Annotated in this window: 120 protein-coding genes, 1 other RNA gene, 2 pseudogenes, 1 riboswitch and 1 other annotated feature (1 of these 125 running past the window's edge); of the genes and pseudogenes, 116 read left to right on the top strand and 7 right to left on the bottom strand. The window is 36.9% G+C overall.

The annotated features are described in order from the left end of the window. The 5 genes and pseudogenes from B5P37_RS00615 to radC all read left to right on the top strand — a co-directional run. A protein-coding gene (locus tag B5P37_RS00615; RefSeq protein WP_085236114.1) for a valine--tRNA ligase crosses the window boundary here: on the top strand, nucleotides 1-26 show its 3' end. It extends 2605 nt beyond the left edge of the window; the window shows 26 of its 2631 coding nt (coding positions 2606-2631); its start codon lies off the left edge, out of view; the stop codon is at nucleotides 24-26. Nucleotides 27-37: 11 nt separating this feature from the next. Next, a complete protein-coding gene (locus B5P37_RS00610) occupies nucleotides 38-1306 on the top strand; it encodes a bifunctional folylpolyglutamate synthase/dihydrofolate synthase (protein WP_085236112.1) in 1269 nt (422 codons plus the stop codon). 224 nt (nucleotides 1307-1530) lie between these two features. Continuing rightward, nucleotides 1531-1707: pseudogene (locus B5P37_RS12080) on the top strand (prepilin peptidase); the annotation flags it as partial. A gap of 6 nt (nucleotides 1708-1713) precedes the next feature. Beyond that, on the top strand, nucleotides 1714-2229 hold the full coding sequence (locus B5P37_RS00605; protein ID WP_244898644.1) for a prepilin peptidase: 516 nt from the start codon (nucleotides 1714-1716) through the stop codon (nucleotides 2227-2229). Beyond that, on the top strand, nucleotides 2226-2906 hold the full coding sequence (gene radC / locus B5P37_RS00600) for a RadC family protein (RefSeq protein ID WP_085236110.1): 681 nt from the start codon (nucleotides 2226-2228) through the stop codon (nucleotides 2904-2906). The genes B5P37_RS00605 and radC overlap by 4 nt, the downstream gene beginning before the upstream one ends. A 158-nt stretch (nucleotides 2907-3064) precedes the next feature. Here radC and B5P37_RS11855 read toward each other — a convergent pair whose 3' ends face one another. After that, nucleotides 3065-3226, bottom strand: coding sequence for a hypothetical protein (locus B5P37_RS11855; RefSeq protein WP_169710752.1), 162 nt, complete (start codon nucleotides 3224-3226; stop codon nucleotides 3065-3067). Nucleotides 3227-3395: 169 nt separating this feature from the next. On the opposite strand from B5P37_RS11855, the gene B5P37_RS00595 reads away from it, so the two are divergent. The 24 genes from B5P37_RS00595 to B5P37_RS00475 all read left to right on the top strand — a co-directional run bounded on the left by B5P37_RS00595 (nucleotide 3396) and on the right by B5P37_RS00475 (nucleotide 28274). Beyond that, on the top strand, nucleotides 3396-3854 hold the full coding sequence (locus tag B5P37_RS00595; RefSeq protein WP_085236108.1) for a DUF4930 family protein: 459 nt from the start codon (nucleotides 3396-3398) through the stop codon (nucleotides 3852-3854). Between the two features lie 479 nt (nucleotides 3855-4333). Next, complete coding sequence (gene mreC, locus B5P37_RS00590) at nucleotides 4334-5170, top strand: rod shape-determining protein MreC (protein WP_085236106.1); 837 nt, start codon at nucleotides 4334-4336, stop codon at nucleotides 5168-5170. After that, on the top strand, nucleotides 5170-5685 hold the full coding sequence (gene mreD, locus B5P37_RS00585) for a rod shape-determining protein MreD (RefSeq protein ID WP_085236104.1): 516 nt from the start codon (nucleotides 5170-5172) through the stop codon (nucleotides 5683-5685). Before mreC ends, mreD begins: the two co-directional genes overlap by 1 nt. 35 nt (nucleotides 5686-5720) lie before the next feature. Then, nucleotides 5721-5793: a sequence feature (ribosomal protein L21 leader region), on the top strand. A gap of 12 nt (nucleotides 5794-5805) precedes the next feature. After that, on the top strand, nucleotides 5806-6114 hold the full coding sequence (gene rplU / locus B5P37_RS00580) for a 50S ribosomal protein L21 (protein WP_085236102.1): 309 nt from the start codon (nucleotides 5806-5808) through the stop codon (nucleotides 6112-6114). Between the two features lie 2 nt (nucleotides 6115-6116). Beyond that, on the top strand, nucleotides 6117-6437 hold the full coding sequence (locus B5P37_RS00575; protein ID WP_085236100.1) for a ribosomal-processing cysteine protease Prp: 321 nt from the start codon (nucleotides 6117-6119) through the stop codon (nucleotides 6435-6437). Between the two features lie 10 nt (nucleotides 6438-6447). Beyond that, a complete protein-coding gene (gene rpmA / locus B5P37_RS00570) occupies nucleotides 6448-6732 on the top strand; it encodes a 50S ribosomal protein L27 (protein ID WP_014613716.1) in 285 nt (94 codons plus the stop codon). Nucleotides 6733-6909: 177 nt separating this feature from the next. Beyond that, a complete protein-coding gene (gene obgE, locus B5P37_RS00565) occupies nucleotides 6910-8199 on the top strand; it encodes a GTPase ObgE (protein ID WP_085236098.1) in 1290 nt (429 codons plus the stop codon). A 26-nt stretch (nucleotides 8200-8225) separates the two neighbouring features. Next, complete coding sequence (locus B5P37_RS00560; protein ID WP_085236096.1) at nucleotides 8226-8669, top strand: ACT domain-containing protein; 444 nt, start codon at nucleotides 8226-8228, stop codon at nucleotides 8667-8669. Nucleotides 8670-8682: 13 nt separating this feature from the next. Beyond that, entirely contained in the window at nucleotides 8683-9285 is a 603-nt protein-coding gene (gene ruvA / locus B5P37_RS00555; RefSeq protein ID WP_085236094.1) for a Holliday junction branch migration protein RuvA, read from the top strand. A 14-nt stretch (nucleotides 9286-9299) separates the two neighbouring features. Next, a complete protein-coding gene (ruvB, locus tag B5P37_RS00550) occupies nucleotides 9300-10298 on the top strand; it encodes a Holliday junction branch migration DNA helicase RuvB (RefSeq protein ID WP_085236092.1) in 999 nt (332 codons plus the stop codon). Between the two features lie 17 nt (nucleotides 10299-10315). Next, nucleotides 10316-11341 (top strand): tRNA preQ1(34) S-adenosylmethionine ribosyltransferase-isomerase QueA, encoded by a 1026-nt coding sequence (queA, locus tag B5P37_RS00545; RefSeq protein ID WP_085236090.1) that lies wholly within the window; start codon nucleotides 10316-10318, stop codon nucleotides 11339-11341. 17 nt (nucleotides 11342-11358) lie between these two features. Next, complete coding sequence (gene tgt / locus B5P37_RS00540; protein ID WP_085236088.1) at nucleotides 11359-12498, top strand: tRNA guanosine(34) transglycosylase Tgt; 1140 nt, start codon at nucleotides 11359-11361, stop codon at nucleotides 12496-12498. Nucleotides 12499-12514: 16 nt separating this feature from the next. Then, nucleotides 12515-12778 carry a preprotein translocase subunit YajC gene (yajC, locus tag B5P37_RS00535; protein ID WP_085236086.1) on the top strand — a complete coding sequence of 88 codons (264 nt, stop codon included), beginning with the start codon at nucleotides 12515-12517 and terminating at the stop codon, nucleotides 12776-12778. Between the two features lie 141 nt (nucleotides 12779-12919). Continuing rightward, nucleotides 12920-15199, top strand: coding sequence for a protein translocase subunit SecDF (gene secDF / locus B5P37_RS00530; protein ID WP_085236084.1), 2280 nt, complete (start codon nucleotides 12920-12922; stop codon nucleotides 15197-15199). A 114-nt stretch (nucleotides 15200-15313) separates the two neighbouring features. After that, nucleotides 15314-17599: a single-stranded-DNA-specific exonuclease RecJ gene (gene recJ / locus B5P37_RS00525; protein WP_145951841.1), complete on the top strand. Its 2286-nt coding sequence runs from the start codon at nucleotides 15314-15316 to the stop codon at nucleotides 17597-17599. A gap of 11 nt (nucleotides 17600-17610) precedes the next feature. After that, nucleotides 17611-18129: an adenine phosphoribosyltransferase gene (locus B5P37_RS00520; RefSeq protein ID WP_085236080.1), complete on the top strand. Its 519-nt coding sequence runs from the start codon at nucleotides 17611-17613 to the stop codon at nucleotides 18127-18129. A gap of 249 nt (nucleotides 18130-18378) precedes the next feature. After that, nucleotides 18379-20568 carry a RelA/SpoT family protein gene (locus tag B5P37_RS00515; RefSeq protein WP_085236078.1) on the top strand — a complete coding sequence of 730 codons (2190 nt, stop codon included), beginning with the start codon at nucleotides 18379-18381 and terminating at the stop codon, nucleotides 20566-20568. Nucleotides 20569-20580: 12 nt separating this feature from the next. Continuing rightward, entirely contained in the window at nucleotides 20581-21033 is a 453-nt protein-coding gene (dtd, locus tag B5P37_RS00510; RefSeq protein WP_085236076.1) for a D-aminoacyl-tRNA deacylase, read from the top strand. Further along, on the top strand, nucleotides 21030-21905 hold the full coding sequence (locus B5P37_RS00505) for an N-acetylmuramoyl-L-alanine amidase family protein (protein ID WP_085236074.1): 876 nt from the start codon (nucleotides 21030-21032) through the stop codon (nucleotides 21903-21905). Before dtd ends, B5P37_RS00505 begins: the two co-directional genes overlap by 4 nt. Before the next feature lie 806 nt (nucleotides 21906-22711). Next, nucleotides 22712-23998 carry a group II intron reverse transcriptase/maturase gene (gene ltrA, locus B5P37_RS00495; RefSeq protein ID WP_085236070.1) on the top strand — a complete coding sequence of 429 codons (1287 nt, stop codon included), beginning with the start codon at nucleotides 22712-22714 and terminating at the stop codon, nucleotides 23996-23998. Between the two features lie 129 nt (nucleotides 23999-24127). Then, nucleotides 24128-25399: a histidine--tRNA ligase gene (gene hisS, locus B5P37_RS00490; RefSeq protein WP_085236068.1), complete on the top strand. Its 1272-nt coding sequence runs from the start codon at nucleotides 24128-24130 to the stop codon at nucleotides 25397-25399. Then, nucleotides 25399-27165, top strand: a complete 1767-nt coding sequence (gene aspS / locus B5P37_RS00485; RefSeq protein ID WP_085236066.1) for an aspartate--tRNA ligase — start codon at nucleotides 25399-25401, stop codon at nucleotides 27163-27165. Before hisS ends, aspS begins: the two co-directional genes overlap by 1 nt. 65 nt (nucleotides 27166-27230) lie before the next feature. Next, a non-coding RNA gene (ssrS, locus tag B5P37_RS00480) (6S RNA) lies at nucleotides 27231-27423 on the top strand. 83 nt (nucleotides 27424-27506) lie between these two features. Beyond that, on the top strand, nucleotides 27507-28274 hold the full coding sequence (locus B5P37_RS00475; RefSeq protein WP_085236064.1) for a tRNA threonylcarbamoyladenosine dehydratase: 768 nt from the start codon (nucleotides 27507-27509) through the stop codon (nucleotides 28272-28274). A 77-nt stretch (nucleotides 28275-28351) separates the two neighbouring features. Here the strand turns inward: B5P37_RS00475 and B5P37_RS00470 are convergent, their stop codons facing one another. After that, nucleotides 28352-29620, bottom strand: a complete 1269-nt coding sequence (locus B5P37_RS00470; RefSeq protein WP_085236062.1) for a replication-associated recombination protein A — start codon at nucleotides 29618-29620, stop codon at nucleotides 28352-28354. Between the two features lie 109 nt (nucleotides 29621-29729). Between B5P37_RS00470 and cymR the strand changes: the two genes are divergently transcribed. The 3 genes from cymR to B5P37_RS00455 all read left to right on the top strand — a co-directional run bounded on the left by cymR (nucleotide 29730) and on the right by B5P37_RS00455 (nucleotide 31264). Beyond that, nucleotides 29730-30149, top strand: coding sequence for a cysteine metabolism transcriptional regulator CymR (gene cymR / locus B5P37_RS00465; protein WP_085236060.1), 420 nt, complete (start codon nucleotides 29730-29732; stop codon nucleotides 30147-30149). Nucleotides 30150-30179: 30 nt separating this feature from the next. After that, complete coding sequence (locus B5P37_RS00460) at nucleotides 30180-31010, top strand: aldo/keto reductase (protein ID WP_085236058.1); 831 nt, start codon at nucleotides 30180-30182, stop codon at nucleotides 31008-31010. Between the two features lie 68 nt (nucleotides 31011-31078). Beyond that, entirely contained in the window at nucleotides 31079-31264 is a 186-nt protein-coding gene (locus tag B5P37_RS00455) for a CsbD family protein (protein ID WP_085236056.1), read from the top strand. Between the two features lie 111 nt (nucleotides 31265-31375). On the opposite strand, the gene B5P37_RS00450 is transcribed toward B5P37_RS00455, so the two are convergent. Continuing rightward, on the bottom strand, nucleotides 31376-32380 hold the full coding sequence (locus tag B5P37_RS00450; RefSeq protein ID WP_085236053.1) for an LLM class flavin-dependent oxidoreductase: 1005 nt from the start codon (nucleotides 32378-32380) through the stop codon (nucleotides 31376-31378). 207 nt (nucleotides 32381-32587) lie between these two features. Here B5P37_RS00450 and B5P37_RS00445 point away from each other — a divergent pair, with 207 nt between their 5' ends. The 32 genes from B5P37_RS00445 (at nucleotide 32588) to holA (ending at nucleotide 62697) form a co-directional block, all read left to right on the top strand. Further along, nucleotides 32588-33733 (top strand): cysteine desulfurase family protein, encoded by a 1146-nt coding sequence (locus B5P37_RS00445; RefSeq protein ID WP_085236051.1) that lies wholly within the window; start codon nucleotides 32588-32590, stop codon nucleotides 33731-33733. A gap of 29 nt (nucleotides 33734-33762) precedes the next feature. Further along, nucleotides 33763-34842, top strand: coding sequence for a tRNA 2-thiouridine(34) synthase MnmA (gene mnmA / locus B5P37_RS00440; protein ID WP_425319118.1), 1080 nt, complete (start codon nucleotides 33763-33765; stop codon nucleotides 34840-34842). 15 nt (nucleotides 34843-34857) lie between these two features. Further along, nucleotides 34858-35532 carry a tetratricopeptide repeat protein gene (locus B5P37_RS00435; protein WP_085236047.1) on the top strand — a complete coding sequence of 225 codons (675 nt, stop codon included), beginning with the start codon at nucleotides 34858-34860 and terminating at the stop codon, nucleotides 35530-35532. Between the two features lie 2 nt (nucleotides 35533-35534). Next, complete coding sequence (recD2, locus tag B5P37_RS00430) at nucleotides 35535-37931, top strand: SF1B family DNA helicase RecD2 (protein ID WP_085236045.1); 2397 nt, start codon at nucleotides 35535-35537, stop codon at nucleotides 37929-37931. A 247-nt stretch (nucleotides 37932-38178) separates the two neighbouring features. Further along, nucleotides 38179-40812 carry an alanine--tRNA ligase gene (alaS, locus tag B5P37_RS00425; RefSeq protein ID WP_085236042.1) on the top strand — a complete coding sequence of 878 codons (2634 nt, stop codon included), beginning with the start codon at nucleotides 38179-38181 and terminating at the stop codon, nucleotides 40810-40812. Between the two features lie 59 nt (nucleotides 40813-40871). After that, nucleotides 40872-41144, top strand: a complete 273-nt coding sequence (locus tag B5P37_RS00420; RefSeq protein ID WP_085236039.1) for an IreB family regulatory phosphoprotein — start codon at nucleotides 40872-40874, stop codon at nucleotides 41142-41144. After that, complete coding sequence (gene ruvX, locus B5P37_RS00415) at nucleotides 41137-41565, top strand: Holliday junction resolvase RuvX (RefSeq protein WP_085238386.1); 429 nt, start codon at nucleotides 41137-41139, stop codon at nucleotides 41563-41565. Before B5P37_RS00420 ends, ruvX begins: the two co-directional genes overlap by 8 nt. Nucleotides 41566-41578: 13 nt before the next feature. Further along, nucleotides 41579-41905 (top strand): DUF1292 domain-containing protein, encoded by a 327-nt coding sequence (locus B5P37_RS00410; RefSeq protein ID WP_085236037.1) that lies wholly within the window; start codon nucleotides 41579-41581, stop codon nucleotides 41903-41905. A gap of 419 nt (nucleotides 41906-42324) precedes the next feature. Next, on the top strand, nucleotides 42325-42960 hold the full coding sequence (locus B5P37_RS00405; protein WP_085236035.1) for an O-methyltransferase: 636 nt from the start codon (nucleotides 42325-42327) through the stop codon (nucleotides 42958-42960). A 1-nt stretch (nucleotide 42961) separates the two neighbouring features. Further along, nucleotides 42962-43891: a peptidase U32 family protein gene (locus B5P37_RS00400; RefSeq protein WP_085236033.1), complete on the top strand. Its 930-nt coding sequence runs from the start codon at nucleotides 42962-42964 to the stop codon at nucleotides 43889-43891. A gap of 18 nt (nucleotides 43892-43909) precedes the next feature. After that, nucleotides 43910-45175 carry a peptidase U32 family protein gene (locus B5P37_RS00395; protein WP_085236031.1) on the top strand — a complete coding sequence of 422 codons (1266 nt, stop codon included), beginning with the start codon at nucleotides 43910-43912 and terminating at the stop codon, nucleotides 45173-45175. A gap of 3 nt (nucleotides 45176-45178) precedes the next feature. After that, the gene (udk, locus tag B5P37_RS00390) at nucleotides 45179-45802 is read left to right on the top strand and encodes a uridine kinase (protein WP_085236029.1); all 624 of its coding nucleotides are present in this window, start codon (nucleotides 45179-45181) and stop codon (nucleotides 45800-45802) included. A gap of 28 nt (nucleotides 45803-45830) precedes the next feature. Then, entirely contained in the window at nucleotides 45831-46307 is a 477-nt protein-coding gene (gene greA / locus B5P37_RS00385) for a transcription elongation factor GreA (protein WP_085236027.1), read from the top strand. Nucleotides 46308-46522: 215 nt separating this feature from the next. Continuing rightward, entirely contained in the window at nucleotides 46523-47257 is a 735-nt protein-coding gene (gene pxpB / locus B5P37_RS00380) for a 5-oxoprolinase subunit PxpB (protein WP_085236025.1), read from the top strand. Then, on the top strand, nucleotides 47247-48272 hold the full coding sequence (locus B5P37_RS00375) for a 5-oxoprolinase subunit C family protein (RefSeq protein ID WP_085236023.1): 1026 nt from the start codon (nucleotides 47247-47249) through the stop codon (nucleotides 48270-48272). The genes pxpB and B5P37_RS00375 overlap by 11 nt, the downstream gene beginning before the upstream one ends. Beyond that, entirely contained in the window at nucleotides 48263-48709 is a 447-nt protein-coding gene (locus B5P37_RS00370) for an acetyl-CoA carboxylase biotin carboxyl carrier protein (RefSeq protein ID WP_085236021.1), read from the top strand. Before B5P37_RS00375 ends, B5P37_RS00370 begins: the two co-directional genes overlap by 10 nt. Nucleotides 48710-48725: 16 nt before the next feature. Beyond that, nucleotides 48726-50096 carry an acetyl-CoA carboxylase biotin carboxylase subunit gene (locus B5P37_RS00365; RefSeq protein WP_085236019.1) on the top strand — a complete coding sequence of 457 codons (1371 nt, stop codon included), beginning with the start codon at nucleotides 48726-48728 and terminating at the stop codon, nucleotides 50094-50096. Then, entirely contained in the window at nucleotides 50086-50844 is a 759-nt protein-coding gene (pxpA, locus tag B5P37_RS00360; protein ID WP_085236017.1) for a 5-oxoprolinase subunit PxpA, read from the top strand. The genes B5P37_RS00365 and pxpA overlap by 11 nt, the downstream gene beginning before the upstream one ends. Before the next feature lie 3 nt (nucleotides 50845-50847). Continuing rightward, nucleotides 50848-52086: an NRAMP family divalent metal transporter gene (locus B5P37_RS00355; RefSeq protein ID WP_085236016.1), complete on the top strand. Its 1239-nt coding sequence runs from the start codon at nucleotides 50848-50850 to the stop codon at nucleotides 52084-52086. Between the two features lie 352 nt (nucleotides 52087-52438). Beyond that, nucleotides 52439-53125 (top strand): 5'-methylthioadenosine/adenosylhomocysteine nucleosidase, encoded by a 687-nt coding sequence (locus B5P37_RS00350; protein WP_085236015.1) that lies wholly within the window; start codon nucleotides 52439-52441, stop codon nucleotides 53123-53125. Nucleotides 53126-53197: 72 nt separating this feature from the next. Further along, the gene (locus B5P37_RS00345; protein WP_085236014.1) at nucleotides 53198-53725 is read left to right on the top strand and encodes a YqeG family HAD IIIA-type phosphatase; all 528 of its coding nucleotides are present in this window, start codon (nucleotides 53198-53200) and stop codon (nucleotides 53723-53725) included. Then, nucleotides 53726-54826, top strand: a complete 1101-nt coding sequence (yqeH, locus tag B5P37_RS00340; protein ID WP_085236013.1) for a ribosome biogenesis GTPase YqeH — start codon at nucleotides 53726-53728, stop codon at nucleotides 54824-54826. It abuts the gene before it with no gap. A 12-nt stretch (nucleotides 54827-54838) separates the two neighbouring features. Beyond that, the gene (gene aroE / locus B5P37_RS00335) at nucleotides 54839-55642 is read left to right on the top strand and encodes a shikimate dehydrogenase (protein ID WP_085236012.1); all 804 of its coding nucleotides are present in this window, start codon (nucleotides 54839-54841) and stop codon (nucleotides 55640-55642) included. Nucleotides 55643-55652: 10 nt separating this feature from the next. After that, nucleotides 55653-55946 carry a ribosome assembly RNA-binding protein YhbY gene (gene yhbY / locus B5P37_RS00330; protein WP_085236011.1) on the top strand — a complete coding sequence of 98 codons (294 nt, stop codon included), beginning with the start codon at nucleotides 55653-55655 and terminating at the stop codon, nucleotides 55944-55946. Between the two features lies 1 nt (nucleotide 55947). Continuing rightward, complete coding sequence (gene nadD, locus B5P37_RS00325) at nucleotides 55948-56529, top strand: nicotinate (nicotinamide) nucleotide adenylyltransferase (RefSeq protein WP_085236010.1); 582 nt, start codon at nucleotides 55948-55950, stop codon at nucleotides 56527-56529. Further along, nucleotides 56507-57091, top strand: coding sequence for a bis(5'-nucleosyl)-tetraphosphatase (symmetrical) YqeK (gene yqeK, locus B5P37_RS00320; RefSeq protein ID WP_085236009.1), 585 nt, complete (start codon nucleotides 56507-56509; stop codon nucleotides 57089-57091). Before nadD ends, yqeK begins: the two co-directional genes overlap by 23 nt. Next, entirely contained in the window at nucleotides 57092-57448 is a 357-nt protein-coding gene (rsfS, locus tag B5P37_RS00315) for a ribosome silencing factor (RefSeq protein WP_085236008.1), read from the top strand. It begins immediately after the preceding gene. Next, nucleotides 57445-58170: a class I SAM-dependent DNA methyltransferase gene (locus B5P37_RS00310; protein ID WP_240622362.1), complete on the top strand. Its 726-nt coding sequence runs from the start codon at nucleotides 57445-57447 to the stop codon at nucleotides 58168-58170. Before rsfS ends, B5P37_RS00310 begins: the two co-directional genes overlap by 4 nt. 50 nt (nucleotides 58171-58220) lie before the next feature. Beyond that, on the top strand, nucleotides 58221-58883 hold the full coding sequence (locus tag B5P37_RS00305; protein ID WP_240622361.1) for a helix-hairpin-helix domain-containing protein: 663 nt from the start codon (nucleotides 58221-58223) through the stop codon (nucleotides 58881-58883). 92 nt (nucleotides 58884-58975) lie between these two features. Continuing rightward, nucleotides 58976-59440: a ComE operon protein 2 gene (locus B5P37_RS00300; protein WP_085236006.1), complete on the top strand. Its 465-nt coding sequence runs from the start codon at nucleotides 58976-58978 to the stop codon at nucleotides 59438-59440. Continuing rightward, the gene (locus B5P37_RS00295) at nucleotides 59437-61674 is read left to right on the top strand and encodes a DNA internalization-related competence protein ComEC/Rec2 (RefSeq protein WP_085236004.1); all 2238 of its coding nucleotides are present in this window, start codon (nucleotides 59437-59439) and stop codon (nucleotides 61672-61674) included. The genes B5P37_RS00300 and B5P37_RS00295 overlap by 4 nt, the downstream gene beginning before the upstream one ends. A 48-nt stretch (nucleotides 61675-61722) precedes the next feature. Beyond that, nucleotides 61723-62697 carry a DNA polymerase III subunit delta gene (gene holA / locus B5P37_RS00290; protein WP_085236003.1) on the top strand — a complete coding sequence of 325 codons (975 nt, stop codon included), beginning with the start codon at nucleotides 61723-61725 and terminating at the stop codon, nucleotides 62695-62697. 66 nt (nucleotides 62698-62763) lie between these two features. On the opposite strand, the gene rpsT is transcribed toward holA, so the two are convergent. Next, nucleotides 62764-63012 carry a 30S ribosomal protein S20 gene (rpsT, locus tag B5P37_RS00285; RefSeq protein WP_085236001.1) on the bottom strand — a complete coding sequence of 83 codons (249 nt, stop codon included), beginning with the start codon at nucleotides 63010-63012 and terminating at the stop codon, nucleotides 62764-62766. Between the two features lie 331 nt (nucleotides 63013-63343). Between rpsT and lepA the strand changes: the two genes are divergently transcribed. The 19 genes from lepA (at nucleotide 63344) to recO (ending at nucleotide 81468) form a co-directional block, all read left to right on the top strand. After that, entirely contained in the window at nucleotides 63344-65167 is a 1824-nt protein-coding gene (gene lepA, locus B5P37_RS00280; RefSeq protein ID WP_085235999.1) for a translation elongation factor 4, read from the top strand. Nucleotides 65168-65233: 66 nt separating this feature from the next. Next, complete coding sequence (gene hemW, locus B5P37_RS00275; RefSeq protein ID WP_085235997.1) at nucleotides 65234-66355, top strand: radical SAM family heme chaperone HemW; 1122 nt, start codon at nucleotides 65234-65236, stop codon at nucleotides 66353-66355. Nucleotides 66356-66458: 103 nt separating this feature from the next. Then, nucleotides 66459-67451, top strand: a complete 993-nt coding sequence (gene hrcA, locus B5P37_RS00270) for a heat-inducible transcriptional repressor HrcA (protein WP_085235994.1) — start codon at nucleotides 66459-66461, stop codon at nucleotides 67449-67451. Between the two features lie 42 nt (nucleotides 67452-67493). Continuing rightward, nucleotides 67494-68099, top strand: a complete 606-nt coding sequence (gene grpE / locus B5P37_RS00265) for a nucleotide exchange factor GrpE (RefSeq protein ID WP_085235992.1) — start codon at nucleotides 67494-67496, stop codon at nucleotides 68097-68099. A 63-nt stretch (nucleotides 68100-68162) separates the two neighbouring features. Then, nucleotides 68163-69992 (top strand): molecular chaperone DnaK, encoded by a 1830-nt coding sequence (gene dnaK / locus B5P37_RS00260; protein ID WP_085235990.1) that lies wholly within the window; start codon nucleotides 68163-68165, stop codon nucleotides 69990-69992. 107 nt (nucleotides 69993-70099) lie between these two features. Then, the gene (gene dnaJ / locus B5P37_RS00255; RefSeq protein ID WP_085235987.1) at nucleotides 70100-71233 is read left to right on the top strand and encodes a molecular chaperone DnaJ; all 1134 of its coding nucleotides are present in this window, start codon (nucleotides 70100-70102) and stop codon (nucleotides 71231-71233) included. A 3-nt stretch (nucleotides 71234-71236) separates the two neighbouring features. Then, nucleotides 71237-72169 carry a 50S ribosomal protein L11 methyltransferase gene (gene prmA, locus B5P37_RS00250; RefSeq protein ID WP_085235985.1) on the top strand — a complete coding sequence of 311 codons (933 nt, stop codon included), beginning with the start codon at nucleotides 71237-71239 and terminating at the stop codon, nucleotides 72167-72169. A gap of 1 nt (nucleotide 72170) precedes the next feature. After that, a complete protein-coding gene (locus B5P37_RS00245) occupies nucleotides 72171-72923 on the top strand; it encodes a 16S rRNA (uracil(1498)-N(3))-methyltransferase (protein ID WP_085235982.1) in 753 nt (250 codons plus the stop codon). Between the two features lie 4 nt (nucleotides 72924-72927). Continuing rightward, nucleotides 72928-74280 (top strand): tRNA (N(6)-L-threonylcarbamoyladenosine(37)-C(2))-methylthiotransferase MtaB, encoded by a 1353-nt coding sequence (mtaB, locus tag B5P37_RS00240; RefSeq protein WP_085235980.1) that lies wholly within the window; start codon nucleotides 72928-72930, stop codon nucleotides 74278-74280. 199 nt (nucleotides 74281-74479) lie between these two features. Continuing rightward, on the top strand, nucleotides 74480-74656 hold the full coding sequence (rpsU, locus tag B5P37_RS00235; protein WP_002471046.1) for a 30S ribosomal protein S21: 177 nt from the start codon (nucleotides 74480-74482) through the stop codon (nucleotides 74654-74656). Between the two features lie 275 nt (nucleotides 74657-74931). Further along, entirely contained in the window at nucleotides 74932-75636 is a 705-nt protein-coding gene (locus B5P37_RS00230; RefSeq protein WP_085235978.1) for an NfeD family protein, read from the top strand. A 14-nt stretch (nucleotides 75637-75650) separates the two neighbouring features. Next, entirely contained in the window at nucleotides 75651-76652 is a 1002-nt protein-coding gene (gene floA, locus B5P37_RS00225) for a flotillin-like protein FloA (protein WP_085235975.1), read from the top strand. Nucleotides 76653-76670: 18 nt separating this feature from the next. Beyond that, nucleotides 76671-77264, top strand: a complete 594-nt coding sequence (locus B5P37_RS00220) for a hypothetical protein (RefSeq protein ID WP_085235973.1) — start codon at nucleotides 76671-76673, stop codon at nucleotides 77262-77264. A 338-nt stretch (nucleotides 77265-77602) separates the two neighbouring features. After that, complete coding sequence (locus tag B5P37_RS00215) at nucleotides 77603-78547, top strand: PhoH family protein (protein ID WP_085235971.1); 945 nt, start codon at nucleotides 77603-77605, stop codon at nucleotides 78545-78547. A gap of 3 nt (nucleotides 78548-78550) precedes the next feature. Beyond that, entirely contained in the window at nucleotides 78551-79015 is a 465-nt protein-coding gene (ybeY, locus tag B5P37_RS00210; RefSeq protein WP_085235968.1) for an rRNA maturation RNase YbeY, read from the top strand. Beyond that, nucleotides 79015-79359: a diacylglycerol kinase family protein gene (locus B5P37_RS00205; RefSeq protein WP_085235966.1), complete on the top strand. Its 345-nt coding sequence runs from the start codon at nucleotides 79015-79017 to the stop codon at nucleotides 79357-79359. The genes ybeY and B5P37_RS00205 overlap by 1 nt, the downstream gene beginning before the upstream one ends. 15 nt (nucleotides 79360-79374) lie before the next feature. Next, a complete protein-coding gene (gene cdd, locus B5P37_RS00200) occupies nucleotides 79375-79785 on the top strand; it encodes a cytidine deaminase (RefSeq protein ID WP_085235964.1) in 411 nt (136 codons plus the stop codon). Next, nucleotides 79778-80674, top strand: coding sequence for a GTPase Era (gene era, locus B5P37_RS00195; RefSeq protein ID WP_085235962.1), 897 nt, complete (start codon nucleotides 79778-79780; stop codon nucleotides 80672-80674). The genes cdd and era overlap by 8 nt, the downstream gene beginning before the upstream one ends. 23 nt (nucleotides 80675-80697) lie before the next feature. After that, nucleotides 80698-81468 carry a DNA repair protein RecO gene (recO, locus tag B5P37_RS00190; protein WP_085235960.1) on the top strand — a complete coding sequence of 257 codons (771 nt, stop codon included), beginning with the start codon at nucleotides 80698-80700 and terminating at the stop codon, nucleotides 81466-81468. Between the two features lie 337 nt (nucleotides 81469-81805). On the opposite strand, the gene B5P37_RS00185 is transcribed toward recO, so the two are convergent. After that, nucleotides 81806-83200, bottom strand: a complete 1395-nt coding sequence (locus tag B5P37_RS00185) for a glycine--tRNA ligase (RefSeq protein WP_085235958.1) — start codon at nucleotides 83198-83200, stop codon at nucleotides 81806-81808. Nucleotides 83201-83701: 501 nt separating this feature from the next. Between B5P37_RS00185 and ccpN the strand changes: the two genes are divergently transcribed. The 6 genes from ccpN to B5P37_RS00155 all read left to right on the top strand — a co-directional run bounded on the left by ccpN (nucleotide 83702) and on the right by B5P37_RS00155 (nucleotide 89971). Next, entirely contained in the window at nucleotides 83702-84280 is a 579-nt protein-coding gene (gene ccpN / locus B5P37_RS00180; protein WP_240622372.1) for a transcriptional regulator CcpN, read from the top strand. Nucleotides 84281-84291: 11 nt separating this feature from the next. After that, nucleotides 84292-85110: a pyruvate, water dikinase regulatory protein gene (locus B5P37_RS00175; RefSeq protein WP_085235954.1), complete on the top strand. Its 819-nt coding sequence runs from the start codon at nucleotides 84292-84294 to the stop codon at nucleotides 85108-85110. A gap of 90 nt (nucleotides 85111-85200) precedes the next feature. Beyond that, nucleotides 85201-86991 carry a DNA primase gene (dnaG, locus tag B5P37_RS00170; RefSeq protein ID WP_085235952.1) on the top strand — a complete coding sequence of 597 codons (1791 nt, stop codon included), beginning with the start codon at nucleotides 85201-85203 and terminating at the stop codon, nucleotides 86989-86991. A gap of 17 nt (nucleotides 86992-87008) precedes the next feature. Next, entirely contained in the window at nucleotides 87009-88118 is a 1110-nt protein-coding gene (rpoD, locus tag B5P37_RS00165; protein WP_085235950.1) for an RNA polymerase sigma factor RpoD, read from the top strand. 78 nt (nucleotides 88119-88196) lie between these two features. Then, a complete protein-coding gene (locus B5P37_RS00160) occupies nucleotides 88197-88874 on the top strand; it encodes a tRNA (adenine(22)-N(1))-methyltransferase (RefSeq protein WP_085235948.1) in 678 nt (225 codons plus the stop codon). Further along, nucleotides 88871-89971 carry a Nif3-like dinuclear metal center hexameric protein gene (locus B5P37_RS00155; RefSeq protein ID WP_085235946.1) on the top strand — a complete coding sequence of 367 codons (1101 nt, stop codon included), beginning with the start codon at nucleotides 88871-88873 and terminating at the stop codon, nucleotides 89969-89971. Before B5P37_RS00160 ends, B5P37_RS00155 begins: the two co-directional genes overlap by 4 nt. A gap of 104 nt (nucleotides 89972-90075) precedes the next feature. On the opposite strand, the gene B5P37_RS00150 is transcribed toward B5P37_RS00155, so the two are convergent. Further along, entirely contained in the window at nucleotides 90076-91044 is a 969-nt protein-coding gene (locus B5P37_RS00150) for a 4-hydroxy-3-methylbut-2-enyl diphosphate reductase (RefSeq protein WP_085235944.1), read from the bottom strand. A gap of 183 nt (nucleotides 91045-91227) precedes the next feature. Here B5P37_RS00150 and B5P37_RS00145 point away from each other — a divergent pair, with 183 nt between their 5' ends. The 5 genes from B5P37_RS00145 (at nucleotide 91228) to B5P37_RS00125 (ending at nucleotide 95725) form a co-directional block, all read left to right on the top strand. Then, nucleotides 91228-92562, top strand: coding sequence for a DEAD/DEAH box helicase (locus B5P37_RS00145; RefSeq protein WP_085235942.1), 1335 nt, complete (start codon nucleotides 91228-91230; stop codon nucleotides 92560-92562). Nucleotides 92563-92584: 22 nt separating this feature from the next. After that, nucleotides 92585-93481 (top strand): deoxyribonuclease IV, encoded by an 897-nt coding sequence (locus B5P37_RS00140; RefSeq protein WP_085235940.1) that lies wholly within the window; start codon nucleotides 92585-92587, stop codon nucleotides 93479-93481. 205 nt (nucleotides 93482-93686) lie between these two features. After that, on the top strand, nucleotides 93687-94460 hold the full coding sequence (locus B5P37_RS00135) for a metal ABC transporter ATP-binding protein (RefSeq protein WP_085235938.1): 774 nt from the start codon (nucleotides 93687-93689) through the stop codon (nucleotides 94458-94460). After that, on the top strand, nucleotides 94453-95340 hold the full coding sequence (locus tag B5P37_RS00130) for a metal ABC transporter permease (RefSeq protein ID WP_085235936.1): 888 nt from the start codon (nucleotides 94453-94455) through the stop codon (nucleotides 95338-95340). Before B5P37_RS00135 ends, B5P37_RS00130 begins: the two co-directional genes overlap by 8 nt. Then, complete coding sequence (locus B5P37_RS00125) at nucleotides 95303-95725, top strand: Fur family transcriptional regulator (protein WP_085235934.1); 423 nt, start codon at nucleotides 95303-95305, stop codon at nucleotides 95723-95725. Before B5P37_RS00130 ends, B5P37_RS00125 begins: the two co-directional genes overlap by 38 nt. A 194-nt stretch (nucleotides 95726-95919) precedes the next feature. Here B5P37_RS00125 and ispG read toward each other — a convergent pair whose 3' ends face one another. Beyond that, nucleotides 95920-97032: a flavodoxin-dependent (E)-4-hydroxy-3-methylbut-2-enyl-diphosphate synthase gene (gene ispG, locus B5P37_RS00120; protein WP_085235932.1), complete on the bottom strand. Its 1113-nt coding sequence runs from the start codon at nucleotides 97030-97032 to the stop codon at nucleotides 95920-95922. Nucleotides 97033-97450: 418 nt separating this feature from the next. Here ispG and B5P37_RS00115 point away from each other — a divergent pair, with 418 nt between their 5' ends. The 22 genes and pseudogenes from B5P37_RS00115 to B5P37_RS00005 all read left to right on the top strand — a co-directional run. After that, complete coding sequence (locus tag B5P37_RS00115) at nucleotides 97451-98050, top strand: superoxide dismutase (RefSeq protein ID WP_085235930.1); 600 nt, start codon at nucleotides 97451-97453, stop codon at nucleotides 98048-98050. A gap of 211 nt (nucleotides 98051-98261) precedes the next feature. Beyond that, the gene (locus B5P37_RS00110; protein WP_085235928.1) at nucleotides 98262-100301 is read left to right on the top strand and encodes a peptidoglycan D,D-transpeptidase FtsI family protein; all 2040 of its coding nucleotides are present in this window, start codon (nucleotides 98262-98264) and stop codon (nucleotides 100299-100301) included. A 239-nt stretch (nucleotides 100302-100540) separates the two neighbouring features. Then, nucleotides 100541-101503: a PstS family phosphate ABC transporter substrate-binding protein gene (locus B5P37_RS00105; protein WP_085235926.1), complete on the top strand. Its 963-nt coding sequence runs from the start codon at nucleotides 100541-100543 to the stop codon at nucleotides 101501-101503. A 117-nt stretch (nucleotides 101504-101620) separates the two neighbouring features. Beyond that, on the top strand, nucleotides 101621-102547 hold the full coding sequence (gene pstC / locus B5P37_RS00100) for a phosphate ABC transporter permease subunit PstC (RefSeq protein ID WP_085235924.1): 927 nt from the start codon (nucleotides 101621-101623) through the stop codon (nucleotides 102545-102547). A gap of 3 nt (nucleotides 102548-102550) precedes the next feature. Beyond that, nucleotides 102551-103426: a phosphate ABC transporter permease PstA gene (gene pstA / locus B5P37_RS00095; protein WP_085235922.1), complete on the top strand. Its 876-nt coding sequence runs from the start codon at nucleotides 102551-102553 to the stop codon at nucleotides 103424-103426. A gap of 40 nt (nucleotides 103427-103466) precedes the next feature. After that, on the top strand, nucleotides 103467-104315 hold the full coding sequence (gene pstB, locus B5P37_RS00090; protein WP_085235920.1) for a phosphate ABC transporter ATP-binding protein PstB: 849 nt from the start codon (nucleotides 103467-103469) through the stop codon (nucleotides 104313-104315). A gap of 1 nt (nucleotide 104316) precedes the next feature. Then, nucleotides 104317-104967, top strand: coding sequence for a phosphate signaling complex protein PhoU (gene phoU / locus B5P37_RS00085; protein WP_085235918.1), 651 nt, complete (start codon nucleotides 104317-104319; stop codon nucleotides 104965-104967). A 203-nt stretch (nucleotides 104968-105170) separates the two neighbouring features. Further along, nucleotides 105171-105740, top strand: coding sequence for a 5-formyltetrahydrofolate cyclo-ligase (locus tag B5P37_RS00080; protein WP_085235916.1), 570 nt, complete (start codon nucleotides 105171-105173; stop codon nucleotides 105738-105740). Next, nucleotides 105727-107166, top strand: coding sequence for a rhomboid family protein (locus tag B5P37_RS00075; RefSeq protein WP_085235914.1), 1440 nt, complete (start codon nucleotides 105727-105729; stop codon nucleotides 107164-107166). Before B5P37_RS00080 ends, B5P37_RS00075 begins: the two co-directional genes overlap by 14 nt. 1 nt (nucleotide 107167) lies before the next feature. Further along, the gene (locus tag B5P37_RS00070; protein ID WP_085235912.1) at nucleotides 107168-107371 is read left to right on the top strand and encodes a YqgQ family protein; all 204 of its coding nucleotides are present in this window, start codon (nucleotides 107168-107170) and stop codon (nucleotides 107369-107371) included. After that, nucleotides 107368-108354, top strand: a complete 987-nt coding sequence (locus B5P37_RS00065; protein WP_085235910.1) for an ROK family glucokinase — start codon at nucleotides 107368-107370, stop codon at nucleotides 108352-108354. Before B5P37_RS00070 ends, B5P37_RS00065 begins: the two co-directional genes overlap by 4 nt. After that, nucleotides 108355-108666: an MTH1187 family thiamine-binding protein gene (locus B5P37_RS00060; protein WP_085235908.1), complete on the top strand. Its 312-nt coding sequence runs from the start codon at nucleotides 108355-108357 to the stop codon at nucleotides 108664-108666. Nucleotides 108667-108678: 12 nt separating this feature from the next. Beyond that, a complete protein-coding gene (locus B5P37_RS00055) occupies nucleotides 108679-109308 on the top strand; it encodes an MBL fold metallo-hydrolase (RefSeq protein WP_085235905.1) in 630 nt (209 codons plus the stop codon). A 67-nt stretch (nucleotides 109309-109375) separates the two neighbouring features. Next, complete coding sequence (gene comGA, locus B5P37_RS00050) at nucleotides 109376-110350, top strand: competence type IV pilus ATPase ComGA (protein ID WP_085235903.1); 975 nt, start codon at nucleotides 109376-109378, stop codon at nucleotides 110348-110350. Then, on the top strand, nucleotides 110319-111386 hold the full coding sequence (comGB, locus tag B5P37_RS00045; RefSeq protein WP_085235901.1) for a competence type IV pilus assembly protein ComGB: 1068 nt from the start codon (nucleotides 110319-110321) through the stop codon (nucleotides 111384-111386). The genes comGA and comGB overlap by 32 nt, the downstream gene beginning before the upstream one ends. Nucleotides 111387-111396: 10 nt before the next feature. Continuing rightward, nucleotides 111397-111720, top strand: coding sequence for a competence type IV pilus major pilin ComGC (gene comGC, locus B5P37_RS00040; RefSeq protein ID WP_085235899.1), 324 nt, complete (start codon nucleotides 111397-111399; stop codon nucleotides 111718-111720). Beyond that, the gene (gene comGD / locus B5P37_RS00035) at nucleotides 111698-112141 is read left to right on the top strand and encodes a competence type IV pilus minor pilin ComGD (RefSeq protein WP_085235897.1); all 444 of its coding nucleotides are present in this window, start codon (nucleotides 111698-111700) and stop codon (nucleotides 112139-112141) included. The genes comGC and comGD overlap by 23 nt, the downstream gene beginning before the upstream one ends. A gap of 339 nt (nucleotides 112142-112480) precedes the next feature. Continuing rightward, nucleotides 112481-112834 (top strand): ComGF family competence protein, encoded by a 354-nt coding sequence (locus tag B5P37_RS00025; protein WP_244898617.1) that lies wholly within the window; start codon nucleotides 112481-112483, stop codon nucleotides 112832-112834. After that, nucleotides 112812-113000 carry a hypothetical protein gene (locus B5P37_RS00020; protein ID WP_085235893.1) on the top strand — a complete coding sequence of 63 codons (189 nt, stop codon included), beginning with the start codon at nucleotides 112812-112814 and terminating at the stop codon, nucleotides 112998-113000. Before B5P37_RS00025 ends, B5P37_RS00020 begins: the two co-directional genes overlap by 23 nt. Further along, a complete protein-coding gene (locus B5P37_RS00015; RefSeq protein ID WP_085235891.1) occupies nucleotides 112997-113524 on the top strand; it encodes a shikimate kinase in 528 nt (175 codons plus the stop codon). The genes B5P37_RS00020 and B5P37_RS00015 overlap by 4 nt, the downstream gene beginning before the upstream one ends. Next, a riboswitch (glycine riboswitch) is annotated at nucleotides 113511-113606 on the top strand. Its footprint overlaps the gene before it by 14 nt. Nucleotides 113607-113682: 76 nt before the next feature. Further along, the gene (gene gcvT / locus B5P37_RS00010) at nucleotides 113683-114774 is read left to right on the top strand and encodes a glycine cleavage system aminomethyltransferase GcvT (protein ID WP_085235889.1); all 1092 of its coding nucleotides are present in this window, start codon (nucleotides 113683-113685) and stop codon (nucleotides 114772-114774) included. Nucleotides 114775-114786: 12 nt separating this feature from the next. Beyond that, nucleotides 114787-115341, top strand: a pseudogene (locus B5P37_RS00005) (PLP-dependent aminotransferase family protein); the annotation flags it as partial. Between the last annotated feature and the right edge of the window lie 2 nt (nucleotides 115342-115343).

The following is a 115343-nucleotide window of genomic DNA, read 5'->3' as shown; positions in this document are numbered from 1 at the left end:
CGAGAATTGAACAATTAAAAGCGTAGGAGTCTGAGTTATGAATTATCTGGATAGTTTATATTGGATTCATGAAAGAACAAAATTCGGCATTAAACCTGGCGTGAAACGCATGGAATGGATGTTAGAAAAACTGGGTAATCCTCAGCAGAACATCAATGCCATTCATGTTGGTGGGACAAATGGTAAAGGATCTACAGTTGTATATTTACGTGAAGCTTTATTGAAAAACGATTATGAAGTGGGTACTTTTACGTCTCCGTATATTGAAACTTTTAATGAACGAATTAGTTTGAACGGTTTACCAATTACAAACGATGACATTGTAACTTTAGTGGCGCGAGTAAAACCCATTAGTGAAATGATGGAAGCACAAACTGAATTAGGTGTGGCTACAGAATTTGAAATCATTACGACGATGATGTATTTGTATTTTGGTGAGATACATCCGGTTGATTTTGTCATAGTCGAGGCAGGTTTAGGTGTCAAAAATGATTCTACTAATGTTATCCAACCGCTTATGAGTATTTTGACAAGTATTGGCTTAGACCATACGGATATTCTTGGGCAAACTTATTTGGATATTGCCAAAGACAAGGCGGCGATTATCAAGCCCCATACACCTATTGTTTATGCAATTAAAAATGAAGAGGCACTTAAATATTTCCGAGATACAGCGGAACGCCTTGAATCAAAGGCTTTAGAATTTGATCGCGATATTCTAATTAAATCAGAAGATGACGAATTTACTTATCGATATAAAGATTATGAGTTAGAAAATCTTATATTAAATATGATTGGTGAACATCAAAAAGAAAATGCAGCTTTAGCCATTACAGCCTTAATTGAATTATACGAACAAGGCATCATCCAATTAGACTTTAATAAAATGATTGATGGTATTGAGCAAGCGTATTGGACTGGACGCATTGAGTGCGTTGCGCAAGACCCAATTATTATTATTGATGGTGCGCATAATAAAGAAAGTGTAGATGCACTTGTTGACACCATTGATAGGTATTATGATATTGACACAGTCGATGTGTTGTTTGCTGCAATTGAAGGCAAACCCGTTCATCATATGTTAGAAGCATTTCGAAATATGGCCAATCATATTTATGTTACAGACTTTGACTTTCCAAAAGCACTGCCAAAACACATGTTGTATGACGAAATCGAATTTGAACATAAATCGATGGTCGATGACTATGTGAACTTCATCCATCAATATCAAGGTGAAGCATTGCTTATTACAGGTAGCCTTTATTTTATCAGTGAAGTGAAATCAAAAATCAACTTTAATTCATAAAATTTAACCGCCTCATATGGACTGACGTATATTTCTAGTCCATATGAGGCGGTTTTATCATTTTTTTAAAGCATGATTGGAAATTTTTGTTGTTTCGAAATTTGACCGTATAGGACGAAACTTTTATAATAATCACATTCTCTCAATGCCGAACGATTAAGTATGTGGCTGAAATACAGTGTGTATCATGAGGAGGTGTCGGATTGAGCGTTGTGCTATTGTTTATGTCAGGTAGTAGTTTAGTGCGCTTTTTAATACAATGGGCGTGGCAAAATAGACTAAAAGTCAGTTATTTGTTTGAAAGGTCAAAATGTCAATATTGTCGCAAAAAATTAACTGTCATTGATATGCTTCCTATTGTCAGCTATTGTTTTTTTAAAGGGAGATGTCGTTTTTGTCAACACGCGATGCCATTCACATTATTCGTCAACGAAATAATCGGTGGACTGTTGATTTTATACCCATTTCTTTTTCCTCTCTACATTCCAATAAAGTCCTTTTACTTTATTTCATTCATTTTATTAGCTGTATCAACAGTCGATATTCAACATCAAATGATACAGCATCGTTTTCTCCTATTATTACTTATTTTGATGTTAACACACCATCATACAATTTATTTAGATTTGCCTCATTTCTCGTTATGGATGATTCTATTTATAATCGGATGTATGCCACAACAATGGATTGGCGTTGGAGATATTAAACTCTTCCTCGTTCTTACTTTTTTCTTTCCGTTCCCATTTCTGTTGATTTTTTTTGAGTTATTATTTCCGATAGGCTGTATTGTATTACCGATGTTTTATTGTCTTAAATGGGTGAAAAATCATCGTATTCCTTTAGCACCAGTAATTTTGATAACGTTTCTCTTTATATCATCAACCTATCCCAAAATCATTGTTATTTATGGAGGTGTATTATGACGCGCATACAAGATTTATCAACCGATGAAAAACCAAAAGAGCGACTTGTTCAATTTGGCAGTCAAGCACTTTCAAATACAGAGCTTCTCGCGATAATTATTAATAGTGGAAGTAAAGGGCAATCTAGTATCCAAATTGCATCCCAGATTTTGTCGCATTGTCGTACCTTAACACAACTTCGACATCTTTCTTTAGTAGAGTTAGAGAAATTTGTCGGCATTGGACGAAATAAAGCTATCACCATTTTAGCTGTTTTTGAATTGTCGCGCCGATTAACTGAGGACAAACAACAATTTTTATCTGAACCGATTCATTCACCTGAACAAATTGCAGAACGTTTCTATACACAGTTTAAAGGAACGAATCAAGAGCATTTTATCCTATTAATATTGAATACAAAAAATCAAATTGTTCATGAGGAAACGCTATTTATTGGGACATTAAATAGTGCCATTATTCATCCGAGAGAAATATTTAAAACAGCATTAAAGTGGTCAGCACATGCCATTATTGTTGTTCACAATCATCCTTCTGGTGATTCAACGCCATCTAAAGCAGATATTGAAACAACGCGGCGTTTAATGATGTGCGGTGAGGCGATGGGAATCGAATTGTTAGATCACATTGTTATCGGTGAAGATTCATTTGTTTCGATATTAAGTGAAAATGAGTTGTAGCCGAGAAAAGCGCGGAAAAGGGTTGAATAAGTGTAATCATTGAAAGGCGAGGTTCGTTTTTGTTGGTGGGTTTATTTTAAATGTATTTGGAATGAAGCTAAGTCTTACTAAATTGACAAAACCTAGCTCATTTCTATGATTTGAATGGATTTCATCATTTAAAAATGAAAGTTATCAATGAGCCATAAGAATGATTGATAACAAATATAGATGATAAATAGCATAATGCCAAGTCTAATGATAAAGCGAATGACATGCATACTGATTCTGAATAGTAGTATGATAAGTAGAATCGTTAAAAACACAATCATCAAATTCATTGTCAACACTCCTTTTACCTATATTTTAAAACATTGAAGCGATAAAAACATCATTCTTAAGTCATATTTTCATGCTTGAGATGGATGATTTCATCAATCGATTTAATTATAATATATCATATAATGATAAGTATCAATCATTTGTGGAACGACAATAAGGAGGGCATTCATGCGGATAATAAAAAGTCTCATTAAATTATTAATTATTTTAATTTTACTCATCGCCCTCGTTTTAGCAAGTATAATGTTTGTACCAAATTTAAAAAATCAACCATGGAATCCCGTCAGAGAGGAAACGTACCAAGTGACGGATGATGAGGGATATGTCGTACCACTCAATGGTCGAAATTATATTCAAACCGAAAATGATATTTTTAGAAATATTCCAAAAAGCCAAATGAGAAATGTGTTTACTTGGATTGATAAATACGAATTTATGCAAGTGAATGGATTGACAAGGATGGGGTATGACAACGAATATTTAATTGCAGAACGGGATACACAATTCATTTTATACCGTTTTGGGGATGATACAATGAGAGTCTATACGACTGAGCATGATTTATATGCGGATTTGCATCAACTGGGACATCCTATAGAAATGAGGCCGCTGATTGATTATCAATAGGATACCAAAAATACAAGAATCAAATGGGTCTATATTAAATCAAATTTAATCATCAGTGAGAGGCCTGTTAAACTTCGATGATATTGTTGTTAGTAGAGATGAGAATGTTGTGTTAAAACAGATTTTCATCTCGATTTTATAAGTTCTTTTAATGTCACTGTTGATTGACCGATGTATGAGCCGTTGTCTAAACAGAACATCTATGCGACGCCCTGTATTTATAAAGCAAGTGGATGTATGGTTTGTAATTTTAAGCGAATTGAAGATTGATGATACATAAAGTTTAAAAGCGTTAAATGAATGAAAAATGAGAAAAAAATGATGATAAAACATCTTGATTGATGCAATATATCATATTGATTTTATTCTAAATATGAATAGAATGAGAGATAATGTACAACATGGGACTTTATTTACATTAAAGAGTAATATAAAATAGTAGCAGTACATACAAAGATTGATAATATGAGGTGTTGAGGTTGTCCAATTTTTTTAAAAACAACAAACTCGTTGTGTTGTTTTGCGCACTAATTTTATTTATCGCTTTAATTGGTTTGTCAATTCGTTCGAATTCGCAGTCCGTTCCCGAACAATACGTCAGTGACACCACTTCTTTTGGACAGAGAGTTTTCGCCTATCCTATCCATTTTGTTGCGGGTTCTATCACAGATATTTTTCATAAAAGAGAGACACCGTCGAACAAAGAGAAACAATTAGAAGCGGAAAATGAACGGCTTAAATCAGAAAACAAAAATCTCAAAAAAGAATTAGACATGAGTGATATTTCAGAATATCAAGCTGTCACAGCAGCTGTTATCGCACGACAACCAGATCAATGGTTAAATACAGTCATTATTGATAAAGGAAAGAAATCTGGTATTAAAGAAAACATGGCAGTGATGACTGCGGATGGGTTAGTGGGTCGTGTTGCGAAAGTGAATCAATTTTCATCACAAGTCCATTTAATTTCAACTAAAGGACGGACAAACCGTTTGTCAGTCAATATTCAACATGATGGAGATGATGTGTTTGGGTTAATCGACCATTTTGATGAAGAAACGGACCAATTAATTATTAGTGACATTGACAACAATGGAGATGTTAAAGTAGGGGACAAAGTCGTTACAAGTGGTCTTGGCGATCAATTGCCAAAAGGATTATACATTGGTGAAGTTAAAAAAGTGCAGAAGGATCAATACGGACTTTCGAAACAAGTTGCAATCCAGACCGGTGCAAATCTCAACCATTTTGATCATGTGTATATCGCAAAGCGTGATCCGAAAACAATTGTAAGCGATGAAGGTGACAATTCATAATGAAATCAATATATTACATTTTAGTTGCCATCCTGTTGTTTTATTTAGATACTGTACTCACATTTTTGTCTCCCATCATGATTGGTCCCCAACGCTTAATTTTAGTTCCACATCTTGTGTTTCTATATTTAATGTTGATTGCTGTATATAAAAACACGAGCATTGCTTTAATTTTAGGGATTTTGTTAGGAACAATGCAGGATTTATTTTTCGGACAAATTTATGGCGTGTATTTATTTGGCTACATTGTTTTTGTTCTATTAGCCGATAAATTTTTAAAAGTTTTTTTTCGCGATCACATAATGGTTTATGCAATGCTCATATTAGGTGTTGTGTTACTTGAAATTTTCGTGGTATTGATCTATTTGTTACTTGGACTTATCGATGTGAGCATATTGCATTTCATCATATTTCGTATATTGCCAACCGCAGTTCTCAATGCACTATTACTTGTGTTTTTATATTTTCTGGGGAACAAATTCATAAATCAAACACGTCCTATTGACACGAAGTAAAACGAATGTTATGATTCAATAGTTGAGTAGTTCATAGCTACATACAACCGCTCAAACATAGGTTTTAAGTACAATTGTCACCTATGTATGGCGTGACTTATTAATTAGGAGGTGCGAAGTATGTTTGCTATTATTGAAACAGGTGGAAAACAAATCAAGGTTGAGGAAGGCCAAGAGATTTTCGTTGAGAAATTAAACGTTAACGAAGGTGATACATTCACTTTTGATAAAGTTTTATTTGTTTCTGGAGACAGCGTGAAAGTGGGAGCGCCTACAGTTGAAGGTGCAACTGTAACGGCTACTGTTAACAAACAAGGACGTGGTAAGAAAATCACTGTCTTTACTTATCGTCGTCGTAAAGATTCAAAACGTAAAAAAGGCCACCGTCAACCATACACAAAATTAACAATTGATAAAATTAATGCATAATTATGATTAATGTTAATGTTCAATTAAATGATGACGGTCATATAACAGAGCTCATTATGGAAGGACATGCGGAATTTGGCGAACATGGCCAAGATCTTGTTTGTGCGGGCGCATCAGCGGTGTTGTTCGGTAGTGTCAACGCAATCATTGGTCTGACATCCGAAAGACCTGACATTGATTACTCTGATGATGGAGGCTATTTTCATTTGAGAATTGTTGATACAAAAAATGAACAAGCGCAATTAATACTCCAATCACTACTTATTTCTTTACAAACAATTGAAGAAGAATATAATGAGTACATTAAATTAAATCTGAAGTGAGGTGTAACACATGCTAAAATTAAACTTACAATTTTTCGCATCGAAAAAAGGGGTAAGTTCTACTAAGAACGGTCGTGACTCTGAATCTAAACGTTTAGGTGCTAAGCGTGCGGATGGTCAATTCGTTACTGGTGGTTCAATCTTATTCCGTCAACGTGGAACTAAGATTTACCCAGGTGAAAACGTAGGTCGTGGTGGCGATGATACATTATTCGCTAAAATCGATGGCGTTGTTAAATTCGAACGTAAAGGTCGAGACAAAAAACAAGTTTCTGTCTACGCAGTTGCTGAATAATTTGTCATTCTTTGACACCAGAAGGTAACTTCTGGTGTTTATTTTTTATATTAAAGACATAGAAATAGCATTTCGCGTTGGTAGGGGATATGCGCTGCTTTATATGAAATATCATACCCACCTACGCTATACTAACAGTACAATTAAGCAAAAATTAAAAGTAAAAGAGGTGATAGCATGTTTGTCGATCAAGTAAAAATATCATTAAAGGCCGGAGACGGTGGTAACGGTATTACTGCCTACCGTCGTGAAAAATATGTTCCGTTTGGTGGACCAGCCGGTGGTGATGGAGGGCGTGGTGCTTCAATCGTATTCGAAGTCGATGAAGGGTTACGAACATTAATGGATTTTAGATATCAACGCCATTTTAAAGCGAAAAAAGGTGAAAATGGTCAAAGTAGTAATATGCATGGAAAAAATGCAGAAGACTTAGTGTTAAAAGTACCACCGGGGACGATTATCAAAGATGTTGCATCAGAACAAACATTAGCGGATTTAGTCGAACACGGTCAAAGTGCGATTGTTGCAAAAGGTGGACGAGGTGGACGTGGGAATTCACGATTTGCAACACCAAAAAACCCAGCACCAGACTTTAGTGAAAATGGTGAACCGGGAGAAGAAATTGAAGTAACTTTAGAGTTAAAATTGTTAGCGGATGTCGGTTTAGTGGGTTTTCCAAGTGTCGGGAAATCTACGTTACTTTCCATCGTATCAAAAGCCAAACCTAAAATTGGGGCTTACCACTTCACAACAATTCAACCGAATCTTGGTGTTGTCGTAACGCCTGATCAACGCAGTTTTGTCATGGCAGACTTACCGGGCTTAATAGAAGGTGCATCAGAAGGTGTCGGTTTAGGACATCAATTTTTACGGCATGTGGAACGGACAAAAGTCATTGTGCATGTCATTGATATGAGTGGTATGGAAGGGAGAGATCCATACGAAGATTATCAAATTATAAATCACGAATTAAAAGCATATGCTCAGCGATTGGAAGAGCGCCCTCAAATTATTGTTGCAAATAAAATGGATATGCCAGATGCGGATATGCAATTACAGATGTTTAAAGAACAGTTGGAAGATGATGTTAAAATTATACCTATCTCTTCTTATACTAGAGAAAATATCGATCAGTTGTTATATGAAATTGCCAATACACTCGATTCCGTAAAAGATATTGACTTTTCAGCACAAGAAGAAACAATCGGTGTGAACCGAGTTTTATACAAACATACGCCATCTCAAGATAAGTTCACGATTACGCGCGATGATGACGGTGCTTACGTTGTGAGTGGTAATGCAATTGAACGTATGTTTAAAATGACAGACTTCAACAGCGAGCCAGCAATTCGTCGTTTTGCAAGACAAATGCGTTCGATGGGCATTGATGATGCATTAAGAGAACGTGGTGCAGTAAACGGCGATATTGTACGAATTCTTGGTGGAGAGTTTGAATTTGTCGAATAGTAAAAAAGTGGAGGTCGTGCCTAGTGATGGAGCATCAATTTTATTTAATTCGTGAAGATGTATTACCCTATGTTGTAAAGCGTGTGCTATTAGTGAAGGATGCCTTAAAAGCAGATCAGTCGTTAACCATTCAAGAAGCTGTCGATATGTATGATTGTTCAAGAAGCGCATTTTACAAGTATAGAGATACGATTTTCCCACTTGACGCCATTCAGAGCCACACTGAGATTTTTACTATTATTTTGTTTGTTACGGATAAAGTAGGGATATTAGCACAAATCCTTGAAAAACTATCTGAACTGAATTTATCTGTATTGACGATTCATCAAAGTGTTCCTACAGATCAAAAAGCTTCGATCACGTTATCATTAGATGGCAGTCATGCCAAGTGTGGACCATACGAAATCATCAATATGTTGCGTCAAATGGAAAATGTCTATAATGTAGATATTATTGGAATGAACATGTAAGGAGCGGTTGTCAATGTATGCATATATCACTGGCCAATTAATGGCCTTATACCCAACGCATGTCGTCGTTGAAAATACTTCAGGCGTCGCTTACGAGATTCAAACGCCGAACTCATATCGATTTCAAAAGTATCTAGAACTACCTGTCAAAATCTATACCGCATTAATTGTTCGTGAGGATGCGCAGCTATTGTACGGTTTTATCAATCAGGAAGAAAAAGATATGTTTTTGAGTTTAATTAAAGTAACAGGAATCGGACCTAAATCTGCATTGGCGATTTTAGCTGCGAGTACCCCAAATGAAGTCAAACGTGCAATCGAAAATGAGAATGATGCGTATTTAACACAATTTCCAGGGATAGGTAAAAAAACAGCGCGTCAAATTGTATTAGATTTGAAAGGAAAAGTCATTGTCACTGAAGAAGTGACAGACGGACTATTAGAGGTGACCCAACATGAGACGTCTGACTTTGCTTTAAAAGAAGCGTTACTTGCATTAGAAGCTTTAGGGTATTCAAAACGAGAACTGAATAAAGTTGAAAAAACAATGCAACAACATCATTTTGAAGAAGTTGATGAAGCGGTTAAATTTGCATTGAAACAATTGATTTCATAGAAGGGGAGATTTCAATGGATCAAGATCGAATGATGGATGGACATGAGCAACCTAATGAACACATGTTTGAATTGTCTCTACGCCCTGAGCGGTTGAGACAATATATTGGCCAGTCTACAATTAAATCAAACTTGGAAGTCTTTATACAAGCCGCTAAAATTCGTGAAGAACCTCTTGATCATGTATTACTTTTCGGACCACCAGGATTAGGTAAAACGACCCTTTCCCATATCATTGCAAATGAAATGGAAGTCAATTTACGCACAGTTTCTGGACCTTCTATTGAAAGACCGGGCGATTTAGCAGCAATTTTAACCGGATTACAACCTGGGGATGTCCTTTTCATAGATGAGATTCATCGCTTGAGTAGTGTGGTAGAAGAAGTGCTGTATCCTGCTATGGAAGACTTTTACTTGGATATCATTGTCGGCAAAGGGGAGGAAGCGCGTAGTATTCGCATCGACCTTCCTCCATTTACATTAGTCGGGGCAACAACTCGTGCTGGAAGTTTGACGAGTCCGTTGAGAGATCGGTTTGGCGTCCACTTACGTTTAGAATATTATACCGAACAAGAATTGACACAAATTATTATTCGTACAGCGGAAGTGTTAGGTACAGCGATAGATGCAGAAAGTGCGAACGAGATAGCGAAGCGAAGTCGCGGGACACCAAGAATTGCGAATCGCTTATTAAAGCGAATCCGTGATTTTCAACAAGTCAATCAAGACGATATGATTTATATAGAAACAACGAAACATGCGTTACACTTATTGCAAGTTGACGATGAAGGTTTAGATTACATTGATCATAAAATGATGGCTTGTATTATTGAACAATATCATGGTGGTCCTGTAGGTTTAGATACAATTGCTGTGTCGATCGGTGAGGAACGCGTTACAATTGAAGATGTTTATGAGCCATTCCTCATTCAAAAAGGATTTTTAGAACGTACACCAAGAGGTCGTAAAGCGACACCTTATGCGTATGAACATTTTAAATATGCGAGACCATAAGAGAAGGAGTCTTTGTATTGAATATAGAAGAATTTGATTATGAATTACCAGAATCGCTCATTGCACAAACCCCATTGTTACAACGAGATCAGAGTCGATTACTGTACCTCAATCGAACAACTGGAGAGATGGAAGATTTACGTTTTACAGCGATTTCGCAATTTTTCCAACGCGGCGATACACTGGTATTAAATGATACACGTGTCATGCCTGCGCGATTGTTTGGGATTAAGGAAGAAACGAATGCTAAAGTTGAGATGCTCCTGTTAACGCAAATTGAAGGGGATGATTGGGAAGTCCTTCTAAAGCCCGCAAAACGGATAAAAATTGGGCAATCATTGAGCTTTGGTGATGGTATCATTAAAGCGACATGCATTCAGGAGTTAGATCAAGGGGGACGTGTGATGCGTTTGTCATACGATGGGATTTTACAAGAAAGGCTCGATGAATTAGGTGAAATGCCACTACCTCCGTATATTAAAACACGATTAGATGAAAAAGAACGCTATCAAACGGTCTATGCGAAAGCGTCTGGTTCGGCTGCAGCACCAACGGCAGGGCTACATTTCACAGATGAATTATTGGATGAAATTCGTAACAAAGGTGTTAATATTGCCTTTATTACACTGCATGTCGGCTTAGGAACGTTTAGACCTGTCAGTGTAAATAATATTGATGACCACGAAATGCATAGCGAGTATTATCAAATGACACAAGCGACAGCCGATGTTTTGAATGATACGAAAGCAGCGGGGCATCGCATTATTTCTGTCGGCACGACTTCAACGCGTACACTTGAAACGATTGTCGCTCAACATGGCACATTTATCGAAACAAGCGGTTGGACTGATATTTTTATCTATCCTGGATTCCACTTTAAAGCGATAGACGGGTTAATTACGAACTTTCATTTACCAAAATCAACTTTAGTCATGCTCGTTTCAGCTTTTAGTACACGCCAGTACGTGTTGAATGCATATCGTCATGCGGTTGATGAAAAGTATCGATTTTTTAGTTTTGGCGATGCAATGATGATTATATAGTTTGAGAGGAGAATACGATGCCTGCAGTAACATATGAGCATATTAAAACTTGTAAACAATCGGGGGCGCGATTAGGGATAGTGCATACCCCTCATGGCTCATTCGAAACCCCTATGTTTATGCCTGTCGGTACAAAAGCGACAGTTAAAACGATGAGCCCTGAAGAACTTAAACAAATGCATACGCAAATCCTATTAGGGAATACGTATCATTTATGGCTTCAACCTGGGAATGATATTATTAAACAGGCTGGAGGATTACACAAATTCATGAATTGGGATGGCCCAATTTTAACGGATTCTGGAGGGTTTCAGGTTTTTAGTTTAAGCAACTTGCGTAAAATCACTGAAGAAGGCGTAGAATTTCGCCATCATACGAATGGTTCGAAATTATTTTTATCGCCTGAAGATTCCATTAAAATCCAAAATGATTTAGGTTCGGACATTATTATGGCGTTTGATGAATGTCCACCAATGCCAGCAGAATATGATTACGTCAAGCAATCATTAGAACGCACAACGAGATGGGCTGAGCGTTGTTTGAATGCACATCAACGGCCACATGATCAAGCGCTTTTTGGTATCATCCAAGGTGGAGAATACAAAGACTTACGTCAACAATCTGCAGAAGCGCTTGTGAAATTAGATTTTCCAGGCTATGCAATTGGTGGTTTATCTGTAGGTGAACCTAAACCAGTCATGTATGATATGGTGGAACATACTGTACAGTTCATGCCAGAAAACAAACCGCGTTATTTGATGGGGGTCGGCTCACCAGATGCCTTGATTGAATGTAGCATACGTGGCATGGATATGTTTGACTGTGTTTTACCTACACGGATTGCACGTAACGGAACGTGTATGACATCCACGGGAAGATTAGTAGTAAAAAATGCACAGTATAAAAATGATTTTCGTCCTTTAGATGCAAATTGTGATTGCTATACGTGCCGAAATTATAGTAGAGCTTATTTACGCCATTTAATCAAAGCAGATGAAACGTTCGGAATTCGTCTTACCACTTACCATAATTTGCATTTTCTGTTAAAATTGATGGAGAACATTAGACAAGCTATTCGAGAGGATCGCCTTTTAGATTTTAAAGAGGAATTTTTCGAACAATACGGTCTGAATGTTGATAATCCGAAAAATTTCTAGATAGGAGTTATGTTTTATGTCTACACTTATTAGTTTGTTACCTTTAATAGCGCTTTTCGCTCTCATGTGGTTTTTTATGATTCGCCCTCAACAAAAGCGTGCTAAAGAACATCGTCAAATGGTAGATCAATTACAAGTCGGTCAACGTGTCACTTCTATTGGTGGTATCAAAGGAACAGTACGTGCAGTTGATGAAACAACAGCAGTGGTTACTGTCAATGGAAAAGGAACAGAAATAACTTTTGAAAAACAAGCCATTAAGCAAGTTGATCCTTCATAATTATTGATTGTATTTGTTAATTTGAATACAATAAAAGACATGGCGAAACACCATGTCTTTTTTAATGCAAGTCGAAAATCACTTGCACATGATAGATGGGTTCAAGTATGCTTGTGACATAAGATAAAATGAGGTGTTCATGTGAAAAAAGTAAGTAGATGGATTACCTTTATTGTACTGGTTGTCTTGTTATTTGCGGGTATGGCAACAACGTACAAAAATGTAATCAAAAATGTTAACTTAGGACTTGACCTTCAAGGTGGATTTGAAGTGTTGTACCAAGTTAATCCGTTAGAAAACGGTGATAAGATTGATAATACGGCAGTACAGTCCACTGCAAAGACGTTAGAACGTCGTGTCAACGTTCTCGGTGTATCGGAACCAAAAATTCAAGTAGAAGATCAAAATCGTATTCGTGTGCAACTTGCAGGCGTGACAGATCAAAATCAAGCGCGTAAAATTTTATCATCACAAGCGAATTTAACGATACGTGATGCAGATGATAAAGTTTTATTAACGGGTAAAGATTTAGTTCAAGGTTCTGCAAAACAAGAATTCAAGCAAAATACGAATCAACCCGCAGTCACTTTTAAATTAAAAGATAGCGAAAAGTTTAGAAAGGTGACTGAAGAAATTTCTAAAAAGCAAGAAAATGTTATGGTGGTTTGGTTGGATTTCCAAAAAGGGGACAGTTATGAAAAGGAAAAAACAAAAGAAGATCCTAAATTCATTTCTGCCGCTTCTGTCAATCAACCGATTAACTCTACGAATGTAGAGATTTCTGGTGGATTCCGTGGTGAAAAAGGAATCACAGAGGCAAAACAGATTGCCGACTTATTAAATTCTGGTTCATTACCTGTTAATTTAAAAGAAATTTATTCTACATCAGTCGGTGCACAATTTGGTCAAGATGCATTAGATAAAACAATTAATGCTTCAATCATTGGTGTAGGTATCATTTTCTTATTCATGCTCATGTTTTATCGTTTACCAGGATTTGTAGCAGTCATCACGTTGACGACTTATATTTATTTAACATTGGTCGCATTCAACTTTATTTCAGGCGTTTTGACATTGCCAGGTCTTGCTGCACTCGTGTTAGGGGTAGGGATGGCTGTTGATGCAAATATTATTATGTACGAAAGAATCAAAGATGAGTTACGCATTGGTCGAACTTTAAAGCAAGCATATAAAAAGGCAAATAAAAGCTCATTTATTACAATTTTGGATGCGAACTTAACAACCGTCTTAGCCGCAACTGTGTTGTTCTTCTTCGGTGAAAGTTCTGTTAAAGGTTTTGCAACAATGTTATTGCTGGCTATTTTAATGAGTTTCGTGACGGCTGTCTTTTTAACACGACTTTTATTATCGCTTCTTGTTTATTCAAATTACTTTAAGAAAAAGTTATGGTGGTTTGGTGTTAAGCAAAAAGAAATACATCATATTAATGACGGTCTTGATGTTTCCGACTTAAGTACACCATACGATAAAATTGATTTTATGAAATGGGCAAAACCATTATTTGCGTTCAGTGGTATTGTAATTTTAGCTGGGGTCATTATTTTAGGTCTATTTAAGTTGAATCTTGGAATTGACTTTACATCAGGAACACGGATTGACCTTCAAAGTAACCAACCATTAACGCAAAATCAAGTTGAGAAAACAATGACATCCATTGATTTAAAACCGAATCAGTTGTCCATTGGAGGAAGTAAAAACGAAAATGCTTCAATGCAATTTAAACGGGATTTAAATAAAGATGAAATCGCTAAAGTGTCAGATAAATTAAAACAAGAATATGGGAAAGAACCTTCCGTAAATACCGTATCACCAGTTATCGGTCAAGAATTAGCGAAAAATGCGATGTTGGCAGTTTTAATCGCTTCTATCGGTATGATTATTTATATTTCATTACGTTTTGAGTGGCGTATGGGTATTGCATCCATCGTTTCATTGCTGCATGATGCGTTTATGATTATTGCTGTATTTAGTTTGTTCCGTTTAGAGGTTGATATTACATTTATTGCAGCGGTATTAACTATTATTGGTTATTCCATTAACGATACGATTGTGACATTTGACCGTGTACGTGAGATGTTGACTAAGATCAAAGTGATTACGACGGAGGAACAAATCGACTACATCGTTAATAGCTCAATTCGCCAAACGTTAACGCGTTCGATTAACACTGTTTTAACGGTTGTTATTGTCGTTGTTGCATTGCTTATTCTAGGGGCAACAAGTATTTTCAACTTTTCACTCGCACTCCTCATCGGACTTGTTTCGGGTGTGTATTCTTCAATCATCATTGCCGTACCACTATGGGGCATGTTGAAGAAGCGAGAGTTGCGTAAATCTCCAAATCATAAATTAACTGTTTATAAACGTAAGCGCTCAAATGAAGAGAAAGTGCTCGTATAGTCATATAGGCTAAATGTAGAGGGATAGGACAAAATGATTGTTCTAGTCCCTCACTCTTTTTATTTAGCGCGGATTTCGATATAATATTTTTGGAAGAAAGCGGCGGTGAAAGAGATGATTAAATCTAAATACAAATGGCAAACGATCCAAAACGATTGTAAGATCGAGCAAGAGGTCAGTGACCAATTTAAATTAACACCCATCATGCGAAATATTTTAGAAAGTAAAGGCTACACGACAGCTGAACAGATTGCACAAATTTTAGATTGTACAAAACAATCCGCGCATGAGCCGGGGCGATTAAGCGACATGGAAAAAGTTGTGAATCGTATACATACAGCCATTCAAAAGCAAGAGAAAATTCTTGTATACGGCGATTACGATGCAGACGGTGTGACTTCTACAACGATAATGGTAAAGACGCTACAACAACTCGGTGCAGTTGTCGGGTGGTATATTCCAAATCGTTTTACTGAAGGATACGGGCCCAATGAACTGGCTTTTAAAAATGCTTATGATGAAGGCGTCACACTTATTATCACAGTCGACAACGGCATTCAAGGTCATGCAGAAATTGAAATGATACAACAACGCGGTGTCGATGTGATTGTGACTGACCATCACGAAATGGGTGATACGTTACCTTCTGCTTATGCCATCGTTCACCCTATGCACCCTGATTTTGACTATCCATTCCATAGTTTATGTGGTGCGGGAGTCGCATTAAAATTAGCACAAAGTTTATTAGATGACATTCCGAAATCATTCTGGATTTATGCCATGATTGGGACGATTGCGGATTTAGTATCCTTAACGGATGAAAATCGTTATATCGTTCGTCAAGGCCTTAAAGAAATCAATCTTCAAGCACCTCACGCGATAGCAGCGATTTTGAAACAAGCGCAACACCAGGATGATATTACTGAGGAAACAATTGGTTTTATCATTGGACCGAGATTAAATGCTGTTGGGCGACTTGATGATGCCGCCCTTGCTGCTGAACTATTGATGACAGAGGACAAGGAAGAAGCATTGTTTCTAGCTGAACAGGTAGAACATTTTAATATTGAGCGCAAAGCTATTGTGAAGACGATTGTAGATGAGGCCATGTTGATGGCTGAGGCATTGATTCAAGAGGGGCAGCAATTTCTAGTGTTAGCAAATGAAGATTGGCATGAAGGTGTGCTTGGGATTGTGGCTTCCAGAATTGTGGAGACTTTTCACTTGCCGACGATGGTTTTAAATATCGATCAACATCAACAACATGCCAAAGGTTCTGCTCGAAGTATTTCGCAAGTCTCTATGTTTCAAGCATTATCGGCACAACAACATTTGATAACTAAATTCGGTGGTCATCATATGGCAGCCGGTTTAACACTGCCTATCGATCAAGTAGATGCCTTACGAGCAGCGCTTAATGACTGGATGCACAATCATGTGAAAGGGGATGAATTACAACCCATACAACGGGTTGATGTCGTTTTATCAACCGATGATATTACGGTTGACCAAATTCAATCTATCGAAAGACTGCGCCCCTTTGGTACGGATTTTAATAGACCCGTTTTTCAAGTCAATCAGTTAACGATTCAACAATGTAAAGCTATAGGTCAACAACAAGCACATTTAAAATTGACTTTCAATGAACAGCATTTACAAGCGCTTTTTTGGAATCAAGGGGCATTTTCAAATGAGTTAATGTCAGGACAACATTTGGACGTGACTGGTACATTACAAATAAACGAATGGAATGGTCAACGCACGCCTCAAATGATATTAACAGATATAAAAAGTAATGAGCGACAAATTTTAGATTATCGTAGCAAAAATAAACGTTTACCTTTATTTGATGAAGCGGCACGTGTCTGTTTTCTCATTCATCCTAATCGTGATAAGCAGTCTCCCCATGATTATTATTATGGAGAAGCGATTCCAGAAATGTATGAAAAATGTATCATGCGTGACTTGCCACTCACATTGGAAGATGTTCAATTATCTTGTCGTTATTTAAATACATCCCAAATCTATCTCGTCTTTCAACATCAACGTTCAATTTATTTTGAAGGTCTTCCACAAGACGATGAATTTAAAAAATGTTATAAAGCATTGTATCAAAAAGGGCGGACTGATTTGGAAAAAGAAGGTCTTGCGCTCAGCCAATTTATTCATGTCAAACCGATGATGTTAAAATTTATTTTAAAAGTTTTTCTTGACTTAGGACTCATTTCTCAAAAAAATGGTATAATCGAGATTGTGCATTCGACTGATAAACAACCGATACGTTCGAGTCGTGTTTATCAAGCACGTGTTCAACGTATTGAAGTAGAAAAACAGTTATTGTATGAAGAGTTTGGTGCCATTAAGTCTTGGATAGAAAATGAGTTGGCAAGGAATGAATGAGGAGGATTTTAATGGACTTAAAAAAATATGTGTCGGAAGTAAAAGATTGGCCTAAAGAAGGGGTTAATTTTAAAGACATTACAACGATTATGGATAACGGCGCAGCATATGGGTACGCCACGGATCAAATTGTCCAATTTGCTAAAGAAAGAAAAGTTGATATCGTCGTAGGACCAGAAGCGCGTGGTTTTATCATCGGTTGTCCGGTAGCATATGCTATGGGAATTGGTTTTGCGCCAGTGCGTAAAGAAGGGAAATTACCTCGAGAAGTCATTCGATATGAGTATGAACTTGAATACGGACATAATGTTTTAACGATGCACGCAGATGCCATTCAACCTGGACAACGTGTATTAATTACTGATGATTTGCTTGCAACAGGTGGTACGATTGAAGCGGCCATTCATTTAGTAGAAAAACAAGGCGGGATTGTTGCCGGTATCGCATTTATTATTGAACTAGCCTATTTGAATGGTATTGAAAAGATTAAAGATTATGATGTGATGCGTTTAATTACGTATAATGAATAAGCGCAATTGCTGACACGTGATGGGATGCCCATCAATAAAGATGAATGTAAGTCAAAACAACTTCACCTTAATATTTAAGTGAGGTTGTTTTTTTGGCATCATTTGGTGTTGTCGTGTTGGGTCGAGACTACAAAATATAAAATATGACGTAATCATGTGCAGAGTTGGGGGAATCCATAACGCGACGGTTCAATTATTTGCTGTCATGTAGTATGATAGAATTATTATTTATCACGTGGGGGTGACCTAATGAATAACGAATATCCATATAGTGTTGATGAAGTTTTACATAAAGCCAAAACATATCTAGATGAAGCACAATATGAATATGTGCTCAAAAGCTATCATCTTGCTTATCAAGCACACGAAGGACAATTTCGTAAAAATGGCTTACCATATATCATGCACCCCATTCAAGTCGCAGGTATCCTAACAGAAATGCATCTTGATGGGCCAACAATTGTTGCGGGTTTTTTACATGATGTGATAGAGGATACACCTTACACATTTGATGATGTTGCAGAAATGTTTAACGTAGAAATCGCGACCATTGTAGATGGTGTAACAAAATTAAAAAAGGTGAAATACCGGTCTAAAGAGGAACAACAAGCAGAAAATCATCGGAAATTGTTCGTTGCAATTGCTAAAGATGTACGTGTCATATTAGTGAAACTCGCCGATCGATTACATAATATGCGCACATTACGTGCAATGCCACGTGAGAAGCAAATTCGCATTTCCAAAGAAACGTTGGAAATTTATGCCCCATTAGCGCACCGTTTGGGGATTAATACCATCAAATGGGAGTTAGAAGATATTGCATTAAGATATATCGATAATGTTCAATATTTTAGAATTGTTAATTTGATGAAGAAAAAACGGAGTGAACGGGAAGCCTATATTGAAAATGCGATTGAAAACATTCGTAAAGAAATGGACATCATGAATATTGATGGTGAAATCAATGGACGTCCAAAGCATATATACAGTATCTATCGAAAAATGATGAAGCAAAAGAAACAATTCGATCAGATTTTCGACTTGCTTGCCGTCCGTGTCATCGTCAATTCGATTAAAGATTGTTATGCAGTGCTTGGGTTAGTTCATACACTGTGGAAACCAATGCCGGGTCGTTTTAAAGATTATATTGCGATGCCAAAGCAAAATCTATACCAATCATTACATACGACTGTTGTAGGTCCGAATGGCGATCCGTTAGAAATTCAAATTCGTACATTTGAAATGCACGAAATTGCTGAACATGGGGTGGCAGCGCATTGGGCGTATAAAGAAGGCAAACAAGTCGCAAAAGATGATACGCATTATAGTCAAAAGCTCAACTGGTTAAAAGATATTGCAGAAACAGATCATACATCATCAGATGCCCAAGAATTTATTGAATCTATGAAGTTTGACCTCCAAAGTGATAAAGTCTATGCTTTTACCCCTGCGAGTGATGTGATTGAACTCCCCTATGGTGCGGTACCTATTGATTTCGCATATGCGATTCATAGTGAGGTCGGCAACAAAATGATAGGAGCAAAAGTGAATGGTAAGATTGTACCGATTGACTATGTGCTTCAAACTGGGGACATTGTTGAGATTCGCACGAGCAAACATTCATATGGTCCAAGTCGTGATTGGTTGAAAATTGTCCGATCATCGAGTGCTAAAAGTAAAATAAAAAGCTTTTTCAAAAAGCAAGATCGCTCATCCAATATTGAAAAAGGTAAATTCATGATTGAAGCAGAGTTAAAAGAACAAGGGTATAAACCGGATGATCTTTTAACTGAGCAAAATATGAAAATTGTCAATGATAAGTATAATTTCTCTAACGAAGATGATTTGTATGCCTCAGTCGGCTTTGGAGGGGTGACAGCCTCACAAATTGTTAATAAACTCACTGAGCGTATTCGTATTGAGAATAAACAAAGAGCATTGAATCAAGCGCAACAAGTGACAAAATCGGCACCTATTAAAGATCATATCACTACGGATTCGGGTGTTTATGTCGAAGGATTGGATAATGTCCTAATCAAATTGTCAAAATGTTGTAATCCTATACCAGGGGACAAAATTTTAGGCTATATTACAAAAGGGCATGGGATTAAAGTCCATCGTACAGATTGTCCGAACATCAAAAATGAAAAAGAACGCTTAATTGATGTTGAGTGGGTAAAATCTAAAGATGCTTCACTAAAATATCAAGTCGATTTAGAAGTCACGGCGTACGATCGAAATGGGCTATTAAACGAAGTGTTACAAGCTGTGAATAGTACTTCAAGCCAACTCATCAAAGTAGCTGGGAAATCGGATATCGATAAAAATGCAGTGATTAATTTAAGTATTATGGTGAGAAATGTACATGAAGTTTATAAAGTTGCAGATAAAATCAAACAACTCGGAGATATTTATACTGTCACGCGAGTTTGGAATTAGGAGTGCGTATATATGAAAATCGTCGTACAAAAAGTTCGATCAGCGCGTGTTAAAAACCATCATATCGAACGACACATTGAACGAGGTTTGTGCCTATTAGTCGGTATTGGCGAGGGAGATACAGAAGCAGATGCGCAAGTATTAGCTAAAAAAATTGCGAACTCTCGTATTTTTGAAGATGATAATCAGAAGTTAAATTTGAATATTCAACAAATCAACGGCGAGATTTTATCCATCTCCCAATTTACTTTATATGCGGATGTTAGAAAAGGGAATCGTCCAGGCTTTTCTCGAGCTATGGCACCAGATGAAGCGAATCGCTTATATGGCTATTTTAATGATCAGTTGCGTTCGTTTAATCTTTCGGTTGAGACGGGAGAATTTGGAACGGATATGCTTGTAGACATACAAAATGAAGGGCCCGTTACCATTATATTTGAAAGTGAAGAAGGAAAAATTTTATGAATCAGTTTGAACGATGGCTACAGCAAAAACGTATTCGTCCGCAACGGTTTTATGGTATTTGCCTCACACTCTCTTTAATCGGCATTATTGCGATTTCCTATTTAGTGTTACGCCATAGCGATTCAGATCATATCGTGTTGATTGAAGATGCTGAAATTAGAACGGGACCCAATGCGGCATATCCTGTACTTTATGCTATCCATCAAGGTGATGAATTTGTCCAAATTGGTAAATCTGGAAAGTGGATTCAAGTCCGTTCAACTAATGGCAAGCAAAAGGGATGGATTGCGGGATGGCATACAAATCTTGATATTCCAGCAGATGAAAACCCAAGAGCGAATCCATTGAAAAATAAAACAGTGATCATTGATCCAGGACATGGTGGTGCAGATCAAGGCGCTTCCAGTCAAACGGGTAAGAAAACGTTGGAAAAAGATATCACATTAAAAACGAGCTTGGAATTGAAAGCACGCCTTGAAAAAGAAGGCGCTAAAGTAAAAATGACCCGTACAACTGATACGTACGTTAAATTGAACGATCGTCATTTAAAAGGCGATGTCTTTTTAAGTGTGCATAACGATGCGCTTGAATCTCGTAATGCGAACGGTGCAACGGTGTATTGGTATCATGAACAACAAGAAGGATTGGCGGAAACATTAAACGCGAGCATCCAAAAGAAAGCGATGCTATCCAATCGAGGAGCGAGACAAGAGAATTATCAAGTGCTAAGACAAACTGAGATGCCTGCTGTATTGTTAGAACTTGGTTATATCAGTAACCCAACCGATACCATCATGATGAATGATGAAAACCACCGAAAAATCGTTGAGGAAGCGATTGTGGACGGATTAAAAACATACTTTTTAAGTTAAAGGCTTGAAACGATTTATAAAAACATGTATGATAGAGAGTGAATTTTATATTTATTTACCGTTTGTATTCTTGAAAAACTAGGCGAAAACGCAAAGAGAAGAAGAGAGTTTATCCGTCGGCTGAAAGATAAACCTTTGTGCATAGTGGAACACAAGAAGAGGGACTTTATGAAAATAAAGCGTGTTGCTCGCGATAAGAGTGAAGAGTGAAGAACAAATGGCGTGTTTGTTCTTAATTAGGGTGGCAACACGGCATAAAGTACGTCCCTTGTATGTTGATGAACATACAGGGGGCTTTTTTTAGTACGCCCGGCATGGGTAACAACTTGACGGTGAAAGTCCGTTACAGGCTTGGTAGTAGGAACTGTTAGCGAATGACAAGGGTGTCCATCGTGAGGTGGAATCTAAAGGAAGTCGGACGCAAACACGCGCACCGACGAACAGAAACATCATACTAAGGCTATGTAGAATGGATGAGTCTGCTGAACAAGATGAAGTCCCATACTACCCGAGTTCTATATCGTAAATGATGCGGTGGCATGAGTGGAAAGGGGTTACACCTTACCCGGGGAGGTCTCATCAGCGATAGAAATATCGTAGTAACAACGAATGATGAGAAGTCAGCAGAGGTCATAGTAGGGGAAATGTACCGAAGGACCGAACGATATTCAATACAAAGTAAAGATTGGAGGTTACAGATTTACGACGTACAGAATACGGGAAACCGGCAGCTTATGGAAGGATAAGTAGTGGAACGAAAAAGAATACATAAGTGTGTATAGTAAATCTTAGGTGAAATGAAAGAAATGTATCGTAAGTCTCCATCTTTGATGGAGCTTGTTGTAAGACCACACAACATAGAAAAAGCAATCAAGAAGGTTAAGAAGAATAATGGAGCTCCTGGAATTGACGGCATGAAAGTCAGTGAACTGAATGCTCACTTTGCGCAATACTTTTCACAGATAAAACAAAAACTGCTTGATGGGTCATACAAACCCCAAGCAGTCCGAAAAGTTGAGATTCCCAAACCAAATGGGAAAATGCGTGTGCTTGGTATTCCTGTCGCTAGAGACAGAGTGATACAACAAGCGATTAAACAAGTGATTGAACCTGGCATCGACCGAACATTCTCAAATCATAGCCACGGTTTCAGACCTCATCGTAGCACAGGAACAGCACTTAAGCAATGTGCTGCCTACTATGAAGAAGGTTATAAAATAGCCGTAGATTGTGACTTGAAACAGTGCTTTGACATGTTGAATCATGATAAGCTCATGTATTTGTTCGAACGTCATGTTCAAGATAAGTCAATTTCCACATTTATCCGTAGAAGCTTACAAGTCGGTGCCATTGACCTATCTGGCGAAGTCGCAGAAAGAAAGATAGGTGCACCACAAGGGGGCGTTATCTCTCCCTTACTCTGTAACATCTATCTACATGAACTGGATAAAGAACTCGAAAAGCGTGGACATCGTTTCGTACGATATGCAGATGACTTTGTCATCTTTGTACGTACAAAACGTGCAGGTGAACGCGTAATGTCGAGTGTCACGAAATTCATTGAAAAGCAACTGAAGTTGGTTGTCAATGAAGATAAAAGTAAAGTAGGAGCAGTTTCACGTTTAAAGTTCTTGAGTTGTCTAATCACCAAGGTAAATGGGGTTTGTCGTTTCAGACCGACTACGGAAGCAAAAAGAAATTTAATACGCGCCTTAAGGAAAATAACGAAACGAAATAGACCCGGTACTTTTAAAGAAATTATCGCTGAAATTAACCAAGTGACGAGAGGTTGGATCAATGACTTTGGTAGAGGTTTTATCAGAGGATTTATTGAAACCACGCAATCTTGGCTAAACCGCCGACTTAGACAACTCATTCTTAAACGGTGGAAAAGAGTAAGAACGAAATATAAGATGTTGCGCCAATATGGTCTTGACCATAGAAGTGCAATGAAAATCGCACAGTCTCGCAAGAAATATTGGCGGTTATCAAACACGTACGAGGTTCATCGTGCACTTACAACAAAACAACGCTACAAGTGGGGGTTAATACCATTAACCCAGCTTGCAGAGTTGGCTTACGCAAGATATTGAACCGCCGAGTACGGAACCGTACGCTCGGTGGTGTGAGAGGACGAATGGCCAATTAATGGCTATTCTCCTACTCGATTTCACATTCTCGTTAGGAACGGATAATTAAGATGATGAAAAAGGAGCGATTATATGATACACATTCAACGTGGAACTCAAGATATATTACCAGTAGAAACTGAAAAATGGCGTTACATTGAACAAAAATTACACCGTCTTATGGAAGTTTATAATTATAAAGAAATTCGAACACCTATTTTTGAAAGTACGGATTTATTTGCGCGTGGCGTTGGAGATTCGACGGATGTCGTACAAAAAGAAATGTATACGTTTAAAGATAAAGGCGACCGCAGTATTACATTACGTCCAGAAGGTACAGCAGGCGTCGTTCGTAGTTATATCGAAAATAAAATGCAAGGCTTACCCAATCAACCTGTTAAATTGTATTATAATGGGCCGATGTTCCGTTATGAGCGAAAGCAAAAAGGGCGCTATCGTCAGTTTAATCAATTTGGTGTTGAAGCAATTGGTTCAGAAAATCCAAGTATCGATGCAGAAGTGTTGGCTATGGTTATGCATATTTATCAATCATTTGGTTTGAAAAAGTTAAAACTTGTGATTAATAGTGTGGGTGATATTGAGTCTAGAAAAGCGTATCAAGAAGCATTACGTGAGCATTTTCAGCCGGTCATTCACAATTATTGTCAAGATTGTCAGCAACGGATTAAAACGAACCCAATGCGTATCTTAGATTGTAAAGTGGATCGTCACCAACCTGAAATTCAAACAGCGCCTGCTATTGAAGATTTCTTCAATGAAGCGTCTAAATCGTATTTCGAAGCGGTGAAATCACATTTAGATCGATTAGGCGTACCATACGTAGTGGATCCTAGACTTGTGCGAGGTTTGGATTATTATACGCATACTGCATTTGAATTGATGATGGATAATGAAAATTATGATGGTGCAATTACGACATTATGTGGTGGTGGCCGTTATAACGGGTTATTAGAATTGTTAGATGGGCCTAATGAAACAGGCATTGGATTTGCATTAAGTATTGAAAGATTGATTTTAGCCTTAGAAGAGGAAAATATTGCTTTTCCACAGTCGAATCATATTGATTTATTTGTTGCAACGATGGGAGAGGAAGCAGATCAATTTGCCGTTACACTCCTAAATCGCCTCAGACATCAAAATATATCAGTGGATAAAGATTATTTATCACGAAAATTAAAAGGTCAAATGAAACAAGCTGACCGTCTCAATGCGACATATACCCTTGTTATTGGTGAAGAAGAGCTAAAAACAGGTGAAGTCGCAGTTAAACATATGGCAAGTGGGGAATCAAAAACAATGAAATTTGAAGAAATAGACAGTTATATTCATGGAGGGAAAGCATAATGAACAAGAGAACGACATACTGTGGTTTAGTGACTGAAGCGTATTTAGGAAAAGAAATCATACTTAAAGGATGGGTTCACAATCGACGAGACCTCGGTGGACTTATTTTCGTAGATTTGAGAGATAGAGAAGGTTACGTACAAGTCGTTTTCAATCCTGATTTCTCAAAAGAAGCATTAGAAATCGCCGAACGAATTCGCTCTGAATATGTGGTTGAAATCAAAGGGACTGTTACAAAAAGAGCAGAGGAAACGATTAACCCTAAAATTAAAACGGGTCAAGTCGAAGTGCAAGCCCAATCTATTAAAATTATTAATCAAGCTGAAACACCGCCATTTTCAATCAATGAGGAAAATTTAAATGTCGACGAGAATATTCGCTTGAAATACCGTTATCTTGATTTACGACGTGAGAATTTAGCCCAAACCTTTAAAATGCGTCATCAAATTACACGTTCTATTCGTCAATTTTTAGATAACGAAGGGTTTTATGATGTAGAGACGCCTGTTTTAACAAAATCAACACCTGAAGGCGCACGCGACTATCTTGTCCCTTCTCGTGTCCATGATGGGGAGTTTTATGCATTACCGCAATCACCACAATTATTTAAACAATTATTGATGATTAGTGGTTTTGATAAATATTACCAAATTGTTAAATGTTTCCGTGATGAGGATTTACGTGCTGATCGTCAACCGGAATTTACTCAAATTGACCTTGAAATGAGTTTCGTTGAACAAGAAGATGTGATGCAATTAGGAGAAGCAATGGTTAAGAAAGTCGTTGCTGATGTGAAAGGATTAGAAATGACTGAGGCATTTCCTCGTATGACTTATGCAGAAGCGATGGCACGTTACGGTACAGATAAACCTGATACGCGTTTTGGGATGGAACTCTTGGATGTTTCAGAATTAGGAGAAATAATGGAATTCAAGGTGTTTAAACATGCAGTTGAGAGCGGAGGACAAGTCAAGGCACTTGTAGTTGAAGGCGCTGCAACAGACTATACACGTAAAGATATCGATGCTTTGACGGAATTTGTAAACATTTATGGTGCTAAAGGATTAGCATGGGTTAAAGTTGTAGACGATGGGTTAAATGGTCCAATTGCTCGATTCTTTGAGGATCAACATGTCGTGAAATTACAAGAATTAACGAATGCCAAATCCGGAGACTTAGTTCTTTTTGTTGCGGATTCTAAAGAAATCGTTGCACAAAGCTTAGGTGCTTTACGAAATAAATTAGGTAAGGAACGCGGGTTGATTCAACCGGATCAATATCATTTCTTATGGGTGACAGACTGGCCATTACTCGAATATGATGATGAGTCTAAACGTTACGTTGCGGCACACCATCCATTCACTTCACCTAAAGTGGAAGATATTGAGTTGTTAGAAACGGCTCCTGAAAAAGCACAAGCACAGGCATATGATCTTGTGTTAAACGGATTTGAGCTTGGTGGCGGTTCTATCCGTATTCACGATGGTGAACTTCAAAAGCGGATGTTTCAAGCACTCGGGTTTTCAGAGGAAGCTGCACAAGCGCAATTCGGTTTCTTATTAGACGCATTTAAATATGGTGCACCGCCACACGGGGGTATTGCACTTGGATTAGATCGTTTTGTAATGATTTTAAGTGGTCGTACGAATTTACGAGACACCATTGCCTTTCCTAAAACAGCATCCGCTACAGACTTAATGACTGATGCGCCAAGTGCTGTTTCAGAAAGACAACTTGATGAACTTTCGTTACGCATCAAACTATAGGGATGTGACGTACAAACATTTTTCTTGAATAATCAATAAAGTATGATATGATTAGTTCATAAGATAGTCATCTGTCGTGTTCGTAAGTTTGCTTTATGTATTTTGACCTAACACTCTTTGATCAGGGAGCCTAATGGGTTTTCTTGCAGCGCACACGCCTCTATAGGGGGACGTGCAAAACAAGAAACAGGGCACCCACCTGTATATAGCAGGCCAAAATGATCAAGCACTTTTAAACTACGGCATCACGGATTCTATCGGTACGCAAGACTTCGCGTCTTGCGTATTTTTTATGACATGATTTAAAATAGGCGTATGAATGATGATTAAAGGAGTTTAATATGAAACATCAATTTTCTCGTAATGAACTGGCTATTGGTCGAGACGGACTGGAAAAGTTAAAACAAACAACTGTTGCTGTATTAGGAATAGGGGGCGTTGGGTCTTTTGCTGCAGAAGCATTAGCGCGCACAAATATTGGACATATCATCTTAATCGATAAGGATGATGTTGATATCACTAATGTCAATCGTCAATTGCATGCCTTAACGACAACAATTGGACAAAGTAAAGTGAGTTTAATGGAAGAACGTATCCATTTAATCAATCCTGAGTGTAAGGTTACCCCGTTACATATGTTTTACACAGAGGAGACTTATGAGCAATTATTTGACGAATACAATATCGATTATATTGTAGACGCGAGTGATACGATTATTTATAAAGTCCATCTCATCGAGCAATGTTTGCAACGTGGGATTAAGTTTATTTCGAGTATGGGAGCAGCGAATAAAACAGATCCGACACAATTTGAAATTGCCGATATTTCTAAAACACATACAGACCCAATTGCACGTATCATTAGAAATAAATTAAAACAAAAAGGCATTAAAAAAGGGGTGCCTGTTGTGTTTTCCGGTGAGAGTCCAATCGTTATTCGTGATGATGTTAAAGCTGTTGTAGGGGATGCTCAAGGTAGGAATCGTAAAGCACAAATGCCGCCATCATCAAATGCGTATGTCCCGAGTGTGGTTGGATTGATTTGTGCGAGTTTTGTATGTAATGATATTTTAAAAGACATTGAAGTTCAACGCATTAAAGATAAATAAACGAAAGTCCTCAAAACAGGCATTGACAACACCATTTTGAGGACTTTATCTTTTGAGTCAAATCAGGGAAAGAGGCTTTAGGTATCACTTTGTTGCTTTAAATTGTCATAAATTTGTTTAAAGTGTTGTTCGGTTTTAGACGTTTCTTTAGGTTCATAGTAAGTTTTATTTTTTAATAAATCTGGTAAATATTGTTGTGCAACAAAGCCATTTTTATAATCGTGGGGATAACGATACCCAATGGCTCGTCCTAGATCTTTAGCACCTGAGTAATGGCCATCTTTTAAATGGTCAGGAATTTGACCGACATGGCCGTTTTTAATATCACGTAAAGCGGCGTCAATAGAACGAATTGTGGAGTTGGATTTCGGTGATAGACATAGTTCGATGACTGCTTGGCTTAATGGAATTCGTGCTTCTGGAAAGCCTAGTCTTTCAGCGGCTTCTATGGCTGCAAGTGTACGTTGTCCTGCCCCGGGTGAAGCTAAACCAATATCTTCATAACTGATGACCAGTAATCGCCGTGCAATGGTCGGTAAATCCCCAGCTTGAACTAATCGGCCTAAATAGTGTAAAGCGGCATCCACGTCACTGCCACGAATGGACTTTTGAAATGCGCTCATCACATCATAGTGCATGTCACCGTCTTTATCACTCATTAATGCCCCGCGTTGAAGGCAATCCTCTGCATCTTGAAGTGTAATATGCGGTGGAGTTGTATTGGCGCTGAGTACAGCCAGTTCTAATGCATTTAATGCACTACGAACATCGCCTTGACTTTGAGTCGCAAAATACTCAAACGCTGCGTCGTCAATTTGGGCTTGATAAGATTTTAAACCACGTTCTGCATCGTTTAATGCATTGAATAGCGCAGTTTTAATTTGTGCTGTATCAAGAGGAAAGAGTTCAAAAATCTGTGCGCGTGAGCGAATTGCAGGATTAATCGCATGATAGGGGTTAGAGGTTGTCGCACCAATTAATACAATTTTTCCATTTTCTAAATGAGGTAACAAAAAGTCTTGTTTGGCCTTATCTAAGCGATGAATTTCATCTAATAGTAGGATAACTTGTCCTGACATTTTGGCTTCTTCAACAATCAACTGCATATCTTTTTTCGTATTCGTCACTGCATTTAATTGTCTGAATTTAAATGCGGTACTACCAGCAATGGCTTGGGCAATACTTGTCTTTCCGACGCCTGGAGGACCATAAAATATCATTGAAGATAACCTTTGTGCATTCACCATACGGCGAATGATACCACTCTCCCCAACAAGGTGTGTTTGTCCTATCACTTCATCAATATCACGGGGCCGCATTCTTGATGCTAATGGCTCAGTTAACATCGAAATCCCTCCATTTTTAATTGTTTTGTACTCTCATATACAATGGTATTATAATAATATAAATCATGCTAAAATAAAAATAAATCGGATGATATAAGGTGAGGATAAAATGAAAATTTCCACTAAAGGAAGATACGGATTAACATTGATGATTGCTTTAACAAAACGACAGGGTACAGGTTGTGTCTCTTTAAAAACAATTGCAGAAGAAAATAATTTAAGCGATCTTTATTTAGAGCAACTTGTCGGTCCACTTAGAAATGCAGGTTTAATCAGAAGTGTTCGAGGTGCTAAAGGCGGATATGAATTAAAAATGCCTGCGAGTGAAATAACAGCGGGTGATATTATTCGTCTGCTTGAAGGCCCTTTGACGATTGTGGAACGTATGGAATCTGAGCCTCCAGGTCAACAACAATTATGGCTTCGGATGCGTAATGCTGTGAAAGAAGTATTAGATCAAACGACGCTACAATCATTAGCGGATTATCAAGAAGAAGATACACTAGAAGGCTATATGTTTTACATTTAAAGAACGCCATTTCATCTCAAGGAGGTTGCTATGGAACAATTTACTTTAAGAGACAATCAATTGATTGATCAATTAGGATTCGGAACGTATAAACTCAATGGGTCAAAAGGGGTTCATGCGATCACTGAGGCACTTAATATGGGATATCGCTTGCTTGATACTGCATATAATTATGAAAATGAAGGTGCAGTTGGCAAGGCGATTCAAAATAGCCGTGTAGATCGAAGTGACATTTGGGTGACTTCTAAACTTCCAGGTCGATATCAAAACGATGCCCAAGTTTATGAAACGATTCAAGAATCTTTGTATCGATTACAGTTAGATTATCTCGATTTTTATCTCATTCACTGGCCGAATCCTAAGCAAGGTCAATTTGTTGAAGCTTGGAATGCTATGATTGGCGCACAAAAAGCAGGTTTAGTAAGGCATATCGGTGTTTGTAACTTTTTACCGGAACATCTTGAGCAATTAGAAAGAGAAACGGGGGTATTGCCTATCCTAAATCAAATTGAGTTGCACCCTTATTTCAATCAAAAAGCAATGATAGCATATCATCGTGAGCATGGTATTTTAACGCAAGCATGGAGCCCGCTAGGTAGAGATAACGGTGTCATGAACGAGCCAGTATTGAAACAGCTTTCGTTAAAATATGATAAAACAATCGCGCAAATCATCTTGAAGTGGCATATTCAAAATGATGTCATGCCGATACCAAAAGCCACATCAGCACGTCGCCAACTTGAAAACTTTGATATTTTTAACTTTCATATTACTGATGAGGATCTCCAGGCCATTGATCAGTTAACGCGTGTGGATGGTCGACGCAAAGGTCAAGATCCCGCTGTTTACGAAGAATTTTAAAAAATATGTTTAATCGTGCCCGTCACGTGGAATACTCCTATTAAGACATTCCTAAGGAGGCAATACAAATGACGAACGAAGAAAACAAATTCGAACAACTTAAAGGTAACGTAAAAGAAACGGTAGGTAACGCGACAAACAACGAATCATTAGAAAACGAAGGAAAAAGCGATAAACTGTCAGGTAAAGCAAAAGAAGCAGTTGAAAATGTGAAAGATAAAGCCAACGACATTATCGATAAATTCAAAAAGTAAATTTAAAATCTATGCGTTTATATACGTACAGAACAATAAAAAATAGTTGTAGGAGAGGCCTACAACTATTTTTTATTGTTTCAATTGAAGTGATAGCTTGAAAGGATATGTTTATCGCGCATCCATGATTTCTTTGAAGTATTGGTAAGAACGATGTTGCAACGAGACATCGTAGATATAGCTGACAGCCATGATTTCGTCAATATGCCCATATTGTTCAATAAAGCTGTCGATTTGATTGTTCACTGTCTTTTTGTCCCCGACGAGAGAACGCTTTATACGTTCGTTGGCCCAGGTGATTTCACGTGGAGATAACACTTGATTAAGATTTTCAACAGGGGGTTGCAAATGACGCATTTGCCCATTTAAAATGCTTGCAAATAATTGAGTCTGAGTCGTAGCCAGATATTGTGCGACATCGTTAGAATCTGCCATTACGACATTGAGTGCAACGATGATATATGGCGCCTTTAACGTATCTGAAGGTTCGAATAATGCTCTGTAGATGGACAATGCTTCTTGCATTTGTTGTGGTGCAAAATGCCCTGCAAAAACATAAGGCAAGCCAAGTCGAGCAGCTAAATGGGCTGAATCTGTAGAAGATCCGAGTACATATACTGGGACGTTTTCGTTTATTCCTGGAATCGCTTTGACATGACCTTGTTTCGTATCAGGTCCGAAATATTGTAATAGTTGTTGTACTTCATCTGGAAATTGGTACACACCTTGATGTTGATCACGGCGGAGCGCACTTGCTGTGGCCATGTCTGTTCCAGGTGCACGACCTACACCTAAATCGATGCGGTCTCCATAAATGGTTTTTAATGTGCCAAATTGTTCGGCAACAACGAGCGGTGCGTGATTTGGTAACATGATTCCTCCAGAACCAATTCGCATATTTTTCGTGTGATGTAACGCATGTTGGATAAGTAATACAGTTGCAGAACTTGCAAGGTTTGGCGTATTGTGATGCTCAGCAATCCATAATCTTTCGTAACCGAGTCCCTCTAATGTTTGTGCTAATGTAATCATTTGATTAATGGCACCTTTTGCTTGGTCCCCTTGTCTAATCGGAACAAGATTTAATGCTGAATAATTCATTTTTTTAGTCATCATCTTAATACTCCTTTCTTTGCGTCAGTATATCATGAGTCATCGATTAAACCCGTCAAAAATGCCTCTAACGTTTCATTGAATTATGTAGCATCAACAATTACAATAAAGTAGAAATCCAACAGCCTTGAAGCCAAACAATAGACTAGAATTTTTATAATGCAAGTGCTAAAATAGGAACATTGATTATGAGAAAGGGCGGTCTAAATCATGGGTGTTTATGCAGATTATGCAGCAACGACCCCAGTTAAACCTGAAGTTGCTGATAAAATGATGGCAGTGTATCAAACACATTTCGGTAATCCTTCCTCAATTCACACGCAAGGTCGTGATGCGAGAAGATTGCTAGATGAATCTAGAAGAACTGTCGCTAAATATTTAAATGCACAACCGAATGAAATTATTTTTACAAGTGGGGCGACAGAAGCGAATAATACGGCAATTAAAGGGATTGCATACGCAAATCAAACGAAAGGTAAACACCTTATTACTACGAAAATTGAACACCATTCGGTATTACATGTTTTCGAGCATTTAGAGAAACAAGGTTTTGAAGTTACGTATCTAGATGTCGATGAAATGGGTTTGATAGATCTAGAGCAACTGAAAAAGAGTATGCGAGAAGATACAACGTTAGTTTCAATTATGTTTGTAAACAATGAGGTAGGAACAGTTCAACATATTTATGATATTCAAGACATTTTAGCACATCATCAAGCTTATTTTCACATGGATGCAGTGCAAGCGGTAGGTCATTTACCCATAGATGTGCAGGATTTTTCTGTTGATGCGTTAAGTTTGACTGCGCACAAATTTGGCGGTCCAAAAGGGGTTGGCGTGCTCTTCGTCAGAAATGGGGTTGTGATGTCATTTCCACAATTGGGGGGCGAGCAGGAAATGAAACGTCGTGCTGGTACTGAAAATGTGCCACAAATCGTTGGACTTGCGACGGCATTAAGCTTGGCAGAAGCTTCTCGAGATGACAACAATGTGCATCTTGCACAACTAAAAGAGCAATTGCTTGTCGGTTTACAAGAGCGTGCGATTCCATTTGAATATAATGGCTCCATGACTGAAAGCACCAATCATATTATTAATCTACATTTTCCATTTGTGGATGTAGAAACATTGTTGACATTACTCGATTTAGCTGGCATTTATGTCTCATCTGGATCGGCTTGCACGGCAGGTTCAACAATACCATCACATGTGTTGTTAGCGATGTATGGAGCGCATTCACGAATTCATCATTCAGTTCGAATTAGTTTAAATGAAGCCATGACAATTGATGACATTCAACAAATTGTGATGGAACTTCATAAAATTTATTTACAATTTAAGGAGGAAGAAATGTGACCCATCAAAATACGCGCGTTGTAGTAGGGATGTCTGGTGGCGTTGATAGCTCAGTGACAGCTTATTTACTTAAAGCACAAGGGTACGACGTGATCGGTATATTTATGAAGAACTGGGATGACACAGATGAGAATGGCGTTTGTACCGCAACTGAGGATTATAATGATGTCATTGCTGTATGTAACCAAATTGGAATCCCATATTATGCGGTTAACTTTGAAAAAGAATATTGGGATAAAGTATTCACATATTTTTTAGATGAGTATAAAAAGGGACGAACACCGAACCCTGATGTCATGTGTAATAAAGAAATAAAGTTCAAAGCATTTTTAGAACATGCATTGAAACTTGGTGCGGATTATGTCGCAACAGGTCATTACGCACGCATTCGTCGTCATGATGATGGCACAGTAGAGATGTTACGTGGGGTCGATCATAATAAAGATCAAACCTACTTCTTGAATCAATTGACAGCTAAACAACTGAATAAAGTGATGTTTCCGATTGGGGACATCGATAAACAACAAGTGCGTGAAATTGCATTGGCACAAGATTTAGCCACAGCAAAGAAAAAAGATTCTACTGGAATTTGTTTTATTGGAGAGCGCAACTTTAAAACATTTTTAGCTCAATATTTACCAGCTCAACCGGGAGAGATGCGTACTTTAAACGGTGAACTTAAAGGCCAACATAGCGGGCTTATGTATTATACAATTGGCCAACGGCATGGTTTAGGTATTGGTGGAGACGGCGAGCCATGGTTTGTTGTCGGAAAAAATTTAAAAGACAATGTTTTATATGTAGAACAGGGCTTTCATCACGATGCGTTGTACAGTGATTATTTGATTGCTTCAGATGTTTCTTTTGTCAACCCTATGGATTTATCTACACCTTTAAAATGCACAGCTAAGTTTAGATATCGTCAAAAAGACGTCGGTGTCACAGTGTCAAATTATGGTGATGGTGCCATAAAAGTGACTTTTGATGAACCTGTGCGTGCGATTACACCGGGACAGGCCGTTGTTTTATATCATGATGAGGTTTGTTTAGGTGGCGCAACGATTGATGAAGTATTTAAAAAAGATCGACAATTAAACTATGTGGTATAAGAAAAGGTGGTCCAAATGAAGCTTGAACAAATTCATCAACTCATTCAACAAGGACAATTTGAACGTGCATTGCAAGCATGTTTTGAAAATATTGAAGCACATCCAGAAGAGGTTGAAAACTATATTAATTCAGGTATATTATTAGCTGAAGCCGGTGAAGTTGATAAGGCAGAGCGTTTTTTTCAACGTGCCATCACTTTACAACCAGAAAACGGGATCATTTATTATAATTTAGCGAACGTTTATTTTAATGAAGGACGCTATCAAGAAGCAGTCCGATTGTATCAAAATGCGATTTCGCATCATATCGGACAAAAAGACGTGTATTACATGTTAGGTTTGGCTTTATTACAACTCGATGCCCAAAAGCAAGCCCTTCCATACATGATGCGTGCTGCTGAATTGGATCCGGATTTCGAGGATCTTGAAGTACAATTTCAATTCGCATTGCTGATGTGTGAATTGGAAATGTACGATCAAGCGATACCGATTTTGAACCAAATACTTGAAAAAGATGCACAACATGTAGATGCGCAATACAATTTAACGTTAGCGCTATATATGTGTAATGAAAATATTGATGCTGCGATTCAAGGTTTTGTACGTGCTGTGTCCATCGATTCGCAACATATGCTAAGTCAACATGCGTTGAAAACATTTCGTCACATGAAAAACGAAGAGGAGGTGTAACCATGACAAATCCAACACTGTTTGACCATACTTATATTAAAGGTAACGTAGAAATGATACTCTTTCAAAATAGCGATAATTATTATACAGTGCTCAAAGTTGACGTTGAAGAGACGAACGGTGACTTTGTTGATATGGCGACAGTTGTTGGATTTTTTCCCAATATGGTTGAAGGTGAAACGTACACGTTTAAAGGCCATGTTGTTCAACACGCACGATATGGTCAACAATTAAAAGCAGAGACGTTTCAAAAAGAAATTCCACATACCTCCGACGCTGTGATTGCCTATTTATCGAGTGATTTGTTCAAAGGGATTGGCAAGAAAACGGCAGAATCGATTGTCAATACATTAGGCGAAAATGCCATACATGACATTTTAAAAGATGAAAGCATTATTGGCAAAGTCCCTAAATTATCAAAAGCGAAACAACAGCAAATTGTTGAGCAAATTTATGCGAATCAAGAAAGCGAACAAGTGATGATAAGATTAAACGAGTTAGGCTTTGGTTCTAAGCTTGCTATGGATATTTATAAATTTTATAAAAGTGAAACGCTTACAATGCTGGACCAAAATCCTTATCAACTTGTATATGACATTAAAGGGGTCGGCTTTCAAAAAGCAGATCAACTTGCGCAACAGCTGGGTATTCATCCACAACATCCAGATCGATTTAAAGCAGGATTGCTGTATTTAGTTGAAGAAACTTGCATTAGACAAGGTCATACGTATTTGCCACAAGAAGCGCTGATTAATGAAACGATTCAATTGTTATCGTTACGTAATGACATAGCAATTGAACGTGAGCAAATCATAGCAACATTAGAAAATTTAGTTGAAGAAAAACGACTGATTGAAGTGGACGAACGTATCGCAATACCCAGTTTATATTATTCGGAAATTAAAAGTACTCAAAATTTATACCGCGTGCATGTGCATCGAGATAAATTGACACAATTTGATAATTCGGATATTCAACTCCATATTGGTGAAATCGAAACATTCAATGAAGTCCACTATGCACCATCACAAAAAGATGCATTGGAATGTGCAATGCGTCATAAAGTGATGTTGCTTACGGGCGGACCAGGAACGGGTAAAACAACGGTTATAAAAGGGATTGTACAATTATATTCGGAGATTCATGGCATTTCACTTGATTACAATGATTATGACCAAGATGATTATCCAGTCGTTTTAGCTGCGCCAACAGGTCGTGCCTCAAAACGACTTCATGAAGCAACAGGATTAGAAGCGATGACAATCCATCGCCTCATCGGTTGGAACCAAGAAACAAAACCTGATGATTTGTTAGAAAATGAAATTAATGCAAAATTGATTATTATCGATGAAATGTCAATGGTAGACACTTGGTTGTTTCACCAATTCATGGCTGCAGTCCCTATGGATGCACAAGTGGTATTGGTCGGGGATGAAGATCAATTGCCTTCAGTAGGACCTGGTCAAGTCTTTAAAGATTTAATTGAAGCCAATGTCTTACCACGTGTGAATTTAACCGAAGTTTATCGTCAACAAGAAGGTTCAAGTATTATCGATTTGGCCCATCGAATGAAGTTAGGCGAAACGGTCGATATTACCCAACGATTTCATGATCGTTCATTTATCCCATGTCACACTGAGCAAATTCCACAAGTCGTCGAAAAAGTAGTGAAAAACGCGGTACAAAAAGGTTACACAATGGCAGACATTCAAGTGTTAGCCCCTATGTATCGTGGTAACGCAGGTATCAAAAAGTTAAATCAAATTTTGCAAAATATTTTAAATCCATTGACTGATCGCGATGACCACCGTGAGATGGAATTTGGTGATGTTGTATTTCGCAAAGGAGATAAAGTATTGCAGTTGGTCAATCGACCGAATGATAATATTTTTAATGGGGATATTGGTGTGATAGTCGGTATTTTTTGGGCAAAAGAAAATGTATTAAATAAAGACGTTGTCATTGTTGATTATGATGGGAATGAAATTACATACGCGCGCTCTGATTTAACTGAACTGACGCATGCATATTGTACATCTATTCATAAAGCACAAGGATCTGAATTTCCAATCGTAATTATGCCGATTGTTAAACAATATTTCAGAATGCTTCAAAAACCGATTCTTTATACTGGCTTAACGCGAGCAAAACAATCCCTCGTTTTTCTTGGGGATTCCGAAGCATTCAATATTGGATTAGCGACAGCCGGACAAACAAGATTAACCCAATTACTAGATTTTCTGAAACAATATTTTAAAACTGATGATCCATCGACTGACGTACAAGATGCGTCCTCGACTGTTATTTCATTAACAGAAGAAACATTGTTTAAAATTCATCCGATGATTAATATGGGTGATGTGACACCATATGACTTTATGGAAATTGACAAAGCTTAATACTTTTTTATATAATCAAAATTAAGTTATGTGCATAGCCGAGTAAATGATACATCGCTTCACAGAGACGTACAGCATGCTGAGAGTGTACGAGTGATTTCATTGAACGCTACTATGTATCAGTACGGATATGCTAATGAGTGATGACAATTTGAATTGTCGTAACTAGGGTGGTACCGCGAAACATTCGTCCCTTTGATGAGGCGAATGTTTTTGTTTTTATTGAGAATTAAGGAGAGTTGTAAAGATGAAAAAATTAAAAGCTAGTGATATTCGACAAATGTATATTGATTTTTTTGTAGAGAAAGGGCATATGGTGGAACCTTCAGCACCATTAGTTCCCATTGATGATGATTCTTTATTATGGATCAATTCCGGTGTCGCAACGTTAAAAAAATATTTTGATGGCCGTGAAATCCCTAAAAAACCGCGTATTGTCAATGCTCAAAAATCTATACGAACAAATGATATTGAAAATGTAGGATTTACAGCGCGTCATCATACGTTTTTTGAAATGTTAGGGAACTTTTCAATTGGGGATTATTTTAAAAGAGAGGCGATCGAGTTTGCTTGGGAATTTTTAACAAGTGAGCGATGGATGGCGATGGATCCAGAAAAATTATATGTCACGATTCACCCAGAAGATACAGAGGCTTATGATTTGTGGACAGAAGTCATTGGACTCACTGAAGATCGAATCATTCGAATTGAAGGGAATTTCTGGGATATTGGTGAAGGCCCTTCTGGACCGAATACAGAAATATTTTATGACCGGGGTGAAGCGTATGGCCAAGATGATCCTGCTGAAGAAATGTATCCAGGGGGCGAAAATGAGCGCTACTTAGAAGTTTGGAACCTTGTATTCAGTGAATTTAATCATAATAAAGATCATACGTATACACCATTACCAAGTAAAAACATTGATACGGGCATGGGATTAGAGCGGATGGCATCTATTTCCCAAGATGTACGTACGAACTATGAAACCGATTTATTCATTCCAATTATCGAACAAGTAGAACAGATTTCAGGAAAGAAATACTTAAGCAATGATAACGACGATATCGCGTTTAAAGTGATTGCCGACCATATTCGTACGATTGCATTTGCGATTTCTGATGGCGCCTTGCCTGCAAATGAAGGTAGAGGTTATGTATTGCGTCGCTTATTACGTCGCGCCGTACGCTTTAGTCAAAATTTAAATATCAATGTGCCGTTCATGTATCGACTAGTAGATGTCGTCGCTGACATTATGGAACCGTACTATCCAAATGTAAAAGAAAAAGCTGCTTTTATTGCACGTGTTATTAAATCAGAAGAAGAACGCTTCCATGAAACATTAGAAGAAGGTTTAACAATACTTAATGAGTTGATACAAACAGCCAAATCTACAAACCATTTGATTTCCGGCGAAGATGCATTTAAATTATATGATACGTATGGCTTTCCGATTGAATTGACGGAAGAGATTACGCTAAATGAAGGTTTATCAATCGATATGGATGCCTTTAAAGCGCATATGGAAACACAGCGTGAACGAGCACGTAAAGCAAGACAAAATAGTCAATCGATGCAAGTTCAAAGTGAAGTGTTAAAACAAATTCAAACGAAGAGTCAATTTTTAGGCTATCAGCAATTTGAAGCACACGCGACAATGACGGATATCATTCATGATGGGACACGTGTCTCTAGCGCGGATTCTGGTGAGACCATTCACTTCATTTTAGATCAGACCCCGTTTTATGCTGTAAGCGGTGGTCAGGTAGCGGATAAAGGTGTCGTGCGTAATGATCAATTTGAAATACAAGTTACAGACGTGATTAAAGCGCCTAATGGACAAAATTTACACACAGGTATCATTCAATATGGTGAAGTGCGTGAAGGGGCATCAGTAACTGCAACAATCGATCAAAATGCGAGAACTGCCATTATGAAAAACCATAGTGCCACACATTTATTACATGCGGCTTTAAAGTCTGTCCTTGGTGAGCATGTTAATCAAGCTGGATCACTTGTTGATAGCGAACGGTTAAGATTTGACTTTTCACACATCGCACCGATGACAGCAGAAGAAATCAAACAAGTAGAAGATCGTGTAAATGAACAAATTTGGAACCATTTGTCTGTTGATATAGAAGAGATGAAAATCGATGAAGCAAAAGAAAAAGGAGCTATGGCATTGTTTGGTGAAAAGTATGGAGATATCGTTCGAGTGGTAGACATGTCCCCATTCTCCATTGAACTTTGTGGTGGTACACATGTTCAAAATACTTCTGAAATTGGTTTGTTCAAAATTACTAGCGAATCCGGAACTGGCGCTGGTGTACGCCGAATTGAGGCAGTCACTGGACAAAATGCATTCTTATATCTAGAGCATTACCTCAATGAATTTAATGCAATTAAGTCACGCGTGAAAGCAAAAACGGATGCGCAAGTGATTGAAAAAGTTGAACAACTTCAAGAAAATGAAAAAGCATTAAAACAAACGATTGATGAGAAAAATAGAGCGCTTAATGCGTTGAAGATGGGCAACATCAAAGATCAAGTGGAAACAATTAATGATTTACCTGTGTTGATTACTGAAGTAGAGGTTGATGATGCAAAAGCGATTCGTACGACAATGGATGATTTTAAATCTCAATTACAAGAAACTGTTATTGTTTTAGCAAGCCATGTCGGCGGCAAAGTAACGCTTATTGCGAGTGTACCAAAGCCGCTAACTGATCGAATTAAAGCAGGCGATTTAATTAAAAACATGGCACCAATCGTCGGTGGTAAAGGTGGCGGTCGACCGGATATGGCACAAGGCGGCGGAACAGAACCAGAAAAGATAACAGAAGCATTACAATTTATTAAAAAGTATATTAAATCGTTATCATAGTCAGTGATTTCATGTAAAATAAAGGTGTAATCTCATTATGGTTAAGGAGTGTGAATATAATGGCTAATTTTGACAAAACAATGAAATTCAGCTATGAGGATATGCCAAAAGAGAATGTCGAAACGGTGTTGAATAATGTTTATAAGACCTTAGAAGAACGCGGATATAACGCTGTCAATCAAATCGTGGGTTACTTATTATCAGGAGATCCTGCATATATTCCGCGTCACAATGAAGCACGTAATCAAATCCGACACATCGATCGTGACGATATTATGGAAGAGCTCGTGTCTTACTATTTGCAAAACCATCATAATGACGATCATGCTTAAACATAAAATTTTAGGACTTGATGTCGGAAGTCGAACGGTAGGTATTGCAATTAGCGACATGATGGGTTGGACGGCACAAGGTTTAGATACACTCCGAATCAACGAAGAAGAGAATGCGCTCGGAATTGACACCTTAATTGACATTATAAAAAGAGAAAAAGTAGGCACTGTTGTAATTGGATTGCCTAAAAATATGAATAATTCTATTGGCTTTCGTGGCGAAGCTTCATTAAAATATAAAGATGCCCTTGCTGAACGTATGCCCGATTTAGAAATTGTGATGTGGGATGAACGGCTAAGTACGATGGCGGCCGAACGTTCATTGATAGAGGCTGATGTATCGAGAGCAAAACGAAAAAAAGTCATCGACAAAATGGCTGCAGTGTTTATTTTACAAGGCTATTTGGATGGCCTGAATTAAGGAGAGAGCAATCATGACAAACGAAAACCATAATCAAGAAATTGAAGTGAAAAGTGACGAAACGTTATTAACGTTATATGATGAAGAAGGAAATGAAGTTTTATATCGAAAAATGTTAGAGTTTTACCATCCTGAATTCGACAAAGAATATGTTATTCTTGCTGAAGAAGGTGCACAAGCGGATGACGATGACTTAATCGAATTGATTCCTATGATTAATGAACCTGACGAAACTGGAGAAGGCGGACGCTTTTTGCCTGTTGAAACAGAGGAAGAATGGGATATGATTGAAGAAGTCGTGAATACGAATATGGATGATGACAATCACGAAGATGAGTGAAATATCAGCTAAAGAGGAGGGTACCCAATCGTGTACCCACTCTTTTTTTATTATGATGTTAAATCATATGAACCAATAATACGTCAAACTTTTTAGTCCAATTTTGTACGGTTCATCTAACAATTGACCTCATGTCATGATACTTGATATACAAATGATAAATTTAAAATGTCAGTATGACGTCTTGAAATGAATGAACGTTTTGAACAAGAAATCTTTTCAGTAAAATCACGGTTCATGCTTATCACTCAAGCAATAATGTGATAAAATATAAAGAAGTCATTTTAAGATGCTATTAATCAACGGGTGTTCTCAACGACTCTCCGTGATTCGTATACAGACATCAAAGTTAAATCAGTCTAAAGCGGCTGGTTTATTTTTTGATGATTTTTAGAATAATATAAAGGATGTCTTTAGCTATGAAGGATAAAAATCAAGCCTATCTCTTAAGTCTTCAACATTATGATAAAGCCATTGATCATTTACGCGATGATGCTGAACGCAATCAAGTTCCTATTGTCGATCAATTATCTTTAGATTTAATTCAACAATTGATACGCATTCATCAACCTCGAGAGATTTTAGAGATTGGATGTGCGATTGGTTATAGTGCGATGCAGTTTGCTTCTGTACATAGTGAAATACAAGTGACAACGATTGAACGGAATAACGAAATGATCCAACAAGCGAAAATGAATTTCAGCCAGTATGGTTATGAGAATCAAATCCGTTTAATTGAAGCAGATGCAACAGAAGCATTTGACCGCGTGAATGACCGGATTTATGATATGATTTTTATCGATGCAGCGAAAGCACAATCCCAACGTTTTTTTGAGCTTTATAGTCCGCTCGTCAGAAAAAAAGGCGTGATTATTACGGATAACATTTTGTATCATGGTTTTGTTGCAGATATCGATATCGTACAGAGCCGCAATGTTAAACAAATGGTAAAAAAAGTTCGGAAATACAATGACTGGTTAAGCCAGCAAACGGATTTTACAACAAATTTCATTCATATGGATGATGGATTAGCGATATCAATAAAGGAGCGTTAGTATGACGGAGTTATTAGTGACACCAAAGTCTGTAAGCCACATTGAAACATTAATTGAAAAAGGTGCTGATGCATTTGTCATTGGTGAAGAAAAATTTGGTTTACGTTTGGCTGGTGAATTTAATCGAGAAGCAATGATAAAGGCAGTTGAAGTGATTCATAGAGCAGGAAAAAAAGCTTACGCTGCGGTGAATGGCATATTTCATAATTACCATATTCCAGCGCTTGAGGATTACATTGCTTTTTTACATGAAATTAAAGTAGATCGTATCATATTTGGTGACCCTGCTGTTGTCATGATTGTGAAGCAACAAGAAAATCCAATTCCATTGAATTGGAATGCTGAAACATTAGTGACGAACCATTTTCAATGTAATTACTGGGGAAGACGTGGTGCAAAAAGAGCTGTTCTCGCTCGGGAGTTAAGCCTAGAAGAAATATTGAATATTAAAGCGAATAGTGACGTAGAAATTGAAGTACAAGTTCATGGCATGACGTGCATGTTCCAATCAAAACGGATGCTATTGGGGAATTATTACACATTCCAAGGTCGTCAAATGAAAATTCAACGTGACACCAGTTCGACAACCGAACAATTGTTGCTTTATGATGAAGAACGCGAGAATAAGTACCCTGTTTTTGAAGATTATAATGGGACGCATATTATGTCACCGAATGATATTTGCTTGATTGAAGCGTTAGAACCACTCTTTGAAGCGGGTATTGATAGTTTGAAAATTGATGGGGTATTACAAACTGAAGCTTATATTAATGTGGCAACTGAAGCATACCGCGAAGCCATCGATTTATATGAAGAAGATCCTGAAGCTTATGAAGATGAAAAATTTATGCTCGTAGACCCAATTGAAGCCATACAGCCAGAACACCGTCCATTTGATGAAGGCTTTTATTACAAGCAAACGGTCTACTAAAGATAGGAGAGAGCAAATATGAAGGTACTTGATGCAGTTCAACCCGAATTGAAGCGTAAAATAAAAAAGCCCGAATTGTTAGCGCCCGCAGGTAATCTTGAAAAATTAAAAATTGCAATTCATTACGGTGCGGATGCGGTGTTCATTGGTGGACAAGAGTATGGCTTACGTTCAAATGCTGACAACTTTACCATAGATGAAATTCGTGAAGGCGTCGAATTTGCTAATCAGTATGGTGCGAAAATTTATATTACAACAAATATTATTGCGCATGACGAAAATATGGAAGGTTTAGACACGTATTTAAAACAACTCGAATCTACAGGTGCGACTGGGATTATTGTCGCGGATCCACTGATTATTGAAACGTGTAAGCGTGTTGCGCCAAAACTTGAAATTCACCTTTCAACACAGCAATCATTGAGTAATTATAAAGCTGTTGAATATTGGAAGGAAGAAGGGCTCGATCGTGTTGTGCTGGCACGTGAAACTGGCGCAATGGAAATGAAAGAAATTAAGGATAAAGTGGATATTGAAATTGAAGCCTTTATCCACGGTGCGATGTGCATTGCGTATTCTGGTCGATGTACATTAAGTAATCATATGACCGCTCGGGATTCCAACCGTGGTGGATGTTGTCAAAGTTGTCGCTGGGATTATGATTTGTTGACAGTAGATCAAGATGGCGAACTCGATATCGTTTATGATGATGCACGTGCGGTTCCATTTGCTATGAGTCCGCGTGATTTAAAACTGATTGAATCGATTCCACAGATGATGGATTTAGGTATTGATTCTCTAAAAATTGAGGGTAGAATGAAGTCGATTCACTACATTGCAACAGTCGTTTCTGTTTATCGAAAAGTCATTGACGCATATGCTGAAGACCCTGAAAACTTTAAAATTAAAAGTGAATGGCTTTATGAATTGGATAAATGTGCGAATCGTGATACGGCACCTGCATTTTTTAAAGGAACACCGGGGTATGAAGAACAAATGTTTGGCAATGAGTCGAGTAAAAAGTCACCATTTGATTTTGTAGGTCTTGTATTAGATTATGACGCTGACAAACAAATTGCGACAATTCAACAAAGAAATCATTTCAAACCAGGACAAGAAATCGAATTTTTTGGACCTGAGATCTCAACTTTTACGCAAGTGATAGACAAAATTTATGATGAAGAAGGAAATGAACTTGATGCCGCACGTCATCCACTACAAATCGTGCAAATTAAAGTTGACCAGCCTATTTATCCAAACAACATGATGAGAAAGGAAGTTTAATATATGGCAACAACGATCATTGGTATTGCTGGAGGTTCTGGTTCGGGGAAGACATCTGTCACGAATGAAATTATGAACAATTTAGAAGGTCACAGTGTCGCACTTATCGAACAAGACTACTATTATAAAGATCAGTCTCATTTAACTTTTGAAGAACGTTTAAAAACGAATTACGATCACCCATTTGCTTTTGATAGTGATTTATTAATCCAAAATCTTAAATCTTTGCAATTAGGTGAAAGTGTAGAAGTGCCAACGTATGACTATACACAACATACGAGAAGTGATAAAACGATTGCATTTCAACCTAAAGATGTTATTATCGTAGAGGGTATCTTTGCGCTTGAAAACAAAGAATTGCGTGATATGATGGATGTTAAGATTTTTGTTGATACTGACGCGGATCTAAGAATTTTACGTCGGCTGATCAGAGATACAAAAGAACGTGGGCGTACAATGGAATCTGTCATTGATCAGTATCTCTCTGTTGTGAGACCCATGCACAATCAATTTATAGAACCGACAAAAAAATATGCAGATATTATCATTCCAGAGGGTGGTTCTAATAAAGTTGCGATTGATATCATGACGACAAAAATTCAAGCGCTTGTTCGTAAAAAAGATTAAATTAAAGTGAAAAAGGAAGATGAAAATAATGGAAAACCAAAAACAATATCCAATGACGCAAGAAGGATTTGAAAAGTTAGAAAAAGAATTAGAAGAATTAAAAACAGTAAAACGACCAGAAGTCGTAGAAAAAATAAAAGTTGCGCGTAGTTTTGGCGACTTGTCTGAGAACTCAGAATATGATGCAGCCAAAGATGAGCAAGGGTTTATTGAACAAGATATTCAACGTATTGAAACAATGTTGCGTCATGCACTCATTATTGAAGATACAGGAGATAACCATGTTGTTCAAATCGGTAAAACAGTGACATTTGTTGAACTACCAGGGAATGACGAAGAGTCATACCAAATTGTAGGATCAGCCGAATCTGATGCCTTTAACGGGAAGATTTCGAATGAGTCCCCAATGGCACAAGCGCTGATTGGTAAACAATTAAATGATGAAGTACGTGTCCCTCTACCAAATGGTGGAGAAATCAATGTTAAAATTACAGACATACAATAATATTGCGAAGAAACAGGCCTGAAAGATGATGAAGTCAATTCATTTTCCGGGCCTGTTTTTTCATTTTATAATGTGTATACTGAGATAGATTTTGCAATAAACGAACAAAATGATTAATTAATCATATCATGTTTAAAACAATACTTAATTGTCAAGTATAATTTATAATGTTAAAATTAATTTTTGTAAGGGTTTTCTCAGAAAGGGGGAGGGTTATGAATTTTCGACAAATCAGTGAACAAGCTTTCATGATATACTTCAAGGCAGAAATCAGTGAAGACGTATATAATCAAGTCAATCGTGTTGCTTCATATCTTCGTACACAACAGCACTTACATATTAAAGAAGTCGTTCCCTCATATCGTGCAATTATGGTTTATTTCGACGGCCTACATACAAATTATGAAACTTTAATTCAAGCACTTCAATTGGAGCACTTCGGAAATAAACAAGCACAGTTATATGACAAACAAAGTCGTGTGGTTAACATTCCCGTCATTTACGGGGGGAAGTGGGGGCCTGATATCGACATTGTCGCAGCACACCATGACTTAACGATTGATGAAGTCATTCAATATCATACTGAAACATTTTATCTCATATATATGATTGGCTTTATGCCGGGGTTTCCTTTTTTAGGCGGTTTAAATCCCAAATTACATACACCAAGAAAAGAAGAGCCTAGAATCAAAATAGATGCGGGTTCGGTTGGGATTGCCAACAATCAAACAGGATTGTACCCATCCGATTCACCTGGTGGCTGGCAAATTATTGGACGCACACCCATTGATATTTACAATCCAAGACGTCATCCTAAAATTCTATATCAACCGGGTGATAAAGTTAAGTTTTATTCTATAGATGAAGAAACATTTTTGCATATTCAATCTTATGTGCATAAAAATCAATTAGACTATGATGAGTGGGTGACGGTGACTGATGAGTATTAAAATAATGAAACCGGGTTTGTTCACGACGATTCAAGATTTGGGGCGAATGGGTCGACAATATGAAGGCTATTCTCCTGCAGGTGTAATGGATCGACCAAGTTATGAGATTTTGAATACGTTATTAAACACTGAAGGGCAACCCGCGATAGAATTTACAATGATTGGACCCCAAATCCAGTTTTTACAACAAAATTTGTTTGCTATAACGGGCGCTTGTTTTTCAGCAACGTTAAACGGACAAGACATTCCCCATCAAACTGTCATTCGAGCTGAAAAAAATGACGTTTTAGAAATAGGTCCTGCCCATTGTGGGATGCGCGGCTATTTAGGTTTTGCCGAACCTCTTGATATTCCGCTTTTTGAGGGGAGTTATGCCACTCATACGCGGACAGCTATTGGCGGCTTTAAAGGCCGTGCATTAAAGGCAAATGATATTATCACTACAAGGCCTACGTATATTGACAATCAATTGATAGGTCGCTCTAGCGATTTTTTAAGCTTTACTCCATCTCGAGATTTACCTATTCGTATTATGGATGGACCACAACTTGAATCTTTTTCACGACGCACGATTCATGAAATTGAACAGATGGAATTTATAATTTCTGAAAGTTCGGACAGAATGGGATATCGCTTGAAAGGACCATCGATTCAACCAGCCACTGATGCTGATATTATTTCTGAACCTGTTGCTCTAGGCAGTATACAAGTACCTAAAGATGGGAATCCTATCATTTTGCTGAATGATCGCCAAACGGTTGGCGGTTACACAAAAATCGCGACAGTCATTGCATCTGATATTGTAGAAATCGTTCAAAGACAACCAGGTGAACAGATTAAGTTTGAATGGGTGACTTTTAATGAGGCAAGTGAAATTTTATCACGTAAAAATAGGCAACTTGAAGATGCAAAAGCACAAATCTGTCAGTATCCTCAACGATTACTATCAAATATAAGACCGACACAGCAGAAAATAAAAACAGTATTGAAAGGTGAGCATATACCATGGACTTAAAACAAATCGAGCAAACATTAAATTTATTAAAACAATATGGGGTTAAGCATTTTAAATACAGTGACGAAGAAATAGATTTGGAATTAGATTTAACAACGACACAACAAACTGAAGACATATCGACCCTATCGACTGGAACCCAAAAAGATGAAAATCGTTTAACAGGTGCACACGAGGATCAGTCACAACAAGAAGAAGACGGTATGGCCATACGTTCACAAATGATTGGAACATTTTATTTGCAAGATGAGAAAGAGTTAACAAAGCCGGTTGTCAAGGTGGGCGATAGCGTAAAAAAAGGGGATATCATTGGCTATATTGAAGCAATGAAAGTGATGAATGAGGTCACTTCAGATGAATCAGGTGAAGTTCAAGACATTTTGGTTCAGCACGGGGAAAATATTGAGTATAACCAAGTTATTTTAACACTGAAGTAAAAGGGGAGGTACGATGATGTTTCGTGTATTAGTCGCAAATCGAGGAGAAATTGCTGTGCGCATTATTCGAGCGCTAAGAGAAATGAAGATGGAGTCTGTAGCCATCTATGCAGTTGGTGATGAAAATAGTTTACACGTTAAATTGGCTGACCATGCAGTTTGTATTGGCGAAGCAAACCCGTTAGATAGTTATTTGAATATCCGAAAGATTTTAGCGGCAGCTGAGATGACACATGCAAATGCGATTCATCCAGGTTATGGCTTTTTATCAGAAAGTCCGGTGTTTGCAGAAAAAGTTGAAAATGAAGGCCTCTATTTTATTGGTCCGACAAAAGAGACGATGCAATGCATGGGAGATAAAATTTCTGCAAGACAAACTGTTGATGCGGCAGGCGTTCCTATTATTCCAGGTTCGAAATCTGCAGTAGAAACAGTTGACGATATAAAATCTTTAGCAGACATACTTGGCTATCCTTTAGTAATTAAAGCGGCCAGTGGGGGTGGCGGAAAAGGGATTCGAATTGTAAAAGAAGAATCACAACTCGAACGCGCCTTTAAAGAAGCAAAGCGCGAAGGTAACAAGTACTTTAATGATGATCGTATTTATGTTGAAGCTTTTATCCCAGTTGCAAAACATGTTGAGGTTCAAGTGCTTGGTGATGGACAAGATCGATTTATTCATCTCGGTGAACGAGATTGTTCTGTACAAAGGAAAAACCAAAAATTAATTGAAGAATCTCCATGTAGCGCATTAAGTTCAGACAAGCGAAGAAAAATATGTAATGATGCAGTCAAAGTGGCGAAAGCCGCAAAGTATCGAAGTGCTGGGACGATTGAATTTTTAGTGACAGATGATGCGTACTATTTTATTGAGATGAATACGAGAATCCAAGTGGAACATACTGTAACTGAAATGCGTACAAATATTGATCTCGTCTGTGAACAGTTACGACTTATGCAAAATGGTACGCTGTCACTTACACAAGATGATATTACGTTTGATGGTCACGTGATCGAGGCGAGAATCAATGCGGAGGATCCTCAAAAAAATTTCCGTCCAACGCCGGGGACTGTGAAAGCTTTACATTTACCTCAAGGTTTTAATGTTCGCGTCGATTCTTTGCTGTACAGTGGCTATACTGTTTCCTCTTATTATGACTCACTAGTCGCCAAAGTGATTGTTAAAGGGGCAAATCGTTCGCATGCCATTGACAAACTTAAAGTCACTTTAGACGAGCTGGTCATTGATGGATTTATAACGACTGCAGATTTTCTATATGCTGTACTCTCGTATCCGCCATATTTTGAAGGTGATGCTAAAGACGTTGACATCAAATTTTTGGACCGCCACACAATCATAAAGGAGGAAAACACAAATGCAAATTGATTTGAATTGTGATTTAGGTGAAAGTTTTGGACACTATCAAATGGGTAATGATCGTGAAGTGATCCCATTAATTACTTCTGCAAATATTGCTTGTGGCTTCCACGCAGGTGATGAAAATGTCATGGCAGAGACGATTCGGTTAGCTAAAAAAAGTGGGGTAAGTGTAGGCGCGCATCCTGGATTTCCAGATAAGCAAGGATTTGGACGTCGCCAAATGGATATGTCACTTGAAGAGATTTATAATTTGATGATTTATCAAATCGGTGCGATAAAAACGTTTTGTGACATCAATAAAATTAAACTTAATCATGTCAAACCGCATGGTGCGTTATATCAAATCGCGGTAAGGCAGCGAGAAGTTGCAAATACCATTGCTACGGCTGTATATCATATTGATCCAGAACTCTATTTGGTCGGATTATCCAATTCGGTTTTGATAGAAGCTGGCAAAGCACAAGGACTTAAAGTGGCTTCTGAAGTGTTTGCGGACCGTCGATATGAACGTGACGGACAGCTTGTGAGTCGTAAAAAAGCTGGTGCGAGCATTGAAGATACGGAAGAGGCCATTGAACAAGTGATTCGTATGGTTAAAGATGGAAAGGTTAAAGCGATTACAGGAGAAATAATAGAAATTAAAGCAGATACGATCTGTGTTCATGGGGATGGCGCGCATGCGTTAGAATTTGTTAAAGAAATTCGTTCGCGCTTAGCTGAGGTGAATATCGATATCGTACAATTAGGGGGTTAATTAATGAAAAATGATTTGAATCAAAATGGAAGCCCAGGTGAGTTCGTTTTTACTAAAGCACATCGAAGGTTGTTATTAGGATCGGTATTTTTAATGGCTACATCGGCTATTGGTCCTGCATTTCTTACACAAACAGCGGTTTTTACAGAACAATTTTTAGCAAGTTTTGCATTTGCGATCCTATTATCAATATTGATTGATATTGGTGCACAAATTAACATATGGCGTATTCTCGTCGTCACAGGTTATCGTGGTCAAGAAATTGCGAATGAAGTGATTAAAGGACTCGGCACTTTTATCTCAATATTAATCGGACTTGGGGGCCTTGCATTTAATATTGGAAACATCGCCGGGGCAGGTCTCGGACTCAATGCTATTTTCGGATTGGATATTCGGACAGGCGCTGCAATTACAGCGGTAGTGGCAATTTTGGTTTTTATTTCCAAAAATGGTCGGAAAATGATGGATATTATTACGATGATTTTAGGGGTCTTGATGATTTTGATTGTTGGATATGTGATGATTCAATCCCATCCGCCATATTTAGATGCAGCAAAACATACGATTTTACCCGAAAATCCAGCAGTACTTGTACTTCCAATTATTACACTTGTAGGGGGGACAGTTGGAGGATATATCACTTTTGCAGGCGCACACCGTATTTTGGATGCAGATATTAAAGGTAAAAATTATTTGCCGTTTGTCAATCGTTCTGCAATTACTGCAATTTTAACGACTGGTGTGATGAGAACGCTGCTCTTTTTAGCAGTCTTGGGTGTTGTTGTAACGGGAGTAACCTTAAATCCTGAAAATCCACCGGCTTCTGTTTTCGAACATGCGATTGGACCAATCGGTAAAAATATTTTCGGAATTGTACTTTTTGCTGCAGCGATGTCATCTGTCATTGGGTCAGCTTATACAAGTACAACATTCATCAAAACGTTGCATAATAAAATAAAAACCTATGATAATTATGTTGTCGTTGCATTTATTGTTGTTTCAACGCTTATTTTTCTTTTCATAGGGCGACCAGTTAAATTATTAATCATTGCAGGTGCGCTCAATGGATTAATACTCCCTATTATTTTGGGAACGGTTTTGATTGCTTCGAAAAACAAGCGAATCGTTGGTGACTATCAACACCCGACATGGATGTTATTGTTTGGCATTGTGGCAGTTGTGGTGACGATGTTCACTGGATTCTTTTCTCTACAAGGGCTTGCTGATTTGTGGAGTCATTAATCACGATGTTCATCTATAGAATGTCAATTTGATTCGCGCTTCACGATGAAGAACTGAATGAATGCGATGTACCGTAAAAGTTGGATACCACAATCCTAACTTTTACGGTGCATTTTATATAGGTATGAAATACTAAAGTAGAAATGTGGTTTAAACATCATTGAGTTTGAAGAGCGGTAATGCGCGTGAGAAAATTATGAACAGTGATAAAATCTGGTTAACTCGAAATCAATATCGTATTTTTCGCGCTGCCTAGATTCTAATAAAAATGCTATCTTATTGTTAAATATGATAAAATAACAACGATAAATTGATATGTAAAATAGATTTGAAATTTGAAGGAGGCAATTCAATGATTGGAATCATCGGTGCGATGGAGGAAGAAATTGAAATTTTAAAATCTCAAATGACAGCGTTAGAAGAAATTAAAGTGGCGCATGTCATTTTTTATAAAGGGTATTTGAATGACAAGGAAATCGTTTTAACACAAAGCGGTATCGGGAAAGTGAATGCGGCAATTTCAACGAGTTTACTCATCGATCGTTTTGAACCGGATTGTATTATTAATACAGGTTCAGCGGGAGGATTACAGCCAGAATTAGAGTTAGGCGATGTTGTTGTTAGTCGTCATGTGGCCTATCATGACGTAGATGCCTGCGCATTTGGTTATGCACAAGGACAAATTCCAGGAATGCCTGCGCAATTTGAAGCTGATACGGTCTTGTTTGAAAAAGTCATGCATTTATTAGAACAACTCGATCAAACGGGCAAGAGCGGGCTCATTGTTTCTGGGGACAGTTTCATAGGAACGAATGAACAACGTGAAGCGATTTTAGCCCATTTTCCTGATGCATTAGCGACCGAAATGGAAGCGACTGCTATTGCACAGACATGTTATCAATACCGTGTGCCGTTTATCATTACACGAGCCATATCCGATCTGGCAAACAAGGAAGCCGGTATGACGTTTGAAGCCTTTTTAAAAATTGCTGCAAAGTCATCAAGTGAAATGGTCAACGAACTGGTCAAAGTGCTTTAAAGAAATACACGCCCAACGGTTAGCTTTATGATATAATATGACGAATGAAGTCTTTTAAAGTGGAGGAAAATGATGGGGATCATCAAGCGATTATTTTTACCAAATCAATATGTGAACTCAATTTATGAAATTGATTTAGATAAACTTAAAGCATTAAATATTACCGGTATTATAACCGATCTAGATAATACGTTAGTCGGGTGGGATGAGGCAGAACCGACCCCTAAAGTGAAAACATGGTTTGAGCAATTAGACGAGAAAGGGTTTAAAGTTACGATTGTCTCAAATAATAACGCGCAACGCGTGCAATCTTTCTGTCGGGATTTAAAAGTGGATTATATTTTTAAAGCTCAAAAACCAAGAGGAAAATCATTGCGCCGTGCAATGCAACAAATGGCGTTACAACAACATGAGACCGTGGTGATTGGTGATCAAATGATGACCGATGTATTTGGAGGGAATCGCAATGGTCTGTATACGATTATGGTTGTTCCGGTCAAAAACTCTGACGGTTTAATCACTCAATTTAACCGTTTAGTTGAGCGGCGATTGCTTAAACATTTTAAAAGAAAAGGTTATATTAAATGGGAGGAATCATAATTGAATGAATCATTGAAATGCATAGGCTGTGGTGCCACACTTCAATCAGATGATCCACAAAAGCCGGGCTACGTTCCACAAGCGAGCTTGCACAAAGAGGACGTCATTTGTCGTCGTTGCTTTAGGCTGAAAAATTACAATGAAGTCCAGGATGTCGGTATGGAAAGTGAAGACTTTCTAAAATTGTTGAATGGTTTAGCTGATAAAGCAGGGATTGTCGTAAATCTAGTGGATGTCTTTGATTTTGAAGGGTCTTTTATTCATGCAATCAAACGAATTGTAGGAAATAAGAAGATTATTTTAGTTGGAAATAAAATCGATTTATTACCTAAACAGATTAATCAACGACGTGTGACAGAATGGTTGAGAAGATTAGCAAAATCTTATGGTTTGTATCCTGAAGATGTATGTTTGATTTCTGCACATAAAGGTATTGGAATAGAACGATTAATTGAAACAATAGAAAAATATCGTGAAAATCAAGACGTGTACATTGTAGGTACAACGAATGTTGGGAAATCAACATTGATTAATAAGTTGATTGAACAAACAGTTGGTGAAAAAAATGTGGTTACGACATCACGTATTCCGGGCACTACGTTAGATATGATTGATATTCCGATTGACGATACGCACTATATGTTTGATACGCCTGGGATTATTCAAGCACATCAAATGACTCATTATGTGTCCACAAAAGCATTAACGACCATTATGCCTAAAAAAGAAATTAAGCAACGGGTTTATCAATTGAATGAAGCACAATCATTGTTTATTGGTGGGCTCGCCCGTGTTGATTACTTAAAAGGCGGAAAACGTCCGCTTGTTTGTTACTTTTCAAATGAATTAAATATTCATCGAACAAAATTGGAAAAAGCTGATGATTTATGGAAAAAACAAATCGGTGTCCTGTTAACACCTCCATCTCCAGATGACCCATTCGATTTTGAGCAATTAAAAACCGTACATTTGTCTACAGGAAATGAGAAAAAGGACATCATGATTTCAGGCCTTGGTTTCGTTACGGTTGAAGCAGGTGCTGAATTAAATATAATCGTCCCACAAAAAGTGGATGTCACGCTTAGACCATCGATCATGTAAGGAGAGATGATTGTGAAATTTGCTGTAATTGGACACCCCATTGAACATTCGCTATCGCCGTTAATGCATCATGCGAATTTTAAAAGTTTAAATTTGAACTATGAATATGAAGCACTCAATATCCCGCCTGCACATTTCCATCATATTAGAGATATTATTAGTGAAAAGCATTTGGATGGATTTAATGTTACTTTGCCACATAAAGCCCGTATTATGGACTATCTTGATGACATCTCGGATGAAGCTCGCGCAATCGGTGCAGTGAATACAGTTAAAATCGATCATGGGAAGTGGATTGGATATAATACGGATGGATTAGGGTTTGTTAAAGGGCTAAAAACCCGATATAGTGATTTATGGAATGCTCGTATCTTAATACTTGGTGCAGGAGGGGCGAGCAAAGGCATTTCATATGCATTAGACAAAGTCACACAACACCCGATCTCAGTAGCCAATCGTACACGAGCGCGTTTTGATGACTGGCAACTCCCCGTTCGACAATATGAGCTAGCAGATGTGCCAAGGATTGCACAACAGTTTGATATTATTGTCAACACGACACCCGTAGGCATGGATCAATCGACAGAAAGTGTGATTACGTTTGATATGTTAAAAACGGATGTACTTGTATGTGATATCGTATATGTGCCATTAGAGACAACGTTTTTAAAAGAAGCCGCCAAAAAACAATGCGCCATATATAATGGTTTAGATATGTTTATTTATCAAGGGGCTGAAAGTTTTAGAATATGGACGGGTTTAGAGAGCGATATTTCGGAAATGAGAAACACAGTACTGAATAAACTTACAAAATAAGGAGGCCGTTATGGCATTAACAGGTAAACAAAAAAGGTTTTTAAGAAGTAAGGCACATCACATCGATCCAATATTTCAAATTGGTAAGGCCGGTATTAACGATAATATGGTGGAACAAATAAAGGATACTTTAGAAAATCGAGAATTGATTAAGATTCATATATTACAAAATAATATGGATGACAAAAAGGATTTAGCATTATCGATTAGTCGTGCCACTGACAGTGAATTAGTTCAATTGATTGGATCAATGATAGTATTATACAAAACATCGCAAGAAAATAAACAAATCGAGTTGCCGTAAAATGGAAAATATTGTTGTTTACGGTGGACAATTCAATCCAATTCACAGTGGACATGAGATGGTGGCCAGTGAAGTTAATGCAAAAATACAACCGGATCATTTTTATTTTATGCCGAGTTATATGTCTCCGTTAAAGAAACATGATCAATGGATTGATGTCGCACATCGGATTCACATGGTCAAACTGGTGATACAAAATTTAGGATTTGGCACGTTACGATTAGATGAAATTGAGCGAAAAGGGAATAGTTACACTTATGAGACGATGTTGAACATTCAACGTGAATCACCTGACGCAAAGCTGTATTTTGTTATTGGTACAGATCAGTATGAACAATTAGATCGTTGGTATCAAATCGATCGTTTAAAACAGTTTGTTACATTTATTGTTGTGAACCGCGGTTATGAAATACAAGCGAATGACACTGCAATCATCACCATTCACATACCTGAAATGGCAATCAGTTCGACAGAAATTCGCCATAGAAGGACAAATGATCAAACCATTCATATGTGGGTCCCTTTAAACGTCGAGCAATATATACTGAAGGAGAGATTATATGGAGCGAACATTTGCGATTGAATTGGTTGAACAAAAATTACCTAAAAAAAGATTTGAACATTCGATGCGTGTTGCTGAAACGGCGGTAAAACTTGCACAATTATATGAAGGGGATGAAGAAAAAGCCGAACTTGCCGGTATATTACATGATTTTTGTAAATACGATGATTTGAGTTTTTTATATCAGCAAGTAACAAAGTATGACCTCAATCATGATTTGTTAAGTTACGGTTCAGAAATACTTCACGGCCCTGTTTGTGCTGCACTAATGAAGCACCAGTATAATATTACGGATGAAGAAGTTTTGTTAGCCATTTATAACCATACAACTGGACGTAAACAAATGACTAAAACGGAAAAATTAGTTTTCATTGCAGATTATATTGAACCCGGTAGAAATACGCCTAAAGTGGATGAAATTAGAAATATGGTATACAATGGCGGTGGGTTGGACCGTACCATTTATGAAATTTCAAAACGTACTGTATTGTATCTCGTTCAAAAGGATATCAGTGTGTATCAGTCAACAATTGATTGTCTGAATTACTATAATTTAAATGATTCTACAATAAAGGATGGTTAAATGAATACGAAAGAATTATTAATGTTAACAGTTAAAACAGCCGATGCCAAAAAAGCAGAAGATATCATTTCATTAAATATGCAAGAGATATCTGATTTAACAGACTTTTTCGTTGTCTGCCATGGTAACAATGAAAGACAAGTTCAAGCTATTGCTAGAGCGATAAAGGAAGCGGCTGAAGCGCAACAAGTTGAAGTGAAACGTATGGAAGGTTTTAATGAAGCGCGATGGATTTTGATTGATTTGGTAGATGTGGTCGTTCATGTTTTCCATAAAGATGAACGCAGTTACTACAATCTCGAAAAACTTTATCAAGATGTTGAAATGTTAGGGTATAAAGAGGGGATTCATTCATAATGCAGTATGAAAATCTGAGTGCGTTTTATGATCGTTTAACTGACGATCAACCTTATGCACAATGGCTTTCGATGATTCAGAACACCATTCCTCATCCTTCGTTACAACGTGTGCTTGATATCGGTTGTGGAACGGGGACGCTCACACAACATTTTACCGATTTTTCAAATGAAGTAGTCGGAATGGACTTGAGTGTGGAGATGTTATCGCTTGCGAAAGAAAAGACGAGTGAAGTGATATGGATCGAAGCAGATATGGCAGACTTTCAACTGGACACACAATATGACTTGATTACAATATTATGTGATAGTTTGAATTATTTAGCCGATGAGACAGCGGTATTGGCTACATTTAATAATGTTTACCATCATTTGGCAGCAGAAGGCCACTTTATATTTGATGTCCATACAGCGCATAAAATGACCCAACTTTTTAATGGTCAAGTTTATCTAGATGACCGAGAGGATTTGACACTGGTGTGGCAAACTGAACCAGGTGACGCGCCATTAAGTGTATGGCATGATTTAACATTCTTTATATTAGATGATCAACAAAAGTATATTAGACGAGATGAATCTCAATATCAGAGGACTTTTGAAAAACAGCATTATATAAAATTGCTTCGTGAAACGGGTTTTACACGGATTAAAACTTTTTATGATTTTGATGAAGTGAACCAAAACCCTGAAAGTGATCGTCTCTTTTTTATCGTTCAAAAATAACAAGTAAAAAACCTCCGTCAAACGTGTAAGCTTTTGATCGGAGGTTTTTTATGATGTATTCCATTGAACAAATATATGTTTTTATTAAACGATATAAGATTCAACTATCCCTGATTTTGATTGTGATGTTTGCGCTAGGAATTTGGCTCGGCTTACGATTTTTTCAGCAAGAACAGGAAAAACCATTAAATCTCGTTCAAGCTGCCCCCGCTATCGATTCACCCCCTCATAAAGTCAAAACAAATCAAAATAATAAAACAACCGCTCAGAAAATAATTGTGGATATAAAAGGTGCTGTTAAACATCCCAATACATATGAAATGAAGTCTGATGATCGTATTAAACAGTTGCTTGATAAGGCTGAACCATTAAGCACCGCAGATTTGAGTCGCGTGAATTTAGCCGAAAAATTAGTCGACCAAAAATTAGTATATATACCGAGTCAATCTGAAACGCAAACGACACAACCCAACGTGTCACAGGCTAGCACAATGAATAGTCATGTTTCACAGTCGCAAAGTCAAACTATTAATTTGAATACAGCGGATGAAAAAACGTTAACACAAATTCCTGGGATTGGTCCTGCTAAAGCACAAACGATCATTCAATTTAGAGATGAACATGGACCATTTTCTACTGTCGACGATTTAAAAAAGGTAAAAGGAATTGGTCAAAAAACTTTTGAGAAACTAAAACCTTATTTTACAGTATAGTAAGGAAGAAATATTGACTTGACAATATAAGCAAGCTTGTTCTAGATTATGATAAAACACGTTAAATGAATACAACGTATGGAGTGAAAGATATGGAACGAATTCAATGGCACGATTACTTTATGGCTCAAGCCCATTTATTAGCACTAAGATCAACTTGTACACGCCTGTCAGTCGGTGCAACGATAACAAAAGACAACCATATTATTGCTGGAGGCTATAACGGCTCGGTTTCCGGGGAATTACATTGTATTGACGATGGATGTTTAATGGAGGATGGGCATTGCATTCGAACAATACATGCTGAGATGAATGCATTGTTACAATGTGCGAAACAAGGTGTTTCAACTGAAAATGCGACAATATATGTTACACATTTCCCATGTCTTAATTGTACGAAATCCATCATCCAAGCAGGGATTCAAACAGTATATTATGCAGAAGACTACCATAATCACAAATATGCGCTTCAATTACTTCGACAATCAGGCGTTCATTTTGAGAAAATTGATTTTAATCCTCAAAATATAGCGGACAGTTTATTGAATTTAAGATGACATACGCTTTGATTGCCTATGTCATCGGTCACATGGCTTATCATCACTTTACAGCTGCATGTTTTCTTTATGCGGTACTCGCGTGCAGTCTATATTTTAAAAGGAGGCACAGCTTATATATCGTTTTGACCTTGAGTATGACTTTGCTCGGCTATGGAATAGACATGTCGTTACATCGTTCGGCCTCAGTGCCGAAAATTCACACTGGCAATCAACAGTTGCTTGTTCGCTATACCGCTTTACCTACATTTCAAGATGATATGTTAACGATTCAAGCACAGACTGAATCAGGTTTATTATTAGTCAAAAGTAAAGTATCTTCTCAAATTGAACATCCCTCCGCTAACTTCATATTGAATCATCAGTGCCTTATCACGGGATCTTTTTTACCGATGCGTTCTGCCCAACAAACACCACTATTTATAGCAAATCACTTAGATTTTCAACAATGTCAACGGGCACGGCCAACTTTTAAAGCGCGACTACAATATGTTAAAAATAAAGTCATCGAACATATATTGGACAGTCGTTTGAGTGGGAAAGGCGAAATCATTGCAATTGCAACAGGGAACACCAATTATTTAGATTACGAAACCAAACTAAAGGCACAAAAGTTAGGGATTTCTCATCTGTTCGCGATAAGTGGGACACATATTACAGTTTTGATGATGCTGTTTTATAGTTTAGGAAAAAGGCTCCCGTTGCCAATGTTCATTGTAAAGTTTTTATTGATGCTTTTTCTACCTTGCTTTTTAATGTTTGTGGGTGCAAGTCCAAGTGCACAACGCGCTGTTGCGATGACATTGTTAATGATGATGGCGTCATCTTTCTATCGGCTTAACGCTTTGCAAGCATTGCTCATCGTTTATACGACGATGAGTCTGTTCAATAGCACTTATCATTACCATTTAGGATTTATTTATTCTTTTTTAATAGCAGCAGCGTTAATTGTAATGAAAGATGTTCTTCAGCAAACGCCTCTAGTTAAATCGCTTTTATTAGGCTCCTATATCTCTGTGTTAGTGGCCATCCCCATCAATTATGTACTTACAAACGAAATTCAATGGCAAGGATTGATTTCAAATCTCTTCTTTATTCCATTTTATAGTTATATCGTTATCCCACTTGCATTTCTCATTTCTTTTTTAGCGATGTTATTTCCTTTTATGTTGAATTTTTTTGTTTTGCTTACACATTTTATATTTAGTTTTCAAAATACATTGTTGAACAGCTTATCAAAGTTAAATCACTTTCCGTTAATCATTCCAGATTTTGGTGAATGGGCATTTTTCTGTTGTGTCGTTATCGTTTTTTTATTACTTTACCTGCTAACGCAAAAAAGATATGTATTGTCTATGATTATCATTTTGAGTTCATGTGTCTTTTTATGGCTTGTGCATCCACACTATCAAAACCAGATGATTTTAATTGATGTCGGACAAGGTGACGCGATTCTATTTCTTAGTGAAACTGGAGAAACGTTACTCATCGATACTGGCGGCGTCTATGCACAACATCCACGTGTGCATGCCAAAAAAAATCTAACGCAAGCCACAATTTACCCGCTTTTCAAAAAGTTGGGCATACGACACATCGACTATTTAGTGATTACACATGCGCATCAGGACCATATGGGGGAGTTAACGCACTTGGCAGAACATCTCCATATAAAGAACATTATTATCAACCCTTCACATTTTGATTCACAGAAATTCAAAATGGTAAAAGATGTGACATTGTCAGAGAAAGCAGAACTTTATTCTTATGAAACCATTTCAAATATCGCTTTAGGTGAATTTGAATTTAAATTTTATAATACAGATATGACGAACAGTGCAGACCCTAATGAACATTCTATTATCACACTGGCTCGTTTCCATCAAACACATATTTTATTAATGGGGGACGCAAGTGCTCATAATGAATCATTGTTATTAAATCGTTATCAATTACCGCCGATTCAAATTTTAAAAGTTGGGCATCACGGGAGTCAGACGAGCTCGGATGAGCAATTTATCACGAAAATCCATCCTAAAATTGCACTCATTTCAGCCGGTAAGCACAATATTTACCATTTACCACACCCAAAAACATTGGAAAAATTAGCTCGAGTCAATACTAAAGTATATAATACTGCCGATAACCATCACATTCATATTCTGTTTACGTCAAATTCAGCACACCCCTATGATGTCACAAATGAGCGATCAGACGGTGATGAACATGATAAATAATTCATGCTATAATAGCAACAAAGCAATGAGATAGAGAGGAAGTACAACATGTCAAATATTCATGTGATTCACGGTGATGTTTCTGAATTAATCGATCGTGAAACGGAGAAGCTTGCAAAAAAATATTTAGGTGATGAGGCAAGAGACGATTTCAACTATGTAAAATATAATTTATATGAAACAAATTTGAATACGATTCTTGAAGAGGCAATGACACTTCCATTCTTTTCTGACAAAAAAATAGTGGTCGTTCAAAATAGTTATGTCTTTACTGGAGAGAAAGCACCTAAAGATGCGATCATTAATTTAGACATGTTATTAGATTTTATAGAAAAATATGACGGTACATCGTTGATTATTTTTCAAGTCAACGCATTGAAATTGGATGAACGTAAAAAGGTCGTCAAAGCATTAAAAAAAGTTGGGCATATTAAAAAGATAGAACAAATGACTGAGCAAGAAATTAAAGATTGGGTTAATCAATACTTAAATGCATCATTTAAGCAAATAAAGCAAGATGCATTAGACTTGCTTATTCATTTAACAGGGATTCATTATCGTGTGATAAAGCAAGAACTCGATAAATTATTGTTATTTATAGGGGAGAAACCCATCATCAACAAAGATGATGTAGGCATGATTGTCAATAGAAGTTTGGAACAAAATGTTTTCTTGTTGACTGAATATATCCAAAAAGGACAGAAAAATAATGCTTTAGCTTTAGTCAAAGATTTGATTCAACTTAAAGAAGAACCTATAAAATTATTAGCGCTCATTACAAGTAATTATCGTTTATATTATCAGAGTAAGATTTTAAACCAAAAAGGCTACTCTGGGCAACAAATTGCTAAAACAGTGGGGGTTCATCCCTATAGAGTGAAATTAGCATTAAATCATGCGCGTCAGTATCAATTAGAAACTTTGCTAACGATTATGGATGCATGCGCGGAAACGGATTATCAACTAAAATCGTCATATATGGACAAGGTGTTGATTTTGGAACTGTTTATTATGCGATTATAAGTCATTACGTTTTTGAGCTGTCATTCCGAAAAAAAGAGCTATACCTCAACGGCACAGCTCTTTTTATTATTTTGCTGACATTAATTTTGATTTTAATCTATCAGCTTTGTTAGAATGAATTAAATTCTTTTGAGCAGCTTTATCAATACGTTTTACTGCTTGGCTTACTAATTCTTGTTTATTTTCAGCATTAGTTTCAATCGCTTTTTTAGCACTTTTCACTGCAGAACGCATATCATTCTTTTGTGAAATGTTTTTGCTTTCAGCTGTATGAGTCGTTCTCACACGTTTAATTGCAGATTTGATATTTGGCATGAAAGACACCTCCTATAATCGTCTTCGTATCAAAATAATTTGATTACAACAAGATTCATTCTATCAAAACTCTATACATTGTGCAATGATTAATTGACCCTTGAAAATATTTTATTCAAAAACGTGCCCATTTATGTCTGATGAAGCGGACTAGCGAATAAAATTCGAGGGGATTTAGAGCGATATATGAAGGTAATAAGATGTTTTTTTATCATGTATTGATCTGTTGCATTTCTTGTTTGTACAGTTGCATTTATACTTTAAAAACGTTATTATAGCAAAGATGTAATCGTTAATTTACGGGTAAACTTATGAAAGTGAGTATGATGATATGGATAATCAAAAACGTTTAAATAGACGTAAAAATATCAGGAATTTTTCGATCATTGCGCACATTGACCATGGAAAATCTACATTAGCCGATCGAATTTTAGAAAATACAAAGTCAGTCGAATCTCGTGAAATGCAAGCACAATTGCTAGATTCAATGGATTTAGAACGTGAACGTGGCATTACAATCAAATTGAATGCGGTTCGATTAAAATATGAAGCAAAAGATGGAGAAACCTATATCTTCCATTTAATCGATACACCGGGACATGTCGATTTCACATATGAGGTGTCTCGTTCTCTTGCAGCGTGTGAGGGGGCCATTTTAGTTGTCGATGCTGCCCAAGGCATAGAAGCACAAACTTTAGCAAACGTATATTTAGCGTTAGACAATAACCTAGAATTAATCCCAGTAATTAATAAAATTGATTTGCCAGCTGCTGAGCCGGAGCGGGTTAAACAAGAAGTTGAAGATGTCATCGGTCTAGATCAAGATGATGCAGTACTCGCAAGTGCTAAAGCTAACATTGGTATCGAAGAAATTTTAGAAAAAGTTGTTGAAATCATACCTCCTCCTGAAGGTGATCCGAGTGCGCCGTTAAAAGCACTGATTTTTGACTCAGAATATGATCCATATCGTGGTGTTATCTCATCTATTCGTGTTGTTGACGGTGTTGTTAAGGCTGGTGACCGGATACAAATGATGGCAACAGGGAAAGTTTTTGAAGTGACAGAAGTAGGAATAAATACGCCTAAAGAACTTCCTGTTGAAGAATTAACAGTAGGGGATGTTGGCTATATCATTGCAAGTATTAAAAATGTCGATGATTCACGTGTTGGGGACACGATTACTCATGCAAATCGCCCTGCCGAACAACCTTTAAAAGGCTATAAAAAAATGAATCCCATGGTATACTGTGGCCTATTCCCGATTGATAATAAAGACTACAACGATTTAAGAGAAGCTTTAGAGAAATTACAATTAAATGACGCTTCGTTGGAATTCGAACCTGAATCTTCTAAAGCACTCGGATTTGGTTACCGTACTGGTTTCTTAGGAATGTTGCATATGGAAATTATTCAAGAGCGCATTGAGCGTGAATTTGGTATCGAACTCATTGCTACTGCACCTTCTGTAATTTATAGTGTTGTTTTAAGAAATGGTGACAAAATTCAAGTGGATAATCCAGCGCAAATGCCAGACCGTGATCAAATTGATAAAATATATGAACCTTATGTACGTGCTACGATGATGGTTCCAAATGACTATGTGGGTGCGGTCATGGAACTTTGTCAACGTAAGCGTGGGCAATTTGTCAATATGGATTATCTAGATGATATTCGTGTGAGCATCGTCTATGAACTACCATTATCTGAAGTCGTATTTGATTTCTTTGATCAACTGAAATCAAATACAAAAGGATATGCATCATTTGATTACGAATTCATTGAAAACAAAGAAAGTCAGCTCGTTAAAATGGACATTCTATTAAATGGTGATAAGGTAGATGCATTAAGTTTTATTGTTCACCGTGATTTTGCTTATGAGCGTGGAAAAGTATTGGTTGAGAAATTAAAAAAATTAATTCCTCGTCAACAATTTGAAGTACCTGTCCAAGCAGCGATCAGCCATAAAATTATTGCAAGAACTAATATTAAATCTATGGGTAAAAATGTCCTTTCAAAATGTTACGGTGGCGATATTAGTCGTAAACGTAAACTTTTAGAAAAACAAAAAGCAGGTAAAGCAAAAATGAAAGCAGTGGGTAGTGTAGAAATCCCTCAAGATGCTTTCTTAGCTGTTTTGAAAATGGATGAAGAATAAAGACAAACGAAAAGCTCCCGTGCATCTTGAGGTGTTGAGGGAGCTTCTTTTATGAGGTGATTCATGATGGAAGCGAAAAGTGCATATATTCATATTCCTTTTTGTGTCAAAATATGTACGTATTGCGATTTTAATAAATATTTTATACAGCACCAACCTGTTGACGAATATTTAGCGTGTCTTGTAGAAGAAATGAAACAAGCAAAAGTAACAACACTGGATACTTTGTTTGTCGGTGGCGGGACACCTACAGCTTTATCAGAGGCACAATTAGAGTATCTTCTTAAAGCCATACATCGTCATTTTATAATAAAAGGAGAATTTACATTCGAAGCGAATCCAGATGAGCTTACTTCCGAAAAAGTGGCATTATTGAAAGCATATGGTGTGAATCGTTTATCTATTGGGGTTCAAACGTTTGATGATACATTACTTAAAACTTTGGGGAGAAGTCATACCAACTCGGATATTTATCAAGCAATACGGCACGCACGCCATCACCAAATTCCTTCTATTAGCTTAGATTTAATGTATCACCTACCAGGTCAAAGTATGAAACAATTCCAAGATAGTTTGGATCAGGCGTTACAACTCGATATCGATCACTTATCTAGTTATGGCTTGATTTTGGAGCCGCAAACGCAATTTTATAATCAGTATCGCAAAGGGAAATTAACAATGCCTGACGAAGATATTGGCGCAGAAATGTATCAATATTTAATGTCTCGAATGAAAAAAAGCGATTTGAATCAGTATGAAATATCAAATTTTGCTAAAAAGGGACACGAATCGGTCCATAATCAAGTTTACTGGAAAAATGAAGGGTATTACGGTTTTGGTGCAGGTGCAAGTGGATATGTCGATGGTATGCGATATACCAATGTTAATCCAGTCAATCACTATATAAAAAAGGTTCAACAACATGAATTGCCACGATTAAGTGAAAATTACCCAACAGTTAAAGAACAAATGGAAGAAGAAATGTTTCTCGGGTTGAGAATGAATCAAGGGGTCAGTCGTTCGCGATTTAAAGAGAAGTTTGATGTTTCAATTGAATCGATATACGAAAATGAAATCCAAGAACTTCAACGTCAACATTTAATTCAACTTACCGATACGCACATCTCCCTCACTGATCGAGGAAGAATGGTTGGAAATAGCGTCTTTGAAGCGTTTATTAAAGTTTAAAAAAACTTATCAATAACGAAGTCTTTAACATTGACTTACTTTGACCAATTTGATAAATTATAATTAGCACTTGGACAGAAAGAGTGCTAATGAGGTGAAAAACATGATTACACCAAGACAATTGAAGATATTAAATGCAATTGTTGAAGATTATGTTGACTTAGGACAACCTATTGGCTCTAACACATTGATTCAAAGGCACAATGTGGATGTCAGTCCTGCTACGATTAGAAATGATATGAAGACGCTTGAAGAGAAATCACTTATTGCAAAAACGCATTTTTCTTCTGGCAGAATCCCATCGGAAGCAGGGTTTAGACTTTATGCTAACCGTTTGTTAGAGCAGTCATTTGATTTTGAAGGGCAAAGTCATCTCGATATTCATCAAATGTTGGTGAACCATCATTATGATTTGGCATCAACTTTGGATAACTTTGCAGAAGTTTTTTCAAATCAAACACGTTATACAACACTTGTCATAGGACCTGATTATTCAAAGGCCTCTATATTGGATGTCCATTTGATGAAATTAAATTCACATCATTTCATTGTTGTGGTGGTGTACGAGACTGGGCACGTGAAACATACGCATGTCACAAGTCAGGAACCTATTAATGCACAATCTATTATTAAGGTTTCAAACTATTTATCACAACACGCTTCAACATTGTTTGAGGATCCTATTCATCAATCTGAAAAGACGTATGAACTGTTAGGTTTTAACGATCAAGAAATTTATCTTATCACATCTATTGTACAACGCATCACCGAACAGTATCATAGCCATCCATCTTCTCGTGTATATTTTGGAGGTAAAGATCAATTGATCGAGGGATTAAATGAATCAACTGTTGCATCCATACAACCGATATTGAAATATATTGAATCTAATCGCATTACAGATTTTATTCATGAAATGACCCATCAACTGATCAATGTTCGTATCGGCTCTGAAATTGAAGAAAATCTTCAAGGTATTGCAATTTTAAGTCGATCCTATCATATTGATTCTGATTTAAAAGGGTATATTGCCGTTATCGGTCCTACTGCGATGCATTATCAAAATGTGATACAATTGTTGAGTCGTATTTCATAAACATTATCGGTATGAAATGTTAAATGTAATGGAGGTTTGAAAATGTCAGACGAAAAAGATATTCGTAAAGACGAAGAAGTAACAGAAAATGAGTCGACAGAAATAACAGATGCTTCAGAAGTTAAGCAAGACACTGAAGATGTTATGAACGAAGAGGACTCAAAAGAAAATGGAGAAAATGAAATAAGCGATCCTAAAGAAATAGAAATTGCATCATTAAAATCAGAAATCGAAGCAAAAGAAGAGCAATATCTACGCTTATATGCAGAATTTGAAAATTATAAAAGACGTATACAAAATGAAGTACAAACACAAAAGAAATATCAAGCTCAAAAAGTGTTAACAGATGTTTTACCGGCCTTAGATAATTTTGAGCGTGCATTAAAAATTGAAGGCGATACAGAAGCATTTACTGCATTAAAAAAAGGTGTCGAAATGGTTTATGATAGTCTTCTCAAAGCGCTACAAGACAATGGATTAGAAAAAATCCAATCCGAGGGTGAGCAATTTGATCCAAATTTCCACCAAGCGGTGATGCAAGATGCGCATCCTGATTTTGAATCAGGACAAATCACTGAAGAATTACAAGCGGGTTATCGATTAAACGATAGAGTGCTTCGTGCTTCGATGGTTAAAGTAAATCAATAATTTTGACGAAAAAAACCATTTATGTAAAAATAATTATGTTTGAAAATTAGGAGGAATTTGACTATGAGTAAAGTAATTGGAATTGATTTAGGTACAACAAACTCTTGTGTATCAGTATTAGAAGGTGACGAACCAAAAGTAATCCAAAACCCAGAAGGCGCTAGAACAACACCATCAGTTGTTGCATTTAAAAATGGTGAAACACAAGTGGGTGAAGTAGCAAAACGTCAAGCGATTACAAACCCTAATACAATTCAATCGATCAAACGTTATATGGGTACAGACCATAAGGAAGAAATCGATGGAAAATCATATACACCTCAAGAAATTTCAGCGATGATTTTACAAAACTTAAAAAGCACTGCTGAAAGTTACTTAGGTGAAAAAGTAGAAAAAGCTGTTATTACTGTTCCAGCATATTTCAATGATGCTGAACGTCAAGCAACTAAAGATGCAGGTAAAATTGCTGGTCTTGAAGTTGAACGTATTATCAATGAACCGACTGCTGCTGCGTTAGCTTATGGTTTAGATAAAACGGATAAAGATGAGAAAGTACTTGTGTTCGACCTTGGTGGTGGTACATTTGACGTTTCAATTCTTGAATTAGGTGATGGTGTATTCGAAGTATTAGCAACAGCAGGGGACAATAAACTTGGTGGTGATGACTTCGACCAAGTGATTATTGATTATCTTGTACAACAATTTAAATCTGAAAACGGTGTAGACTTATCAAAAGACAAAATGGCATTGCAACGTTTGAAAGATGCTGCTGAAAAAGCGAAAAAAGATTTATCAGGTGTATCTTCAACACAAATTTCATTACCTTTCATCTCAGCAGGTGAAGCTGGACCATTACATCTTGAAACAACATTAAGTCGTGCGAAATTTGAAGAATTAGCGTATGATCTTGTGCAAAAAACGATGGGACCTACGCGTCAAGCTATGAAAGATGCTGGACTTTCAAATTCTGATATTGATGAAGTGATTTTAGTTGGGGGTTCAACACGTATTCCTGCTGTCCAAGAAGCGATTAAAAAAGAAATTGGTAAAGAGCCAAATAAAGGCGTAAACCCGGATGAAGTTGTAGCGATGGGTGCTGCAATTCAAGGTGGTGTCATTACTGGTGAAGTAAAAGATGTTGTATTATTAGATGTAACGCCTCTTTCACTCGGTATTGAAATCATGGGTGGTCGTATGAATACTTTAATTGAAAGAAATACAACAATCCCAACATCAAAATCTCAAGTTTATTCAACAGCTGCTGATAACCAACCTGCCGTTGATATTCACGTATTACAAGGTGAGCGTCCAATGGCTTCAGACAACAAAACATTGGGCCGTTTCCAATTAACAGATATTCCACCTGCACCACGTGGTGTGCCTCAAATCGAAGTGACATTTGATATTGATAAAAACGGTATCGTAAATGTAACAGCAAAAGATCTTGGTACAAATAAAGCGCAAAATATCACAATCGAATCATCTTCTGCATTATCAGATGAAGAAATCGATCGTATGGTGAAAGATGCTGAGCAAAATGCTGAAGCAGATAAAAAACGCCGTGAAGAAGTTGATTTAAGAAATGACGCAGATCAATTAGTATTCCAAGTTGATAAAACACTAAAAGATTTAGCCGATAACGTTAGTGAAGAAGATAAAAAAGATGCTGAAGAGAAAAAAGAAGCACTTAAAACAGCTTTAGAAGGTAACGATATTGAAGACATCAAAACGAAAAAAGAAGCATTAGAGCAAGTCGTTCAACAGTTATCTATGAAAGTTTATGAACAAGCTGCACAACAAGCACAAGCAAGTAATAATACTTCTCAAAACGATGACAATGTGGAAGAAGCTGAATTTAAAGAAGTCAAAGATGATGACAACGAAAAAAAGTAAGTCATTAAACACGATATATTGACTGTAAAAAGTCGCAACAGGGGCTAGGACATTCAATCGTCCCAGCCTCTTTTTATTCAAAAATGAATTCAAAAGGAGAGAGGACATTGGCAAAACGAGATTATTACGAAGTCCTTGGTGTGTCAAAAGGTGCGAGTAAAGATGAAATAAAAAAAGCCTATCGAAAACTGTCGAAAAAGTATCATCCCGATATCAATAAAGAAGAAGGGTCAGACGAGAAATTTAAAGAAATCAGTGAAGCTTATGAAGTGTTAAGTGATGACAATAAGCGTGCTCAATATGATCAATTTGGCCATAGCGGACCACAAGGTGGTTTTGGTCAAGGATTCGGTGGACAAGACTTTTCTGGTTTCGGTGGTGCAGGTTTTGAAGATATCTTTAGTTCATTTTTTGGCGGCGCTCAACGTCAGCGCGATCCCAATGCGCCACGCAGAGGTGACGATCTTCAATATACAATGACTGTCACTTTTGAAGAAGCCGTTTTCGGTACGAAGAAAGAAATTTCAATTCGAAAAGAAGTGACATGTCATACATGTGATGGCGAAGGTGCAAAACCAGGGACAAAGAAAAAAACATGTTCGTATTGTAATGGGGCAGGTCATGTATCAGTTGAACAAAATACGATTTTAGGGCGCGTTAGAACTGAACAAGTTTGTCCAGAATGTAATGGCAGTGGGGAAACGTTTGATGAGCCATGCCCAACTTGTCATGGTAAAGGAACAGAGATGAAAAACGTTAAGCTTGAAGTGACTGTACCTGAAGGTGTCGACAATGATCAACAAATTCGTCTTTCAGGACAAGGGGGCCCGGGTGAAAACGGTGGCCCCGCTGGTGACTTGTTTGTCGTATTCCGCGTCAAACCTTCTGATAAATTTAAGAGAGATGGCGATGACATCATTTATCATCACGATATAGGATTTGCACAAGCTGCTTTAGGCGATGAAGTGAAAATCCCAACGTTGAATGGTCATGTCATGCTCACTATTCCTGAAGGGACACAAACAGGTAAACAATTTAGACTTAAAGGTAAAGGTATTAAAAATGTACACGGATACGGTTATGGGGATTTATTCGTTAATATCCGAGTCCAAACACCAACACGTCTCAATGACCGCCAACGTGAAATTTTAAAAGAATTTGCTGAAGCATCTGGCGAAACGATTCAAGAACAACCTTCAAATTTTAAAGATAAAGCGCGTCGCTTTTTTAAAGGAGAGTAGCGGATGGATTGGATTGAACTCTCTGTAACCGTGAATCACGAAGCCGAATTGTTTGTCACTGAGGTTTTACAAGAAGTAGGTTCTAACGGCGTTGCGATAGAAGATTCTAGTGAATTGGCTAAAGAACGTGAAGATCGATTTGGTGAGATTTTTGCACTTAACCCTAATGATTACCCTGCACAGCATATGGTGATAAAAGGCTATTTTAATGCATTGCAATATAATGAGGCGTTGAAACAAAAAATTATAACGCAACTCCGGTCCACTTCACTCGTCGACGAGTCTGTATTACAAGTCACTGATACATTAATACAAGAATCGGATTGGGAAAATGAATGGAAAAATTACTTTCATCCATTTCAAGCATCAGAGCGTTTTTACATCGTTCCAAGTTGGGAAGATGTTGAACGAGACAAAACACACTTATATATTGAGTTAGACCCGGGTATGGCATTTGGAACTGGGGATCATCCGACGACAAGCATGTGCCTTAAAGCACTCGAGGAAACCATTCAACCGCATCATCAAGTGATTGATGTCGGAACGGGTTCAGGTATATTAAGTATTGCTGCATATTTATTAGGCGCACAGTCTATTAAAGCGATTGATCTGGATGAAATGGCAATCAAGGTTGCACAAGAAAACTTTGAAAAAAATAATTGTTTACATGTGATTGACACTGCAACAGGGAACCTTTTAATCGGAGAGACAAAGCACTATGATGTTGTTATCGCAAATATACTCGCGCATATTATTGAGAAAATGGTCAAAGATGCATACAATTGTCTAAATCCCGATGGTTATTTTATTGCATCAGGTATCATTGAAGAAAAACGCGAAACGATACAATCATTAATGGAAGAAACAGGATTTGTCATCAAAGAAGTGAAGCATGATCAAAATTGGATTTGTATCATTGGTCAGAAGGTGAAATAGGATGCAAAGGTACTTTTTAAATCAAAACGCTGAACCCAATCAGCGTTTTTTTATCACTGATAAGAATGATATCCATCATATTAAAAGTGTGATGCGACAAACGATAGGTGATGAGATCATTGTTAATTTTTTAGATCAACAAACTTATCGATGTAAAATAGTAAATATCACAGCTGAACAAGTGATTGTTGAAGCAGAAGCGCACTTACTTATACAGTCAGAATTGCCGGTCGAAATCACAATATGCAGTGGACTCATAAAAGGCGACAAATATGAGTGGCTTTTACAGAAAGCTACAGAACTCGGAGCGACATCATTTATTACAACGCAAATGGATCGTTCTGTCGTCAAACTCAATGCGCAAAAAGCAACAAAAAAATTAGAACGATGGCAAAAAATTGTAAAAGAAGCAGCTGAACAAAGCTATCGTCAATGCATTCCTCAAGTGCAATTTGTCTCGAATTTAACTGAAATTTATGATATGATTAGGCAATATGATCATGTACTTATGGCATATGAAACATCAGCTAAAGAAAATGAGCGTACTTTATTTAAAGATCAGTTGCGTCAGTTAAAGGCAGGCGCTAAAGTGTTGCTTTTATTTGGTCCTGAAGGTGGCTTCTCAGAGGAAGAAATTGCATTGTTCAAAGATGTAGCCATGAATGTTGGTTTAGGCCCACGTATTTTAAGAGCTGAAACAGCACCGCTTTATGCATTAAGTGCGATAAGTTATGAAATAGAATTAATGGGGTGAATCTATGTCTACAGTTGCCTTTCATACACTAGGCTGTAAAGTGAATCATTATGAAACCGAGGCTATTTGGCAATTATTTAAAGATGCAGAATACGACCGAGTAGATTTTGAACAAAATGCGGATGTGTTCGTTATTAATACATGTACAGTCACGAATACAGGTGACAAAAAAAGTCGACAAATCATTCGACGTGCAATTCGTCAAAATCCGGATGCCGTTATTTGTGTGACAGGATGTTATGCACAAACGTCTCCAGCAGAAATCATGGAAATACCGGGTGTAGATATCGTTGTTGGAACACAAGACCGTCACAAGTTGCTCGACTATATCAATGCTTATCAAGTCGAACGTCAACCTATCAATGGTGTGAGTAATATTATGAAAAATCGTACGTATGAAGAATTGGATGTTCCATATTTTACAGATCGTACGCGTGCATCTCTCAAAATACAAGAAGGCTGTAACAACTTCTGTACATTTTGTATTATTCCATGGGCGCGAGGGTTGATGCGTTCAAGAGATCCACAAAAAGTCATTGAACAAGCGACACAATTAGTTCGCTCTGGATATAAAGAAATCGTACTAACAGGTATTCACACCGGAGGATACGGTCAAGATTTAAAAGATTATAATTTAGCACAATTACTTCGAGACCTGGAGACTGTAGAAGGCCTCGAACGCATTCGTATTTCTTCGATTGAAGCGAGTCAATTAACGGATGAAGTCATCGAAGTGTTACAGCATTCTCAAAAAGTTGTACGCCATCTGCACATTCCACTGCAGTCAGGATCGGACAGTGTATTAAAACGTATGCGCCGTAAATATTCGATGGCTCATTTTTCTGAGCGCATCCAAAAATTACATGCGGCTTTACCTGGATTAGCAGTAACAAGTGATGTCATTGTGGGTTTCCCTGGAGAAACTGAAGCTGAATTTCAAGAAACTTATGATTTTATCGTCAACCATCATTTTTCCGAATTGCATGTCTTTCCATACTCGCCAAGGATTGGAACACCGGCAGCACGAATGGATGATCAAATAGATGAAGAAATCAAAAATGAACGGGTCCATCGATTAATCGAGTTAAGTCATCAGCTCGCTAAGTCATATGCCTCTCGTTTTGAAAATGATGTATTAGAAGTAATACCTGAGGAGCATAGTTCAAATGATGGGAAACTTGTTGGATATGCTGACAACTATATGAAAGTAGAATTTAGCGGTGATGATTCTTTAATTGGACAAATTTGTAAAGTTAAAATTACACAGCCAGGTTATCCAATCAATCAAGGTCAACTGTTGCGTATCGTTGAACATGCAAGCAATAGCTCAGAAATCGATGCAGCATTAATTTCTTGACATATGAATCCACATGTTGATATGTTAACAATACATTAATATTTTAACGTTTACATCGGAAAAGATTCATATTAACTAAAAAATGTAAATTTGAAGATTGACCGAGAAAAAGATTTATTTTATACTATACAATACATGGTATCTTACTGTGTAATGATGAATAAAAGTTTTTTTGATATTTGGAGGGAGGGAAATACAGATGTCTAAAACAGTAGTCCGCAAAAACGAATCATTAGAAGATGCTTTACGTCGTTTTAAACGCTCAGTGTCAAAAAGCGGTACAATTCAAGAAGTTCGCAAACGCGAATTTTATGAAAAACCAAGCGTAAAACGTAAAAAGAAATCTGAAGCTGCGCGTAAACGTAAATTCAGATAATGATTGATTGTGTTGAACTCCCTCAACATTCAAATACTGATATATGAAACATGGGAAGATGAGATCAAATGAATTTCATCTTCCCATGTTCTTTTTAGTTACATTTATCATTCTCTATTTACTCACTGAATGAAGAGAAGCGATAAAAGGTTTAATTTGGAGATGAATGGATTGATATCATATTCATCTTATTTTATTAATATTGGCAAACTTTTTGGCAAACACTATAAGAATTTTATATTTTCATGTATACTACAAGGAAGGGAGTGAGGCCCATGCATATTAGATATTTTCTACATACTACCACTCTAATAGGCAAAATTTCTGACGCGAGTATTTTTCACCAGTTAGGTGAAGTATTAACTTCTCAAGTGGTGACGCTTATTTTGACGTGTGCAGTCTTTTTAGGTTTTATTTACCAACTTTATTCTCGAAAATTTAATTTTAGTGGGATTATCGCACTATTTGCATTATTGCTTATCTTTTTAGGCTTTATTATTCAAGGTAGTTTATCAACGATTACTATTTTATTGTTTGTGATTGGTGCTATTTTGATTGTAATTGAGTTGTTTGTGTTCGGCGCAGTTTTAGGCATTATTGGAATGGTTTTCATTGTATGGAGCTTTATTACAATGGGGAATCATTTGCCAACCATGCTTTTTAATGTCATCTGTGCGTTGATTTTGACACTAATTGAATGGGTGATTTTAGTGAAGTTTTTTAAAAAAGGTATTGCGTTATTTGATAAAGTTGTACTTCGAGATTCAACCAATAAAGAATCTGGGTATACGTCACATAATGATCAATCGCATCTCGTTGGTGAAACAGCTGAAACATTTACTGACTTACGACCTTCTGGCATTATTATTTTTAATAATAAGCGAATTGATGCCGTCTCAGAAGGTTCATATATTAGTAAAGGGATGAAAGTGACCATTATTGAAGTTGAAGGTACACGTGTCGTCGTAAGAGAACAATAATGATTAAGGAGTGAATGAATTTGATACTAAGTGGATTGGTTACATTTTTAATTATTGCTGTATTAGTGATTGTTGCTTTACTTATCCTTTTTTCCTTCGTACCTGTAGGACTTTGGATTTCAGCGTTAGCTGCAGGTGTTAAAGTTGGAATCGGAACATTAATTGGAATGCGTTTACGTCGTGTATCACCACGAAAAGTTATTGGTCCATTAATTAAAGCACACAAAGCAGGTTTACATTTGACAACAAATCAACTTGAATCTCACTATTTAGCAGGTGGGAATGTTGACCGTGTGGTTGATGCAAATATCGCTGCACAACGCGCTGATATCAATTTACCATTTGAACGTGGGGCAGCGATTGATTTAGCTGGACGCGATGTACTAGAAGCCGTTCAAATGTCAGTAAATCCTAAAGTCATTGAGACACCTTTTATCGCAGGTGTTGCAATGAACGGAATTGAAGTTAAAGCTAAAGCACGTATCACTGTTCGTGCAAACATTTCACGCTTAGTCGGTGGTGCCGGAGAAGACACGATTATCGCCCGTGTAGGTGAAGGGATTGTCTCTACCATTGGTTCAAGTGAGCATCACACACAAGTCTTAGAAAATCCAGATAATATCTCAAAAACTGTATTAAGTAAAGGATTGGATTCTGGAACTGCATTTGAAATTTTATCTATTGATATCGCTGATGTTGATATTAGTAAAAATATAGGTGCAGACTTACAAACAGAACAAGCCATTGCAGACAAAAACATTGCTCAGGCAAAAGCAGAAGAACGACGTGCTATGGCAGTTGCACAAGAACAAGAAATGAAAGCCCGTGTTCAAGAAATGCATGCCAAAGTGGTGGAAGCTGAAGCACAAGTGCCACTTGCATTAGCGGAAGCATTACGCTCTGGAAATATGAGTGTTAAAGACTACTACAATCTTAAAAATATTGAAGCTGATACAGGAATGAGAGAAGCCATCAATAAGAGTACTCAAAATAACAACTCAACGCCAGAACAATAATTGAATTGAGGTGATTGTATGAGTATCGGAGCGATCATATTTATCATTACCATTGTCATTTCAATTATACAAGCTGTTTTTGATAAAAGTCATAAAGATCGGCCACAACCGAAGCAACCACAAAAAGAATTACCGAAATCTGAAACTTTCATGGAAAAAGTTCAGAAAAAACTTGAAACGTTTGAACTTGAGTTTCCTGAAAATGAACAAAAAGAACAGCCGACACAACAAACAAAACAAAGGACACCTAAAAAGGTAATGCCTACTCAAACTCAGACTCATCCTATGCGTTCTGAATCAATGCCGTCGGGTTCAAAAGCAAAGCAACAATCTCATGCTGATTTGCAACAAATGCTAGATTATGAAATGCAAGAAATTGATAAATTGCTCGACAAAGAACGACAAAAACGGATGACGCATATACAACGTCGTGCAAATGATATCCTTCAAGATCGTTACTTATCAAAACGAACAAAAGAAATCAAACTCAAACAGTTACTAGCAAACAATAGCAACACCGTAGTACAACAAAGTGATTTAACATTTTCGGAAAATGAAGTTGTGAATGGTGTCATTTGGTCAGAAATTTTACAGCGTCCTAATAGGTGGTAGTTCACTCTCAACAAAACAAGCGTTTATCTTTAAATTGACATTTTGGATAAATGCTTGTTTTTATGTTTGAATGTCATATATAGCATCGGCATGTCGCCATAACATAGGTTGATTTCTATGCCTTTTTTGTGAACAAGAGGCTGTGACTCCATATGAATATTCGAAGTTCTTATAAACCCAAAAATCATTTTAATATTCTATCAATCCAGCACTTTATGATACATCTAATACGCTTCAAACATGATATAATAGATGTGCAAGAAACATAAACGATGAATTGTATGTATAAATGTATTTTGATACATTGATATTAATAAAATGAGTAAAGGAGTTACTTTATGCCTGAATTGATTCAGATTGATGACATCAACCAAGCGCAAGCTTTATTGGGGAATAATGATGAACACATTCACCTCATTGAAGATGCGTTCGATGTTGTGATACATGCTCGAGGACAAGAAGTGGCAGTGAAAGGGGAGACAGTCACTGCAGTAACAGAGGCTGAATCTGTACTTATTAACTTATTAAAAGTCATTGAACAAGGTGTATCAATCACTGTAAAAGATGTACAAGCCGCTATCAAAATGGCTAAAAATGGCCAAATTGATCACTTGATTGATTTATTTGAGGAAGAAATAACGAAAGATGCTGGAGGCAAAACGATTCGTGCAAAAACGATGGGTCAACGGATGTACGTTCACGCTATGAAAAATAACGACCTTGTTTTTGGTATTGGACCAGCGGGAACGGGAAAAACATTTTTAGCAGTGGTCTATGCAGCCAAAGCATTGCGTAGTGGGCAAGTAAAGCGACTTGTACTCACAAGGCCCGCTGTTGAAGCTGGAGAATCGCTTGGATTTCTTCCTGGTGATTTAAAGGAAAAAGTCGACCCTTACTTACGTCCGTTATATGATGGACTTCATACAGTATTAGGCGCTGAACATACAGCGCGTTTAATTGAACGAGGAATCATTGAAATTGCGCCTTTAGCTTATATGCGAGGGAGAACTTTAGATGATGCGTTTGTGATATTAGATGAAGCTCAAAATACAACACATGCGCAAATGAAAATGTTTCTTACGCGCCTCGGCTTTGGTTCAAAGATGGTGGTCACAGGTGATAAAACGCAAATTGACCTACCACGAGGCGTGAAAAGTGGTTTGATTGAGGCTGAACAGCGTCTTAAAAACATTAAAGGGTTAGCGATACAGCAATTAGATCAAGCAGATGTTGTACGCCATCCATTAGTAGGTCTTATCATTAGTAGATATGAGGAGGACTAATTTATGTTTACAATTGATTTTAGTGATCATACAGGACAAGTCAAAGATGAATGGTATACACAAATCGAACAATTATTAACATTTTCCAAAACGGCAGAAGGCATTGAAGAGGAAGCTGAAGTTTCAGTGACTTTTGTTGACAAGGCTGAAATTCAAGCGATTAATCGTGAATACCGTAATAAAGATAAAGTCACGGATGTCATTTCATTCGCTTTTGAAGAACAGGAAGATATTTTTGAAGGTATCGAAATGCCCCGAGTATTGGGAGATATTATTATTTGTACAGATGTCGCTCAAGAACAAGCTGAGCAATACCAACATTCTCTTGAACGTGAATTAGGATTTTTAGCGCTTCACGGATTTTTGCATTTATTAGGTTATGACCATATGACAGAAGCGGATGAAAAAGTCATGTTTCAACGTCAAAAAGCAATATTAAATGAATTCGGATTAACGAGGGAGACGTAATGCGTCGTTTTAAATATGCGATTGAAGGCTGTTACACAATTTTAAGAAAAGATCGTCATTTTTTATACCATATCGTTGTCACTTGTTTTGTTATCATTTTAGGATGGTGGCTTTCACTGAGCATGACGGAATGGTTATTCATTGTTTTATCAATATTTTTAGTCTTGATCAGTGAGGCGTTGAATACCGCGATTGAGTATGTCGTCGATATGACAACAGAAGAGTTTCATCTCTATGCGAAATATGCTAAAGACATTGCCGCATTCAGTGTATTACTTGCTGCACTATTTGCCCTGATAACAGGGAGTACGATTTTAATACCTAAGTTGATTTCAATGTTATAAGAGGAGAAGATAAAGATGAGCTATACAGAAAAACACTACACAGAAGTTAGAAAAGCACAACAAAAGGCCTATGCACCATACAGTCAATTTAAAGTAGGCGCATATTTAATTACTAAAGACGGCCAAACATTTCACGGGACAAATGTCGAAAATGCGGCCTATCCTTCTTCTATTTGTGCCGAACGTTCGGCACTTGTTGCTGCAATATCACAAGGCTATCGTCCTGGTGATTTTGAGTCGATCACCATCACTGTCGACAGTCCAGAACTTGCATCACCTTGTGGTCCGTGCCGTCAAGTGATGAAAGAACTTTGCGACGGAGATATGCCAGTTTACATGACGAATCAAACTGGAGAGATGCGTGAATCTACAGTTGATGAATTATTACCATACGGCTTTTCAGGAAAGGATTTAAACAATGGATAAACACAAATCAGGCTTTGTGACGATTATCGGTCGTCCGAATGTAGGAAAATCCACATTCGTCAATCGTGTCATCGGACATAAAATTGCAATTATGTCTGACAAAGCTCAAACGACACGTAACAAAATACAAGGCGTAATGACCCAACAAGGTGCACAAATCGTATTTTTAGATACACCGGGCATTCATAAACCGAAACATAAGCTCGGACAATATATGATGAAGGTGGCTAAAAACACACTTTCTGAAATCGATGCAGTCATGTTTATGGTTAATGTCAATGAACCCATTGGTCGCGGTGATGAATACATTATGGACATGCTTAAAACGATTCAAACACCCGTCTTTTTAGTCTTAAACAAAATTGATCTCGTACATCCAGATCAATTGATGCCTAGAATTGAACAATATCAAAAATACATGGATTTTGCAGAAATTGTCCCGATTTCTGCCCTTGAAGGCCATAATGTCGATCATTTTATTAATGTTTTAAAATCGTATTTACCAGAAGGGCCTCAATATTATCCAGATGGACAAATTTCAGACCATCCAGAACAATTCGTAGTGAGTGAATTAATCCGTGAAAAGATTTTACAAACCACGAGTGAAGAAATCCCACATGCCATTGGGGTTCATGTTGAGCAGATGATTCAGGAGTCAGAAGATCGTGTTCATATTGAAGCCATTATCTTTGTCGAGCGCGATTCACAAAAAGGAATTGTCATCGGCAAAGGAGGTAAAAAACTCAAAGAAATTGGCAAGCGTGCACGTCGAGATATTGAACATTTACTCGGCTCTAAAGTTTATCTTGATCTATGGGTAAAAGTGCAAAAAGATTGGCGTAATAAAGCCACTTTCATTAAACAAATGGGTTATGTTGAAGATGAATAAGCGCTGAAAAAGGTGGTGTTCACATGCTTGTTAAACAAAAAGGGATTATTATTAAGGCCATAGATTATGGCGAGTCTGATAAGATTATCACGATACTTAACGAACATGGCGCCAAAATACCACTCATGGTCCGACGGGCTAAAAAAGTTAAATCTGGGTTGCAAGCGACGACGCAACGCTTTGTAGAAGGTCTTTTTATATATAACAAATGGAAAGGTATGGGCACATTGACCTCAGTTGACATTTTACATCTCAACTACGAGCTCCGCCAAGATATCTTTGCCCATAGTTATGGCAGTTTGTGCGTTGAAACGATCGATCGTGCGATGGAGCCAGATGAAGTGCAACAAGGCATGTATCAACTGCTTCACTTCGCCTTGCATCGTTTTCAACACGGTGTTTCACCACAACTGATCGCTAATATCGTTATGTTGAAGTGTATCACACATTTTGGATTCGATATTGATTTATCACAGTGCGTGATAACTGGTGATACCAATCCAGCTCATCTCTCTCATTACAGCTTTAAGTATAATGGGGTGATTGCACAACAAGTGGCTTATAAAGACCCTAAAGCATTGCCTTTATCAAACAAAACGATTTACCTCATGCTTGTTTTAAAAAATTTGCCATTAACAAAAATAAATGACATACGCATCCAAGAAAGTATTATAGAAGAAATGTCACAATTCATTTTACTTTTGTATAAGGAATATGCCGGCATGTACTTTAAAAGTCAACGGATGATTAACCAACTGCATCGATTAGAGACAGATAGGCGATATACGGATTAGCGCAATCATGCATTTCTAAGGTGGGAAGATCATACTTCCTGCCTTTTTTGTAATCATAAATGAGCCGATGGGGTTTTGTTTAGGGGGGGTTGTCTGATGCTGTACGAGGAACAATCGGAAAATATTAGACGATGACATCTCTTTAAAAAATAGGGGACATCCATCCGTTCCCCATATCACCTTAACTCATGATATGGGGAAAAGGACGATGTAAAATCGATGCCCAAACACGCGAACATTTCATTTCAACAAGTTAACAGGGCAAAATTTTAACGTAATCCATATCTCAATTTGCCTAAATCTTTACGTTATTACTTGTATCGCGTGATTAACTTAACTAAAACTTTACTTTTTCTGATAAAAATGCATTTAATTCGTGAATTGGCATACGAACTTGTTCCATTGTATCACGGTCACGAACGGTTACTTGTTGATCTTCTAAAGAATCAAAATCAAAAGTGATACAGTATGGTGTACCAATTTCATCTTGACGACGATAACGTTTACCAATAGACTGTGATTCATCAAAATCTACAGCAAATGATTCGCTCAATTGTTCATAGACTTTAATCGCTTCTGCAGACAGCTTTTTACTTAACGGTAATATTGCAGCTTTATATGGTGCGATGGCAGGATGGAAGTGTAGCACTGTACGTGCATCGTTACTGCCCTCAATGCCTTCTTCTTCATATGCATCACAAAGGAATGCCAAAGTAACACGGTCTGCACCTAATGATGGCTCAATACAATATGGCAAATACTTTTCATTTGTTTCAGGATCATGATAGTTAAAGTCTTCACCTGAATGTGTACTATGTTGTTTTAAATCAAAGTCTGTACGACTAGCAATACCCCATAGTTCGCCCCAACCGAATGGGAAACGATATTCGATGTCAGTCGTTGCATTAGAATAATGTGATAGCTCATCTTCATCATGGTCGCGTAAGCGCGTGTTCTCTTTGTTTAAGCCTAAATTTTCTAGCCATTGTGCGGCAAAGTTTTTCCAGTAATTTTGCCACTCAATTTCAGTACCAGGCTTACAGAAAAATTCCAACTCCATTTGTTCGAACTCCCGTGTACGGAAAATAAAATTACCCGGAGTGATTTCATTACGGAATGATTTCCCTATTTGACCAATACCAAAAGGTAATTTTTTACGCATCGTACGCTGTACATTTTTATAATTCACAAAAATACCTTGTGCTGTTTCAGGACGTAGAAAGATTTCATTCGTAGAGTCCTCAGTTACGCCTTGAAACGTTTTAAACATCAAATTGAATTGTCGAATGTCAGTCCAGTTTGCTGTGCCACTAACAGGACAAGTGATTCCTTCTTCATCGATGATCCGTTTCATCTCATCAAAACTCAACCCATCAGCAATGAAATTTTCATCGCCTTTTACATTTGCCATGTAATCTTCAATGAGTTTGTCCGCACGATAACGGATTTTACTATCTTTGTTATCAATCATTGGATCATTAAAGTTCGCCAAGTGTCCTGAAGCTTCCCAAGTTTTCGGGTTCATTAAAATTGCTGCGTCTAAACCAACATTATAAGGGGATTGTGTGATGAATTTTTTCCACCACGCTTTTTTTATATTGTTTTTCAATTCAACACCGAGTGGGCCATAATCCCAAGTATTTGCTAACCCACCATAGATCTCACTACCTGGAAATACAAAGCCTCTATGCTTTGCCAATTGTACAATTTTGTCCATGTTCTTTTTCTCCATACAACACACTCCTTAAAAATTAAAAATCCCAAGCCAAAGAATTAACTTTGCCTTGGGACGAATTATTTTAATAATCCGCGGTTCCACCCAAATTAGTGTCGCCACTCACTTTTATTTTGTTTAAAATTCAAGCCAAATAGAAGTGTTAAGCTTTCACCATTCTTAACTCGCTTTGTTTATAATTTTAAATTATAGTCCATAGAAAGGCAAGAAAAAACATAATTGTCTGTAATCACATAACAAGTTATAATGGAGCATATACTTAATAAAAGAAACGTATAGGGCAATGAAGACCATCGATTCGTCGTCTAACTGATCAACGCTTTACAAAGCATAGTTTGATTTTTAATTATCATTGGATGTAAAAAATATAGTGCTAATATGCAAAAAGGAGGCACTTCTGCTATTTAATTAGCATAACCGACATGTAGCGGTTTTAAATAGGCAGAGACCCAGATCGAACTCAATTCAAGACAGGAACACATTGTTGAAATTGTAAAAATGGATGGACCGATTACTGGAGAAAAAATTGCTGAACGTCTCAATCTAACGCGTGCAACTTTGAGACCTGACCTTGCAATCCTCACGATGGCTGGTTTTTTGGAAGCTCGACCTCGCGTAGGCTATTTTTATTCTGGGAAGTCCAGTTCACAGTTGTTAACTGAAAAATTTAAGCAATATAAAGTCAAAGATTATCGCTCGCAGCCTGTTATTTTGAAAAGTCAAGTTAATGTTTATGAAGCCATTTGTGCCATTTTTATCGAAGACGTTGGCACATTGTTTATCGTCAATGAAGAAAATGAGCTGGTGGGTGTATGTTCGAGAAAAGATTTACTGCGCGCCTCTATGGCGGGTCAAGATATTCATACGATGCCTGTAAGTATGATAATGACGCGTATGCCGAACATCGTATTGATGAGAGAAGATGATCTTATTTTATATGCAGCACGGCAAATGATTCATAAAGAGATTGATTCAATCCCTATAGTAAAAGAAAAGGAGAACGGCAAATTTGAAGTAACTGGCCGTATCTCAAAGACAACAATCACTAAATTATTTGTGTCATTGTTTGATGATTAGGAGGATGATCCATGGCAAATATAAAAATTATTATTGCATCAGATTCAGTAGGCGAAACAGCTGAACTCGTCGCAAAAGCGTGTATTTCTCAATTTGATGATTGTGAACATTCTCCTCATATTTTGCGTTATCCTTATATTGAAACGACAGAAAATATTGATGAAGTGATTGCAGTCGCTAAAGAATCCGAATCAATCATTATTTACACGCTTGTGCGTCCAGATATTAGAAAATACATTAAAAAAGAAATCGAACAAAACCAACTTAAGTCGGTCGATATTATGGGACCACTATTAGAAGTAATGGAGCAAACATTTCAACAAAAACCTTTAAACGAACCGGGTATCGTGCATAAGCTGGATGAAGATTATTTCAAAAAAATCGAAGCTATGGAATTTGCGGTAAAATATGATGATTGCAAAGATCCTAAAGGGCTTCCTAAAGCGGATATTGTATTAATCGGTATTTCACGCACTTCAAAAACACCAATTTCTCAATATTTAGCGCATAAACGTTATAAAGTCATGAATGTACCCATTGTGCCTGAAGTCACACCACCTGAAGCTTTATTTGATGTTGATCCGAAAAAATGTGTGGCACTTAAAATTAGTTCTGAAAAATTGAATGCCATTCGTAAAGAACGTCTAAAGCAATTGGGATTATCAGACTCTGCACGTTATGCAACTGACCAACGTATTGCTGAAGAACTAACATATTTCAATCAAATTGTTGAACGCATTGGTTGCCCTGTATTGGATGTATCGAATAAGGCCATTGAAGAAACGGCGAATAACATTATTCAAATTATTGAGCATAATCATTCCATCTAACATGAATAAATTGTATAATGTAACGACTGTTTAAGAATATAAATGAATGAAATGATGATTCAGACATGATTTGTGATACAAGGTGATGAAATGAGAATACCACAAAATACAATTGATGAAATCAAGCAAAAATCAGATATACTCGATATTGTAAGTGAATATGTAAAGCTTGAAAAAAGAGGACGCAATTATATTGGGTTGTGTCCTTTTCATGATGAAAAGACGCCTTCTTTCACGGTCTCAGAAGACAAACAAATTTGTCACTGTTTTGGATGTAAAAAAGGAGGCAATGTCTTTCAATTCATTCAAGAAATTGAAAATGTTTCTTTTACCGAAGCAGTGCAACAACTCGGTGCGCGTGTTGATATCAAAGTAGATATTAGTCATGAAACGCAAGAACAGTCGCATATGGCTTCTGATGATTTGACGATGATTCAAATGCATGAAGAGCTCCTTGAATACTACCACTACCTGTTGAATAAAACAGTTGAAGGTGAAAAAGCGCTACAATATTTGTATGAACGAGGCTTTACGAATGAAATGATCGATGCTAGAAAAATCGGTTATGCACCAGATTCATCTCACTTTGCTACAGATTATATGAATAAAAAAGGATATGATTTACAACTGGGTTATGAAGCCGGTATTTTATCTAGAAATGATGTGGAATTTAATTATTATGATCGCTTTCGTGATCGTATTATTTTCCCCCTTGCCAATGCACAAGGGCGTATAGTCGGCTATTCTGGTCGTACGTATAATGGTCAGGAACCGAAATATTTAAATAGCCCGGAATCACCTATTTTCCAAAAAAGAAAACTTTTATATAATTTAAATCAAGCACGTAAAAAAATCCGACAAAGTGACGAAGTGATACTTTTAGAAGGGTTTATGGATGTCATTAAAGCCGATGATGCAGGGATTAAAAACGTCGTTGCAAGCATGGGGACACAATTATCACAAGACCATATCACGTTTTTAAAAAAGATGTGTAGTCATATTACTTTGATGTTCGATGGTGATTTTGCTGGGGTAGAAGCCACACTCAAAACAGGACAACAGCTATTGCAACAACATTTTAATGTTTATGTCGTTCAATTACCTTCAAAACTCGATCCAGATGAGTATATTATGAAATTTGGTCCTGAACAGTTCAATAGCTTTATCAAAACCGAAAAAAAAGCGTTTGTCAGTTTTAAACTACACCATTATCAACATGAAATTCAAAATAATGATTTAGCATATGAACAATATTATCGTATGTTTCTTGACGATGTGGCTTATATTAATTCCAATATTTTAAAAAATAAAGTCGTCCAAGATGCATCTGAAGTGTTTAAAGTCAGTGTAGATCGTCTAAATAAGGAAGTAGAGCGTGTTCAGCCGCGGCAAGCGTATAAACCAGCGACGCCAATTCAGTCGAATCAATTTCAATTCATGCAGCCGAATAAATATGAAAATGCGGAGCGTGCAATACTCAAACATTTCATTGTCAATAAGGATGTTTTTTTAAGCTTTTATCAAGATATCGAAGAATCAGACTTTACAAATGAATATTTTAAACGTATATTTAGTATCTTGCGAGAGTTTTATTCAAAACATGATTCGTTTACGATGAGTGAATTTATTACTTATATTGATCACGATCAATTGAAAGAAGTGTTGATATATTTATGGGATTATCCACTTAACCGAGAACCGTTTGAGAACGAAATCGCTGATTATATTCAAGTGATGACTGAACATCGATATTCTGAATCGATTGAAATGCTCCATGAAAAATTACGTGAAGCCACACGTGTTGGAGATACTGCATCTCAAAAATATTATTTAGAGATGATTGTTAATAAAAATAGAGCTAGATTGAAGAATCAAGAATAATTTTGGGAGGCCTTTTTATGTCAGATAACCAGGTAAAAGTAATTAAAAAAGAAACCATTGATCCGGCACTCACATTAGAAGATGTAAAAAAACAGCTTATTGAAAAAGGTAAAAAAGAAGGTCATCTAAGTCATGAAGAGGTAGCAGATAAATTACAAAATTTTGACATGGATTCTGATCAAATGGATGAATTTTTCGATATGATTAATGACAATGATATTCAACTCATCAATGAAAAAGACAGTTCTGATACAGATGATAAATTAAATCCAAATGATCTCAGTGCACCTCCAGGCGTTAAAATTAATGATCCTGTCAGAATGTATTTGAAAGAAATTGGACGTGTAGATTTGTTGAGTGCGCAAGAAGAGATCGAACTTGCGAAACGTATTGAACAAGGTGACGAAGTGGCAAAAGCGCGCCTCGCTGAAGCCAACTTACGTTTAGTTGTCAGTATTGCGAAACGTTATGTCGGACGCGGTATGCTGTTCTTAGACTTAATCCAAGAAGGTAATATGGGGCTCATTAAAGCGGTTGAAAAATTTGATTTCAGTAAAGGGTTTAAATTTTCAACGTATGCGACATGGTGGATTCGCCAAGCCATCACGCGTGCGATCGCTGACCAAGCACGTACAATCCGTATTCCAGTTCATATGGTGGAAACGATTAACAAACTCATTCGTGTACAACGTCAATTATTACAAGATTTAGGACGTGATCCAGCACCAGAGGAAATTGGAGAAGAGATGGATTTACCGCCTGAAAAAGTACGTGAAATCCTTAAAATCGCACAAGAACCTGTATCACTTGAAACACCGATTGGAGAAGAGGATGACAGCCATCTTGGTGATTTCATTGAAGACCAAGAAGCACAGAGTCCTTCCGATCATGCTGCATATGAATTGTTAAAAGAACAGTTAGAAGATGTTTTAGACACTTTAACTGATCGTGAAGAAAATGTTTTACGTCTTCGTTTTGGATTGGATGATGGTCGTACACGTACACTTGAAGAAGTTGGGAAAGTCTTCGGTGTGACACGTGAGCGTATTCGTCAAATCGAAGCAAAAGCATTACGTAAATTAAGACATCCAAGTCGAAGCAAACGCTTAAAAGACTTTATGGATTAAAATGGATGAAAGGGATGGCGACAGTGATTGTCTCTATTCCTTTTTATTATAGATATTTGAGATTAAAGGAGAAACATGATGATTCCGATTAATAAACGACTGGAGAAAGTGAGTGAATATGTTCGAGGTGATGTCCTTGCAGACATCGGTTCTGATCATGCTTTTTTACCGATTTATTGTATTCAAACAGGTAAAATTGTTCGTGCGATTGCAGGGGAAGTCATCCAAGGCCCTTTTCAATCCGCACTTTCAAATGTCAGACAGCATGGATTTCAACAACAGATCGATGTCCGTTTAGGAAATGGACTGACGATTATCAAATCAACAGATCAAATTGATACAGTGACGATATGTGGTATGGGAGGACCATTAATCACACGAATTTTAACCGAGGGGATACCATTTATCGCCAATCACCCACGCCTCATATTGCAGTCCAACATTCAAAGCGAACCCATCCGACGATTTTTACAAGATCACGGTTATCAAATCACGACTGAAGTGCTAGTCAAAGAACGTGCCCATATTTATGAAATTATTGTTGCTGATTCTGGCAAAATGAACCTAACTGAGAAAGATTTTAAATTTGGCCCATTTCTTCATACGGAACCCAATCGTTTATTTATTGAAAAATGGGAACGAGAATTAACGGCACTTCATGATATTAAACAACAATTACATCCTGAAAAACATCAACAGCGTTATCAAGAAATCGAAAAGCAAGAGAATGAAATTAAAGAGGTGTTGGCACGATGAAATTAAGTGCATTATTGACGATTTTAAATCGAGAAGTCCCTTTCCATACTGCTGAATCTTGGGATAATGTTGGTTTATTAGTCGGGGACCCTCAAAGTGAAGTCACTGGAATCATCACGACCTTGGATTGTACATTACAAGTCGTGAAAGAAGCAATAGACAAAAACTGTAACACGATTATTGCACACCATCCATTGATTTTTAAAGGCATTAAAAACATTACACAAGATGGGGAATATGGTTCGATTTTATATTTATTGATTCAAAACGATATTAATTTAATCGCGTTACATACCAATTTAGATGTACATCCAGAAGGCGTCAATGCAATGTTGGCGAGCAAATTGGGACTGGAAAATCAACAATTATTAAGTCTTGAAAAAGAGGAATATTACAAAGTTCAAGTTTATATCCCTAAAGTGGCGGCAGACACATTTAAACATGCACTGAGCCAACACGGGCTCGCTCGTGAAGGAAATTACGAATATTGCTTTTTTAACATGCAAGGCGAAGGGCAATTTAAACCGATTGGGGATGCAACACCACATATCGGCCAAATTAATGAAATTGAAACAGTCCAAGAAATTAAAATTGAATTCATGATTGAATCCTCACAAGTTGAATTAACTAAAAATTTAATTCATAAGCATCATCCTTATGAAACCCCTGTCTATGATTTCATTCGTATGGTGCGGTCTGGCAACTATGGTTTGGGCATTATAGGTGAATTGCCACAAGCCAGTGCCGTTGAAACGTTTGTCAATTCGGTAAAACACGCGCTTCATATGCCAAGTGTGCGTTTTATCGGTCAACGCGATGCAATGATAAAGCGTGTCGCAATCATTGGTGGTGCAGGGATGGGTTATGAACAACTCGCATTTCAACGTGGAGCAGACTTATTTATTACTGGAGATATCAAACATCATGAAGCACTCGACGCTAAAACGGCAGGAATCAATCTGTTGGATATCAATCATTATAGTGAATATGTAATGAAAGAAGGGCTCATCCATTTATTAAATCGATGGATAGATACACCGCTTGATGGTCCAATCGTTGCTTCCCAAATTCATACTGATCCTTATGACTATATGTAATTTGCTAGAATGATAACTCGGCGTGTCGCAAACCAGTATAGCATTAAATAAAGCCTTACTTTTCACAATATCAATCAGAAAAGTAAGGCTATATTTTTAATTGATTACTCCATAATTTTTACAGGCTTTGCTTTTTTAATTTTAGGCAGAATTTTTTCAACTGGTACATGAGAGGTTGTCACATGTGTTTCAGGGTTCATCGGATCATACTGATTTAGAAAATGAATCACTTCTTTAACAATCGGTGTTGGTGTCGAAGCACCGGCCGTTACTGCCACGGTTTGAACCCCTTCGAGCCAAGATAAGTCGAGTTGTGATATATCAGCGATACGATATGAATGCGTATGTGCGATATCTTTAGATACTTGAGCTAAACGATTAGAGTTATTACTTTTAGGGTCTCCCACAACAATAAGTAAATCCGCTGCACCTGCTTGATTTGCAACAGCTTCTTGACGAACTTGCGTCGCTTGGCAAATCTCTTTGTGTTGTTCAATATGCGGAAACTTTTCTTGTAAAGTTTCCATTAAATGCATGACATCCCATTGTGACATGGTCGTCTGATTCGTAACAATGAGTGGGTGGTCGTTCAATGTCGAAGGTAACTGTTCTACATCCTCTTTTGTTTCAACAAGATAAACAATATCTGGTGCAACACCTACAGCGCCCTCTGGTTCAGGATGTCCTTTTTTACCAATATAAACAACATGATAACCTTGTTCTTTTTTATCTCGAATCAATTGATGGGTATTTTCAACATCAGGACAAGTCGCATCAATGCATGTTAATCCCTTTTCTTTTGCACGATTTTTAACTTCTGGAGAAACGCCATGTGCAGTGAAAATTACTGTTCCTTCGTCAATTTGATCTAATATTTCTAATCGATTCGGTCCGTCTAACGTAATAATTCCATCTGATTCAAATGCATCTGTCACATGTTTGTTGTGCACGATCATACCTAATATATAAATAGGGCGAGGTAGATTAGGATCTAGCGATGCATTACGAGCAATCACCATAGCATCTACAACACCATAACAATAACCACGTGGGGTGATTTTAATAATCTCCATTCTTTATACGAACCTCCTTTAATAACTCATTATAGCAACTCCACAGCAGTTTTAAAATTAATATACGTTGCTGTTTTTGTAAAGTAAAGGAATTAAATATTTTAAGAAAAGCACAACTTGCTTGTTTTCATTAATCTTATTTTCATTTATAATATAGAGACGAATCTTTAAGGAGGCCAAACCATGGCAAAGCATCCATTTGACCAATTTCGCTTTGATTCAGAGCTAATTGAAGCAATATCGGCATTAAATTTTAATCAACCGACTGAAATTCAACAGCGTGTTATTCCTAAAATCATGAAGCGTGTTAATCTTATTGGTCAATCTCAGACAGGTACAGGAAAGTCACACGCCTTTTTGTTACCTATATTTCAGCAACTTGACGTAGCCGTTCATGAACCACAGGCTATTATTGTTGCGCCAACGCGTGAACTTGCAACACAATTATATCAAGCCGCAGTTCAATTAAGTGAATATAAAAAAGATGTCAAAGTCAGTTTATTTATCGGCGGAACAGATTTTGATAAAGATAAACAAAAAACAACGGTACAGCCACAACTTGTAATTGGTACACCAACACGCATTAACGATCTAGCCAAAATTGGTGTATTACATGTCCATTTGGCACATCAATTAGTGATTGATGAAGCAGATTTGATGATTGATTTAGGTTTAATACAAGAAGTAGACCAAATTGCCGCTAAACTTGACAATGATGCAAAAATGGCCGTTTTTAGTGCAACGATTCCAAAGTCACTTCATCCATTTTTGAATAAATATTTGGAACACCCAGAATTTGTTGAGGTGAAGAGTGAGGCTAAAAATAAGAAAAGTATTGAATTCTACTTAATCCCAACAAAAGGCACACAGAAAATTGAAAAAGCCGTCTCGTTATTAAACATTATAAACCCTTATTTAGCAATCATATTTTGTAACAGTCGAGAAAGCGCTAATCAACTCTCGAATGAATTACAACAACAGGGCATTCAAGTCGGCATGATTCACGGAGGATTGACACCACGTGAGCGGAAGCAGCAAATGAAACGAATTCGTAATTTAGACTTCCAATATGTCATTGCGAGTGATCTTGCATCCCGGGGAATTGATATCGAAGGCGTCAGTCATGTGATTAACTTCGATGTGCCAAAAGATATTGATTTCTTTACACATCGCGTTGGTCGTACCGGCAGAGGTAATTATAAAGGTGTTGCCATGACACTCTATACGCCGGAAGAAGCCTATCTCATCGAGGCAATTGAGAACAAAGGCTATCATTTTGAAAATGTCGATATTATTAATGGGGAGTTAAAACCGATTAAGGCACACAACACGCGCCAACTTCGAAAAAAACAAGATGATCATATTACACAACAAGTGAAACATAAAGTTAAACGTAATACAAAAAAGAAAGTGAAACCTGGATATAAAAAGAAATTCCAACAAGAGCTTGAACAACTTAAACGTCAAGAAAAACGACAATTCAGTCGTAGAAAAAACCGTCAGTCTAGAAAAAAATAGTGAGTAAAAGGATAGGATAATTATGTTAATTGGATCACATGTCTCTATGAGCGGAAAGAAAATGTTAGAAGCGTCAGCCGAAGAAGCACATCAATACGGTGCTTCAACGTTTATGATTTATACAGGTGCGCCACAAAACACACGACGTAAAGCAATTGAGGAATTGAATATTGAAGCAGGTCAAGCAGCGATGCAACGCTATCAATTATCCAATATCGTTGTGCATGCCCCTTACATCATTAACATTGCTAATACTAAAAAACCCGATGTTTTTGAGCTAGGCGTCAACTTTTTGCAAAACGAAATTGAGCGGACAGAAGCACTAGGCGCCAAAGATATTGTCCTACATCCTGGGGCACACGTTGGCGCTGGTGTTGATCTTGGCATCCAACGTATCATTGAAGGATTGAATGAAGTATTAACCAATCAGAATGATGTGAGAATCGCATTAGAAACGATGGCAGGTAAAGGATCTGAAATCGGAAGAACATTTGAAGAAATCGCTCGAATTATCGAGGGTGTCACGCACAATGAAAGGCTATCAGTTTGCCTTGATACATGCCATATTCATGATGCAGGTTACGATATTGTGAATGACTTTGATGGTGTTCTGGATGAATTTGATCGCATTATCGGTGTAGACCGTATTAAAGTTGTTCACGTTAACGATAGTAAAAACCCTATCGCTGCACATAAAGATCGTCATGAAAATATTGGTTTTGGTCATATTGGATTCGACGCATTAAATTACATCGTACATCATGAACAATTCAAAAACATCCCAAAAATTTTAGAAACACCTTATGTGGGTGAGGACAAGAAAAACAAAAAACCACCTTATCGTTACGAAATTACAGCATTCAAAAATAATACATTTGACCCAGAGATGAAAAATAAAATTATGGCCGACATGTCATAAGACTTTAAGTCATTTTAGACGATATTTGTATAGATTACTGAGACAACGTATCCCAATATTAGGGAAGGTTGTCTTTTTTCATGAATCACATCCGGATTTCGTGACATACCAAAAGAATCCGATATGCTATAATAAAAACATATCGTAAACATTACTATTTACATTTTTATATAGGGAAGGTATAGTAAGAAATTGAGGTGAAAATATGTCCCAACCTGTATTTGAATTAAAAAATATAGATTTCTTTTATGAGCAAAAAAAGGTGCTTGAGAATATCAATATTCGTATCAACAATGGCGAATTTTTAGCGATTGTAGGCCCTAACGGAGCTGGTAAATCAACACTGCTTAAACTTATTTTAGGTATTCTCCCCATTCAAAAAGGTGAAATACTTATTGATGGCGAATCATATCACAAAAAGTTAACAACGGATAAAATAAGTTATGTGTCTCAGAAGGCGTCCTCCGTAACTGCAGGGTTTCCTGCAACGGTTCAGGAAGTCGTATTAAGTGGTTTAACGCGTAAAAAGAGATTGTTCAAATGGTTTAATAAAAAAGATGATGCTAAAGTTGATCAAGTTTTGAAAAGGCTCCATATTTCATCACTAAAACATAAAAATATCGCGCAATTATCAGGTGGACAACAACAACGCGTTTTGATTGCGCGTGCTTTAGTCTCTGATCCAACCGTTTTAGTTTTAGATGAACCAACGAATGGAATTGATGCTAAACATGTCAAAGAGTTTTATGATACATTAAACCATCTTAAAGAAGAGGGTGTGACGATTATTCTTGTTACGCATGATATTGGTGTCGTCGCAGATACGGCAACCGAGGTAGCATGTTTAAACAAACATTTGCATTTTCATGGTGCAGTCAGTGAATTTAAATCATTGAATGAAGTTGAAATCTCAAAAATATATGGTCATCCAATCAAATTTGTCGATCATAAACATGATAGGGATTGTTGTTATGATTGATGCGTTATTGAATTTTGAATTTATCAGATATTCATTTATTAGTGGGATTTTAATCGGACTCATTGCACCGTTGATTGGTACTTTCGTTGTGGTTCGACGCTTATCTTTAATTGCTGATGCATTAAGTCATGTCACTTTAGGCGGGATATCATTTGGAATGTTTCTACTCACATTGTCACCGTTGTTCTCTTTTATAAATCCTATTTGGACAGGCATTCTCTTTGCGATTATAGGCGCACTTTTGATAGAATACTTGAGAAATTCTTATAAAAATTATCAAGAAATTGCCATTCCTATTATTATGAGTACTGGGATAGGATTGAGTGCTATTTTCATTTCTTTAGCCAAGGGATTTAATCAAGAACTCGTAGGCTTATTATTTGGTTCAATTAGTGCTGTGTCACTGAGTGATCTAGTGACCATTATTATGATTTCTGTGTTGGTCTTGCTTTTTATCATGTTATTTTATAAAGAACTATTTATTCTCTCATTCGATACAGAGTATAGTCAGGTCATTGGGATACCCAGATGGATACAATTTTTGTTTATTGTCATTGTAGCACTCGTCATTTCTGCATCTATGCGTGTGATTGGTGTACTCTTAGTGAGTGCGTTAATCACATTACCCGTTGCAATTGCGATGCGTTGGACAAAAGGATTTAAACAATTTATTTTGATTAGCATAATAGTTGGGGAAAGTGCTGTGATTACAGGGCTGGTTTCAGCATTTTATTTAAACATTTCACCAGGTGGGATCATTGTTGTGATTTTAGTGATAATGTTAGGCTTGACACTTTTTTATCAGTCCTTTGTTTACGGAAAGTTTAAAGGAGTGAAGCGCTATGAAAATGGACGAAGCAATTCGTATATTAAAAAATAATGGTCATAAATATACCGATAAGCGTCGAGACATGATTAATATTTTCATTAATGAAGACAAATATATCAATGCGAAAACGATACAGAAACAAATGAATAACCATTATCCAGGTATTTCATTTGACACCATCTATAGAAATCTTCATTTATTTAAATCTTTGGATATTATAGAAGCTACAGAGATGGACGGGGAGATGAAATTTCGCGTTGCATGTACGTCGCACCATCATCACCATTTCATTTGTCGCGTGTGTGGAGATACGAAAATGATTGATTATTGTCCAATGACAGAAATTAAAGCGGCATTACCAGATGTTGATATCGAAATGCATAAGCTCGAAGTCTATGGCATTTGTGAAAAATGTAAAAGTGAGTCATCATTGTGAAAACGTTTTGTTTTAGGCCAAAAAAAATCGGAAGAGTGAGAGGGAAGGCCCCATATCGCTTTTCCGATTTTTTCATTATGATGCGTACGTAAAGAAAATTGTTGCCCAATCTACTGAGTTTTACTATGTCTATCATTGATAAGGCTTTTCGTACGCCATGTATTTTATTTTGATGGCATGACAAACAATTTATCCTATAACTGATTTTGTATCTCTTCTTGTCGTTTCTTCTCTTCCCATTCTGCGGCAAGTTTATCGATTTCTATTTTTAATTCATCGACCATCGTTTCTTCTGGCACTTTACGAACAATTTTACCTTTCATAAAGAGTAAGCCTTCTCCACGCGCACCAGCAATACCAATGTCTGCTTCTCTTGCCTCACCAGGACCGTTCACCGCACAACCGAGTACAGCTACTTTTAATGGGACTTGTAATTTTTCTATATAAGCTTCAACTTCATTTGCAATTGAAATTAAATCAATTTCAATACGTCCACAAGTTGGACATGCAATAAGTGTCGCAGCATTACTAGCGAGACCAAATGATTTCAATAACGATTTTGCCACTTTGACTTCTTCCACTGGATCTGCAGATAATGAAATTCTCATTGTATTACCAATTCCTAATGAAAGGATGGCACCTAACCCTGCAGAAGACTTCACTGTCCCGTTGAATAAAGTTCCACTCTCCGTAATCCCTAAATGTAATGGATAATCAAATGCCTGCGCAGCTTTCGTATACGCCTCAATTGCCAAGTTCACGTCACTTGCTTTCATTGAAACAATAATATCATGGAAATCGAGTTCTTCTAAAATTTGGATGTGATGAAGTGCACTTTCAACCATGCCATCCGCAGTAGGATAACCATATTTTTTCAGAATATGTTTTTCAAGTGAACCCGCATTGACACCAATACGAATCGGAATACCTTTAGCTTTGCACGCTTCCACAACAGCTTCAACTTTCTCGCGTCTACCTATATTTCCTGGATTGATACGAATTTTATCCGCACCATTTTCAATCGCAATCAAAGCCAACTTGTAGTTAAAATGAATATCAACAACGAGCGGTATATTAATCTGTGCTTTAATCTCTTTGATTGCATGAGCGTCCTCTTCATTCGGGCATGCGACACGAACAATTTGACAACCTGCTTCTTCTAATCGTTTTATCTCAGCTACTGTTGCTGCAACATCGTGAGTTTTCGTTGTTGTCATACTCTGAATGACAACTTCATCTGCACCACCAATCGTTAAATTACCAACTTTAACTGGTCGCGTATGTTTACGATGTGTAATTTCAGCCATGTTAGGGAACTCCTTTATTTAAAATTTTAACTTGAAAATGTACTTCATTGAGGCCATTAATCAATGTTATTTCATATTATACAATAGGGAAACCGCATTATTCAAAATAATGTGACTGAAAGGGAGTATATTTTTAGATGTTGCTGTTAAAAAAAGTCTGTATTCACCTTTCATTACAGCCAATTCTAAATGCGTATGGACTTGATGTATGCAATGAACAATTTGTACTTGACTTTTCATTTTAACAATTCAACGACATTTTTTCAATTTATGACGTTTATCATGAGCCACTATGAGTTATAATAAAACTATAAGCAATGTAGGTCGCTTACATTGCTTTCGTACAAGCAGATTGATTGATTATAACATGAAAGTTGATACAATAAATATGGAATCAAATTTAGGAGGATGATTAATTATGGCATTTGAACTACCAAAATTACCTTATTCTTATGATGCATTGGAACCACATATCGATAAAGAAACAATGGAGCTCCATCACGGTAAACATCATAACACATACGTTACTAAATTAAATGCTGCTGTTGAAGGCACAGAATTGGAAAATAAATCACTTGAAGATTTAATCACACATTTAGATCGCGTACCTGAAAATGTACGTACTGCTGTGCGTAACAATGGTGGCGGTCATTTAAATCACTCATTTTTCTGGCAACTGCTTACACCAAACTCTGAAGAAAAAGGTGAAGTAGTGGATAAAATTAAAGAACAATGGGGATCATTAGACGCATTCAAAGAAGAATTTGCAGATAAAGCAGCGGGTCGTTTCGGTTCTGGTTGGGCTTGGCTTGTTTTAAATAATGGAAAATTAGAAATTATTACAACACCTAACCAAGACAGTCCGTTAACTGAAGGTTTAACACCGCTTTTAACTTTAGATGTATGGGAACACGCATACTATCTTAAATATCAAAACAAACGCCCAAGTTACATCGAGTCATTCTGGAATGTTGTAAACTGGGAAAAAGTTGACGAATTTTATCAAGCTGCAAAATAAACAATGGATTTTGCAATGACGAACTGATGATGAGAGGTTAAGCCATATCATATGACTTAACCTTTTTTTGTATTTTTACAACGATTACGTGCTATATTTCTATACATACTTTTAAAAATTTTTAAGTGTCAAAAGACAACAAAACATTAGCCAAAAACGCATATATCATATATCATTTTAAGGAGAACTAGGTGAATAGAGGTCGGTTGTTTTGTTAAAAAGATTAAAAGAAAAAACGAATGACGAGAAGATGCGTCAGCATATGAATAAACGAATCAATTTTATTTTTGCAATCATTATCTTTGCATTTGTCGCAATCGTCTTAAGGCTAGGGTATTTACAAATTGCACAAGGTTGGACATACAATCAAATGATACGCGAAAGTGAAAATGTGACTGTCAATGAATCTGTGCCAAGAGGTCGGATTTTAGACCGTAATGGCAACGTCATTGTTGACAATGCGTCAAAAAAATCAATTACATATACACGTGGCAAAAAAACAACACAACAAGATATTTTAAAAACAGCACAAAAACTTTCAAAATTAATTAAAATGGACACATCAAAAATTACAGAGCGTGACAAAAAAGACTTTTGGATTCAAAAATATCCTGATCGCGCTCAAGATTTAATGAAAAAAGAACGCCAAATGTATGTCAATGGAGAGATTTCTCAAGAGGACTATGATCAACAATTACTTGGAAAAATTTCTGATCAACAACTTAAAAGTTTATCTAAAGAAGATTTACAAGTTTTAGCCATATATCGCGAAATGATGCAAGGCTCTACACTGAGTCCAAGAACGATAAAGAATGAAAAAGTAACAGATGAAGAATATGCGTCTGTCTCACAAAAATTGGCAGACTTGCCAGGGGTCAATACTGAAATGGACTGGGATCGAAAATATCCATATGGCCAAACATTAAGAGAGGTTTTAGGACGTGTGTCCACACCAGAAGAAGGGCTGCCGAAAGAACTCACAGTCGAATACCTTTCTAAAGGATATTCTCGTAATGATCGAGTCGGTAAAAGTTATCTTGAGTTACAATATGAAAATATACTGCGTGGTAAAAAGAAAGAAATGCGTTATACCACTGATAAATCAGGTGCCATCATCGACTCTGAGGTGGTTAACGAAGGGTCGCGTGGTGATGATTTAGTTTTAACAATTGATATTAAACTTCAACAGAAAGCAGAATCCTACTTAGAATCACAAATTAAAAAGCTCCGATCTGAAGGTGCAAAAGATATGGATTCGGCAATGATGGTGATTCAAGACCCTAAAAACGGAGATATACTGGCAATGGTCGGTAAAAAAATTGACAAAGATGGTACGTTAACCAATTTTGATATTGGCACGTTTACAACGCAGTATGCCGTAGGTTCTTCTGTTAAGGGTGCGACATTATTAGCGGGTTATCAAAATCACGTCATTCATGTTGGAGAAAAAATGGTCGATGAACCGCTTGTTTTTAAAGGTGGATTGACTAAACGATCATACTTTAATAAAAATGGACAGAAATTGATTGATGATAAAGATGCGCTCATGCATTCATCAAACGTATACATGTTTAGAACCGCGCTCAAACTAGCCGGTCTAGAATATCAACCTCACATGGCTTTACCTACTGATGTCACTTTACCGGGACAAAAATTACGTAAAGGGCTCAATCAAGTCGGCTTGGGTGTTAAAACTGGGATTGACTTACCTAACGAAGTAAGTGGCCAAATCGAACCATTAAAAGATAATCCGGGAAACTTTTTAGATCTAGCAATCGGCCAATATGACACTTATTCACCGCTACAATTATCACAATATGTCTCTACGATTGCGAATAACGGTTATCGTATTCAACCGCATATCGCTAAGGAAATTCGTAAAGCCACACGCAACGATGACCTAGGTCCAGTTAAACATAAAATTAACGGTCGAGTATTAAACCGAGTGAATAATACACCAGAAGAAATTAAAGAAGTTCAAAAAGGGTTTGATATGGCATTTAACAAACCTCAAGGAACCGGCTACGCAAGTTTTAGCAAAACAAAAGTTCGTTCTGCTGGAAAGACGGGTACAGCAGAAGTATTTCAGGATGGAGAACCGCGTGTCAATTCAACGTATATTGGCTATGCACCTGAAAATGATCCACAACTCGCTTTTTCGATTGTTTATACGAACCAACCTGTACCAGAGCCATGGTTGAATGGTGGCGATTTAGGTAGAGATATCATTAATTATTATTTTGATAAGTAACCTGTTTAATGAATTAAATAAGATTGAAATCAAAACGCCAATACTAAGTAGTTGGCGTTTTTTAATATAATAAAAAATTTATATCTACATAAAATAGTATACGCAACTAAATGAAATGGCATTTACAATGTCAAACAACAAATTAACATAATCTTTACAAGTTGTTCACTCGACGTTAATAAACGCCTTGTATCCTTAAAGTGTAATCAATCGAAGTTGAATTCTAGGAGGATGTTTCAATGAAAACATGGAAACCTGTTGGTAGTACAATCATTGCTGTTTCTTTAATTTTAGGAGCATGTGGTGGTGCATCTCAAAATGATAGCAAACAAAATAACAAGGAATCTTCAAACGTCGAAGGAACAGTAAAGGGAAATGGTTCTTCTACCGTAGCACCAATTATTGAAAAATTGAATGAAGATTTTTCATCTAGTCATAGTAAAGCGACAGTAGAAAATGTCACTTCTGGTACAGGTGATGGCTTTAAACAATTTATTGCCGGTAAAACCGATTTTTCTAATGCCTCTCGACCGATAAAAGATGAAGAGAAATCGCAACTCAAAGATAAAAACATCGATTATACAGAATTCCAAGTGGCTAAAGATGGTTTAACGATTGCGATCAATAAAGATAATGATTTCCTCAAAGAAATCTCATTAGAAGATCTGAAAAAGATTTATTCAGGTGAAGCTAAAAAATGGTCAGATATTGACTCAAAATATCCAGACAAACCGATTAAGGCATTTTCTCCGGACCAGTCACATGGAACATATGATTTCTTTACAGAAGAAGTCATGAATAAAACCGAGATTAAAGCTGAAAAGAACCAAAACACTGACGTTATTGTAAAATCCGTACAAGATAATCCAGACGGTATTGGATTCTTTGCATTTAACTTCTTTAAAGAAAATGAAGATACATTAAAAGCAGTAAAAGTTAAAGATAAAAATGGTAAAGCCGTTTCACCTGACCATAAAACGATTCAGGATGGCTCTTATCCACTCAGTCGTCCATTATTTATCTATGCGAACAATCAAAAATTAAAAGATAACAAAGCTTTTGCAGAGTTTATGAAATATGTATTAGAGAACAAAGGAAAAGCTGCTGAAGCTAAAGGTGTTGATTACGTCGCATTACCAGAGAAGAAATATGAAGACGAAGAAAAAGAACTCGAAAAAATCATTGGTAATGATAAAAAATAATTTCTCAATGTTTTAAGTAGGGAAATTTAACAAAAAATGTAATGCATGTGTTCAAGGGTTGAGCATGATCTTAAAACGATGATGCCTCAACCCTCTTTTAGAAAGGGAGTACGTTACATGAAATCACCTATTAATGTTAGAGCGTTAATTCAGGAAAAAAGTCATGCTGGGTCATCAATGAGCGATAAAGTGATGCCCATCATATTAGCTATGATTGCAGCCATTTCAATTTTAACCACTATCGGCATAGTCATCACACTACTCACCGAAACAATTACCTTTTTCACACGCGTCTCATTATCGAAATTTTTCTTAGAGACCACTTGGAATCCTTTCAGTGCAACACCAAAATATGGCATTTGGTCACTCATCATCGGGACATTGAAAATTACAGTGATTGCCTCCGTTTTTGCGATACCAGTCGGCCTAGGTGCTGCTATTTATTTAAGTGAGTATGCATCAAAGCAAACACGAAAAATCATTAAACCAATATTAGAAGTATTGGCGGGGATTCCAACAATTGTATATGGATTTTTCGCATTAACTTTTGTGACACCTGCGATAAGAGCGATTTTCCCAGATGTTGGAAGTTTTAATGCACTCAGTCCTGGTCTAGTCGTTGGCGTGATGATTATTCCGATGATTACAAGTATGAGTGAAGATGCAATGTCATCCGTCCCTCAAAAAATTCGTGAAGGTGCCTTAGGACTTGGATCTACAAAATTAGAAATGGTATTTAAAGTGATTATTCCAGCAGCAACATCCGGAATTATGGCTTCCATCGTATTAGCAATTTCTCGCGCAATCGGTGAAACGATGATTGTTTCTCTCGCTGCGGGCTCTAGTCCATCTTTTGATTTATCATTAACACATTCTATCCAAACGATGACAGCCTACATTGTACAAGTTTCACAAGGGGATGCTACAAATGGTTCTGATCTTTATTACAGTATCTATGCTGTAGGTTTCACATTGTTTATTTTTACACTCATTATGAATTTCATATCGCAATGGATGACTAAACGTTTCAGAGAGGAGTACTAAAGAATGAGTATGATTGATCCAAAAGCCATTGAACAAAAACTCTCTGCTCGCATGTCAAGAAACAAAATTTTTAAAACGATTTTCTTGATTTGTACACTTTTGGGATTATTTGTTTTAGCAATCTTAATCATTGATATTTTGCGTAAAGGCTTACCGGTGATGAGTTTAGACTTTTTCACACATTTTTCTTCATCTTCTGCAAATACGGCCGGGGTGAAAGGGGCATTAATTGGGACACTTTGGCTCATGATGACACTTATCCCGATTGCACTTGTATTAGGCGTAGGTAGTGCCATTTATTTAGAAGAATATGCCAAAGACAACGCATTTACAAAATTGATTCGTGTTAATATTTCAAATTTAGCGTCAGTCCCATCAATCGTATATGGTTTGCTGGGTGCGACTATTTTTGTTGCATTGTTAAAGCTCAGTAATTCTATCATCGCAGCGGCACTTACACTCGCTTTGCTCATATTGCCGGTCATTATTGTAGCGAGTCAAGAAGCCATTCGAGCCATTCCTAATTCTGTAAAAGAGGCATCGTATGGTTTAGGTGCAAATAAATGGCAAACGATTCAAAATGTCGTATTACCCGCGGCGATTCCTGGTATTGTGACAGGTGTTATTTTAGCGATTTCAAGAGCGATAGGGGAGACTGCACCATTAGTTGCAATCGGGATCCCTACCATTTTATTGCGGACACCTAACAGCATTCTAGATTCTTTTCAAACATTACCATTACAAATTTATGATTGGGCTCGAAAACCAGGAATCGACTTCCAATCTCTTTCATCCGCAGCCATTATCGTATTGCTCATTATTTTACTCGTTTTAAATACGATTGCTGTAATAATAAGAAACAAATATTCAAACAACTAAGGGTTTATCATAAAGAATTTTATTGAAATGAGGGTTTGATATGTCTGATATGACTGCACTAAAAAACAAAACGAACATCGATGTTCAACAAAACACCCACACACATAAACCATCCAACGATACAGAACAAACAGCTTCTGTCGTTTACTCCACACAAAATTTGGATTTATGGTATGGGGAACAACACTCGTTAAAAAACATTAATTTAGATATTTATGAAAAAAATGTCACTGCGATTATCGGTCCATCTGGATCAGGTAAATCAACCTATATTAAAGCGTTAAACCGTATGGTAGAAATGGTGCCTTCTGTGAAAACATCCGGAAAAATCTATTTTCGTAATCAAAATATTTTTGATAAACGCTATCCAGTAGAAAAATTAAGAACACAAGTCGGCATGGTTTTTCAACAACCGAACCCTTTTCCTAAATCAATTTATGACAATATTACGTATGGTCCAAAAATTCATGGGATTAAGGATAAAAAAATTTTAGACGAAATCGTTGAAAAATCTTTAAGAGACGCAGCAATTTGGGATGAATTAAAAGATCGACTCAATCAAAATGCTTATAGTCTATCAGGTGGTCAACAACAACGTGTTTGTATTGCACGCTGTTTAGCAATAGAACCTGATGTCATCTTAATGGATGAACCAACTTCTGCCTTAGATCCTATTTCAACTTTAAAAGTTGAAGAACTGGTACAAGATTTAAAAAAATCTTATTCAATTATTATTGTGACACATAACATGCAACAAGCAGCGCGTGTATCTGACAAAACGGCATTCTTTCTCAACGGCTATGTAAATGAATATGACAATACGGATAAAATCTTTTCCAACCCATCTGATAAACAAACTGAAGACTATATTTCAGGACGTTTTGGTTAAAATGGGGGTAATCAGAAAACGATATGAAGACCAACGCCAAGATTTACTGAAAGATTTACGTGTTCTTGGCTTACGCACTTATAACATGATAGAAAAATCAATTCAGGTTTTATCAGATAAGGAAATTACACATGCACGCCACGTCATTAAAAGCGATACACTCATCAATCAAATGGAATATGATATCAATGAAAAAGTTGTGATGCTCATCACTAAACAACAACCGATTGCGAAAGACTTAAGATTAATGATTGCGACACTAAAAATTGCTTCAGAATTTGAACGTATGGGAGACAACGCTGCAAATATCGCTAAAATAAGAACGCGTGCACAAATAACGGATAGCTATATTACGACACGACTTGAAACGATGGGGCATTTGGCTTTGTTGATGTTAAAAGATTTATATGATGCATATCGACATACCGATCTAGAACTCGTTAAAGAAATTATTGAAAGAGATATAGATATTGATGATTTATACAAACAAATTATTAATACAAGTTATCTGATTGATAATGACCCATTCGTTGCAGGACAGGCCCATTTAGTTGCAAGATATCTAGAACGCATCGGTGATCATATTGTCAATATTGCTGAACAACTCTATTATTTCATAACAGGTGAACGATATGAATCGTACACGAATTAATTGCCGTATTTTGAGGCTAGGACGCTTTGTTCTAGCCTTTTTTCGTTTATTCGCTGTCATCGTGGGAATAACAAAGCCTACGTGCTAAAACAAGCATTGCTAGCGTCCGAGTAAAACAAAAAAGATCCATTAACAAACAATGAACTTCGATGACACATTGCACAATGCACGATATAATATACAAAGAAGTGGAGGGCTCAATCATGTCAAAGAAAGCATTACGTCAAAAAACGATAGCAAAAATGAAACAACTGTCAGCATATCAAAAATCAGAAGCTGATCGCTGGTTGTTCGAACAATTGATTCATCACCCAGCATACCAACGGGCTAGAAGTATTGGTCTGGTCCTTTCTATGCCACATGAAGTGACGACAGATGCAATCATTCGCAATGCTTTAAATGAGAATAAAGACGTTTATGTCCCTTCGACAGATTATGCTGATAAGACAATGGTGTTCCAACAATTCACTGATTTTGATCAATTAAATACAGATAAAAAAGGGATTCGTTATCTTCGCGTAAACACGCCGATTCAAAATCATTTAGATTTAGTGATTGTACCAGGTGTCGTTTTTAATCATGATGGTTATCGGATTGGCTATGGTGGCGGTTATTTTGATCGATATTTAGCAGAATATCAACCTCACAATTTAAGTTTAGTTTATGATATTCAAATCGATGATACAATCCAAATCGAATCCCATGATTATCCTGTTTCAGAACTCATTATTGCAAACACAACGAGATTGGAGGAAACTCATGTTCGACACTAAACATTTATGGCAGACAAGCTTTCTTTGGATGCGCTATTTAAATTATCAATGTATTCATTATGATAAAGAGAGAAATGAAGTGTGGCTCTCACAAGCAAAGCGACAACATGTCGTCATTTTTAAACAAGGAAGTTATACCACACAATCATTAGAATTTGATAAAGACCGTATCGTTGAGCATCAGGAACAAATCGTACAATTTTTAGGTTACGATATTAAACGCTACGACGTCTATGTGTTGTCTGACAAATTGTTCGATGCTGTAAAATTTAATGTGCATCAACCGATTCAAGTCCATTTTCACAGTATTGAAAATTGGAAAGCATTACGCAATAAAACAAGTCATCCTATTATAAAAAGAAAATTAGGGCAAAGTGATACAAAAACGGTGAAAGATTATCAAAAACGCGTCCTTAATCAAAATGTTATTGAAAATGCGATGTATCGGTTTACACCAATGACTTATACGTTAATTGTATTAAACGTCTTCATTTGGCTCACTGTGACATGGTTTACGCCACATCATACTGATTATGAAATCATTAATTTAGGTGCTTTAGCGCATTTTAATGTTATTCATGGAGAGTGGTATCGCCTCATAACATCCATGTTCCTACATATTGATTTTCAACATTTACTGTTAAATATGCTATCACTTTTCATATTCGGTAAATTGTTAGAGGCATATATCGGCCCGTTTAAAATGTTAGGCACATATATTGGTGCGGGAATTATTGGAAACTTGGCATCTCTCGCTTTCATCACCGATACTTTTTCACTCGGTGCAAGTGGTGCAATTTTTGGTTTAATGGGTGGCCTCGTTGCACTTTTAATCATCAGTCAACGATTTGATAAAAAAATCATATTCCAAATGATTATTGCAGTCGTTTTGATGGCAAGCTTGACGTTACTCATTCAAAACGTCAATGTTGTCGCTCACTTGGGTGGGTTACTCGGTGGTGCTTTGATTATATATTTAGGATATTTTTTCAAACAAAAGCGTGTATACTTTTACATTTTATTAGCTATTACGACCGTTTTACTGATTTTGTTACTAGTTAAAATGTTTTTGACAAAAGATACAAATATCTATAATCAAATTATTCAACAAGAAATGTATCATGGGCAATACAGTGAAGCTAAAAAAATGATTAAGCAAACATATCAAAATGGCTATGCAGATGACTTGACGTACTACTTATCTGGTATCATTATTGCAACACAAGATTCAAAAGCTGAGGCAATGGCCGAATGGGAACGCGGGCTCAAACATTTTCCTCAATCAGGCCAATTAAATTACCAAATGGCAATCGCCAATCGCTCTTTAGGAGATGAAAAGCGCGCAAAGTCATTTATTCAAAAAGCAGTCAAGTCGAATCCTGACAACCAAGATTATGTGAATCTAAAAAAAGAACTGGATGATTAGTATGCAAACACAACTGAATTCATTTTATGATGTACTTCAATTATTAAAAAAATTTGGTTTTATTATTTATTTTGATAACAAAGATGATATGCTAGAAATGATTGAACAAGAAATTCAGACGTTATATCGCCATGAATTAATTACTAATCCCGAATTTGTCCAATCGAAATTGTTAATTAATCAAAGAAGGATGACTAAAGAATGAACAAAAACTTAATTTTAGCTGCTGATATTGGGGGCACGACATGTAAACTGGGTATTTTTGATGAAGCATTGACACCACTATCGAAATGGTCGATTGAAACTGACATCTCAGATGCGACGGGTAGAGTCTTATTGAAACAAATTTATGAGGCTTTTTTAAGTGAGATGGCGCGAAACAACTTCAATATGGAACAAGTCATAGGGATGGGCATAGGTGTTCCTGGACCTGTTAAATTCGAGTCTGGTATCGTTAATGGCGCTGTTAATTTAAACTGGTCACAACCAGTCAATGTATCAGAAATTATGGGCTCGTTTGTGTCGTTCCCTGTATACGTTGACAATGATGCAAATGTCGCTGCCTTGGGTGAAAAACATAGTGGCGCGGGGAAAGATGCAGATGATGTCGTGGCGATTACACTTGGTACAGGCTTAGGTGGCGGTATTATTGCAAATGGAGAAATTGTACATGGACATAATGGTTCGGGCGCTGAATTGGGGCATTTCCGTGTTGATCATGATCAACGTTTTAAATGTAATTGTGGCAAATATGGATGCATTGAAACTGTAGCCTCTGCCACTGGCGTCGTTAATCTCGTTAATTTCTATTACCCTAAATTGACGTTTAAATCATCTATTTTACAGCTTATTAAAGAAAATAAAGTGACAGCCAAAGCAGTGTTTGATGCGGCGAAGGCTGGTGATCAATTCTGTATTTTCATCACAGAGCGCGTTGCGAATTATATTGCCTACCTTGCGAGTATTATCAGTATCACTACGAACCCTAAATATATTATCTTAGGTGGCGGTATGTCAGATGCGGGAGACATTTTAATAGAGAATATTAAAACAGAATATTACCACCTTGCTTTCACACCTTCTCAACAAGGCACAGAAATTGTACGTGCGCAACTTGGGAATGATGCAGGTATTGTTGGCGCAGCAGGTTTAATAAAAACGTATATTATTGAAAAGGAGCGTATCTAAATGGCCATTGTGGATATAGTTGTGATACCCATCGGAACAAAAGGACCGAGTGTTAGCCATTATATTGCAGAAATGCAAGTCAAACTTGAAGCTTTCAAACAAGAAGGGAAAATTGATTATCAATTAACACCTATGAACACTTTAATTGAAGGTGAACTACCAGATTTGTTAGAAGTCGTACAAGCGATTCATGAACTGCCTTTTAACCACGGATTAGACCGCGTATGTACAAACATCCGAATTGATGATCGACGTGACAAAAAGCGGAAAATGCAAGAGAAATTAGAATCTGTAAAAAAACATTTAAAATAATGAGGGCTAAGTATGAAAATTTCTTTTTTGACTTTAGGTGTTGTGAGTACCAACACATATTTTGTAGAAAATGATACTGATTTGTTATTATTTGATCCTGCAGGGAATGCTGAAAAAATCATCGAAAAGATTAAGCAATCAAAAAAAACGTTACAGGCAATTTTGTTAACACATGCGCATTTCGATCATATTGCAGCACTAGATGATGTGTTAAAAACCTTTCCAGTTCCGGTATACATGCACCAAGAAGAATTTTCATTTTTAAAGGATCCTGAGAAGAACGGTTCAGCTAAGTTTACGCAATATGGTTTACCTATAATTACAAGCCATGCACAACCCATCGCTTTAGATGAATCGACTTATCAAATCGGATCATTTAGTTTTGAAACACTGCATACACCCGGACATTCCCCTGGGAGTTTAACCTATGTATTTGATGAATTTGCAATTGTAGGGGACACGCTGTTTAACAATGGTATTGGTCGAACAGATTTATACCAAGGTGACTACGAAACATTAGTTGATTCTATTAAGGATAAGTTGTTCAGCTTAAACGACCAACTGCCACTATATCCAGGGCACGGTCCATTAACAACTGTAGAAAATGAATATATGAATCCGTTTCTAGATGGGGAAATGTAAAACTTCATTAATTCAAACAAGTAAAAAAATCATCTCTTACGTGTATAAAAGTAAGAGGTGATTTTTTATGCAACTACTGCTCGATCATGTGTTACAATTTGCAATTCAAAATTCAGCATCGGACATTCATTTTATTCCTTCATCCACACAAGTTGAAGTCAGACTCCGTGTTAAAGATCATTTAATGCGCTATGATACTTTAAATTTAGAAACGTATCAAAAACTACTTTCATTACTTAAATATCAAGCAGGTTTAGATATTTCAACAAGGCATAAGGCACAGAGTGGACGCTATATTTATGAATATAAAGAATTGTATTATTTAAGAGTTTCGACTTTGCCAGTGAATTTAGGGACTGAAAGTTGTGTCATACGAGTGACACCCCAATATTTTCAAAATGTTCGCACCCATAGTGTTGTAGATATCAAATCAAATATGGAGAAGAAGCAAGGTTTAATCCTTTTTAGCGGTCCAACAGGAGCAGGAAAAAGTACTTTGATGTATCAAATGGTGGTTTATGCCAAACAAAAATTGAATTTAAATATTATTACGATTGAAGACCCGGTGGAACGTCTAGTTAATGGCATTACACAAATATCAGTGAACGAAAAAGCGGACATTACTTACGGTTCATCATTAAAAGCCATTTTACGCTGTGACCCGGATGTGATTCTTATAGGGGAAATTAGGGACAGTCAAATTGCAAGAGATGTCATCCAAGCGAGCTTAAGCGGTCATTTAGTTTTATCAACCATCCATGCAAATGATTGCTCTGGGGTATTACTCAGGCTCATAGAAATGGGACTCACACATCAAGATTTAATGCAATCCATTAATTTGATTATTAATCAAAGGTTGATTACTACGACTTCTGAGCAACAACAACTTGTTTATGAAACGATGAATCAAGAAGAAATCCAATTTTTCCTAAAACACGATTTTGAGCTCCCGAAAGCATTTATAACACTTGCTGATAAACTTCAACTGCTATACAAAGAGGGGGTCATTGATGAAAAGAATTTACGAAAATATACAATTTAGGCGTACATTAAAACAGCTTCATGCACATCACTTACTCATTATGCTGCGCTTATATCAACTATTAATCCATGGTTTTACCTTTGCCGAAGCGATAATGTTTATATATGAACAACTCAACTTGAATCAACCTCAGTTTGAGCAACATCTCCAAGCAAAATTAAAAATGGGTGCAAATTGTTATGAGATCTTCTCACTTTTTGGTTATCCGTCAACAATCTTAATGCAAATTTATTTTGCGGAAAAATATGGCTCATTACCGGAAACTTTAAAATTATGTCATCAATTTTATACTAAGAATAGACAATTAAAACAACAGTTAATCAAAGCGATACAATATCCACTTGTTCTTATTATCATTTTCATAGCACTGATTGTCACTTTGAATCAAACCATCATGCCCCAATTTGAACAAATGTATGATTCGATGCAAATCAAACAATCCATGTTGCAACGCTTTATGAAGAGGTTCATAGAGAATTTCCCTCAATTTTTCTTCATTTCACTTTGCCTTCTTACCGCTCTCTACTATTTTTTGAGTTCAAGATTAAAACGGCTTCCAATGCATCAACAGATTCAGTATTTAATTCGAATCCCTATTTTTAATAAATACTACAAACTTTTTACGACTTACCATATGACCAATCAATTTGTCTTATTTTTTAGAAACGGCATTACATTGAATGATATTGTCTCAATTTATTTAAACCAACAAGCAAATTTATTTTTACAATATGTTGGATTCACACTCCAAACACAACTCCAAAAAGGGGAATCATTTACACAAATTCTCACTGATCTTCATTGTTTTGAAACCCAATTCATCAGCTATATCAAACAAGGAGAAAAACGTGACAAACTAGATATAGAGTTGGAAATTTATAGTTCCTTTCTATTAGATCGTATTGAAGGATTTATCCAACGCCATATTAAGTGGATTCAACCGATTATGTTTATATTTATCGGCATGTTAGTACTGTCAGTCTATTTAATCATGATGTTACCAGTATTTGAGATGATACAAACCATTAAAGAATAGGAGTGTCAATATGTTTCAAAAGTTAAAATCAAAATTTACTCGTAAGGAAGGGTTTACCCTTATTGAAATGTTGCTTGTTTTATTAATTATCAGCGTCCTTTTAATCCTGATTATCCCAAATATCGCTAAGCAATCAGAACATATACAAAAAACAGGCTGTGCCGCACAGTTAAAAATGGTAGATAGTCAAATTGAAGCCTACACGTTAAAGTTTAATAGACAACCGGCTTCAATAGACGATCTCGTTCATGAAGGCTATATAAAAGAAAATCAAAAAAACTGTAAATCAGGAGAGGCAATAACAGTTAGAGATGGAGAAGCCGTTGCGTCGTGATGGCTTTACATTAATTGAAATGCTCGTCGTTCTTTCTATTGTTTCGCTCTTCATATTTCTTACAATCACACATCCACAATTCAACATTTTACTCAATGACTCACAATATCAAATCAACAAATTGACAAGTGAAATAGACTTTTATCAATCACAAGCGATAAAGCACCAACAGTCTGTCCTCATTGTATTTAGAAAAACACATAATGATTTAAAAATCGAAACGACGAACCCCCACCGAACGACTTTCATTTCACTTGAGCCGCTTAAATTGAGAAGTGATTCAAATTTAGACGCCATTCTCTTTGACAAAGAGGGTAAAATAACTAAATTTGGTACAGTGAAATTTGATTATCGACAGCAACACATATCACTTATATTCCATATTGAACAAGGGAGGTATCGGGTGTCATATTCAAAATAAAATATCTACAGCAAAAAGCTGGCTATCTGATTATCGAAAGTACATTTTCCTTGTTTCTGTTAGCCTCACTGATCTACCAACTCATTCCTATAACAACACAGATGTTGCACACTTATAACGAAGCAATTGAAGATTTAAATTTAAAGCGAACGCTACTCAACGTAATCAAACACGAAATTCCTAATAAGAAGATGACGGTATCTCACTATGAAATCACACCTTCAAAACAACAACTATGTATTCAAAATAACCAAACGCATCAAAAATATTGTTACTCAAAAACAGGGGTTCAGCCTCATTGAAAGTCTTTTCGCATTGTTTATACAATTCGTTATTGTCATGTTAATCCCCATCATCATCGTCACATTAGGACAATTGAAAAACACTATTTTTGAAGATCGAACATTTGATATTGAAATCATGGTTAAGGATATGGAGAATGTCATTCATGCAAATGATGTGAAACAACAAATGATTTCGAACAAAACAATGATGATACAACGTGACAACGTCCTGGTAAACTACCGATTTCAGAATAAAAAAATCATTAAAACCATCAATCATCATGGAAATATTACAATGTTAAACAATGTACAAGATGTCCATTATCAAGAAATTGATCATCACATGATATTAATGACAATTAAGTACAAAGAGGGAGCGATATTACATGTTAAAGAAGTTTTGCTCTAAAAATGGTTTTACATTGCCGATGTTATTTGTCATTGTATCTGCTTATTTTACATTTATTACTTTTTATTTCGTCATTTATAGTCTAAAATTACAAACAATAGATGCATTGACTGATTATTACGAAGCTGAAATTGTACGAATGATGAATAAAGGGGAATCAAAATGACCATGAAGATCAATACACCCATATTACTGATTGGATTTATGGGTGCTGGTAAAACTACAATCGGCAAAGCTTTAGCCAAAAAATATCATTATTCATTTATAGACTTGGACGCATATATAGAAATGACTTCAAAGAAAACCATACCGCAAATATTCGAGGAAAATGGTGAACAAGGATTTCGTAAACTGGAATTTCATTGTTTGAAAGAAGCACTACTGTCGTATGATTTAATTGCTACAGGCGGTGGAATATTAACAGAAGACGAAACCTATCAATTTATTCGAGACAAAAAAGTAAGTGCTATATGGCTGGATGCACCCTTTGAAAAACTCTACAAGAGAATCCAAGGAGATGCAAATCGACCAAATGCAAATAAAAAAAGTTTTGAATTTTTAAATCACTTGTATTCCGAACGTGTTTCAAGATATAATGAAATCGCATTCATTAAGGTTTCAACAGCACACTCAATGGAAGCAACATTGAGCGATATACAAGATCAAATGCTTGCGAATGATCAATATTAGAGAGCATGGGGTTAGCCCATCACCGAAGGAGCAAATAATCTTAGATTATGAATCTCTCAGGTAAAAGGATAATATTGTGACGCATTCCTGAAGGCATGTCAACAGGGGAGTATTTCGTGTACTCCTCTGTTTTTTTATTATATTTTGGAGGGGATTAAATGTCAGAAGAATTAAAAAAAACACCGCTTTACCAACATTATGTTGATGCAGGTGCGAAAATTGTTGAATTCGGTGGTTGGGCAATGCCAGTACAATTTTCAAGTATCAAAGAAGAGCACATTGCCGTTAGAACACAAGTCGGTTTATTCGATGTAAGCCATATGGGTGAGATCATAATCGAAGGCGCTGAGGCTCCTCAGCTTGTCCAATATTTACTTTCTAATGACACGAGTCTACTCACACCATCAAAAGCGCAATATACAACACTTTGTAATGAAGATGGTGGCGTAATAGACGATTTAGTGATTTATCAACTTGAGCCTCACCGTTTTTTACTCGTCGTAAATGCTGCAAATGTTGATAAAGATTATAAATGGATTTTAAAACATAGTGAGACATTTGATGCAACTGTAGAAAATGTATCTTCCGAATATGGTCAATTGGCGTTACAAGGGCCAAAAGCCAGAACGCTTATCCAAGAACATGTCAATGAAGATGTAAGTGAGATGGGCATGTTTGAATTCAAACAACAGGTCGAACTGTTTGGCAAAGAAGTAATCCTTTCGCAATCAGGTTATACTGGTGAAGATGGATTCGAAATATATTGCCATACTGATGATGTTATCCCATTATGGGAATCACTGTTGTCTTTTGACGTCACACCTTGTGGACTCGGCGCGCGTGATACATTACGATTAGAAGCTGGATTGCCATTGCACGGTCAAGATTTAACTGAGTCTATCACACCTTATGAAGGCGGGATTGCTTTCGCTGCAAAACCCCTGATTGATGACGACTTTATCGGTAAAAATGTACTTCAAGCACAAAAAGAAAACGGTGCCCCTCGACGCACAGTAGGTTTAAGAATGGTAGATAAGGGCATTCCTAGAACTGGATACACGATTCTTGATCTTGAAGGCAACGAAATTGGCGAAGTCACATCCGGTACACAATCCCCTTCATCAGGCTATGCCATTGGAATGGGCATCATTAAACGAGAATCATTCGAAATGGGCAAGGAAGTATACATTCAAATCAGAAAGCGGCAAGTGAAAGCAAAAATTGTTAAAAAGAACCAAATCGAAAAATAGGGAGTGAATGTCGTGAGTCATCGTTATATACCATTAACTGAAAAAGATGAAAAAGAAATGTTAGAAACCATTGGAGTTAACTCCATTCAAGATTTATACAGTGATGTTCCTCAAGACGTATTATTGAATAGAGATTTGAATATTGCTGATGCTGAACCTGAAACGCAGCTACTCAGACGTTTAAATCAAATTGCGAATAAAAATATAACTAAAGAGACACACACATCATTTTTAGGCGCTGGAGTCTATGACCACTATACGCCAGCAGTTGTTGATGCCATGATCTCTAGATCAGAGTTTTACACGGCTTATACCCCTTATCAACCTGAAATTTCACAAGGGGAATTGCAAGCCATCTTTGAATTTCAAACAATGATTTGCGAATTAACTGCTATGGATGTCGCAAACTCGTCTATGTATGATGGTATGACAAGTTTTGCAGAGGCGTGCTTACTAGCGTGGAGTAAAACGAAAAAGAATAAAATCGTTGTTTCAAAAGGCCTACATTACCAAGCGCTACAAGTACTCGAAACGTATTCAAAAATCCGTGATCAGTATGAAGTCGTTGA

The organism is Staphylococcus lutrae (assembly GCF_002101335.1).
GTDB lineage: Bacteria > Bacillota > Bacilli > Staphylococcales > Staphylococcaceae > Staphylococcus > Staphylococcus lutrae.
This window is presented reverse-complemented; position numbering and strand designations above follow the sequence as displayed.

Coding starts and splice junctions, on each gene's coding strand:
- rpsU (WP_002471046.1), top strand. CDS start 74,480: ATGTCTAAAACAGTAGTCCGCAAAAACGAATCATTAGAAGATGCTTTA.
- B5P37_RS00185 (WP_085235958.1), bottom strand. CDS start 83,200: ATGGAGAAAAAGAACATGGACAAAATTGTACAATTGGCAAAGCATAGA.
- B5P37_RS00125 (WP_085235934.1), top strand. CDS start 95,303: ATGAAAATGGACGAAGCAATTCGTATATTAAAAAATAATGGTCATAAA.
- B5P37_RS00420 (WP_085236039.1), top strand. CDS start 40,872: ATGGCTAATTTTGACAAAACAATGAAATTCAGCTATGAGGATATGCCA.
- udk (WP_085236029.1), top strand. CDS start 45,179: ATGGCAACAACGATCATTGGTATTGCTGGAGGTTCTGGTTCGGGGAAG.
- B5P37_RS00475 (WP_085236064.1), top strand. CDS start 27,507: ATGAAACATCAATTTTCTCGTAATGAACTGGCTATTGGTCGAGACGGA.
- B5P37_RS00115 (WP_085235930.1), top strand. CDS start 97,451: ATGGCATTTGAACTACCAAAATTACCTTATTCTTATGATGCATTGGAA.
- recD2 (WP_085236045.1), top strand. CDS start 35,535: ATGACAAATCCAACACTGTTTGACCATACTTATATTAAAGGTAACGTA.
- B5P37_RS00220 (WP_085235973.1), top strand. CDS start 76,671: ATGAGTATCGGAGCGATCATATTTATCATTACCATTGTCATTTCAATT.
- cymR (WP_085236060.1), top strand. CDS start 29,730: ATGAAAATTTCCACTAAAGGAAGATACGGATTAACATTGATGATTGCT.
- ltrA (WP_085236070.1), top strand. CDS start 22,712: ATGTATCGTAAGTCTCCATCTTTGATGGAGCTTGTTGTAAGACCACAC.
- B5P37_RS00060 (WP_085235908.1), top strand. CDS start 108,355: ATGGCCATTGTGGATATAGTTGTGATACCCATCGGAACAAAAGGACCG.
- B5P37_RS00055 (WP_085235905.1), top strand. CDS start 108,679: ATGAAAATTTCTTTTTTGACTTTAGGTGTTGTGAGTACCAACACATAT.
- rpmA (WP_014613716.1), top strand. CDS start 6,448: ATGCTAAAATTAAACTTACAATTTTTCGCATCGAAAAAAGGGGTAAGT.
- ruvB (WP_085236092.1), top strand. CDS start 9,300: ATGGATCAAGATCGAATGATGGATGGACATGAGCAACCTAATGAACAC.
- B5P37_RS00505 (WP_085236074.1), top strand. CDS start 21,030: ATGAATCAGTTTGAACGATGGCTACAGCAAAAACGTATTCGTCCGCAA.
- B5P37_RS00070 (WP_085235912.1), top strand. CDS start 107,168: ATGCAAACACAACTGAATTCATTTTATGATGTACTTCAATTATTAAAA.
- hrcA (WP_085235994.1), top strand. CDS start 66,459: ATGATTACACCAAGACAATTGAAGATATTAAATGCAATTGTTGAAGAT.
- aspS (WP_085236066.1), top strand. CDS start 25,399: ATGAACAAGAGAACGACATACTGTGGTTTAGTGACTGAAGCGTATTTA.
- ruvA (WP_085236094.1), top strand. CDS start 8,683: ATGTATGCATATATCACTGGCCAATTAATGGCCTTATACCCAACGCAT.
- B5P37_RS00395 (WP_085236031.1), top strand. CDS start 43,910: ATGAAGGTACTTGATGCAGTTCAACCCGAATTGAAGCGTAAAATAAAA.
- comGA (WP_085235903.1), top strand. CDS start 109,376: ATGCAACTACTGCTCGATCATGTGTTACAATTTGCAATTCAAAATTCA.
- B5P37_RS00470 (WP_085236062.1), bottom strand. CDS start 29,620: ATGTTAACTGAGCCATTAGCATCAAGAATGCGGCCCCGTGATATTGAT.
- B5P37_RS00450 (WP_085236053.1), bottom strand. CDS start 32,380: ATGATGACTAAAAAAATGAATTATTCAGCATTAAATCTTGTTCCGATT.
- comGC (WP_085235899.1), top strand. CDS start 111,397: ATGTTTCAAAAGTTAAAATCAAAATTTACTCGTAAGGAAGGGTTTACC.
- yqeK (WP_085236009.1), top strand. CDS start 56,507: ATGGAGCGAACATTTGCGATTGAATTGGTTGAACAAAAATTACCTAAA.
- alaS (WP_085236042.1), top strand. CDS start 38,179: ATGAAAAAATTAAAAGCTAGTGATATTCGACAAATGTATATTGATTTT.
- B5P37_RS00080 (WP_085235916.1), top strand. CDS start 105,171: ATGTCAAAGAAAGCATTACGTCAAAAAACGATAGCAAAAATGAAACAA.
- B5P37_RS00405 (WP_085236035.1), top strand. CDS start 42,325: ATGAAGGATAAAAATCAAGCCTATCTCTTAAGTCTTCAACATTATGAT.
- B5P37_RS00455 (WP_085236056.1), top strand. CDS start 31,079: ATGACGAACGAAGAAAACAAATTCGAACAACTTAAAGGTAACGTAAAA.
- nadD (WP_085236010.1), top strand. CDS start 55,948: ATGGAAAATATTGTTGTTTACGGTGGACAATTCAATCCAATTCACAGT.
- obgE (WP_085236098.1), top strand. CDS start 6,910: ATGTTTGTCGATCAAGTAAAAATATCATTAAAGGCCGGAGACGGTGGT.
- B5P37_RS00460 (WP_085236058.1), top strand. CDS start 30,180: ATGGAACAATTTACTTTAAGAGACAATCAATTGATTGATCAATTAGGA.
- B5P37_RS00145 (WP_085235942.1), top strand. CDS start 91,228: ATGGCAAAGCATCCATTTGACCAATTTCGCTTTGATTCAGAGCTAATT.
- B5P37_RS00205 (WP_085235966.1), top strand. CDS start 79,015: ATGCGTCGTTTTAAATATGCGATTGAAGGCTGTTACACAATTTTAAGA.
- lepA (WP_085235999.1), top strand. CDS start 63,344: ATGGATAATCAAAAACGTTTAAATAGACGTAAAAATATCAGGAATTTT.
- B5P37_RS00610 (WP_085236112.1), top strand. CDS start 38: ATGAATTATCTGGATAGTTTATATTGGATTCATGAAAGAACAAAATTC.
- B5P37_RS00375 (WP_085236023.1), top strand. CDS start 47,247: ATGAGTATTAAAATAATGAAACCGGGTTTGTTCACGACGATTCAAGAT.
- B5P37_RS00075 (WP_085235914.1), top strand. CDS start 105,727: ATGTTCGACACTAAACATTTATGGCAGACAAGCTTTCTTTGGATGCGC.
- rpsT (WP_085236001.1), bottom strand. CDS start 63,012: ATGCCAAATATCAAATCTGCAATTAAACGTGTGAGAACGACTCATACA.
- floA (WP_085235975.1), top strand. CDS start 75,651: ATGAATTTGATACTAAGTGGATTGGTTACATTTTTAATTATTGCTGTA.
- B5P37_RS00020 (WP_085235893.1), top strand. CDS start 112,812: ATGTTAAAGAAGTTTTGCTCTAAAAATGGTTTTACATTGCCGATGTTA.
- tgt (WP_085236088.1), top strand. CDS start 11,359: ATGCCTGCAGTAACATATGAGCATATTAAAACTTGTAAACAATCGGGG.
- B5P37_RS00140 (WP_085235940.1), top strand. CDS start 92,585: ATGTTAATTGGATCACATGTCTCTATGAGCGGAAAGAAAATGTTAGAA.
- radC (WP_085236110.1), top strand. CDS start 2,226: ATGACGCGCATACAAGATTTATCAACCGATGAAAAACCAAAAGAGCGA.
- B5P37_RS00245 (WP_085235982.1), top strand. CDS start 72,171: ATGCAAAGGTACTTTTTAAATCAAAACGCTGAACCCAATCAGCGTTTT.
- B5P37_RS00350 (WP_085236015.1), top strand. CDS start 52,439: ATGATTGGAATCATCGGTGCGATGGAGGAAGAAATTGAAATTTTAAAA.
- era (WP_085235962.1), top strand. CDS start 79,778: ATGGATAAACACAAATCAGGCTTTGTGACGATTATCGGTCGTCCGAAT.
- recO (WP_085235960.1), top strand. CDS start 80,698: ATGCTTGTTAAACAAAAAGGGATTATTATTAAGGCCATAGATTATGGC.
- B5P37_RS00150 (WP_085235944.1), bottom strand. CDS start 91,044: ATGGAGATTATTAAAATCACCCCACGTGGTTATTGTTATGGTGTTGTA.
- mtaB (WP_085235980.1), top strand. CDS start 72,928: ATGTCTACAGTTGCCTTTCATACACTAGGCTGTAAAGTGAATCATTAT.
- dnaG (WP_085235952.1), top strand. CDS start 85,201: ATGAGAATACCACAAAATACAATTGATGAAATCAAGCAAAAATCAGAT.
- recJ (WP_145951841.1), top strand. CDS start 15,314: ATGATTAAATCTAAATACAAATGGCAAACGATCCAAAACGATTGTAAG.
- gcvT (WP_085235889.1), top strand. CDS start 113,683: ATGTCAGAAGAATTAAAAAAAACACCGCTTTACCAACATTATGTTGAT.
- cdd (WP_085235964.1), top strand. CDS start 79,375: ATGAGCTATACAGAAAAACACTACACAGAAGTTAGAAAAGCACAACAA.
- B5P37_RS00155 (WP_085235946.1), top strand. CDS start 88,871: ATGAAATTAAGTGCATTATTGACGATTTTAAATCGAGAAGTCCCTTTC.
- B5P37_RS00345 (WP_085236014.1), top strand. CDS start 53,198: ATGGGGATCATCAAGCGATTATTTTTACCAAATCAATATGTGAACTCA.
- comGD (WP_085235897.1), top strand. CDS start 111,698: ATGGAGAAGCCGTTGCGTCGTGATGGCTTTACATTAATTGAAATGCTC.
- rpoD (WP_085235950.1), top strand. CDS start 87,009: ATGTCAGATAACCAGGTAAAAGTAATTAAAAAAGAAACCATTGATCCG.
- B5P37_RS00015 (WP_085235891.1), top strand. CDS start 112,997: ATGACCATGAAGATCAATACACCCATATTACTGATTGGATTTATGGGT.
- B5P37_RS11855 (WP_169710752.1), bottom strand. CDS start 3,226: ATGAATTTGATGATTGTGTTTTTAACGATTCTACTTATCATACTACTA.
- B5P37_RS00105 (WP_085235926.1), top strand. CDS start 100,541: ATGAAAACATGGAAACCTGTTGGTAGTACAATCATTGCTGTTTCTTTA.
- B5P37_RS00410 (WP_085236037.1), top strand. CDS start 41,579: ATGACAAACGAAAACCATAATCAAGAAATTGAAGTGAAAAGTGACGAA.
- phoU (WP_085235918.1), top strand. CDS start 104,317: ATGGGGGTAATCAGAAAACGATATGAAGACCAACGCCAAGATTTACTG.
- B5P37_RS00605 (WP_244898644.1), top strand. CDS start 1,714: ATGCCATTCACATTATTCGTCAACGAAATAATCGGTGGACTGTTGATT.
- B5P37_RS00515 (WP_085236078.1), top strand. CDS start 18,379: ATGAATAACGAATATCCATATAGTGTTGATGAAGTTTTACATAAAGCC.
- B5P37_RS00215 (WP_085235971.1), top strand. CDS start 77,603: ATGCCTGAATTGATTCAGATTGATGACATCAACCAAGCGCAAGCTTTA.
- B5P37_RS00445 (WP_085236051.1), top strand. CDS start 32,588: ATGGGTGTTTATGCAGATTATGCAGCAACGACCCCAGTTAAACCTGAA.
- B5P37_RS00305 (WP_240622361.1), top strand. CDS start 58,221: ATGATGTATTCCATTGAACAAATATATGTTTTTATTAAACGATATAAG.
- dnaK (WP_085235990.1), top strand. CDS start 68,163: ATGAGTAAAGTAATTGGAATTGATTTAGGTACAACAAACTCTTGTGTA.
- B5P37_RS00435 (WP_085236047.1), top strand. CDS start 34,858: ATGAAGCTTGAACAAATTCATCAACTCATTCAACAAGGACAATTTGAA.
- rsfS (WP_085236008.1), top strand. CDS start 57,092: ATGAATACGAAAGAATTATTAATGTTAACAGTTAAAACAGCCGATGCC.
- pxpA (WP_085236017.1), top strand. CDS start 50,086: ATGCAAATTGATTTGAATTGTGATTTAGGTGAAAGTTTTGGACACTAT.
- ispG (WP_085235932.1), bottom strand. CDS start 97,032: ATGGCTGAAATTACACATCGTAAACATACGCGACCAGTTAAAGTTGGT.
- B5P37_RS00300 (WP_085236006.1), top strand. CDS start 58,976: ATGGAACGAATTCAATGGCACGATTACTTTATGGCTCAAGCCCATTTA.
- pstB (WP_085235920.1), top strand. CDS start 103,467: ATGTCTGATATGACTGCACTAAAAAACAAAACGAACATCGATGTTCAA.
- pstA (WP_085235922.1), top strand. CDS start 102,551: ATGAGTATGATTGATCCAAAAGCCATTGAACAAAAACTCTCTGCTCGC.
- mreD (WP_085236104.1), top strand. CDS start 5,170: ATGAAATCAATATATTACATTTTAGTTGCCATCCTGTTGTTTTATTTA.
- ruvX (WP_085238386.1), top strand. CDS start 41,137: ATGCTTAAACATAAAATTTTAGGACTTGATGTCGGAAGTCGAACGGTA.
- B5P37_RS00025 (WP_244898617.1), top strand. CDS start 112,481: ATGTTAATCCCCATCATCATCGTCACATTAGGACAATTGAAAAACACT.
- mnmA (WP_425319118.1), top strand. CDS start 33,763: ATGTCTGGTGGCGTTGATAGCTCAGTGACAGCTTATTTACTTAAAGCA.
- pxpB (WP_085236025.1), top strand. CDS start 46,523: ATGAATTTTCGACAAATCAGTGAACAAGCTTTCATGATATACTTCAAG.
- pstC (WP_085235924.1), top strand. CDS start 101,621: ATGAAATCACCTATTAATGTTAGAGCGTTAATTCAGGAAAAAAGTCAT.
- dtd (WP_085236076.1), top strand. CDS start 20,581: ATGAAAATCGTCGTACAAAAAGTTCGATCAGCGCGTGTTAAAAACCAT.
- B5P37_RS00520 (WP_085236080.1), top strand. CDS start 17,611: ATGGACTTAAAAAAATATGTGTCGGAAGTAAAAGATTGGCCTAAAGAA.
- B5P37_RS00135 (WP_085235938.1), top strand. CDS start 93,687: ATGTCCCAACCTGTATTTGAATTAAAAAATATAGATTTCTTTTATGAG.
- comGB (WP_085235901.1), top strand. CDS start 110,319: ATGAAAAGAATTTACGAAAATATACAATTTAGGCGTACATTAAAACAG.
- B5P37_RS00560 (WP_085236096.1), top strand. CDS start 8,226: ATGGAGCATCAATTTTATTTAATTCGTGAAGATGTATTACCCTATGTT.
- B5P37_RS00230 (WP_085235978.1), top strand. CDS start 74,932: ATGCATATTAGATATTTTCTACATACTACCACTCTAATAGGCAAAATT.
- ybeY (WP_085235968.1), top strand. CDS start 78,551: ATGTTTACAATTGATTTTAGTGATCATACAGGACAAGTCAAAGATGAA.
- hisS (WP_085236068.1), top strand. CDS start 24,128: ATGATACACATTCAACGTGGAACTCAAGATATATTACCAGTAGAAACT.
- B5P37_RS00370 (WP_085236021.1), top strand. CDS start 48,263: ATGGACTTAAAACAAATCGAGCAAACATTAAATTTATTAAAACAATAT.
- prmA (WP_085235985.1), top strand. CDS start 71,237: ATGGATTGGATTGAACTCTCTGTAACCGTGAATCACGAAGCCGAATTG.
- B5P37_RS00065 (WP_085235910.1), top strand. CDS start 107,368: ATGAACAAAAACTTAATTTTAGCTGCTGATATTGGGGGCACGACATGT.
- B5P37_RS00400 (WP_085236033.1), top strand. CDS start 42,962: ATGACGGAGTTATTAGTGACACCAAAGTCTGTAAGCCACATTGAAACA.
- B5P37_RS00130 (WP_085235936.1), top strand. CDS start 94,453: ATGATTGATGCGTTATTGAATTTTGAATTTATCAGATATTCATTTATT.
- B5P37_RS00365 (WP_085236019.1), top strand. CDS start 48,726: ATGTTTCGTGTATTAGTCGCAAATCGAGGAGAAATTGCTGTGCGCATT.
- B5P37_RS00175 (WP_085235954.1), top strand. CDS start 84,292: ATGGCAAATATAAAAATTATTATTGCATCAGATTCAGTAGGCGAAACA.
- greA (WP_085236027.1), top strand. CDS start 45,831: ATGGAAAACCAAAAACAATATCCAATGACGCAAGAAGGATTTGAAAAG.
- B5P37_RS00295 (WP_085236004.1), top strand. CDS start 59,437: ATGACATACGCTTTGATTGCCTATGTCATCGGTCACATGGCTTATCAT.
- B5P37_RS00160 (WP_085235948.1), top strand. CDS start 88,197: ATGATTCCGATTAATAAACGACTGGAGAAAGTGAGTGAATATGTTCGA.
- rplU (WP_085236102.1), top strand. CDS start 5,806: ATGTTTGCTATTATTGAAACAGGTGGAAAACAAATCAAGGTTGAGGAA.
- yajC (WP_085236086.1), top strand. CDS start 12,515: ATGTCTACACTTATTAGTTTGTTACCTTTAATAGCGCTTTTCGCTCTC.
- B5P37_RS00595 (WP_085236108.1), top strand. CDS start 3,396: ATGCGGATAATAAAAAGTCTCATTAAATTATTAATTATTTTAATTTTA.
- B5P37_RS00575 (WP_085236100.1), top strand. CDS start 6,117: ATGATTAATGTTAATGTTCAATTAAATGATGACGGTCATATAACAGAG.
- ccpN (WP_240622372.1), top strand. CDS start 83,702: ATGGATGGACCGATTACTGGAGAAAAAATTGCTGAACGTCTCAATCTA.
- yhbY (WP_085236011.1), top strand. CDS start 55,653: ATGGCATTAACAGGTAAACAAAAAAGGTTTTTAAGAAGTAAGGCACAT.
- hemW (WP_085235997.1), top strand. CDS start 65,234: ATGGAAGCGAAAAGTGCATATATTCATATTCCTTTTTGTGTCAAAATA.
- B5P37_RS00355 (WP_085236016.1), top strand. CDS start 50,848: ATGAAAAATGATTTGAATCAAAATGGAAGCCCAGGTGAGTTCGTTTTT.
- grpE (WP_085235992.1), top strand. CDS start 67,494: ATGTCAGACGAAAAAGATATTCGTAAAGACGAAGAAGTAACAGAAAAT.
- holA (WP_085236003.1), top strand. CDS start 61,723: ATGTCAAATATTCATGTGATTCACGGTGATGTTTCTGAATTAATCGAT.